General features: G+C 72.1%; 80 protein-coding genes and 3 pseudogenes. 50 read left to right on the top strand and 33 right to left on the bottom strand.

What is annotated here, in order from left to right:
- Positions 1-154: 154 nt before the first annotated feature.
- Both ACZ6Q9_RS29435 and ACZ6Q9_RS29430 read left to right on the top strand, forming a co-directional pair.
- Positions 155-946 carry a neutral zinc metallopeptidase gene (locus ACZ6Q9_RS29435; protein ID WP_393262625.1) on the top strand — a complete coding sequence of 264 codons (792 nt, stop codon included), beginning with the start codon at positions 155-157 and terminating at the stop codon, positions 944-946.
- Between the two features lie 187 nt (positions 947-1133).
- Complete coding sequence (locus tag ACZ6Q9_RS29430; protein ID WP_393262186.1) at positions 1134-1787, top strand: HAD family hydrolase; 654 nt, start codon at positions 1134-1136, stop codon at positions 1785-1787.
- A gap of 51 nt (positions 1788-1838) precedes the next feature.
- Here ACZ6Q9_RS29430 and ACZ6Q9_RS29425 read toward each other — a convergent pair whose 3' ends face one another.
- The 5 genes from ACZ6Q9_RS29425 to ACZ6Q9_RS29405 all read right to left on the bottom strand — a co-directional run bounded on the left by ACZ6Q9_RS29425 (position 1839) and on the right by ACZ6Q9_RS29405 (position 8681).
- Positions 1839-4388: an ABC transporter permease gene (locus ACZ6Q9_RS29425; protein WP_396830423.1), complete on the bottom strand. Its 2550-nt coding sequence runs from the start codon at positions 4386-4388 to the stop codon at positions 1839-1841.
- Positions 4388-5155 (bottom strand): ABC transporter ATP-binding protein, encoded by a 768-nt coding sequence (locus ACZ6Q9_RS29420; RefSeq protein WP_350704290.1) that lies wholly within the window; start codon positions 5153-5155, stop codon positions 4388-4390. Before ACZ6Q9_RS29420 ends, ACZ6Q9_RS29425 begins: the two co-directional genes overlap by 1 nt.
- A 347-nt stretch (positions 5156-5502) precedes the next feature.
- Positions 5503-6192, bottom strand: a complete 690-nt coding sequence (locus tag ACZ6Q9_RS29415) for a response regulator (protein ID WP_393262180.1) — start codon at positions 6190-6192, stop codon at positions 5503-5505.
- Positions 6193-6277: 85 nt separating this feature from the next.
- Entirely contained in the window at positions 6278-7474 is a 1197-nt protein-coding gene (locus tag ACZ6Q9_RS29410; protein ID WP_393262177.1) for a sensor histidine kinase, read from the bottom strand.
- 295 nt (positions 7475-7769) lie between these two features.
- The gene (locus ACZ6Q9_RS29405) at positions 7770-8681 is read right to left on the bottom strand and encodes a RecB family exonuclease (protein WP_396830421.1); all 912 of its coding nucleotides are present in this window, start codon (positions 8679-8681) and stop codon (positions 7770-7772) included.
- An 82-nt stretch (positions 8682-8763) separates the two neighbouring features.
- Between ACZ6Q9_RS29405 and ACZ6Q9_RS29400 the strand changes: the two genes are divergently transcribed.
- The 3 genes from ACZ6Q9_RS29400 to ACZ6Q9_RS29390 all read left to right on the top strand — a co-directional run bounded on the left by ACZ6Q9_RS29400 (position 8764) and on the right by ACZ6Q9_RS29390 (position 11585).
- The gene (locus ACZ6Q9_RS29400) at positions 8764-9915 is read left to right on the top strand and encodes a M50 family metallopeptidase (protein WP_396830419.1); all 1152 of its coding nucleotides are present in this window, start codon (positions 8764-8766) and stop codon (positions 9913-9915) included.
- Positions 9912-10931 (top strand): tRNA (adenine-N1)-methyltransferase, encoded by a 1020-nt coding sequence (locus tag ACZ6Q9_RS29395; RefSeq protein WP_393262168.1) that lies wholly within the window; start codon positions 9912-9914, stop codon positions 10929-10931. Before ACZ6Q9_RS29400 ends, ACZ6Q9_RS29395 begins: the two co-directional genes overlap by 4 nt.
- A gap of 81 nt (positions 10932-11012) precedes the next feature.
- On the top strand, positions 11013-11585 hold the full coding sequence (locus ACZ6Q9_RS29390) for a hypothetical protein (protein ID WP_350704280.1): 573 nt from the start codon (positions 11013-11015) through the stop codon (positions 11583-11585).
- A 50-nt stretch (positions 11586-11635) separates the two neighbouring features.
- On the opposite strand, the gene ACZ6Q9_RS29385 is transcribed toward ACZ6Q9_RS29390, so the two are convergent.
- Positions 11636-11932 (bottom strand): ferredoxin, encoded by a 297-nt coding sequence (locus tag ACZ6Q9_RS29385; RefSeq protein WP_350685639.1) that lies wholly within the window; start codon positions 11930-11932, stop codon positions 11636-11638.
- Between the two features lie 177 nt (positions 11933-12109).
- On the opposite strand from ACZ6Q9_RS29385, the gene arc reads away from it, so the two are divergent.
- The 9 genes from arc (at position 12110) to ACZ6Q9_RS29340 (ending at position 20899) form a co-directional block, all read left to right on the top strand.
- The gene (gene arc / locus ACZ6Q9_RS29380; protein WP_350685640.1) at positions 12110-13891 is read left to right on the top strand and encodes a proteasome ATPase; all 1782 of its coding nucleotides are present in this window, start codon (positions 12110-12112) and stop codon (positions 13889-13891) included.
- 177 nt (positions 13892-14068) lie between these two features.
- Complete coding sequence (gene dop, locus ACZ6Q9_RS29375; protein WP_396830417.1) at positions 14069-15586, top strand: depupylase/deamidase Dop; 1518 nt, start codon at positions 14069-14071, stop codon at positions 15584-15586.
- Between the two features lie 104 nt (positions 15587-15690).
- Complete coding sequence (locus tag ACZ6Q9_RS29370; RefSeq protein ID WP_088993750.1) at positions 15691-15906, top strand: ubiquitin-like protein Pup; 216 nt, start codon at positions 15691-15693, stop codon at positions 15904-15906.
- Between the two features lie 57 nt (positions 15907-15963).
- Positions 15964-16581 (top strand): endonuclease VII domain-containing protein, encoded by a 618-nt coding sequence (locus tag ACZ6Q9_RS29365; protein WP_396830415.1) that lies wholly within the window; start codon positions 15964-15966, stop codon positions 16579-16581.
- The gene (gene prcB, locus ACZ6Q9_RS29360; protein ID WP_172896527.1) at positions 16500-17339 is read left to right on the top strand and encodes a proteasome subunit beta; all 840 of its coding nucleotides are present in this window, start codon (positions 16500-16502) and stop codon (positions 17337-17339) included. The genes ACZ6Q9_RS29365 and prcB overlap by 82 nt, the downstream gene beginning before the upstream one ends.
- A gap of 62 nt (positions 17340-17401) precedes the next feature.
- A complete protein-coding gene (prcA, locus tag ACZ6Q9_RS29355; RefSeq protein WP_396830414.1) occupies positions 17402-18232 on the top strand; it encodes a proteasome subunit alpha in 831 nt (276 codons plus the stop codon).
- Between the two features lie 345 nt (positions 18233-18577).
- Positions 18578-19936 (top strand): Pup--protein ligase, encoded by a 1359-nt coding sequence (pafA, locus tag ACZ6Q9_RS29350; protein ID WP_350685647.1) that lies wholly within the window; start codon positions 18578-18580, stop codon positions 19934-19936.
- Positions 19937-20005: 69 nt separating this feature from the next.
- Positions 20006-20191, top strand: a complete 186-nt coding sequence (locus ACZ6Q9_RS29345; protein ID WP_393262154.1) for a hypothetical protein — start codon at positions 20006-20008, stop codon at positions 20189-20191.
- 159 nt (positions 20192-20350) lie between these two features.
- A complete protein-coding gene (locus ACZ6Q9_RS29340) occupies positions 20351-20899 on the top strand; it encodes a carboxymuconolactone decarboxylase family protein (protein WP_393450228.1) in 549 nt (182 codons plus the stop codon).
- Between the two features lie 54 nt (positions 20900-20953).
- Here ACZ6Q9_RS29340 and ACZ6Q9_RS29335 read toward each other — a convergent pair whose 3' ends face one another.
- Both ACZ6Q9_RS29335 and ACZ6Q9_RS29330 read right to left on the bottom strand, forming a co-directional pair.
- Complete coding sequence (locus ACZ6Q9_RS29335; protein ID WP_396830411.1) at positions 20954-22039, bottom strand: DUF3866 family protein; 1086 nt, start codon at positions 22037-22039, stop codon at positions 20954-20956.
- A gap of 136 nt (positions 22040-22175) precedes the next feature.
- Positions 22176-23138, bottom strand: coding sequence for a cation diffusion facilitator family transporter (locus tag ACZ6Q9_RS29330; protein WP_396830410.1), 963 nt, complete (start codon positions 23136-23138; stop codon positions 22176-22178).
- 124 nt (positions 23139-23262) lie between these two features.
- On the opposite strand from ACZ6Q9_RS29330, the gene ACZ6Q9_RS29325 reads away from it, so the two are divergent.
- The 7 genes from ACZ6Q9_RS29325 (at position 23263) to ACZ6Q9_RS29295 (ending at position 28994) form a co-directional block, all read left to right on the top strand.
- Positions 23263-24261: a helix-turn-helix transcriptional regulator gene (locus tag ACZ6Q9_RS29325; RefSeq protein ID WP_393262146.1), complete on the top strand. Its 999-nt coding sequence runs from the start codon at positions 23263-23265 to the stop codon at positions 24259-24261.
- Entirely contained in the window at positions 24258-25310 is a 1053-nt protein-coding gene (locus ACZ6Q9_RS29320) for a helix-turn-helix transcriptional regulator (protein WP_396830408.1), read from the top strand. Before ACZ6Q9_RS29325 ends, ACZ6Q9_RS29320 begins: the two co-directional genes overlap by 4 nt.
- A 10-nt stretch (positions 25311-25320) precedes the next feature.
- Entirely contained in the window at positions 25321-25569 is a 249-nt protein-coding gene (locus tag ACZ6Q9_RS29315) for a hypothetical protein (RefSeq protein ID WP_357456897.1), read from the top strand.
- A 198-nt stretch (positions 25570-25767) separates the two neighbouring features.
- Positions 25768-26067 carry a Sec-independent protein translocase subunit TatA gene (gene tatA, locus ACZ6Q9_RS29310; RefSeq protein ID WP_393449795.1) on the top strand — a complete coding sequence of 100 codons (300 nt, stop codon included), beginning with the start codon at positions 25768-25770 and terminating at the stop codon, positions 26065-26067.
- A gap of 17 nt (positions 26068-26084) precedes the next feature.
- Positions 26085-27035 carry a twin-arginine translocase subunit TatC gene (tatC, locus tag ACZ6Q9_RS29305; RefSeq protein ID WP_393449798.1) on the top strand — a complete coding sequence of 317 codons (951 nt, stop codon included), beginning with the start codon at positions 26085-26087 and terminating at the stop codon, positions 27033-27035.
- Positions 27036-27664: 629 nt separating this feature from the next.
- Positions 27665-28270, top strand: a complete 606-nt coding sequence (locus tag ACZ6Q9_RS29300) for a LuxR C-terminal-related transcriptional regulator (protein ID WP_393449801.1) — start codon at positions 27665-27667, stop codon at positions 28268-28270.
- A gap of 148 nt (positions 28271-28418) precedes the next feature.
- Complete coding sequence (locus ACZ6Q9_RS29295) at positions 28419-28994, top strand: response regulator transcription factor (protein ID WP_393262136.1); 576 nt, start codon at positions 28419-28421, stop codon at positions 28992-28994.
- 115 nt (positions 28995-29109) lie between these two features.
- Here ACZ6Q9_RS29295 and ACZ6Q9_RS29290 read toward each other — a convergent pair whose 3' ends face one another.
- The 4 genes from ACZ6Q9_RS29290 to lanKC all read right to left on the bottom strand — a co-directional run bounded on the left by ACZ6Q9_RS29290 (position 29110) and on the right by lanKC (position 35465).
- On the bottom strand, positions 29110-30903 hold the full coding sequence (locus ACZ6Q9_RS29290; protein ID WP_396830405.1) for an ATP-binding cassette domain-containing protein: 1794 nt from the start codon (positions 30901-30903) through the stop codon (positions 29110-29112).
- Positions 30900-32627: an ATP-binding cassette domain-containing protein gene (locus ACZ6Q9_RS29285; RefSeq protein WP_396830403.1), complete on the bottom strand. Its 1728-nt coding sequence runs from the start codon at positions 32625-32627 to the stop codon at positions 30900-30902. The genes ACZ6Q9_RS29290 and ACZ6Q9_RS29285 overlap by 4 nt, the downstream gene beginning before the upstream one ends.
- Positions 32628-32699: 72 nt before the next feature.
- Positions 32700-32819 (bottom strand): SapB/AmfS family lanthipeptide, encoded by a 120-nt coding sequence (locus ACZ6Q9_RS29280; protein ID WP_396830401.1) that lies wholly within the window; start codon positions 32817-32819, stop codon positions 32700-32702.
- Between the two features lie 6 nt (positions 32820-32825).
- Positions 32826-35465, bottom strand: coding sequence for a class III lanthionine synthetase LanKC (gene lanKC / locus ACZ6Q9_RS29275; protein ID WP_396830400.1), 2640 nt, complete (start codon positions 35463-35465; stop codon positions 32826-32828).
- Positions 35466-35703: 238 nt separating this feature from the next.
- Here lanKC and ACZ6Q9_RS29270 point away from each other — a divergent pair, with 238 nt between their 5' ends.
- A complete protein-coding gene (locus ACZ6Q9_RS29270) occupies positions 35704-36636 on the top strand; it encodes a diacylglycerol kinase (protein ID WP_393450231.1) in 933 nt (310 codons plus the stop codon).
- A 42-nt stretch (positions 36637-36678) separates the two neighbouring features.
- On the opposite strand, the gene ACZ6Q9_RS29265 is transcribed toward ACZ6Q9_RS29270, so the two are convergent.
- Positions 36679-37395 (bottom strand): TetR/AcrR family transcriptional regulator, encoded by a 717-nt coding sequence (locus ACZ6Q9_RS29265; protein WP_393449814.1) that lies wholly within the window; start codon positions 37393-37395, stop codon positions 36679-36681.
- A gap of 60 nt (positions 37396-37455) precedes the next feature.
- On the bottom strand, positions 37456-38229 hold the full coding sequence (locus ACZ6Q9_RS29260) for an HAD family hydrolase (RefSeq protein ID WP_393449817.1): 774 nt from the start codon (positions 38227-38229) through the stop codon (positions 37456-37458).
- 86 nt (positions 38230-38315) lie between these two features.
- On the opposite strand from ACZ6Q9_RS29260, the gene ACZ6Q9_RS29255 reads away from it, so the two are divergent.
- Positions 38316-41165, top strand: coding sequence for a DEAD/DEAH box helicase (locus ACZ6Q9_RS29255; RefSeq protein WP_393262122.1), 2850 nt, complete (start codon positions 38316-38318; stop codon positions 41163-41165).
- Positions 41166-41524: 359 nt separating this feature from the next.
- On the opposite strand, the gene sigJ is transcribed toward ACZ6Q9_RS29255, so the two are convergent.
- Positions 41525-42442 carry an RNA polymerase sigma factor SigJ gene (gene sigJ / locus ACZ6Q9_RS29250; RefSeq protein WP_393449820.1) on the bottom strand — a complete coding sequence of 306 codons (918 nt, stop codon included), beginning with the start codon at positions 42440-42442 and terminating at the stop codon, positions 41525-41527.
- A 196-nt stretch (positions 42443-42638) separates the two neighbouring features.
- Between sigJ and ACZ6Q9_RS29245 the strand changes: the two genes are divergently transcribed.
- From ACZ6Q9_RS29245 to ACZ6Q9_RS29230, 4 genes are all read left to right on the top strand, one after another.
- Entirely contained in the window at positions 42639-43802 is a 1164-nt protein-coding gene (locus ACZ6Q9_RS29245; protein WP_396830398.1) for an amidohydrolase family protein, read from the top strand.
- An 11-nt stretch (positions 43803-43813) separates the two neighbouring features.
- Positions 43814-44287 (top strand): hypothetical protein, encoded by a 474-nt coding sequence (locus ACZ6Q9_RS29240; protein WP_396830397.1) that lies wholly within the window; start codon positions 43814-43816, stop codon positions 44285-44287.
- Positions 44284-45852: a multicopper oxidase family protein gene (locus ACZ6Q9_RS29235; protein WP_393449829.1), complete on the top strand. Its 1569-nt coding sequence runs from the start codon at positions 44284-44286 to the stop codon at positions 45850-45852. Before ACZ6Q9_RS29240 ends, ACZ6Q9_RS29235 begins: the two co-directional genes overlap by 4 nt.
- Positions 45853-46017: 165 nt before the next feature.
- Complete coding sequence (locus ACZ6Q9_RS29230) at positions 46018-48198, top strand: MMPL family transporter (RefSeq protein WP_393449832.1); 2181 nt, start codon at positions 46018-46020, stop codon at positions 48196-48198.
- A 602-nt stretch (positions 48199-48800) separates the two neighbouring features.
- On the opposite strand, the gene ACZ6Q9_RS29225 is transcribed toward ACZ6Q9_RS29230, so the two are convergent.
- The 3 genes from ACZ6Q9_RS29225 to ACZ6Q9_RS29215 all read right to left on the bottom strand — a co-directional run bounded on the left by ACZ6Q9_RS29225 (position 48801) and on the right by ACZ6Q9_RS29215 (position 51583).
- On the bottom strand, positions 48801-50141 hold the full coding sequence (locus ACZ6Q9_RS29225; protein WP_393449835.1) for a nicotinate phosphoribosyltransferase: 1341 nt from the start codon (positions 50139-50141) through the stop codon (positions 48801-48803).
- A gap of 65 nt (positions 50142-50206) precedes the next feature.
- A complete protein-coding gene (locus tag ACZ6Q9_RS29220; protein WP_393262617.1) occupies positions 50207-50683 on the bottom strand; it encodes a DUF2231 domain-containing protein in 477 nt (158 codons plus the stop codon).
- 366 nt (positions 50684-51049) lie between these two features.
- Positions 51050-51583 carry a M23 family metallopeptidase gene (locus ACZ6Q9_RS29215; protein WP_393449838.1) on the bottom strand — a complete coding sequence of 178 codons (534 nt, stop codon included), beginning with the start codon at positions 51581-51583 and terminating at the stop codon, positions 51050-51052.
- A 40-nt stretch (positions 51584-51623) separates the two neighbouring features.
- Here ACZ6Q9_RS29215 and ACZ6Q9_RS29210 point away from each other — a divergent pair, with 40 nt between their 5' ends.
- Positions 51624-51794: a hypothetical protein gene (locus ACZ6Q9_RS29210; protein WP_393262102.1), complete on the top strand. Its 171-nt coding sequence runs from the start codon at positions 51624-51626 to the stop codon at positions 51792-51794.
- 40 nt (positions 51795-51834) lie between these two features.
- Here ACZ6Q9_RS29210 and ACZ6Q9_RS29205 read toward each other — a convergent pair whose 3' ends face one another.
- The 5 genes from ACZ6Q9_RS29205 to ACZ6Q9_RS29185 all read right to left on the bottom strand — a co-directional run bounded on the left by ACZ6Q9_RS29205 (position 51835) and on the right by ACZ6Q9_RS29185 (position 62793).
- Positions 51835-52374 (bottom strand): DUF1062 domain-containing protein, encoded by a 540-nt coding sequence (locus ACZ6Q9_RS29205; protein ID WP_396830396.1) that lies wholly within the window; start codon positions 52372-52374, stop codon positions 51835-51837.
- Between the two features lie 308 nt (positions 52375-52682).
- The gene (locus ACZ6Q9_RS29200) at positions 52683-53435 is read right to left on the bottom strand and encodes a hypothetical protein (RefSeq protein WP_393262096.1); all 753 of its coding nucleotides are present in this window, start codon (positions 53433-53435) and stop codon (positions 52683-52685) included.
- A gap of 374 nt (positions 53436-53809) precedes the next feature.
- Positions 53810-56245, bottom strand: coding sequence for a WD40/YVTN/BNR-like repeat-containing protein (locus ACZ6Q9_RS29195; protein WP_396830394.1), 2436 nt, complete (start codon positions 56243-56245; stop codon positions 53810-53812).
- A gap of 44 nt (positions 56246-56289) precedes the next feature.
- The gene (locus ACZ6Q9_RS29190; protein WP_396830393.1) at positions 56290-59448 is read right to left on the bottom strand and encodes a S8 family serine peptidase; all 3159 of its coding nucleotides are present in this window, start codon (positions 59446-59448) and stop codon (positions 56290-56292) included.
- A 447-nt stretch (positions 59449-59895) separates the two neighbouring features.
- A complete protein-coding gene (locus ACZ6Q9_RS29185; RefSeq protein ID WP_396830392.1) occupies positions 59896-62793 on the bottom strand; it encodes an ATP-binding protein in 2898 nt (965 codons plus the stop codon).
- 42 nt (positions 62794-62835) lie between these two features.
- Between ACZ6Q9_RS29185 and ACZ6Q9_RS29180 the strand changes: the two genes are divergently transcribed.
- From ACZ6Q9_RS29180 to ACZ6Q9_RS29120, 13 genes are all read left to right on the top strand, one after another.
- Positions 62836-64095, top strand: coding sequence for an RNA-guided endonuclease InsQ/TnpB family protein (locus ACZ6Q9_RS29180; protein WP_396830390.1), 1260 nt, complete (start codon positions 62836-62838; stop codon positions 64093-64095).
- 877 nt (positions 64096-64972) lie between these two features.
- On the top strand, positions 64973-65062 hold the full coding sequence (kdpF, locus tag ACZ6Q9_RS29175; protein WP_350704204.1) for a K(+)-transporting ATPase subunit F: 90 nt from the start codon (positions 64973-64975) through the stop codon (positions 65060-65062).
- Complete coding sequence (gene kdpA / locus ACZ6Q9_RS29170; protein ID WP_393449855.1) at positions 65062-66717, top strand: potassium-transporting ATPase subunit KdpA; 1656 nt, start codon at positions 65062-65064, stop codon at positions 66715-66717. The genes kdpF and kdpA overlap by 1 nt, the downstream gene beginning before the upstream one ends.
- Positions 66718-66737: 20 nt before the next feature.
- Positions 66738-68945, top strand: coding sequence for a potassium-transporting ATPase subunit KdpB (gene kdpB, locus ACZ6Q9_RS29165; RefSeq protein ID WP_393449858.1), 2208 nt, complete (start codon positions 66738-66740; stop codon positions 68943-68945).
- A complete protein-coding gene (locus tag ACZ6Q9_RS29160) occupies positions 68945-69826 on the top strand; it encodes a potassium-transporting ATPase subunit C (RefSeq protein WP_393262076.1) in 882 nt (293 codons plus the stop codon). The genes kdpB and ACZ6Q9_RS29160 overlap by 1 nt, the downstream gene beginning before the upstream one ends.
- A 92-nt stretch (positions 69827-69918) precedes the next feature.
- A complete protein-coding gene (locus ACZ6Q9_RS29155) occupies positions 69919-72474 on the top strand; it encodes a DUF4118 domain-containing protein (protein WP_393262074.1) in 2556 nt (851 codons plus the stop codon).
- Complete coding sequence (locus tag ACZ6Q9_RS29150; protein ID WP_393262071.1) at positions 72471-73154, top strand: response regulator; 684 nt, start codon at positions 72471-72473, stop codon at positions 73152-73154. Before ACZ6Q9_RS29155 ends, ACZ6Q9_RS29150 begins: the two co-directional genes overlap by 4 nt.
- Positions 73155-73295: 141 nt before the next feature.
- Positions 73296-74657: a TrkH family potassium uptake protein gene (locus tag ACZ6Q9_RS29145; RefSeq protein WP_393449864.1), complete on the top strand. Its 1362-nt coding sequence runs from the start codon at positions 73296-73298 to the stop codon at positions 74655-74657.
- Entirely contained in the window at positions 74650-75333 is a 684-nt protein-coding gene (locus ACZ6Q9_RS29140) for a potassium channel family protein (RefSeq protein ID WP_393262066.1), read from the top strand. The genes ACZ6Q9_RS29145 and ACZ6Q9_RS29140 overlap by 8 nt, the downstream gene beginning before the upstream one ends.
- A 248-nt stretch (positions 75334-75581) precedes the next feature.
- Complete coding sequence (locus ACZ6Q9_RS29135; RefSeq protein ID WP_393262063.1) at positions 75582-76508, top strand: ABC transporter ATP-binding protein; 927 nt, start codon at positions 75582-75584, stop codon at positions 76506-76508.
- A complete protein-coding gene (locus tag ACZ6Q9_RS29130; RefSeq protein WP_396830387.1) occupies positions 76486-77274 on the top strand; it encodes an ABC transporter permease subunit in 789 nt (262 codons plus the stop codon). Before ACZ6Q9_RS29135 ends, ACZ6Q9_RS29130 begins: the two co-directional genes overlap by 23 nt.
- Positions 77267-78406 (top strand): PucR family transcriptional regulator, encoded by a 1140-nt coding sequence (locus ACZ6Q9_RS29125; RefSeq protein ID WP_393262059.1) that lies wholly within the window; start codon positions 77267-77269, stop codon positions 78404-78406. The genes ACZ6Q9_RS29130 and ACZ6Q9_RS29125 overlap by 8 nt, the downstream gene beginning before the upstream one ends.
- An 80-nt stretch (positions 78407-78486) precedes the next feature.
- Positions 78487-81624, top strand: coding sequence for a BTAD domain-containing putative transcriptional regulator (locus ACZ6Q9_RS29120; RefSeq protein WP_466021447.1), 3138 nt, complete (start codon positions 78487-78489; stop codon positions 81622-81624).
- Here the strand turns inward: ACZ6Q9_RS29120 and ACZ6Q9_RS29115 are convergent.
- The 3 genes from ACZ6Q9_RS29115 to ACZ6Q9_RS29105 all read right to left on the bottom strand — a co-directional run bounded on the left by ACZ6Q9_RS29115 (position 81608) and on the right by ACZ6Q9_RS29105 (position 83694).
- Positions 81608-82357: an ABC transporter permease gene (locus ACZ6Q9_RS29115; protein ID WP_393262055.1), complete on the bottom strand. Its 750-nt coding sequence runs from the start codon at positions 82355-82357 to the stop codon at positions 81608-81610. The genes ACZ6Q9_RS29120 and ACZ6Q9_RS29115 overlap by 17 nt on opposite strands.
- Positions 82354-83295, bottom strand: coding sequence for an ATP-binding cassette domain-containing protein (locus tag ACZ6Q9_RS29110; RefSeq protein WP_396830427.1), 942 nt, complete (start codon positions 83293-83295; stop codon positions 82354-82356). The genes ACZ6Q9_RS29115 and ACZ6Q9_RS29110 overlap by 4 nt, the downstream gene beginning before the upstream one ends.
- 168 nt (positions 83296-83463) lie before the next feature.
- The gene (locus ACZ6Q9_RS29105) at positions 83464-83694 is read right to left on the bottom strand and encodes a hypothetical protein (RefSeq protein ID WP_396830383.1); all 231 of its coding nucleotides are present in this window, start codon (positions 83692-83694) and stop codon (positions 83464-83466) included.
- 78 nt (positions 83695-83772) lie between these two features.
- Here ACZ6Q9_RS29105 and ACZ6Q9_RS29100 point away from each other — a divergent pair.
- Positions 83773-84412: pseudogene (locus tag ACZ6Q9_RS29100) on the top strand (phosphotransferase); the annotation flags it as partial.
- Between the two features lie 142 nt (positions 84413-84554).
- Here the strand turns inward: ACZ6Q9_RS29100 and ACZ6Q9_RS29095 are convergent.
- Both ACZ6Q9_RS29095 and ACZ6Q9_RS29090 read right to left on the bottom strand, forming a co-directional pair.
- A complete protein-coding gene (locus tag ACZ6Q9_RS29095; RefSeq protein ID WP_393449879.1) occupies positions 84555-85247 on the bottom strand; it encodes a response regulator in 693 nt (230 codons plus the stop codon).
- The gene (locus ACZ6Q9_RS29090) at positions 85244-86416 is read right to left on the bottom strand and encodes a sensor histidine kinase (RefSeq protein WP_396830425.1); all 1173 of its coding nucleotides are present in this window, start codon (positions 86414-86416) and stop codon (positions 85244-85246) included. Before ACZ6Q9_RS29090 ends, ACZ6Q9_RS29095 begins: the two co-directional genes overlap by 4 nt.
- A gap of 134 nt (positions 86417-86550) precedes the next feature.
- On the opposite strand from ACZ6Q9_RS29090, the gene ACZ6Q9_RS29085 reads away from it, so the two are divergent.
- The 3 genes and pseudogenes from ACZ6Q9_RS29085 (at position 86551) to ACZ6Q9_RS29075 (ending at position 87827) form a co-directional block, all read left to right on the top strand.
- Positions 86551-87177 carry a class I SAM-dependent methyltransferase gene (locus ACZ6Q9_RS29085; protein ID WP_393262042.1) on the top strand — a complete coding sequence of 209 codons (627 nt, stop codon included), beginning with the start codon at positions 86551-86553 and terminating at the stop codon, positions 87175-87177.
- A gap of 22 nt (positions 87178-87199) precedes the next feature.
- A pseudogene (locus ACZ6Q9_RS29080) lies at positions 87200-87448 on the top strand (IS256 family transposase); the annotation flags it as partial.
- A gap of 16 nt (positions 87449-87464) precedes the next feature.
- Positions 87465-87827: a hypothetical protein gene (locus ACZ6Q9_RS29075; RefSeq protein WP_393449885.1), complete on the top strand. Its 363-nt coding sequence runs from the start codon at positions 87465-87467 to the stop codon at positions 87825-87827.
- 65 nt (positions 87828-87892) lie between these two features.
- On the opposite strand, the gene ACZ6Q9_RS29070 is transcribed toward ACZ6Q9_RS29075, so the two are convergent.
- The gene (locus ACZ6Q9_RS29070; protein ID WP_393449888.1) at positions 87893-88282 is read right to left on the bottom strand and encodes a hypothetical protein; all 390 of its coding nucleotides are present in this window, start codon (positions 88280-88282) and stop codon (positions 87893-87895) included.
- Positions 88283-88476: 194 nt separating this feature from the next.
- Here ACZ6Q9_RS29070 and ACZ6Q9_RS29065 point away from each other — a divergent pair, with 194 nt between their 5' ends.
- The 3 genes from ACZ6Q9_RS29065 (at position 88477) to ACZ6Q9_RS29055 (ending at position 91716) form a co-directional block, all read left to right on the top strand.
- Entirely contained in the window at positions 88477-89685 is a 1209-nt protein-coding gene (locus ACZ6Q9_RS29065) for an NAD(P)/FAD-dependent oxidoreductase (RefSeq protein ID WP_393449891.1), read from the top strand.
- Positions 89686-89695: 10 nt separating this feature from the next.
- Positions 89696-90652, top strand: coding sequence for a sigma-70 family RNA polymerase sigma factor (locus tag ACZ6Q9_RS29060; protein ID WP_393262032.1), 957 nt, complete (start codon positions 89696-89698; stop codon positions 90650-90652).
- Positions 90653-90879: 227 nt separating this feature from the next.
- A complete protein-coding gene (locus ACZ6Q9_RS29055) occupies positions 90880-91716 on the top strand; it encodes a hypothetical protein (RefSeq protein ID WP_396830382.1) in 837 nt (278 codons plus the stop codon).
- Between the two features lie 742 nt (positions 91717-92458).
- On the opposite strand, the gene ACZ6Q9_RS29050 is transcribed toward ACZ6Q9_RS29055, so the two are convergent.
- Together ACZ6Q9_RS29050 and ACZ6Q9_RS29045 are read right to left on the bottom strand one after the other, a co-directional pair.
- Complete coding sequence (locus ACZ6Q9_RS29050) at positions 92459-92815, bottom strand: DoxX family protein (RefSeq protein ID WP_393449400.1); 357 nt, start codon at positions 92813-92815, stop codon at positions 92459-92461.
- A gap of 93 nt (positions 92816-92908) precedes the next feature.
- A pseudogene (locus tag ACZ6Q9_RS29045) lies at positions 92909-93205 on the bottom strand (RNA polymerase subunit sigma-24); the annotation flags it as partial.
- 21 nt (positions 93206-93226) lie between these two features.
- On the opposite strand from ACZ6Q9_RS29045, the gene ACZ6Q9_RS29040 reads away from it, so the two are divergent.
- On the top strand, positions 93227-93370 hold the full coding sequence (locus ACZ6Q9_RS29040; protein WP_393262024.1) for a hypothetical protein: 144 nt from the start codon (positions 93227-93229) through the stop codon (positions 93368-93370).
- A gap of 413 nt (positions 93371-93783) precedes the next feature.
- On the opposite strand, the gene ACZ6Q9_RS29035 is transcribed toward ACZ6Q9_RS29040, so the two are convergent.
- Both ACZ6Q9_RS29035 and ACZ6Q9_RS29030 read right to left on the bottom strand, forming a co-directional pair.
- Complete coding sequence (locus ACZ6Q9_RS29035; RefSeq protein WP_396830380.1) at positions 93784-94179, bottom strand: hypothetical protein; 396 nt, start codon at positions 94177-94179, stop codon at positions 93784-93786.
- A gap of 31 nt (positions 94180-94210) precedes the next feature.
- Positions 94211-96220, bottom strand: coding sequence for a hypothetical protein (locus tag ACZ6Q9_RS29030; RefSeq protein ID WP_393262614.1), 2010 nt, complete (start codon positions 96218-96220; stop codon positions 94211-94213).
- A gap of 424 nt (positions 96221-96644) precedes the next feature.
- On the opposite strand from ACZ6Q9_RS29030, the gene ACZ6Q9_RS29025 reads away from it, so the two are divergent.
- Entirely contained in the window at positions 96645-97508 is an 864-nt protein-coding gene (locus ACZ6Q9_RS29025; protein WP_393262019.1) for a tyrosine-type recombinase/integrase, read from the top strand.
- Positions 97509-97663 lie beyond the last annotated feature (155 nt).

The following is a 97663-nucleotide window of genomic DNA, read 5'->3' as shown; positions in this document are numbered from 1 at the left end:
CGAGGCGACCTCCCCCACCAGCGATCGTCCAACCAGCCGACCTACACCGTCAAGCCAGCCAGCACCTTGACAGCCGATCCCCGATAGGGAATCAGGCGTCGTCGAGGCGGGCGGCGCGGGCATGCCCGACCGGCGTCGCGGGCTGCGGCCGGGCATGACCCGCGGACCGCCGGGGTACTGCACACGGCATCGCCGAAGCCGGGAGGGCGCAGTGACGACGCGCGTGGGACGCCGGCCGCCGAGCGCGCTCGCCGGCCTCGCGGTGGCTCTCGTCGTGGCGGCCGGGTGCGTGGTCGGCGGGACGTCCGAGCCTGCGGGGCAGGACCCCGACGGGACGGCCCCGCCCGGCGCCGCGCAGACCCGCGCCGACGGCACCACCAGCGTCGAGGAGTTCCAGCGGGACGTCACGGACGCGCGGCGCATCGCCGAGCGGTACTGGGCCGACCGGTTCCGCGCCTCGGGGGAACGGTTCCGCCCGATCCGGCAGGTCGTCCCGTACCAGCGCGACGGCGAGGTGTCCTGCGGCGGGCAGGTCCTGCCGCGCAACAACGCGATCTACTGCTCGGCCGGCGACTTCATCGCCTATGACGTGAACTGGTCGGTCGGGGCGTTCCGCCAGGTAGGCGACGCGTTCGTGTTCTACCTGCTCGGCCACGAGTACGCCCACGGCATCCAGACCCGGCTCGGCATCCAGTACCGCTTCACCATCGAGCAGGAACTCCAGGCCGACTGCATGGCCGGGGCGTACCTGGGTGATTCGGTGCGCTCGGGGGCGCTGGAGCTCGACGACGGCGACCTGGAGGAGTTCCGCGAGGGGCTGCTCGCCGTCGGCGACGACCCCGGTCAGCCATGGTTCGCCGAGGGCTCGCACGGCACCGCCGAGCAGCGCACCGAGGCCTTCTTCCGCGGCTACGAGCAGTCCCTGGGCGCCTGCGGCCTCGGCTGAGCGGGACCCGAAGTTCGCCCGGCACCGGGGCGACGGCGACCGGCGTCGTCCGGCCTCGACGCCGCCCGCAACCCGTCGGCCAGGTCACGCCGGCGGCACCTGGGCGCGCCGCCGGCGTCCCGGCTGAAAGGATTCCCGGGTACGCCACCCGAGGGAGGATGTTCTGAGCAGCCACCACCCCGCCGCCGTGCTCTTCGACATGGACGGCACCCTGGTCGACAGCGAGAAGCTGTGGGACGTCGCGCTGCGCGAGCTGGCGGCCGAGTACGGCGCCACCCTCTCCGAGGCGGCCCGCAAGGCGATGGTCGGCACCAGCATGGCCGCGTCGATGCGTATTCTGCACGACGACCTGGGCCAGCCGCACCGTGACCCCGACGTCAGCGCGGCGTGGATCAACGCCCGGATCCTGGAGCTGTTCCGCACCGGGCTGCGCTGGCGTCCCGGCGCGCTGACGCTGCTGCGGGCGGTCCGCGCGGCGGACATCCCGACGGCGCTGGTGACCTCCAGCGTCCGGCCCCTGGTGGAGGTCGCGCTGGACACCCTCGGGCGGGACAGCTTCGACGTGGTGGTCTGCGGCGACGAGGTCGACGCGGCCAAGCCGCACCCGGAGCCGTACCTGACCGCCGCCCGGCTGCTCGACGTGCCGATCGCCCGCTGCGTGGCGATCGAGGACTCGCCGACCGGGGTGGCCAGCGCGCTCGCCGCCGGCGCGGCGGTGCTGGCCGTGCCGGCGGAGGTGCCGATCGGGCGGCTGGACGGCGTACACCAGCTGGAGAGCCTGACCGGCGCGGACCTGGAGCTGCTGGCGGCCCTGCTCGGCGCGCCGCCGGCCGGCGTCTGACGCGACGAGGGGCCCCGCCGGTCGGCGGGGCCCCTCGTCGTGCCTGGTGGGTCAGTCGTGGGCGATGGCGCCCAGGACGTTGATCCGGGCGGCCCGGACCGCCGGCAGCACCGCGGCGATGACCCCGATGATCGCGGCCAGGCCGAGGAAGACCCCCATCTGGGACCAGGGCAGCACCAGGTCGGTGATCCCCTCGTCCCGCAGCGCCTCGACCACGGCCGCGCCGAGGCCGCTGCCGACGGCGACGCCGAGCAGCGCGCCGAAGACCGAGATCACCACCGCCTCCACGGTGACCATCCGCATGGTCTGCGCCCGGCGCAGACCGATGGCCCGCAGCAGCCCCAGCTCCCGGGTGCGCTCCAGCACCGACAGCGCCAGGGTGTTGATGATGCCGAGCACGGCGATGACGATGGCCAGCGCCAGCAGGATCTGGATCATCGTGAGCAGGCCGTCGAGCTGGCCGGCCTGCTGGTCTATGAACGCCTCCCGGTCGGCCACCGACACCTCTGGGGAGTCGGCCAGCAGCGCCTCGATCTGCGGCTGTACGTCGGCGACCCGGGTGCCCGGGGCCAGCTGGATGAAGCCCTGGATCGGCTGCGGGATGGCGAAGTCGCGCGCCGCCTGCGGCGGCAGCACCACCTGGTTGGTCAGCTCGGAGCTGGCGTAGATGCCGGTCACCGTGTAGGTCCGCGCCTCGCCCCGGGCCAGCTGCACCGGCACCTGGGAGCCGACGGAGAGCCCGCGCGACTCAGCGGTGTCCGAGCTGACCAGCATCTCGTCCGGCGCGAGCCGGTCGATGTTCCCGGCGGTGGCCTCGGCGCCGAAGATCGTGCGCAGTGCGGCGACGTCGCTGCTCGCCCCCACCCAGGTGCGTTTGCCGCCGACCACCGCCATGTCGCCGTACTCGCCGTCGGCGAGGCGCACTCCGGGGATCGCCGCGGCCTTCTCCAGCACCCCGGAGTCGAAGCTCGGCGGTCGGGGGCCGCTCTGTGCCCCGGAGATCACCAGCTCCGCCTTGAGCGTGTCCTGGGTGAGCGCGCTGATGCTGCTCTTCGCCGAGTCCAGGATCACGGTCACCCCGGTGACCAGGGCGATGCCCACCATCAGCGCCGCGGCGGTGATGGCCGTGCGGCGCGGGTTGCGGCCGGAGTTGAGCCGACCCAGCTTGCCCGGCACGGACCAGGCGAAGATCGCGCCGAGCAGGCTCACCACCGGGCGGCTGATCAGCGGGGTCAGCAGCGCCACGCCGATGAAGGCGAACAGCACGCCGCCGAGGATGGTGGCCAGCGTGTTGCCCCCGGCGTTGCCCGTCAGCCCCAGGGCCAGCAGCCCGGCGCCGACGGCGGTGACGATCCCGCCGGCCACGGTGACCTTGGTCAGCGGACGGTCCGGGTTGGCCACGTCCTGCATCGCCGCGATCGGCGGGATCCGGGACGCCCGCAGCGCCGGCAGCAGCGCCGCCACCACGGTGATCACCAGGCCGACGGCGAACGCGCCGATCACCGCGGACAGCGGCACGCCGACCCCGGCCAGGGTCAGCCCGCCGGCGAAGGTGCTGAACAGGTACGCCAGCAGCGCGCCGATGCCGATGCCGGCGCCGAGGCCGAGCACCGAGGCGATCAGCCCCACCGCGATGGCCTCCAGCACCACCGACCCGATGATCTGCCGGCCGCTGGCCCCGATGGCGCGCATCAGCGCCAGCTCGCGGGTGCGCTGCGCCACGATGATCGAGAAGGTGTTGAGGATCAGGAAGGTGCCCACCAGCAGCGCCACCGCGGCGAAGCCGAGCAGGATCCGGTTGAAGAAGGACAGCGCCTCCTTCATGCTGGCCGCCGCCTCGTCGGAGAGCTGCTCGCCGGTCTTGACCTCGTAGTCGGCGCCCACCGCGGCGGCCACGGCGTCGCGCAGCGCCTCGTCCGACATCCCGCCGGCGGCGGTGACCGTGATGCTGCTGAAGGTGTCCGGCGCGCCGAGCATCAGCCGTTGCGCGACGGGCGTGGTGAACATGATCTCGTTGGCGCCGCCGATGGAGTCCCGGCCGCCGCTGTAGCCGAAGACGCCGACGATGGTGAACTCCTGCTTCGGCTGGAGGGTCAGCACGCCGACCCGGTCACCGACCTTCACCTTGCCGGCCGTGGCCAGCGCCTTGTTGACCACGATCTCGTCGTCGGCCTGCGGCGCCCGTCCCTCGCGCAGTTGCACCAGGTCGTTCTCGCCGGTCCAGTTCTCGCCCATCTGCGGCGGACCGAACGAGGTGACCACCTTGCCGTTGCTGCCGATCAGCCGTGCCCCGTCGACGCCGACCACGCCGGTCGCCTCGGCCACGCCGGGCACCGCCCGGACCTTGTCCAGGGTGGCCGCCGGCAACGGCTGGGCCGCCTGCATGCCCTCGGCCTCGGCGACGTCGATCTTCGGCTTGGCGGCGACGTTGACGTCCACCCCCTCGTACGCGTCGGCGAAGATCGAGTCAAACGAGCGGCCGAGCGTGTCGGTGAGCACGAACGCGCCGGAGACGAACATGACGCCCAGCACCACGGCCAGGCCGGAGAGGATCAGCCGGACCTTGCGGGCCAGCAGGCTCTTCAGAGTCGCCCGGAACATCAGCGGGCCACCTCGGTGGGGGTGTCCAGCTTCTTCATCGTGTCCAGCACGGTGTCGGCGGTCGGCTCGATCAGCTCGGAGACGATCTGCCCGTCGGCGAGGAAGACCACCCGGTCGGCGTACGCGGCGGCGGTCGGGTCGTGGGTGACCATGACGATCGTCTGCCCGTGCTCACGCACCGAGTTGCGCAGGAAGTTGAGCACCTCCGCGCCGGAGCGGGAGTCGAGGTTGCCCGTCGGCTCGTCGGCGAAGATCACCTCGGGGCGGGAGACCAGCGCGCGGGCGCAGGCCACGCGCTGCTGCTGCCCGCCGGAGAGCTGCGCCGGGCGGTGGCCCAGCCGGTCCTGTAGCCCCACCGTGGCGATGACCGTGTCGTACCAGGCCGGGTCCGGCTTGCGCCCGGCGATCGACAGCGGCAGCAGGATGTTCTCCTTCGCCGTCAGGGTCGGCAGCAGGTTGAACTGCTGGAAGATGAAGCCGACCTTGTCCCGGCGCAGCTTGGTCAGGCCCGCGTCGCCCAGGCCCGTGACGGTGGTGTCGCCGATCGACACCGTGCCGCGGGTGACCGAGTCGAGGCCGGCGAGGCAGTGCATCAGCGTCGACTTGCCCGAGCCCGACGGGCCCATGATCGCCGTGAACCGGCCCCGCTCGAACTCCGCGCTGACCCCCCGCAGCGCGATGACCTGCGCCTCGCCGCTGCCGTACACCTTCCACACGTCGTTCGCCCGGGCCGCGGCCTGCGCCTGCTGGCCTACCGTCGCGGTCACGTCATCTACCTCTTCCGTCTGTTTTTGATATCCGCGCCGCCCCCGCTGGTCCGGCGCGGCAGTCTCCATCATCGGTGCTTGTCGGCGCCGATCCGTCCGACTCCGGGCGGAGCCGGTGCCTATTTCGCGGGTGCGGGTGCCCCCGACCCCGGCTCAGGGTTGCCCCTGACCCGGCGTCCGGTCGATCGCATTTCCCGCCCGTCGGGGACCGATCCTGCACAGTGACGCCACGTCAGGGTCAACCGCGCCGCGCCATCTCCGGTCACGGTAGGTGACGACGGCAACGGCGCCTCCCGGCCGCGGGGAATCTTCGGGTACGCCTGCGAAAACAGCCAGGGCGGGCGCCACTACGCCCGGGGGCGGACCAGACCCGACTCGTACGCCAGTACCACGGCCTGCACCCGGTCGCGCAGCCCCAGCTTGGTCAGCACGTGCCCCACGTGGGTCTTGATGGTGGTCTCGCTGACCGACAGCGCCCGGGCGATCTCGGCGTTGGACAGCCCCCGGGCCACCTGCACCAGCACCTCCCGTTCCCGCTCCGTCAGCGCGCCGAGGCCCTTGGGCGGGGCCGCCGCCGGGTCCGGCAGCAGGTCGGCGAACCGGTCCAGCAGTCGCTTGAGGATCCGGGGCGCCACCACCGCGTCCCCGGCCGCCACCGTGCGGATCGCGGTGACCAGGTCGTCGGCCGGCACGTCCTTGGCCAGGAAGCCGCTCGCCCCGGCCCGCAGCGCCCCCACCACGTACTCGTCCAGGTCGAAGGTGGTCAGGATCAGCACCCGCACCGGCAGCCGGGCGTCAACGATCGCCCGGGTCGCCGCGACCCCGTCCATCCGCGGCATCCGGATGTCCATCAGCACCACGTCGGGCAGCAGCCGGCGCGACAGGTCCACCGCCTCGACGCCGTCCCCGGCCTCGGCCACGATGTCCAGGTCGTCCTCCGTGCCGAGCACCATCCGGAAGCCGGTACGCAGCAACGGCTGGTCGTCGGCGAGCAGGATGCGCACCGGCCGCCGCGCCGGCACCGTCGCCTCGGTCACCTGTTGCCCCCGTCCCTGGTCCCCGGCCACGCCGTCACCCCGTTCCGCGGCCCGGCCGCGATTCTCCCGTACGCCCCCGCGCCGGTCATGCCGCCACCGCGCCACGGCCTTCCACCGGGATCCGCGCGGAAACCCGGAAGCCGCCGCCGGGGCGTGCCCCGGTGCGCAGGACCCCACCGTAGAGGGCGACCCGTTCCCGCATCCCGACCAGGCCGTGCCCGATCCGGTCGCCGCCCGGCCCCGGGCCGCGCCCGGTGTCGGCCACCTCGACGCCGACCGCGCCCTCGTCGAAGGTCAGCCGCACCTCCGCCGTGGCCGTGCCGGCGTGCTTGAGCGCGTTGGTCAGCGCCTCCTGGGCGATCCGGTAGAGGGTCAGCGCCACCCCCTCCTCCAGCGCCCCCGGGGTGCCCTCGACCCGCAGCGTCACCGGCAGGCCGGCCTCGCGCACCTGGTCGACCAGGGCCTCGATGCCGGCGAGTCCCGGCTGCGGGGCCAGGTCGGCGGCCGGCTCGGCGTCGGTACGCAGCACGTCCAGCAGCCGGCGCAGCTCCCGCAGGGTGGCCCGGCTGGTCGCCTCGATGGTGGCGATCGCCCCGTCGGCCGCGTCCGGGTCCTTCGGCAGCACCCGGCGGGCGCCGGTGGCCAGCACCCCCATCACGCTGACGTGGTGCGCGACGACGTCGTGCAGCTCCCGGGCGATGCGGCGGCGCTCGTCGGCGACCGCCTGCTCGGCGAGTGAACGCTGGTTCTCCTCGGCGGCCCGGGCCCGCTCCCGCAGCGCCTCCGTGGCGGCCCGGCGCCCGTGCACGGCCCGGCCCACCGAGTACGACACCGCCCCCGTCAGCAAGCTGTTCACCACCAGGTACGCGGAGCTGACGCCCTCCATCACCCCGTCCAGGGATGCGGTTGCGTTCACCACCGCGGCCGGCAGCCAGAGCGCCAGGGCCGCCGCGACCGCCGTCCGGAGCGGCCGGGTCGCGGCCACCGTGTAGGTGAGCACCAGCAAGGTCAGGCCCTGCGCGGCCGGCGTCAGGTCGAGCAGGACGGGCAGCGCCAGCGTCGCCACCGCCGCGGCGACGGCGGGCCACGGCGCGACCCGGCGCAGCGCCACCGGCGCGGCGCAGACCGGGCTCCAGGCCAGCGTCGCCAGCAGGTGCGGCGGCCAGTAATCGCGGGGGGTGAGGAAGGTGAACACGATCTCCGCCCCGACGAGCCCGACGGCGAGGAGAGCGTCCGCGGCGAGCGGGTGCCGGCGCAGCCACGCCTTCGGGCCCGAAGTCATACCGCGACGCTAGCCGCCGCCACGCCGGATTGATCGTCGCCGACGGTGAGCCCGGCCTCATCCCTGAGGAGGAGACCGCCTCCACCGCGCCAGGGCCCGCCCGCCGCCCGCCGGCTCCCCGGTCCGGGCACCCGGGCGGCTCGCCGGCCCTCGCGCCCGCCGGCTCCCCGGGCCGTGCGCCCGGTGGTCCGCCGGCCCGCGCACCCGGTCGCTCACCGGTCCGTGCGGTCGCTGCGCCACCGGTCGACCGTGGGTATCCCCCTGACGACGTGGGGCCGCGTCGCGTGCGGCGGCGTCACTCGTCGGCGCCGGGGGCCGCCGGGCGGGACCGGGCGTCGCGCAGCGGATCCGTCGCCACCTGCGTCGGGAACGGCGGCGGGGTGCCACCGAAGCTCGGGCAGAGGGCCTGATGGCTGCACCAGTCGCAGAGCCGGCTCGGCCGGGGACGGAAGTCCTGCCGGGCGGTCGCCTGCTCGATCGCCCGCCACAGGGCCACCACCGTGCGCTCGAAGCGGAGCAGCTCCTCGGCGTCCGGGGCGTAGTCGCAGACCTCCGCGTCCTTGAGGTAGAGCAGCCGCAGCACCCGGGGGACCACGCCCCGGGTGCGCCACAGCACCAGCGCGTAGAACTTGAGCTGGAACAGCGCCCGCGCCTCGAACGCCTCCCGGGGCGCGCCGCCGGTCTTGTAGTCGACCACCCGCAGCGCGCCGTCCGGCGCCACGTCGAGCCGGTCGAGATAGCCCCGGATCAGCAGCTCCTCGTCGACCACCGCCGAGATCAGGCTCTCCCGCTCGGCCGGCTCCAGCCGCTGCGGGTCCTCCACCGCGAAGTAGCCCTCCAGCAGCGCGGCGGCCGAGCGGAGGAACTCGGCCGCGGCCGGGGTGTCGCCGTCGGCGAACAGCCCCGCCAGCTCCGGCTGCTCGGTGACCAGCCGGTCCCACTGCGGGGCCACCAGGTCGCCCGCCGCCGTCGGGGTGCGTGCGCCGGCGGGCAGGTCGAACAGCCGCTCCAGCACGGCGTGCACCAGCGTGCCCCGGGCCTGCTCGACGGTCGGCCGCTCCGGCAGCCGGTCGATGCTGCGGAACCGGTAGAGCAGCGGGCAGGTCTTGAAATCCGCCGCCCGCGACGGCGACAGCGAGGCCCGCACCGTCGCCGGCACCTCGGCCGGGGTCGCGGGCTGCTGCGTGGTCACCGGTTCCGCCGTCATGCCCGGAAGGTTAGGGCACCGGTGTGACACCTCCGCCGTCGCCGCTCCGGCGCATGATCCTCCGCCGCGTAGCATCGGTCCGATGGAGCAGACGAGGCAACCGCGGCGCCGGCCCGACCCGCGGCCCGGCCTGACCGTGGGCCGGGTCTTCGGGGTGCCGCTGCACCTCAACGGCTCGATGGTGCTGCTCACCCTGCTGGTGACCGTGCTGTACGCGGAGTTCGCCCGCCGCCAGCTCGACCTGTCCCAGCTCGCCGGCTACCTGATCGGCTTCGGCTTCGTGGTCTCCCTGCTCGGCTCGGTGCTCCTGCACGAGCTCGGCCACGCCCTGACCGCCCGCCGGTACGGCATCGGTGTGCGCGGCATCACCCTGGAGCTGCTCGGCGGCTACACCGAGATGGACCGCGACGCCCCGTCTCCCCGCGTCGACCTGCTGGTGTCGCTCGCCGGCCCCGCCGTCTCCGCCGTGCTCGGCGCGGTCGCCGTCGCCGCCACCCTCGCCCTGCCCGACCGCACCCTGGCCAACCAGCTCGCGTTCCAGCTGGCGGTGAGCAACGTCATCGTCGCGCTGTTCAACATCCTGCCGGGGCTGCCGCTCGACGGCGGCCGGGCGCTGCGGGCGGCGGTCTGGGCGGTGACCCACGACCGGCACCGGGGCACCGAGGTCGCCGGGTGGGTGGGGCGCGCCGTCGCCGTCGGCACCGCCGCGCTGGTCACCCTGTTCGCCCTCACCGGCGACCTGGCGCCGCTGGCGCTGCCGCTGATGCTGCTCGTCGCGTTCACCCTCTGGCGCGGCGCCGGGCAGTCGATCCGGATGGCGCGGATCAGCCGCCGCTTCCCGCTGATCGACCTGTCCCGGCTGTCCCGGCCGGTGCTCGCCGTGCCCACCGGCACGCCGCTGGCCGAGGCGCAGCGCCGGGCCGCCGGCGCCACGCCGGGCGCCGCGCTCCTGGTCACCGACTCCGCCGGCCGGCCGGTCGCCCTGGTCGACCCCGCCGCGGCGGAGGCCGTGCCGGCGGAACGGCGCCCCTGGCTGGCCGTCGACGCGGTCGCCCGGTCCCTGGCCGACCTGCCCGCCATGCCGGTCGGGCTCGACGGGGAGCGGGTGATGGAGGCGGTACAGACCCACCCGGGCGCGCAGTACGTGGTGACCTCAGGCGAAAATGTCGTCGGCATCCTGCACATCGCGGATCTGGCTCAGCTCCTCGAACCTCAACGGAAGATGAACACGTGACCGCAACTCCCCCCGCCGCCCCGGCCGACCCCGGCACCGCGGTGCCCGCCGACACCCGGGCGCTGCCCCCCGTGCACCGCGGGCCGTTCCGGCCCGGCGACCGGGTGCAGCTGACCGACCCCAAGGGGCGGATGCACACGGTCACCCTGGAGCCGGGCAAGGCGTTCCACACCCACCGGGGCATCCTGGAGCACGACACGCTGATCGGCCTGCCCGACGGCAGCGTGGTCACCACCTCCGGCGGCGGCACCGCGTTCCTGGCCCTGCGCCCGCTGCTCTCGGACTACGTGCTCTCCATGCCGCGCGGCGCGCAGGTGATCTACCCGAAGGACTCCGCCCAGATCGTCGCCATGGGCGACATCTTCCCGGGCGCCAAGGTCCTGGAGGCCGGGGCCGGCTCCGGGGCGCTGTCCTGCTCGCTGCTGCGCGCCGTCGGCACCGAGGGCGAGCTGCACTCGTTCGAGGTGCGCGACGACTTCGCCCAGATCGCCAAGCGCAACGTCGAGGCGTTCTTCAACGGGCCGCACCCGGCGTGGCACCTGCACGTCGGCGACGTCGCCACCTGCACCGAGACGGGCTTCGACCGGATCATCCTCGACATGCTCACCCCGTGGGAGACCCTCGACATGGTCGAGCGGGCCCTGGTGCCCGGCGGCGTGTTCATCGGTTACGTCGCCACCACCCCGCAGCTGTCCGAGCTGGTCGAGGCGCTGCGCGAGCGCGGCGGCTGGACGGAGCCGCGCGCCTGGGAGTCGCTGGTGCGCGACTGGCACGCCGAAGGACTGGCGGTGCGCCCGGACCACCGCATGATCGCGCACACCGCGTTCCTGGTGTCCGCGCGTAAGCTCGCTCCGGGCGTCACCGCGCCGCCGCGACGCCGCAAGCCCAGCAAGGGCGCCGAGGCGTACGCCGAACGCCGGCAGGCGCTGCGCGAGGCGGAGGCGGTCCGACAGGCCGCCGCCGCGCGGGCCGCCGCGGCGGAGCCGGCCGCGGCCGGGGACACGACGCAGCCGTGACCGTGGAACGGGGCGGCTGGGAGTGAGCGGACGGAACCTGCCGGCCGGTGCGGGCCGGTGGCACGGCTACGGGGAGGTGGCATGAACCGGCCGGGTTTCGGCGGCGGAGACCTGCCGGCGGTGTTCCCGGACTGGTCGCCCTACCAGGACCTCGAATCGGCGGCCCGCGCCTACCTGCGCGACCCCGACGTCGCCCTGGAGGCGCTGGGCGGGGTGCTGCGCGGTGCGTCGGTGCTCGGCTTCACCCTGGAACGCTTCGTCAACGAGGTCAACGGGGTGTGGCAGGAGGTCGTGGTCTGCGACGGCAGCCGGCTCGTCCTCTGGCACGGCGAGGACGTGCCGCCGGGGGAGGGGCCACCCGGGTCGATGACGTCCTCGCTGCGGGTGGTGCCGGTCTCCACGGTCACCGAGGTCGGCTGCCGGCGCCGGCTCACCCGCGACGACAACGGCGGCATCCGGGTCGACAGCATCGACGTCTACCTGCTGCTGACCTCGCTCGACGAGGCGCCGCCCAGCGACGAGGCGGTGGGCGCGCCCCGGCACGACGCGCTGCGCTTCGGCAAGACCCTCGACGACGGTGGCGCGGGGCAGATCGCCCGGCTGGAGGAGTTCGCCCGCCTGGTCGCCTCGGTGGTCGGCCGCCCGATGCTCTGAGGCGTACGCCCCGCCCTCCCGCCCCTCGGCGGCGCGGGAGGGCGGGGCGCTCAGTCCTCCTCGGCCTCCGGGCCGGCGACCTCGACGCCGTCGCTGCCGCGTACGACGTGGATGCACTCGCCCGGGCACTCCTTCGCCGAGTCGATCACCTCGAGGCGCAGGTGCTCGGGCACGTCGACCCGGCTGCCCGGCGCGAGCCGCAGCTCACCGTCGGGGCCCTTGACGTAGGCGAGCCCGTCGACGTCGAACTCGAAGACCTCCGGCGCGTACTGCACGCAGAGCCCGTCGCCCGTGCAGAGATCCTGGTCCACCCAGACCTGTAGCTGGTCGGTCATGACCTCCGCCACGGCGCACCCCCCATGTTCTCCCGTCCCACGCCCCGACGGTACCCGAACGCCCGGACCGGCCCCCGGGGCCACCCTTGGCGATCAAGGTTCGGTGACGAGCGCGTTGCGTGGGACCGAATCGGCCTCATAGCGGCTAGTGTTAGGGCAGAACGTTCAAGCCCCCCGGGGAGGTGGGACGTGGCACGCAGCGACGACGCGGACTCGCGCGCCGCACGGTGGGAGAAGGAGGCCCACGATCTCTCCACGCAGGTCGCGTTCCTTCAAGAGGAACTCGCTCTGGTGCGGCGCAAGTTGACCGAAAGCCCCCGACACGTCCGGCAGCTCGAAGAGCGGCTGGCGGCCACCCAGGCACAGTTGGCGCGGCTGACCGAGAACAACGACCGGCTCGTGAGCACCCTCAAGGAGGCCCGCGCGCAGATCGTGACGCTCAAGGAGGAGATCGACCGCCTCGCGCAGCCACCGAGTGGCTACGGCGTCTTCCTCGCGCGGCACGACGACGGCACGGTGGACGTGTTCACCGGCGGACGCAAGCTCCGGGTCGCCGTCTCGCCCTCGCTGGACGTCGCCGAGCTGCGGCGCGGCCAGGAGGTCCTGCTCAACGACGCGCTCAACATCGTCGACGCGTTCGGCTACGAGCGGGTCGGCGAGGTGGTCATGCTCAAGGAGATCCTCGCGGGTCCCGACGGCAGCCCGGGCGACCGGGCGCTGGTGGTCTCGCACTCCGACGAGGAGCGGATCGTGCACCTCGCCGAGACCCTGATCGGCTCGCCGATCCGGGCCGGCGACTCGCTCATGATCGAGCCCCGCTCGGCGTACGCCTACGAGCGGATCCCGAAGAGCGAGGTCGAGGAGCTGGTCCTGGAGGAGGTGCCCGACGTCGACTACACCGACATCGGCGGCCTCCACGCCCAGATCGAGCAGATCCGCGACGCGGTGGAGCTGCCCTTCCTGCACGCCGATCTGTTCCGGGAGCACCAGCTCCGCCCGCCGAAGGGCATCCTGCTCTACGGCCCGCCCGGCTGCGGCAAGACGCTGATCGCCAAGGCGGTGGCCAACTCGCTGGCGAAGAAGATCGCCGAGCGGGAGGGCAAGGAGCGGCACACCAGCTTCTTCCTCAACATCAAGGGCCCGGAGCTGCTCAACAAGTACGTCGGCGAGACCGAGCGGCACATTCGGCTGATCTTCCAGCGGGCCCGCGAGAAGGCCGGCGAGGGCACCCCGGTCATCGTGTTCTTCGACGAGATGGACTCGGTGTTCCGGACCCGGGGCTCCGGTGTCTCCTCCGACGTGGAGAACACGATCGTCCCGCAGTTGCTCAGCGAGATCGACGGCGTGGAGGGCCTGGAGAACGTCATCGTCATCGGCGCCTCCAACCGGGAAGACATGATCGACCCGGCGATCCTGCGCCCCGGCCGGCTCGACGTGAAGATCAAGATCGAGCGGCCGGACGCCGAGGCGGCCAAGGACATCTTCTCCAAGTACATCCTCTCCGGGCTGCCCCTGCACCCGGACGACCTGGCCGAGCACGGCGGCGACCCCCAGGCCACCGTCGCGGCCATGATCGACGCGGTCGTGCTGAGGATGTACTCGGAGACCGAGGAGAACCGCTTCCTCGAGGTCACCTACGCCAACGGCGACAAGGAAGTCCTCTACTTCAAGGACTTCAACTCCGGCGCGATGATCCAGAACATCGTCGACCGGGGCAAGAAGATGGCCATCAAGGAGTTCCTCACCTCCGGCCGCAAGGGCCTGCGCCTGCAGCACCTCCTCGACGCCTGCGTCGACGAGTTCCGGGAGAACGAGGACCTGCCCAACACCACCAACCCCGACGACTGGGCCCGCATCTCCGGCAAGAAGGGCGAGCGGATCGTCTACATCCGCACGCTCGTCTCCGGCGGCAAGGGCGCGGAGGCCGGCCGGTCGATAGAGACGGCCAGCAACACCGGTCAGTACCTCTGACCCACACCCGCACAGGGCCCGCGGCGCGACGCGCCGCGGGCCCTGTCCCGTCCGGACCCACCCGTCCCCGCCCGGCCCGCGCCTGCCGCCCCGGTCCGGCGCGCCCCCATCCGCCGCGCGGCCGACTACGCTCGACGTGACGGGGGACCGGGTCGGGCGAGCGAAGCAGGTAGGTCGATGAGCGTAAGACGGATCATGGGCACCGAGGTCGAGTACGGCATCTCCGTGCCCGGCCAGGCCGGCGCCAACCCCATGGTCACCTCCTCTCAGGTGGTCAACGCCTACGGGGCGCGCCCGGAACTCAACCGGGGCGGCCGGGCCCGCTGGGACTACGAGGAGGAGTCGCCGCTGCGGGACGCGCGCGGTTTCACCTACTCCGGTGCCGCGTACGACCCGGCCGAGGCGCTCGCCGACGAGGACCTCGGGCTGGCCAACGTGATACTCACCAACGGCGCGCGGCTCTACGTCGACCACGCCCACCCGGAATACTCCACACCCGAGGTGACCAACCCGCGGGACCTGGTGCGCTGGGACAAGGCGGGGGAGCGGGTGATGGCCGAGGCGGCCCGCCGCGCCGCCACCATCCCCGGCACCCAGCCCATCCACCTCTACAAGAACAACACCGACAACAAGGGCGCCAGCTACGGCTCCCACGAGAACTACCTGATGCGCCGCCAGACGGCCTTCGCCGACATCGTGGCGTACCTGACGCCGTTCTTCGTGACCCGGCAGATCGTCTGCGGCGCCGGCCGCGTCGGCATCGGGCAGGACGGCGGGCAGAGCGGTTTCCAGATCTCCCAGCGCGCCGACTTCTTCGAGGTCGAGGTCGGCCTGGAGACCACCCTCAAGCGGCCGATCATCAACACCCGTGACGAGCCGCACGCCGACGCCGACAAGTACCGGCGGCTGCACGTCATCATCGGCGACGCGAACCTGTCGGAGATCTCCACCTACCTCAAGGTCGGCACCACCGCGCTGATCCTCACCATGATCGAGGAGAAGGCGCTCGGCTCCGACCTGGGCATCGCCGACCCGGTCAGCGAGCTGCGCGCGGTCAGCCACGACCCGTCGCTCACCCACCTGATGCGGCTGCGCGACGGGCGGCGACTCACCGCCCTGGACGTGCAGTGGGCGTACTACGAGCGGGTGCGGTCCTTCGTGGACGACCGCTACGGCGCCGACGCCGACGAGCAGACCCTGGACGTGCTCGCTCGCTGGGAGGGCGTGCTGGACCGGCTGGGCCGCGACGTCATGCTCTGCGCCGACGAGCTGGACTGGGTGGCGAAGCTGCGGCTGCTGGAGGGCTACCGGGAGCGCGAGAAGCTCGGCTGGGGCGCGCACAAGCTCCAGCTGGTCGACCTGCAGTACTCGGACGTCCGCCCGGAGAAGGGCCTCTACCACCGGCTGGTCTCCCGGGGTGCGATGAAGACGCTGCTCGACGACGAGCAGACCCGCACCGCGATGACCGAGCCGCCGGAGGACACCCGCGCCTACTTCCGCGGCCGCTGCCTGGCCCAGTACGCCTCCGAGGTGGTCGCGGCCAGCTGGGACTCGGTCATCTTCGACGTGGGCCGGGAGTCGCTGGTGCGGGTGCCGATGATGGAGCCCGAGCGCGGCACCCGCAAGCACGTCGGCGCGCTCTTCGACCGCTGCCCGAGCGCGAAGGACCTGCTCGAGACCCTCACCGGCGGCTGATTGGCGTGGACGGATTCCCGCCGCGTGCCGAAGCCGGCGCGCGGCGGGCTTTTCGTCGCCTGCGCGAGGTAAGTTGATCGCAGGCGATCGTGGAGGAGGCAGCAATGGCCACTCGTGACAGCGGCGGGCAGTCGCAGTCGGGCAAGTCCCGGCAGGGCGAGGAGATCGAGGACGTCACCACCGAGGCGAACCCGGAGGTCGCCGAGCGGCACGCCGAGATCACCGAGGACGTTGACGACCTGCTCGACGAGATCGACTCCGTCCTGGAGGAGAACGCCGAGGAGTTCGTGCGCGGTTACGTCCAGAAAGGGGGGGAGTGATACCTTATGTCCGATTCGCCTAGCGCGTCGGACAAGGTGTGCCCCCAGTGTGACCGGTTGCTGCCCGTCGCCGAGTTTCATCGCAACCGGCGGCGGGCGGACGGCCTCGCCTACTACTGCAAGTCCTGTGCGGCGGCCCGCTCCCTGGCGAGCCGCCGCGAGCGCGGCATCGCGCCGCAGAAACGTTCCACCCTGCCGGTCGGAGAGGGCCTGAAGTGGTGCCCGGACTGCGAGCAGGTCAAGCCGATGGCCGACTTCCCGAGGACCACCAAGGGCAGCGGGCGGCACAGCTACTGCAAGCCCTGCCACAACGCGCGGGGCAGGGAAACCGCCCAGCGGCTCTACGGCGGCACGCGGGAATACCATCTCCGGCGGCGTTACGGGATCGGGGAGAAGGAGTTCCAGGAGCTCCTGGCCGAGCAGGGCGGCGTCTGCGCGATCTGCGGCACGCCGGACCCCCAACATCTGGACCACGATCATCGCACCGGCTGGGTGCGCGGGATATTGTGCTTCAACTGCAACGGTGGTCTCGGCCAGTTCCGTGACGATCAGTCGCGGCTGGCCGGGGCGATCACATATCTGAGAGGAACCACGTGGCAGCGGGTTTTGATCCATCCGGGCGTCTACCAGATGTGTTCACCAACGCGGGGACGTCCTCCTTCACCTCGTTTCTGAGCAAGGTGGCCCCCGAGATGCTGCCCGGCCGACGGCCGCTGCCGCCGGGCATGGCCGCCGACATGGCGCCACACGCGACGACCATCGTGGCCATCTCGGCCGCCGGCGGCGTCGTGATGGCGGGCGACCGGCGGGCCACCATGGGCAACCTGATCGCCCAGCGCGACATCGAGAAGGTGCACCCGGCCGACGCGTACTCCCTGGTGGGCATCGCGGGCACGGCGGGCATCGGCATCGAGCTGATGCGACTGTTCCAGGTGGAGCTGGAGCACTACGAGAAGATCGAGGGCGCGATGCTCTCGCTCGACGGCAAGGCCAACCGGCTCGCCTCGATGATCCGCGGCAACCTGGGCGCCGCCATGCAGGGCCTGGCGGTGATCCCGCTCTTCGCCGGCTTCGACCTGGCCGCGAAGGACCCGGCGCGGGCCGGCCGCATCTTCAGCTTCGACGTCACCGGCGGCCCGTACGAGGAGACCGGCTACGACGCGATCGGCTCCGGTTCGCTCTTCGCCCGCTCCGCGCTGAAGAAGCGCTTCCAGCCGGGTCTCTCGATCGACGAGGCGGTCCGGCTCGCGGTCGAGGCGCTCTACGACGCGGCCGACGACGACACCGCCACCGGCGGGCCGGACCTGATCCGCCGGATCTACCCGGTGGTGATGACGGCGACGGCGGAGGGCACCCACCGGCTCACCGACGAGGAGATGTCGGCGATCGCCGAGAGCGTGGTCTCCGGCCGGATGGAGAACCCGGGCGGTTGATCCGCTCCCGCCCGCACCAGTCAGCAGCCGTCAGCACAGCGCCCTGAAGGAGAACCGCCGCCGTGGCCATGCAGTTCTACGCCTCGCCCGAGCAGATCATGCGCGACCGCTCCGAGCTGGCCCGCAAGGGCATCGCCCGGGGCCGCAGCGCGGTCGTCCTGAGCTACGAGGGCGGGGTGCTCTTCGTCGCCGAGAACCTCTCCAGCGCCCTGCACAAGGTCAGTGAGATCTACGACCGGATCGGCTTCGCCGCCGTCGGTCGCTACAACGAGTTCGAGAACCTGCGCCGCGCCGGCGTGCGGATGGCCGACCTGAACGGCCTGAGCTACGACCGGCGCGACGTCACCGGCCGGGCCCTGGCGAACGCGTTCGCGCAGACCCTGGGCGCCATCTTCACCGAGCAGTCGAAGCCGTTCGAGGTGGAGATCTGCGTGGCCGAGGTCGGCGCCACCGCCGAGGACGACGAGCTCTACCGGCTCACCTACGACGGCTCCGTCAACGACGAGCCGGGCCGGATGGCGATGGGCGGGCAGGCCGAGGCGATCACCGGCGTGCTGAAGTCCCACCACCGTCCGGACATGTCGCTGGGCGAGGCGGTGAAGGTTGCGGTGCAGGCGCTGGGCAGCGTCGGGGGCGAGGGCGGCGCGTCCCGCGCCATCGCCGCGAACCAGCTGGAGGTGGCGGTCCTGGACCGGCGCCGGGTCGGACGGACGTTCCGCCGCATCACCGGAGCGGCGCTGACCGCCCTGCTGGACGGCGGAAAGGCCGAGGAGCCGGCCGTGCCGGCCCGTCCGGAGACCCCGACCGCGCCGACCGAGGAGGCGGGGAAGCCCACCACGTCGGCCGGCTCGGCGGACCTGGAGGGCCAGCAGCCGGAGGCCCCCGAGGCGTAGCGGAGTCGGTCGCGCGGGCGTCGGGGCCGTGGGCCCGGGCGCCCGCGGGGTCGTCGTACGCCCGTGGGTCGACGGTCCGGCCGCGGCGGGCCGGTCCCGTCCGGCCCGCGTGGATCGACCGGGCCGGACGACGCCCGCACCGGCGTGACGCCGTCTTCGTGCCGGTGCGGGCGTGCGGCGGCACGGTCCACCTGGGACGCCGCCGGTGGGCGTACGGCGAGGTCGTGCCCGGGTGACGGCGGGGATGGCGCGCGGCGTGGCCCCCGGCGGGCCGGCGGGCGTCCTTGGCGTGAGACGACGTGGTGAGGCTGCCCATCTGGGGCCTCGGGCGGCTAATGTCTCATCATGGAGCGGCGAATCTTCGGCCTTGAGACCGAGTACGGCGTCACCTGCACCTACCGCGGGCAGCGGCGGCTGTCCCCCGACGAGGTCGCCCGGTACCTCTTCCGCCGAGTGGTGTCCTGGGGCCGGTCGAGCAACGTGTTCCTGCGCAACGGCGCCCGGCTCTACCTCGACGTCGGCTCGCACCCGGAGTACGCCACCCCGGAGTGCGACTCGGTGGTGGACCTGGTCGCGCACGACCGGGCCGGCGAGCGGATCCTGGAGGGGCTGCTGGTCGACGCGGAGAAGCGGTTGCACGACGAGGGCATCGCGGGCGAGATCTACCTGTTCAAGAACAACACCGACTCGGCCGGAAACTCGTACGGCTGCCACGAGAACTACCTGGTCTCCCGGCACGGCGAGTTCGGCCGGCTGGCCGACGTGCTGATCCCGTTCCTGGTCACGCGGCAGTTGATCTGCGGCGCGGGCAAGGTATTGCAGACGCCGCGCGGGGCGGTCTACTGCCTGTCGCAGCGGGCCGAGCACATCTGGGAGGGCGTCTCGTCGGCGACCACCCGGAGCCGGCCGATCATCAACACGCGGGACGAGCCGCACGCGGACGCGGAGCGCTACCGCCGGCTGCACGTGATCGTCGGCGACTCCAACATGAACGAGGTCACCACGCTGCTCAAGGTCGGCACCGCCGACATCGTGCTGCGGATGATCGAGGCCGGGGTGGTGATGCGGGACCTGACGCTGGAGAACCCGATCCGGGCTATCCGCGAGGTGTCGCACGACATCACGGGCCGGCGCAAGGTGCGGCTGTCCTCCGGCAAGGAGGTCAGCGCGCTGGAGATCCAGCAGGAATACCTGGCGAAGGCGACCGAGTTCGTGGAGCGGCGCGGCGGCGACCAGACCGCCAAGCGGGTGGTGGAGTTGTGGGGTCGGGTGCTGCGCGCGGTGGAGACCGGCGACCTGGAACCGGTGGCCCGGGAGATCGACTGGGTGACCAAGCTGCGGCTGATCGAGCGCTACCAGCGCAAGCACGACCTGCCGCTGTCGCATCCGCGGGTCGCCCAGATGGATCTCGCCTACCACGACCTGCGCCGGGGCCGGGGCCTCTACGGGCTGCTGGAGCGGCGCGGCGAGGTGGACCGGGTGGCCACCGACCCGGAGATCTTCGAGGCGAAGGAGACTCCGCCGCAGACGACCCGGGCCCGGCTGCGCGGCGAGTTCATCCGGCACGCCCAGGAGAAGCGGCGTGACTTCACCGTCGACTGGGTGCACCTGAAGCTGAACGACCAGGCGCAGCGCACGGTGCTCTGCAAGGACCCGTTCCGGGCGTACGACGAGCGGGTGGAGCGGCTGATCGCCAGCATGTGACGGTGCGGGCCGGCCCGGTGTGGTGGTGACCGCCTGCCGGGTCGGCCGGCCCGGTAGGCTGACCGCGCCATGACGACTTCCGAACCTCCCGACAGCGGCCGGGCGCGGCAGAACTGGGTCGAGCGCCGCCGCGAGAAGATCCGCGCCGAGATCGAGCGTAACCGGCGCGGCGAGTACACGGTGCCCACCTGGGTGCTGGCGCTCGCGCTGGTGCTGATCGTGGGCGCCTGGCTCGCCCTGATCTTCATGGCCTGACCCCCGAGCGGCGCTGGTCGGCACGGCCTGACCGGGCCCGGACGGCACCGCAAGCTCGAAGTGGCCTCGGCCCGGCGACGCTGGGACGATCGTCCCGTTCGGCGTTGTCGGTCCGTGGACCGGGCACGCCCCGCCGCGGCGGCAAGGGATGGTGACGTCATCGCACACATCGACCTCGGTATCGACGAGCGGGAGCATCCGGGCATCCGGGGCCCGATGCGGTTCCGGCCGGAGACGGCCAAGCCCCTCAACGCGCTGGCGGAGGCGCTGCTGCGCGCCCCGCACCCGACGCTGACGCCCGGGGAGCGGGAGCTGATCGCGGCGTACGTGTCGGGGCTGAACGAGTGCCGGTTCTGCTGCGCGACGCACTCCGCCTTCGCGGCGGCGCAGCTCCCCTCCGGCATGCCGCTGGTGGACCGGGTCCTCGTCGATCCGGTGGACGCGGAGGTCAGCGAGAAGCTGCGGGCGTTGTTGCGCATCGCCGAGGCCGTGCAGCGCAGCGGCCGCGACGTGACGGTGGAGCTGGTGGAAGCCGCCCGGGGTGCCGGCGCGACGGACCTGGAGATCCACGACACGGTCCTGATCGCGGCGGCGTTCTGCATGTACAACCGCTACGTGGACGGGTTGGGCACCCTGGTCCCGGACGACCCGGCGGTGTACGAGAAGGCCGCCGAGCGCATCGTGCGGCAGGGCTACCTGGCGACCTGAGGGCGGCCGCCGGGCACGTCGGTCGTCCGGCGTCCGGGTCGGGCTCGGGCCGGGTCAGGTCAGCAGGCGGGCGGCGTGCCGGCCGGCCGCGGCGGCGGCCAGGAAGTACGCGTGGTCGGCGTCGAGGCCCCGGCCCATGGTGGACAGCGGCACCGGTGTCGCCCGCAGCGCGGCGTCGAGCCCGTCGGTGGGCACCCGGACGACGGTGTGCCGTGCCGCGAGGGGGGCCAGCGCGGCGTCCACCTCGCGGGCCAGCACCGGGTCCAGTCCGTCGGGCACCACCAGCGCGGCGGGGGCGAGGGCCACCCGGCCGTACGCGGTGAGGCTGTGGTGCGACACGCCCCGGTGCCGGGGCCGGGGGTCGGCGTCGGAGATCCGCAGCGACCCGACCGGTCGCCCGCCCAGCGTGGCGACGGCGTTGACGGCCTCGCCGACGCCCACGCCGGAGAAGCCCCACCGGGTGCCGGTGCCGAGGTTGCCGGGCCCCTGGGCGACGATCGCCACGTCGGCGCCCAGGACGTGGCGGGCGGCCAGCAGGCCGCTGTGCACGGTGCTCGCCTCCAGGTCGCCGCCGAACGCCTGCCCGACGCTGACCGTGCCGGCGAGGTGGTCGCGCAGCCCGGCGAGGGTGCGGGAGAACCAGGCGGGCAGCGCCCCGCCGTCGGTCAGCACGTACGCCACCCGGGCGTCCGGGGCGTCGGCGTGGATGCCGGCCAGGACCGCCGGCAGCGCGGAGTGCAGGTCGGCGGTGACGACCGGCAGGCCGCCCAGGTCGTCGGCGGCGGCCAGGACCTCGCGGTGTGGGGACGCCTCCTCGTCGACGCCGAGCAGGATCGGCTGCAGCGGGGTGTAGCGGGCCTTGACGAGGTGACCGGCGTCGCGGGTGTCGAGGGCCTGCGGCGGGTCCGGCGGCAGCCGGTCGGGCAGTGCCACGACCAGGGCGTACCCGCCGGTGCCGAGGCCCATCAACAGCGCGCCGGCGTTGAGCAGCACCCGATCGCCGGGCTCGGGTCGGCCGACCAGTTCGGGGTAGGCCAGGGCGCGGACCGTGGCGCCGTCGGGCAGGTCGACGTCGAGCTCCACCGCCCCGGTCCACTGCCGCCGCAGCGCCGTCACCGTTCCGGACCGCCATCGCACCATGCCCGGCACGCTAGCGTCGCCGCCCCGGCCGGCCGCGCCCGGGGGCGGCCGGGCGATGCCGCCGGGCGGGGCGGCTGGAGCAGGGCGGCCCGGCCCGGGGAGGGCAAGGGCGGGCGGCCGGGGAGGGCAGGGCGGGTCAGCCGGCGGGGTCGTCCGGCTGCCGGGCGCCGCCGCGTGGGGTGCCGGTGGGGTCGAGGAAGACGTACCGGATCTGCGGGTAGCGGGCGGTGAGGCGGCGCTCGGCCTCGTCGGCAACGGCCTCGATGGTCGCGCCGCTCGCCTCGTCGTCGAAGTCCAGCTTCGCGGCGACCAGTACGTCGTCCGGCCCGAGCTGCATGGTCAGCAGCGTGTCGAGTCGGCGCACGGTGGCCAGCCCGGCGAGTTCGCCGGCGATCTCGCGGTGCACCCGCTCCGGCACCGCCCGACCGACCAGCAGCGAGATGTTGCTGCGGGCCAGGACGGTGGCGACCACGAGCAGCAGCACCCCGATCAGGATGGAGGCCAGGCCGTCCCACAGCTCCTCGCCGGTGAGCTGGGACAGGGCCACCCCGACGGCGGCCAGCACCAAGCCGATCAGGGCCGCGGCGTCCTCGAAGAACACCGCCTTGACGGCGGGGTCGGCGGTCAGCCGCAGGAACCGGCGTGGTGTGGTGTGCAACTGCAGGGACTCGGTGCGGATCTGGCGTACGGCGCGGGCCAGCGAGACCGACTCGATGGCGAACGACACGGCCAGCACGACGTAGGCGGCCAGGTAGTCGTTCCGGTGCTCGTGCACCAGGATGGTGGTGACGCCGTGGGTGATGGCGAAGCCGGCGCCGGCGACGAACGTGAACACCGCCGCCAGGAAGGCCCAGACGTAGCTCTCCTTTCCGTACCCGAACGGGTGGCGGGCGTCTGCCGGGCGCGCCCCGCGCCGCAGCGCGAGGTAGAGCAGCACCTCGGTGGTGGTGTCGGCGACGGAGTGCACGGCCTCGGAGAGCATCGCCGCCGACCCGGAGATCAGCCCGGCGACCAGTTTGGCGACGGCGATGGCGAGGTTGGCGGCCCCGGCGACCACGACGGTGCCGACGCTCTCCGTCTTGACCTCCGGCCGCGCCACCAGGTCACTGTATGACCGCCGGACGTGCCGTGCGGGCGGACCGGACGCGGGGCCGGTGCGACGCGACCCACGTGGTGCCCGCGTGGGTGCACGTGCCCGACGCGCGGGCTGCTAGCGTCTACCCGTGTCGCGGACCCGCACCGAACGCCTGGTCAACCTGGTGATCTGCCTGCTGTCCACGCGACGGTTCCTGACCGCCGCGCAGATCGCCGCGACCGTGCCCGGCTACGAGCACGATCCGGAGGACGCGCGCGACCACGAGGCGTTCCAGCGCAAGTTCGAGCGGGACAAGGCCGAGCTGCGTGAGCTGGGCGTACCGCTGGAGACCGGGACGGCTAGCGTCTTCGACGCGGAGCCCGGCTACCGGATCGCCCACCGCGAGTACGCGCTGCCGGACATCCCCCTCGAGCCGGACGAGGCCGCCGCGGTGGGCATCGCCGCGCGGCTGTGGCAGCACGCCGGGCTGGCCGCCGCCGCCTCCTCCGGGCTGGCGAAGCTGCGCGCCGCCGGCGTCGACGTGGATCCGCAGGCCACGCTGGGCCTGGAGCCGATGGTGACGGTGGACCCGGCGTTCGCGCCGCTCACCGCCGCCGCCCGGGACCGGCGGGAGGTCACCTTCGACTACCGGGTGCCCGACCGCGACGAGCCGAACCGCCGCCGGTTGCAGCCGTGGGGTGTGGTCTGCTGGCGGGGCCGGTGGTACGTGGTCGGCCACGACCTCGACCGCGAGGCGACCCGCTGCTTCCGGCTGTCGCGGGTGGTCGGCGCGGTCCGGGTGACGGGCGCGCCGGGCGGCTACGAGCCGCCGGCCGGGGTCGACCTGATCAGCCACGTGGCCCGCTGGTCGGGGCCGGTGGAGCGCACCGGGCGGGCCACCGTGCTGGCTGCCCCGGGCCGCGCCGCCGGGCTGCGCCGCTGGGCGGTCGGCGTCACCGCCGGGCCCGACGGCGACCGGCTCGTCCTGCCGTACGCCGACGTGGACGTCCTCGCCGGCCAGCTCGTCGGCTACGGTCCGGACGTGCGGGTGCTCGACCCGCCCGAGGTGCGGGAGGCGGTCATCCAGCGGCTCAAGGAGATCGCGGCCCGGCACGACGACCTCGCCGTCGTCGGGGGTGCCCGGTGACCCGGCCGGCCGCCCGTGGCGGCTCCCGCGCGTCGGCCGACCGGCTGGCCCGGCTGCTGAACCTGGTGCCCTATCTGCTCGCCCGGCCCGGTATCGAGATCGCCGAGGCCGCCGGTGACCTGGGCGTCACCGAGCGGCAGCTGCGCGAGGATCTGGAACTGCTGTGGGTGTGCGGGCTGCCCGGCTACGGCCCGGGCGACCTGATCGACATGGCCTTCGACGGCGACCGGGTGACCATCACCTACGACGCCGGCATCGACCGGCCGCTGCGGCTCACCCCCGACGAGGCCCTCGCGCTGGTGGTGGCGCTGCGGATGCTCGCCGAGACGCCCGGGGTGGCCAACCGGGAGGCCGTCGAGCGGGCCCTCGCCAAGATCGAGAATGCGGCCGGGGACCTGGTGGCCGCGCCCGTCGAGGTCCGGCTGCCCGCCGACACCCGCCGGGTGCAGGAGCTGCGGGCCGCCGTCGAGAGCGGCCGGGCGCTGCGCATCACCTACTACACGGCGGCGCGGGACGAGACCACGGACCGCGTCGTCGATCCGCTGCGGATGCTGATGGTCGGTGGCCGCGCGTACGTGGAGGCGTGGTGCCGCCGGGCGGAGGCGGTGCGGCTGTTCCGGGTCGACCGGATCGACGCGGTCACCGAGTTGGACGAGCCGGCGATGGTGCCGCCGCAGGCCCGCCCGCACGACCTCACCGACGGCGTGTTCCGGCCCTCGCCGGACCTGCCGTTGATCACCCTGCGGGTCGGCCGGGGCGAGCGGTGGATCACCGAGTACTACCCGTGCGAGCGGGTCGAGGCCGGCGTCGGTGACCAGTGGCTGGTCTCGCTGCGGGTCACCGACCTGGGCTGGGCCCGTCGCTTCGTGCTGGGGCTGGGGCCGGACGTCGCCGTGGTCGCCCCGGCCGAGCTGGCCGAGCAGGTCCGGGCCGCGGCGACCGCCGCGCTCGACGCGTACGCGACGCCGACCCCGGCCGCGCCCCGGCGCCCGGCGGACGGGTCGGACACGCCCTCGGCCGACCCGGCGTTGACCGCGGGCACCCAGTAGGCTGGCCGCCGTGGTGAAGTGGATCGTGCTCGCGGTGGTGCTGTTCGCGCTCGTCGTGTTGGCCCTGGCCGTCCGGCCGGTGCTGGCGCGGCTGCCCCGGCTGCGCCGCGCGGCCGTCGCCCTGCAACGACGGGCGACCGAGGCGGAGGCGCTGCGGGACACCGCGGAGGCACTCCAGCAGCGGGCCGAGGCCCTCCAGCAGCAGCTCGACGTCACCCACCGGCGAGTCGAGCTGATCAAGGCCAAGCGCGGCGGTTGATCGATCGGTGTCGCGTCCCTGCGCGATCCGGTCCGGTACCGCGCAGGAACGGTCCGTCGGGGGAGTGTTGACGGGACATCCCGGGTTGGTCAAGACTTCACCGGCCGGGACGAACCCGGCGGGTGGCAACGGCCGTCGGCGCACGTACGATGGCTGCGGTACACCCCTCACGACGACACAGAGCGACTGGAGCTTCCCATGGGTGCCCTCAAGCCGTGGCACATCGCCGTACTCGTGGTCGTGCTGATCCTGCTCTTCGGCGCGAAGCGGCTCCCCGACGCGGCCCGTTCGCTGGGCCGGTCGCTGCGGATCATCAAGGCCGAGACCAAGAGCCTGCACGACGACGACCGCAACCTCGCCGAGAAGGCCGACGCGCAGGCCGGCTACCAGCCGCTCCCGCCGCACACCGGTCAGCAGGCTCCGCAGCAGGCGCCCCATCAGGCCCCGCCGCAGCAGCAGCCGGTCGTTGACCCGGTGCACCGCGTCCGCGACAACTGACCGAGGGCCCGAGACCCGTGGCCTTCGCCCTCAAGAAGCGCGGTCGGAAAAACTTCGAGCGGGCCGCCGACGGCTCGATGACGCTGGTCGAGCACATCCGCGAGCTGCGGGACCGGCTGCTCAAGGCGTCCCTGGCGATCATGGTAGGGCTGATCGGTGGTTGGCTGCTTGCCCAGCCGGCGTTCGACCTGCTCAAGCAGCCGTACTGTCGGCTCCCAGGCATGGTGGTGGACGGTGAGTGCCAGAACTTCCTCCAGCTTGCGCCCACGGACGGCTTCGTTCTCAAGCTGAAGCTGGCGCTCTGGATCGGGTTGATCATCGGTGCCCCGGTCTGGCTCTACCAGCTGTGGGCGTTCATCGCGCCCGGCCTGCACCGGCACGAGCGCAAGTGGGCGTACGTCTTCGTGTCGATCGCGGCGCCCCTGTTCGCCGCCGGCGCGGTGTTGGCGTTCTTCGTGGTGGACAAGGGCCTGGCCTTCCTGCTGGAGGCCGGTGTCACCGGTACCGACTCCCAGCTGGAGGTGACTCGGTATATCTCGTTCGTCACCAACATGATCCTGCTCTTCGGGGTGGCGTTCGAGTTCCCTCTCACGCTGCTGATGCTCAACTTCACCGGCGTGGTGACCGCTCGCCGGTTGCTCAGCTGGTGGCGGGCCGTGGTGTTCGTATGCTTCGCGTTCGCGGCGGTGGCCACCCCGGACCCGGGTCCGTTCGGCATGACGCTGCTGGCGCTCTGCCTGTCCTTGCTCTACTTCATTGCCGTCGGTGTCGCGTTCCTCAACGACAAGCGCAAGGGCCGTGGCCGGGAGGCCTACGCGGGCATCGACGACGACGAGGTGTCGCCGCTGGAGTTCGACGCGGACCCGGTCGAGGCCGGGCAGCGGGTCGACGCCAGCGAGCCGATCGCGGCCCCGGAGCCGGTCGCCGCGCCCGCCCCGATCGACCGCCGCTACGACGACATGACCTGATCGCGGCCGACCGCACCACCCGCGTACGACGCAAGCCCCCTTCGCCGGGGGCTTGCGTCGTTTCCGGCCGGGTGCCGCGCGCCTAGCGCACGCCACCCCCGTTGTGGGCGATCCAGTCGGCAATCCGTCACCAGGCGTTCACAAGCTGCGGTCGAGTGATCGCGTCTTTACGATGTGTCGACGTTCCCGACACGGGGAGGTCGCTGCCCAGTGCGTCGCCCGACTTTCCGTCCTCCGCCCGTCGCCGTGCCGGGGGCCGCCCCCTCGCCGGGGCGGCGCAGGCTGCCCGTCGCCCGCTCGACCGCCCTGATGGGGGCCGCCGGGCGGGGCGCGCCGCCGTTCGCCCGTGCTGCTCGCGGCCCGGCGTGGCCGTCTCCGCAGAGCCAGCGGTGGCATCCGGCGACCGGCTCCACGGTATGAGCGCACACCCCGGCTGAGTTCCGGCGGACCCGCCCGCGCGGTCGTCCGGCCCGTCCGGTCGCACCGTCCGGTGCGTGGTCACACGGTGCCCGTGAGCGTCGCCACGTCCGACGTCGCGGGCGCGATCCCAATCTGTCCACGCGGCCGGCCCGCACAGTCCCGTTCAGGGGACTCGGTGGCCACCACGTACCCGAGATCGGAGCTACGCGTTGATCCGCGTTGTCGTTGCCGAGGAGATGGGGCTGCTGCGCACCGCGCTGTGCGCCGCGCTGTCGAGCCAGGAGGACATCGAGGTCGCTGCCGAGGTGGCCGGGGTGGCGGAGCTGTCCGTCGTGGTGCGTCGGCACCGGCCCGACGTGGTGGTGGTGGACCTGGCGTCGGACGCGCCGCAGCCGGTCGAGGTGGTTGCCGAGATCATCGGGGCGGCGCCCGAGACGGCCGTGCTGGGCATGGGGCGCCGGTGGAGCCAGGCCGCGGTCGGGGACCTGCTGGCCGCCGGGGTACGCGGCCTGGTCGGCAAGGACGCGTCGCTCGAGGCGCTGGTCGAGGCCGTCCGGGAACTCGCCGCCGGCGGGAAGGTCATCGACGCGGCGGTCGCCGTGGCGGCGCTGCTACCCCCGTCCAGCCCGTTGACCCGTCGGGAGGTGGAGGTGCTGCGGGTGGCCGCCGAGGGCCTGCCGCTCAAGGAGATCGCCCGCCGGCTGTTCCTCGCGCACGGCACGGTGCGCAACCACCTGTCGGCGGTCATGCGCAAGACGGGGGCCCGCAACCGGATGGAGGCGGTGTGGCGCGCCCGGCGCGACGGGTGGATCTGACGTTCTCTCCGCCGCCCCCGGAGGACAGCGATGCTCTCCGCGCTGCGCGCGGAACAGCGTGCGGCGCCTGAGCCGAGCGGCGCCGCTCGGTACGTGTTTGAATGCGGACGGTCCGTGCTCGGTCTGACGACGCTCGGGAAGGTCAACGGTGATCCGTACCCTGCTGGCCCTCGACGGTGCCCTGGTCCGTGGCGCCCTTTCACTCGTCCTCGCCGCCGAGGATGACATCAGTGTGGTGGCGGAGCTGGACCGGGAGGACGCCCTCCCGTCGGCGGTCCGGGCGCAGCGCCCCGACGTGGCGGTCGTCGACCTCGATCTCGTCGGGGCGGGGGTGGCCGGGCAGTGCCCCCTGCTGGTGCTCGCCGACCACCGCCGCGCGCGCAGCCTGCACCGGGTCCTCACGCCGGGTCGGACCGTCGGCATCCTCGGCAACGACGTCGCTCCGCAGCGGGTGGTGGACGGGGTCCGGCGGCTGGCCCGGCGGGAGTCGGTGATCGACGCCGACCTGGTGATGGCGGCGCTGGTCAGGGACAGCCCGCTGACCGTGCGGGAGACCGAGATCCTCGACCTGACGGCGGCCGGGGCGCCGGTCGTGGAGATCGCCCGGACGCTCGGGCTCTCGCCGGGGACCGTGCGCAACCACCTCGGGCGGATCACCCGCAAGGCGGGCGCGCGCACCAGGGTGGAGGCGGTGCGGGTCGCCCGCGAGGCCGGCTGGATCTGACGGCGCCGTCTCCCACCACGATCGGGCCCGGCACGGACCGTTCGGCGCGGAGCCGCAGCTCACCACGATCCGGCATCGCCGGTGGCGTCCCGGGCGTGACCGGCCACGCGGGCGGTCACGCCCGGCCGAGAGGCACGCGGGTCGGCGGTGCGACGTCCTGCCAGTGGCCGACCAGTTCGCGGTAGGTGGGGGAGTGGACCAGCAGGTCGTCGTGGGTGCCGACGAGCGGCCGGTCGCCGTCGAACACCAGCACGCGGCGGGCGCGGGTCGCCGAGCTGATCCGGTGCGCGATCACCACCAGCGTGCCGGGGCGGCGGGCGAAGGCGCGCTCGACGGTCGCCTCCAGCGTCGGGTCCAGGTGGCACGTCGCCTCGTCGAGGATCACCAGCGGCGCCGGGGCCAGGTAGGCCCGGACCGCGGCGACGAGCTGCCGTTCCCCGGTGGACAGGGCGGCGGGGTCGATCTCGGCGTCGAGCCCCCCGAGGCGAGTTACCAGGGGGCGGGCCCCGAGGGCGTCCACGGCGGCCGCCACGGTCGCGTCGTCCACCTCGGGGTGCAGGTAGCGCAGGTTGTCGGCGAGGGTGCCGCTGCGCACGTACGCCTCCTGCGGCACCAGCACCCGCAGCCGGGCCAGCGCCTCGGGCGGGGTGGTGGCGACGGGCGTGCCGGCCAGGTGCACCGTGCCGGATTCCGGCGGCACCAGCCCGGCGACCAGGGCGGCCAGCGTGGACTTGCCGGCGCCGCTGGGCCCCACCACCGCCAGGTGCTCGCCGTGGGCCACGGTCAGGGTGAGGTTCGCCAGGACGGGCCGGGCGTGTGGGCCGTACCGGAAGGTCAGCCCGCGCAGCCGGACCGCGGGCGGGGCGGCCGCCGGGTCGGCGCGGCACGGCGCCGGACCGGGCACGGCGGGTGGGGGCGGCACCGGCCCGGCGACGGCGGGTGGGGGCGGCACCGGCCCGGGGGGTGGGCAGGTGCGCAGGATCCGGTCGAGGGTGACGGCGTAACGCAGGCCGCCGCCGCCCACGCCCTGCACGACCGCGTGCAGGGCGGGCTGCAGGCCGGTGGTGACGTAGACCAGCGCGCCCAGCACGGCGCCGGTGCTGAGCCCGTGCCGCACCAGCCACGGCGCGGCCAGCAGCAGCACCACCACCGGCAGCCAGCCGCCGAGCCCGAGGCTGAGGCTGCGCAGCGCCGCCATCCGCGCGAGGGTCCGCTCGGCGTCGGCCTGCGCCGACACCCGCCGGGCGACCCCGGCCACGACCCGGTCCTGCGCGCCGCAGGCGACCACGTCGCGGTGCCCGGCCAGCGCGGACGCCGCCGACCGGCCGAGTTCCTCCCCGGCGGCCACCTGGGCCCGCTGGTGCGCCACCATCGCCGGCAGCGCCGCGGCGAAGACGGCCAGCCCGACCAGCAGCGGAGCGGCCACCGCGCCCGCCAGCGGTGGCGCCAGGGCGAGCAGGCCGAGCAGCGCCGCGCCGGCGGTGAACAGAAACCCGCGGACCACCAGCAGCAGCCCGCCGAAGGTGTCCCGGACGACTTCCACCTGGTGGGTCAGCCGGGCCACGGCGGCGCTGTCCGGCCGGCCACCGGCCCGGGTGGCGTCGCACAGCGCGGCGTGCACCACCCTGGCCGCCAGCTCGTCGCGGAACGGCTCCACCACGTCGCCGAGGCTGCGGTACACCTGCCCGGTGGCGGACGCGCCGACCAGCACGGCCACGGCGAGCCCGGCCAGCCAGGCCAGGCCGGTGCCGAACTGACCGGCCAGGAAGCCCCGGTCGACGGCGCGGGCCACGAGCAGCCCGCTGAGCAGCGCCGGCAGGGACTCGGCCACCGACCAGGCGGCGAGCCGGCCCAGCGCCCGGCGGCGGGCGCGCAGCGCCCCCCAGGTCGTGCCGCGTACGCCGCTCACGGGGCGGCACCGCCGGGCGGGAAGACCGCCCGGTAGTCCGGGTCGGCCCACAGCCGCCGGTGCGGCGCCACGGCCCGCAGCCGTCCGCCGTCGAGCCAGGCGACCAGGTCGGCCGCTGCCGCCGTCGTCGCGCGGTGGGTCACCACGAGTCGCGTACGCCCCTGCGCGCCGTCGGCCACCGCCCGGGCGATCCGGTGTTCGGTGGCGGTGTCCAGGCTGGACGTCGCGTCGTCCAGGATCAGCAGCCGTTCGGCGGGGAATGCCCGGGCCAGCCCCAGCCGCTGCGCCTCGCCCCCGGACAGCGGCGCGTCCACCAGCCGGGTGCGGAACCCGTCGGGCAGCCGGGCGACGACGTCGGCGACCTGCGCCGCCCGCGCCGCGACGAGCACGGCCGGCGTGGCCGGGGCGCCGCCGGCGGGCGGGCGTGCCGACCCGTCGGGCAGGGCGAGCCCGATCGCGTCGTGCACCGTCTCGCCGACCAGGGCCGGCCGGTCGAAGGCGTGCCCGACGGCCCGCCGCAGCGCGGCGGGGCGCAACCGGCGCAGCGGCACCCCGTCGAGCAGCACCTCGCCGGAGTCCGGGTCGTGCAGCCGGCCGGCCACCGCGGCGAGGGTCGACTTGCCGGCGCCGGAGCGTCCGACGACGGCCACCGTGGCGCCGGCCGGCACGGTCAGGTCGACCCCGTCGAGGACCGCTCTGCCGTCCTCGGCGTGGACGCCGACGGCGCGCAGCCGCAGTTCGCCGCGGCCGGGCGGCAGCGGTTCGGTGCCGTCGCGGCGCACCGGATGGGCCAGCGGCTCGGCGATCCGGCCGGCCGCCGCGCGGCTGCGGACGAGCCGGTTGAGGGTGGCCAGCACCGCGCCCAGCCCGGCGCCGAGGGCGGCGTACTGCACCGCGGCGACCAGTTGACCGGGGGTGAGCCAGCCGGCGGTGAGCGCGTACCCGCCGACGGCCACCACGGCCACCTGGAGCGCCGGACCCACGGCGGCGGTGCGGGCGCTCGCCCGGGCCAGCAGCCGCCAGCCGAGCAGACCGTACCCGCGCAGTTCCGGCAGAGCCGCCAGGACGCGGTCGCGTTCCCGGTCGACGGTCGCGGCGGCGGCGATGGTGCGGGCGCCGCCCAGCGCCTCCAGCAGGCGGCCCGCGATGGCGCCCAGCACCCGCTGGTACCCGCCGACGGCGGCGGAGGCGTCGGTGACGAACGCGCGCATGAGCACCGCCAGCAGGGCCAGCCCGCCGAGGAGGGTGACGCCGAGCAGCGGCTCGATCAGGGTGAGCGCCACGACGCTGCCGACCGGGGGGAGCAGCGCGACGACGCCCAGCACCACGGCGGTGCCGGCCTGTCCGGCGTCGGCGGCCTGGCCGACGAGCCGACCGACCAGGTCGCCCACCGGGTACCGGCGGACGGTGCGCACGTCGGAGGCGAACAGGTGACGCAGCAGGCGCCGGCGTAGCAGGGCGGTGGCGCGGGCCGCGCCGTACCCGCCGGCGAGGTCGCCGAGGACGTCGGTGACGACGAGGACGGCGACCAGCCCGCAGGCGGCGGCGGGCCACCAGGAGCCGTGACCGCCGACGGCGGCGTCGACGGCGAGCCCGAGCGTCGCGGGAAGCGCGAGTTCGGCGGCCGCGCCGGCGAGCGCGACCGTCCCGAGCAGGACCGTCCAGCCGCCGCCGTCGCGGACTACCCGGCGCAGCAGTCGGTCGGAGCCGGTCAGCGTCCGCATCGGACCTCCCACGAAGACGTGCGGCCCTGGGCGGGTACGTCTACCCGCCCAGGGCCTCGCGTGGTGACCTGGTCAGTTGCAGGTCGTGATGGACAGCGAGCTGTCGCCGCAGAGCAGCAGGCTCGCCCGGCTGCCGCCGCCGGATCGGTCGGCGGGGGCCATCTCCAGGCCCTGGAGGTCCAGAAGCGCCATGTCGTGTCACCTCCTTCCGTGCTGGTCGGTGGGGTCGGTCGCCCTCGCGTCGGCGAGGGAGTCGGGGGCGCCCGCCAGGGGCGCGAGGAACGGCAGGGGCACCGGCGCGTCGTGCCGCGCGGCGGCCAGCGCCAGCAGCACGCCGGCGGTGCCGGTGCCGAGGTCCATGGACAGCCGCAGCAGCTGCTCGCCGGGGAACGCGGTGCCGTCCCCGTACGGCAGGGCGTGCCACGCCAGCCGCCGCACCTGGGCGTCCCGCTCGCGGCGCCGTTCCGGGTCGTCCGGGTACGCCGCGAGGTAGGCGACGATGCCGGCGCGACCGGCGAACAGGCCCGACTGCGCGTAGAACGGGGACCGGGCGGCGCGGCGCACGCCGGCGCTGGCCTCGGCGAACCGCTCGTCGGCGCGGTGCCGCAGGTACTGGTCGAGCACGAGCCCGATGCCGACGCTGCCCTGCCCGAGGTAGGGCATGGTGCGCCAGCCCTCGTTGACCTCCAGCGCGCCGTCGGGGCGGACCACGCAGCGGCGCAGGTCCTGGCGCAGGGCGGTGGCGGCGTGCTCCAGCAGGGCGGGGTCGCCGGTCAGCTCGTGCAGCCGCACCAGCAGCAGCGCCGGGCCCGTCCGGCCGCGCAGCAGCCCGGCGTACGGGTGCCGCCCCCCGCTGACGTCCGGCCCCGGGTCGTCGGCGAGCCGGTCGACGACCCGCTCGGCGGCCCGCCAGGCCGCGTCGCGCAGGGCCGTCTCACCGGTGCGCCCGGCCAGCTCGGCGAGGTTGAGCGCGATCCCGGACAGGCCGCTCGCCAGGCTGTGGTCCAGCCCGTCCGACGGCTGCCGCAGACAGATGTCGAGCACGTCGAGGGCGTCCTGCCGGCGGCCGAGCAGCTCCAGGGCGTACGCGACGCCGTGCAGGCCGTCGTAGAAGCCGCACCGGGTGCCGGAGGCGGGCGCCGTGGCGCGGCGCACGAGCCACTGCTCGTGGTCGGGCCAGCGCCCGGCGCCGCTGGCGTGCAGGGCGTACAGGACGCCGGCGGCGCCGTGGGCGAGGTTGAGCCCGCCGCTGCGGAACTGCTCGATGTCGCCGGGGAAGAGCCGGTCGTCCCGGTCGGGTGTCGCGCTGGCGAGGATCGCCCGGGCGAGCCGGTCGCGGTGGGCCGGTCCGACGCCGACGGTGAGGTCGGCCGCCGCTCCGTCGGCCCGTTCGTCGGTCGTCGTGCCGGTCGTGCCGGCCGTCGCGGCGGCGGGGGCGCCGGTGATCTCCTCCACGGCGGCGTCGAGGAGCTTCCTCGGCACCGGGAAGTGGGCGGCGATCACGTCGGCGAGGTGCGCGGCCTTGGCCGGCACCAGCCGGACCAGCTGGGTCAGCGGCAGGAACAGCGCCAGTCGCAGGCAGGCCAGGGCGTACCGGTCGACGGCGGGACCGGTGCGGTCCCGGGGCGCGGCGAAGCCCTGGTTGCGCAGGCCCGGCCGGCGGTGCCCGTCGATCGGGGCGGCGACCTCGAAGTCCACCAGCGCGATCCGGTCGTCGGGGCGGACCATGACGTTGAACAGGTGCAGGTCGCCGTAGACGAGGCCGCGCTCGTGGATGGCCAGCACGACCTCCTCGACCTGCCGGTGGACGTCCAACGCCCACCGGGTGTAGTCGGCGCGGTCGGCGTCCGTGGCGTCGGCGTCGATCAGCGGGTACCGGTCGACCAGGACCTTGTTCAACGCGCGGCCCTCGACGAACTCCAGCGCGAGGAAGCGGTGCTCGCCGAGGGTGAACTCGTCGTGCACCCGGGGCACCTGCGGCAGGTCGGCGAGGCGGCGCAGCGCCTCGGCCTCCCGGCCCAGCCGGGCGACGGCGTCGGTGCCGTCGGCGTCCAGCCCGGCGTGCGGTCGGGCCTCCTTCAGCACCACCTGGGTGTCGCTGCGCAGGTCCCGGCCGACGTAGAGGCCGCCGCCGTTGGAGAAGTGGATGACCTTCTCGATCCGGTACGGCACCTCGTTGGTGCTGGTGGCGTTGCGGGCGGCCAGGTGCGGGCCGAGGAAGTCGGGCAGCGTCACCCAGGACGGCACGTGGAAGACGGGGTCGCGGCGGTCCGGCACGAGGGTGCCGGTGTCGTCCTCGATCGCCGGGACGACCTGGCCGTCGGGGGAGTGGCAGTAGCGGGCCGCGAAGCCGCCGTAGCGCACGTACACCGGCCCGGCGCCGTGGCGCAGGTCGCTGAGGATGTACGGGCCGGGTTCGCCGGCGAGCAGTTCGTCCAGCTCCTTGCAGACCAGCTCCAGCTCCGCGTCGTCACGCGGATAGACGGTGACGAACTTGCCGCTGGCCCCGCGGGAGGCGTACTTGGAGTTGCGTAGCAGCAGGGTGCGTGGGCCGCGGAGGAACTTGAACGACAGCCCCCGCGGGACGCAGTAGTCCCAGACGGTGTCCAGCACCCGCTCGGCGTTGGCCAGGGTCGCCGACACGTGGATCTTCCAGCCCTGCTGGGGCAGCGTGCCGCCCTCCGGGGCGTAGATGAGCCAGTCGTCGAGTGGCTCCGAGCGCCAGCCGTCGGGCACGGGCCGCCGGGCCGCCGCGAAGGTGGGCTGTTCGACCGCGCTGCCGAGCGAGTCGTAGAAGAGCCGGTCGGCGGCGCAGTAGCTGTCGTAGCGATCGTCCACCGTGACCACTCCCTCCGCTGTTCGGCCCATCCTTCGGCCCTGCTGGCTGATCTGAGTCTGTCCGTTCGGGCCGTGGTTGATCCAGTGCGATCAGTCATGACGGTGAATGCATGCCGCACGGCCGGCCGTGACAAATGTCAGGTGCGCCCGGGATGCTCGTCGGTCGCGGCGGCGGGTGGCGGGCGGTGTCGCCGTCGCCGGGGCGGGCGGTGCGGCCGCCCCGGTGGGTGGCGGTACGGTGCTCGCCGTGACCGCAGACGATCACCCCTCCGCCGCCGGCGGACCCGTCGCCGTGCTGGCCAACCCGACCGCCGGCCGTGGGCGGCACCGGGGGCTGCTGCCAAAGGTCCTGCACCGGCTCGCGGCCGCCGGTCGGCCGGTGCGCCTGCTGCACGCGCACAGCGCCGACGAGGCCGAGGCGGCCTGCCACGCGGCGGTCGGCGACGGCGCGTCCGCCCTGGTCGCGGTGGGCGGCGACGGCACGGTGCACCGGGCGTTGCAGGCGGTCGCCGGCACGGCGGTGCCGTTCGGTCCGGTGCCGGCCGGCACCGGCAACGACTTCGCGGTCGACACCGGCTTCCCGGCCGACCCGCTCGCCGCCGCCGACGTGATCGCGGCGGCGCTGCGCGACGGCCGCACCCACCCGGTGGACCTGGCGCGGCTGACGGGAGCCGACGGCGTGCGCCGCTGGTACGGCGCGGTGCTCGCGGCCGGCTTCGACGCGATCGTCAACGAGCGCGCCAACCGGATGCGCCGGCCGCGTGGGCCGCGCCGCTACGACCTGGCGATCCTGGTGGAGCTGGCCCGGTTGCGCCCGCGCCGCTACACGCTGCGGCTCGACGGGGTGGCGCACGAGGTGGACGCCGTGCTGGTGGCGGTGGGCAACTGCGCCAGCTACGGCGGCGGCATGCGGATCTGCCCCGACGCGGACCCCGCCGACGGGCTGCTCGACGTGGTGGTGGGCGGCCGGTTCGACCGGCGCACCCTGATGCGGGTCAAGCCGCGCATCTACCAGGGCACCCACGTGGCGCACCCGCTGGTGCGCAGTTACCGCGCCCGCACGGTCGAGCTGAGCGCCGAGGGCATCACCACGTACGCCGACGGCGAGCGGGCACTGGACCTTCCGGTGACCGTGACCGCCGTCCCGGCCGCCGTCCACCTGCTCCGCTGACTGTGAGGCTGGCCTGGTCGGTCCGCTTCCGCATCCTCGCTGTCAGGGGGCGGGGGTGGTGCGGACGATGCGGTCCAGCCACTCCGCGAGCAGGGCGCGCTCGGCCGGGGAGAGGTCGGTGGTCAGGCCGTCGAGGGCGGCGCGCAGCGCCACCGCGTGCCGGACCGGGTTGCCGGCCCGGGAGGTCGCCCGGGCGGCGGGGGAGTCGGTGACCAGCGCGGCGAGCACCGCCTCCCGGGTCCGGGTCGACAGGGCGGGGTCGCGCCGCGGCGGCGGGGTGCGGATCAGGGCGAGGGTCACCCCGCAGGCGGCGGCGTGCAGCATCTCGGTGGCCTGGTCGACGCCCGCGCGCAGCCGGCCCGCCTCGGCCACCCGGTGCACGAGCTGGCGCAGGATGTCGGCCGCGACCCGGGCCGCGGTCGGGGTCTCGCCGGGGCGCGGGTCGCCGTACATCAGGGCGTGGCAGGCCGGGTTGGCCAGGCCGAAGCCGACGTGCAGGTCCCAGCCCCGGCGCAGGTCGTCGACCGGGTCGCCGGCGAGGTCCCGGGACGCCTCGGCGTGCAGGTACGCGGCGAACCCGTAGCTGGCCGCCGCGTCCAGCAGGCCGCGCATGTCGCCGAACTGCCGGTAGATGGTCGGCGCCTGCACCCCGGCCGCCCGGCTCACCGCGCGGGTCGAGACCGCCTCCCGGCCGCCTTCGGCGAGCAGGGCGGCGGCGGCCCGGACGATCCGGTCCCGGGGCGACGTCTCGGTGATCATGGCAAAGACGATAACGCCCTCGCGTTAGCGGCGGTTGCTAACGCTGCTGTCGTCTCGTCGTTAGCGGTGCTGGTCGACGCCGGCCACGTCCAGCACGGTGCCCAGCCCGTTGGCGCGCCCCGCCTCGGCGGCCGGCAGCACCAGCACCCCGCACCCGGCCGCGACGGCTCCCGCGTCGGCCGGCGTGTCGCCCACCATCAGCGCGCGCTCCGGGTCGACGCCGAGCATCCCGCAGGCGCGCAGGAAGATCCCCGGGTCCGGCTTGCAGCGCCCGACCTCGTACGACAGGGCGAAGGCGTCGACCAGGTCGGCCAGCCCCCACGCCGCGAAGATCGGCCGGATGTCGAAGCCGATGTTGCTGACCACGGCCACCGGGACGCCGGCGGCCCGCAGGGCGGCCAGGGTCGGCGCGGTGTCCGGGTACGGCACCCAGCCGTCGGGGACCAGCACCCGCTCGTAGAGCGCCTCGGCGAAGCCCTCGATGCCCGCGTCGACCGTCTCGGCGAGCCCGGTGTAGGCGCCGCGGTGGGCGTGCGGGTAGAGATCCCGGTCGGCCCACAGCTCGGCCAGCCGGGGCGGCACCCGGGCCGGCAGGGGGCCGCCCGCCCGGCCCGCCGTCAACAGCCGGTCGGCCAGCGCGGTGGCCCGCATCCGCTCCAGCGTCACGCCGCAGGAGGCCGCGGCGGCGAGCACCCACTCGCGGGGCTCCTCCACCTGGGCCAGCGTGCCGTGGAAGTCGAACAGGACCGCCTCCACGGGGCGGCGGGACGGGCCCGGGACGACGGCGTCGTCGGCCCCGGGTGAGGCGTGGGGCGGTTCGGCATGGTCCGGCACGCCGTGCACCCTACCGACCGCCCCCGACCCCGCTGTCGGTTGGCCTTGTCACGTGGCCGCCCTCGGCACGCATTAATCTTGAGGACATGTCGAGCCCCGCCGAGCGGTACGCCGCGGCGCGCCGCCGGGCCGCGCAGGCCTCCCAGTTCCCGGCGCTGGACGAGTTCGCCCTCGATCTGGGGTTCGATCTCGACGACTTCCAGCGGGAGGCGTGCCAGGCGCTGGAGCGGGGCAGCGGCGTGCTCGTCTGCGCCCCCACCGGCGCCGGCAAGACGGTGGTCGGCGAGTTCGCCGTACACCTGGCGCTGCGCGGCGCGCCGGGGCGCGAGGCCGGCGGCCCCGGCGGCGCGGGTGACGAGGTGGTGCCCGCGGCCGGCGGCGAGGCCGCTCCGGCCCCGGCCGCGCCCCGGCGGCGCAAGTGCTTCTACACCACCCCGATCAAGGCGCTGTCGAACCAGAAATACCACGACCTGGTCGACCGCTACGGCGCCGAGCAGGTCGGTCTGCTCACCGGCGACAACGCCATCAACGGCGACGCCCCGGTGGTGGTGATGACCACCGAGGTGCTGCGCAACATGCTCTACGCCGGCTCGGCCACCCTCGAGGGCCTGGCGTACGTGGTGATGGACGAGGTGCACTACCTCGCCGACCGGTTCCGCGGCGGGGTCTGGGAAGAGGTGATCATCCACCTGCCCGCCTCCGTCACCCTGGTCTCCCTCTCGGCCACCGTGTCCAACGCCGAGGAGTTCGCCGACTGGCTGGTCACCGTGCGCGGCGAGACCGCCGTGGTGGTCAGCGAGCACCGCCCGGTGCCGCTGTGGCAGCACATGCTGGTCGGCAAGCGGATGTTCGACCTGTTCCACGACGCCGACGCCGCCCGCAAGCACGACGTGCACCCCGAGTTGCTGCGCTACACCCGCGACACCATGCGCCGGCTGGAGCTGGGCGAGGGGCGCAGCGCCGGCCCGGGCGGCGGGCGGCGCGGCCCCCGCTGGCGCGGCCCGATGCGCCCCGACATCGTCGACCGGCTGGACCGGGAGGGCCTGCTGCCGGCGATCCTGTTCATCTTCAGCCGCGCCGGCTGCGCCGCCGCCGTGCAGCAGTGCCTCGCCGCCGGGCTGCGGCTCACCTCGCCCGAGGAGCGGGCGGAGATCCGCCGGGTCGTCGAGTCCCGGGTCACCGCGATCCCGGGCGAGGACCTGTCGGTGCTCGGCTACTGGGAGTGGCTCGACGGCCTCGAACGCGGCCTGGCCGCCCACCACGCCGGCATGCTGCCGGTGTTCAAGGAGGTCGTCGAGGAGCTGTTCGTCCGGGGCCTGGTGAAGGCGGTCTTCGCCACCGAGACGCTCGCCCTGGGCATCAACATGCCGGCCCGCTGCGTGGTGCTGGAGCGCCTGGTCAAGTACAACGGCGAGGCGCACGTCGACCTGACGCCGGGGGAGTACACCCAGCTCACCGGCCGCGCCGGCCGGCGCGGCATCGACGTCGAGGGGCACGCCGTCGTCGTCTGGTCCCCGGAGACCGACCCCCGGCACGTCGCCGGCCTCGCCTCCACCCGCACCTACCCGCTGCGATCCAGCTTCCGGCCGTCGTACAACATGGCGGTCAACCTGGTCGGCACGGTGGGTGCGGAGCCGGCCCGGGCGCTGCTGGAATCCTCCTTCGCGCAGTTCCAGGCGGACCGCTCGGTGGTCGGCCTGGCCCGCCAGGTGCAGCGCAACACCGAAACCATCGAGGCGTACGGCGTGGAGGCGGCCTGCCACCACGGCGACTTCGACGAGTACTTCGCGCTGCGGGTCGCCATCGCCGACCGGGAACGGGCCATCGCCCGGCAGGGGCAGAGCCAGCGTAAGGCCGCCGCGGTGGCCTCGCTGGAGCGGCTGCGCGTCGGCGACGTGATCCGGGTGCCGTCGGGCCGGCGGGCCGGCCTGGCGGTCGTGCTCGACCCGGCCACCGGCGGCTTCGGTGAGCCCCGGCCGCTGGTGCTCACCCAGGACCGCTGGGCCGGCCGCGTCAGCCCCGGCGACTTCACCACCCCCGCCGAGGTGTTGGCGCGGATCCGGGTGCCGAAGCACTTCAACCACCGGTCGCCGGCCGCCCGGCGAGACCTGGCCGCCGAGGTCAGCGGCACCGGGCTGGACCGGCACGGCGGGCGCCGGGGCGGCCGTTCCCGCCAGGCCGTCGGCGAGGACCACCGGCTCAGCCAGCTCCGCGGCGAGCTGCGTCGCCACCCCTGCCACGCCTGCCCCGACCGGGAGGAGCACGCCCGCTGGGCGGAGCGGCGCCGCCGCCTGGAGAAGGACACGGAGGAGCTGCGGCAGCGGGTGGCCGGCCGGACCGGTTCGCTGGCCCGTACGTTCGACCGGATCGTCGCGCTGCTCACCGCCCGCGGCTACCTCGCGCCCGACGGCACGGTGACCGACGCCGGCCGGATGCTCGGCCGGATCTGGACGGAGGCGGATCTGCTGGTCGCCGAGTGCCTGCGCCGGGGGGTGTGGGACGGGCTCTCCCCGGCCGAACTCGCCGCCGCCGTGTCGGTGGTGGTCTTCGAGGCCCGCCGCGACGTCGACGAGCGGGCGTCGCTGCCGCGCGGCCCCGTGGCCGAGGCGGTCGACGAGACGCTCAAGCTGTGGAGCGAGATCGAGGCGGACGAGGCGGCCCGTGGCCTGGCGGTCACCCGCGAGCCGGATCTGGGCTTCGCCTGGCCGGTCTACCGTTGGGCCCGGGGCGAGGCCCTGGCGAAGGTGCTCGCGAGCGGCCACGAGATCGACGGCGAGATGCCGGCCGGCGACTTCGTCCGGTGGGCCCGGCAGGTGGTGGACCTGCTCGGTCAGCTCGCCGACTCCGGCGGCGCCTCGTCGGAGCTGAGGTCCACCGCCAGGCAGGCGATCGCCGCGGTCAACCGGGGCGTGCTGGCCTACCACGCCCCGGCCTGACCGGTCACTCTCCGTGGTGGCGCCTCGGAATCCTGAGCGGCGGCGCGGATCGGCAGCTCGGTGACGATCCTTGGCGGCAGCGGCCGAAGCGCCGCCCCACTGAGCGCCGGTCGGGTCGTGCCGCCTCGTGGCTGGAACTGCGCCAGTTCCGGGCGCTGCACGAGGCGGCTGAGTATCTTCGAGGTCGCCAGGTAGCCGGGTCCGCACGGATCACACCAAAGCCGAAGCCGGAGCACTGCGCGCCGCGCCGAAACCTGTGGCAGGAGCGCCATTGGCAAAGGCTCCTCAACGGACGCAAGGACTCGGTCGGTACGACGACCGCTCGTCGGCACGACCGGGCCGGCTCGCGTTCCGCTGCCTCATCCGCCGACCCGGGAGAGCTTGTCGGGGTTGGTGACGGAGAAGACCCGGCGCACCGCCTCCCGCTCGGGGTCGAGGTCGAGGACGAGGACCGCGAACGGGACGCCGCGCTCGAACAGGATCGCGGCGGGATCGCCGTTGACCGGCCGGTAGCGGATGTCGAGCCCGGCCGGGACACCGGCGGCGACCGCGACGAGCAGCCGGGCCACCTCGTCGCGCCCGTGCACGGGGTGCAGGCTGGTGGCGGGTCCCTTGCCGCCGCCGTCGGTCCACAGGGTGACGTCCGGGGCGAGAACGGCGAGCAGGCCGCGCACGTCACCGCCGAGCGCGGCGGTCAAGAACCGCTCGGTCACCTGCTGCTGGAGTCGGGGATCGGGTTGGAACCGGGGGCGGCGGGCCTGCACATGCTCACGGGCCCGGTGGGCGAGTTGGCGCACCGCCGCCGGTGAGCGGCCGATGATGGTCGCGATCTCGGTGTGCGGGTAGCCGAACACCTCGTGCAGGACGAAGACGACCCGCTCCGCCGGGGTGAGGGTCTCCAGCACCACCAGCAGCGCCATCGACGAGGACTCGGCGCGCAGGACGGCGTCGCCCGCGTCGCCGTCCTTGGCGGGCAGGGTGGCGAGGGGCTCGGGCAGCCACTGGCCGACGTAGGACTCCCGGCGCCGCTCGAGGGCCGCGCGCTGGGCGAGGGCCTGGTTGACGGCGACCCGCGTCAGATAGGCGCGTGGGTTCTCGATCGACGCACCGTCGGTGTGGTTTCTCGCCGCCCAGGCCAGCCAGGTCTCCTGCAGCACGTCGTCGGTGTCGGCGACGCTGCCCAGCATCGCGTAGACCACCGAGAACAGCAGCTCCCGGTGGGCGAGGAAAGTAGTCGTCGGGTCGGCGGTCGGCGCCGGCTGTACGTCGTCGGACACGGGTGTCACCTCCGGTCGGGTTCACCTCTGAGAGGACACCGGCGCCCGGGAGTGTGACATCCCCGGTGGGGAAATGTGATCCATTCCGCAGCCGAGCACCACCGCTGTCACAGTTGGCGACGCGAGCGCCCTCCTGGTTGCCGAGTCGGGACGATCCCGTCCCGGCCGAGCCACTCCCATCGCCTTGGAGGCCGCAATGCGTACCGTGATCCGTGACGTGCGGGTGTTCGACGGGCAGCACACCGTGGAACGAGCCGACGTGTTCATCGACGGCGACCGGATTGCCGAACCGGACGGCCGACCGGCCGACGTGCAGGTCGACGGCGCCGGCCGGACCCTGCTGCCCGGCCTCATCGACGCCCACACCCACACCTTCGACGGCAGCCTCGCCCAGGCCCTGGCCGCCGGCGTCACCACCGAGCTGGACATGTTCTGTCTGCCGGACAACCTGGCCCGCCAGCGTCGGCTGGCGGCCGACTGCGATGACGTGGCCGACCTGCGCAGCGCCGGCCTGCTCGCCACGGCCCCGGGTGGCCACCCGAGCCAACTGATGACCGGTCTCGACCCGCAGGCGATGGCGGCGCTCGGCGACGCCGCCGGCCCGTTCCCCACCGTCGCAAAGGTGGCGGACGCGGCGCCGTTCGTCGCCGCCCGGGTCGCCGAGGGCGCCGACTACATCAAGATCGTCGTCGACGACGGGGCGATGCACGGCGCGGACCTGCCCGTGCTGGCCCCCGACGTCGTGTCCGCCCTGGTCGAGGCGGCACACGCCGCCGGCCTGACAGTGATCGCACACGCCATCACGACCCGGGAGGTGACCATCGCCCTCGACGGCGGTGTCGACGGGCTCGCGCACGTCTACGCCGACGCCGGGTCGGACGACCCGACCGGCTGGCGACTCGCGGAGCGGATCGCCGGTGACGGCGTCTTCGTGGTCACCACGCTCGCCTACTTCGAAGCGATCAGCCAGGGCGCCGCCCTGGACCACGTCGCTGCGGGCAGCGCCGCCAACGCGGTGCACGCCGCCGGCGTGCTGCACCGGGCCGGAGTCACGCTGCTGGCCGGCACCGACGCCACCCCGTTCGCCCCGCAGCACGGCACCGCCATGCACCGCGAGCTGGCGCTGCTCGTCAAGGCCGGACTGACCCGGACCGAAGCCCTCGCGGCGGCCACGAGCGTGCCGGCCCGGCACTTCGGGTTGACCGACCGGGGCCGCATCGCGCCCGGGCTCCGCGCCGACCTGCTGCTCGTCGACGGGGATCCGACCACCGACATCACCGCCGTCAGCGACATCGTCGACGTCTGGCGGCGCGGCGTACGCCAGACCCGGCAGTCGGCCGTCGCCGACGCCCAGATCTGAGGACGGGTGACGTGACGATTCTCGACCATCGCGCACCCGCCCCCACCCCGGGGCCAGCACGCTCCCGGTCGTGGCTGCTCTTCCGCGCCATCACCACCTGCGTGGCCGTGCTGATCCTCGGTCAGGCCGCCCTCGCCGGCGGGTTCCTCTCCGGGCACTACGACGCCCTCGCCGCCCACGGCCTCAACGGCGGGCTGCTGGCGCTGGCCCTGCTGGTGCAGTGCATCACCGCCATCGTCTGGTGGCGGTCCAGCAGGGGCCCGTCCTGGCCGGTGCGGACCAGCCTGATCCAACTCCTGATCGCCGGCGCGCTGATCCCCCTCGGCGAGCAGCGCATCCTGACCGTCCACGTTCCCCTCGCCGTCGGCCTCACCGTGGGCGTGGCGCTGCTGCTCGTCAAGTCATGGGGCGCGGCACCCACCCGTCCCCGGCGGACGGCGACCGGCACGCCGACGCCGGACCTGACCACGGGAGAGGCCGCATGAGTCCACGAATCACCCGCCGTCGACTGCTCGGCACGAGCGCGGCCGCCGTGGCGGCGGCCGCCGGCGGTGGCTGGCTCGCCCGCAGCGGGCTGCTCGGCCCCGGCGAACCGGGCCGGCTGCTGCCGAGCCAGGCGCCGCTGCCCCGGCCGTACCAGGTGCCGCTGCCCGTTCCTCCGGTGCTCGCGCCGGTACGCTCCGACGCCACGACGGATTACCACGAGATCACCCAACGGCCGGCCACGCTGAGCATCCTGCCGGGGTTGCCCACCGAGGCGTGGACGTACCACGGCAGCTTCCCCGGCCCCACGATCCGCTCCCGCGCCGGCCGGCGCACCGTCGTCCGGCACCGCAACACCCTGCCCCACCCGACCGTGGTCCACCTGCACGGCGGACACACCCCCGCCGACAGCGACGGCTACCCCGCGGACCTCATCATGCCGGCCGGAGGAAGCACCCCGGCGCACGTCGGCCACCACGCCGGCCACCACGGCGGCCACGATCCGGGGCGGATCAGCGTCGGCGAGCGGGACTACACGTACCCGATGCGGCAGCGGGCGGCGACGCTCTGGTATCACGACCATCGGCACGGGCACACCGGCGTGGCGGTCTGGCGTGGGCTGGCCGGCTTCCACCTCGTGCACGACGACGAGGAGGACGCGCTGCGGTTACCCGCCGGCGACCGCGACATCCCGATCATGATCGCCGACCGGTCGTTCGCCGCGGACGGTTCGCTCCGCTATCCGCTGATCGATCCGGACCTGCGCAGCCCCGGCGTCACCGATCCGTACATGAACGGCGTGCTCGGCGACGTCATCCTGGTCAACGGCGCGCCCTGGCCGGTGCTGCGGACCGACCGGGCCCGGTACCGGCTGCGGCTGCTCAACGCCTCCAACGCCCGGCGATACCGGCTGGCACTCGACCCGCCGGCTCCCGGCGGTGGCCTGGTGCAGATCGGCGGCGACGGTGGTCTGCTGCATCGCCCGTTGACCCACCACACCATCGACATCGCACCCGCCGAACGCTTCGACGTGGTCATCGACTTCTCTCGCTACCGTCCCGGCACACGCGTACGGCTGGTGAACCGCCTCGGCACCGGCCGCACGGCCCACGTGATGGCCTTCGACATCACCGGCGCGACCCACGACGACCCAGGCCTGCCCGAGCGACTCGGCCACATCGAGCCCCTCGACCCGGCCCGCGCCGCAGCGACGCGGACGTTCCACTTCCAGCTGCGTCCCGACCACGGATGGACCATCAACGGCCAGCCCTACCGGCCCGGCCGCCCGCTGGCCCGGCCGCGCCTCGGCACCACCGAGGTCTGGCGACTGATCAGCGACTTCCACCACCCGGTACACGTGCACCTCGACCCGTTCCAGGTGATCAGCCGCAACAACCGGGCACCCGGCCCGTACGACGCCGGCTGGAAGGACACCGTCGACGTACGCCCGTCCGAAGCGGTCGAGATCGCCATCCGGTTCACCGACTACGCCGGGACCTTCATGCTGCACTGCCACAACCTCGAACACGAAGACATGGCCATGATGGCCGACTTCACCACCACCTGATTACGCCCGCTGCCGCCCCGTACACGGCTCCGAGTCAGGACCGCACAACCCCGGGCGGGCTGTCAGGCCCGCGAGGACGCGTCCGCCGCGCACCTGCCGTACAGAACCACCCCGTGGTGAACGCACGGACCGACTCCCCTTGCTGATCCGACCCTGAAAGAGACCATGACCCTCACCGAAGAGACCGTCCAGGCAACACCGCACTCACGCGGCCGGCCGGGCGTGTTCGCGCGCGTCGCCAGCTTCTCCCACCGCCGCCGCTGGCTCGCCCTGCTGCTCTGGCTCGCCGTGATGATCGGCGTCTGGACCTCGGCCGTCATGGCCGGCAACGACTACCGCGAGGACTTCTCCCTACCCGGCACCGAGTCCCAGGCCGCCGCCGACCTGCTGGCGGCCAGCGGCGCGGCCCGCGCCGGGGACACCATGGAGATCGTCCTGCACGCCAAGGGCGGACTGCGCGACCCCGCCGTCCGGCAGCGCGTCGAGACGATGTTGGCCGAGGTCGCCGAGCAGCCCCACGTCGCGCAGGTACGCAGCCTCTACGCGGATGCGGCCGCCATCGCGCCCGACGGCACCATCGGTTACGCCACGGTGATGCTCAACGTGCCCGCCAAGGACATGGAGAAGGAGGACGCCAAGCGCGTCTACGACGTGACCCAGGAGGCGGCCGGCGACGGCCTCCAGGTCGAGCTGGGCGGCGGGCCGGCCCGGCTGCTCGGGCAGAGCTCGGGCGGCGCGGCCGAAGGCGCGGGACTGCTCGCGGCACTGGTGATCCTGGTCTTCATGTTCGGCACCGTCATCGCCGCCGGGCTGCCGATCATCACGGCCGTCTTCGCCGTGGGCTCCACTCTCGGCATCATCATCCTCGCCTCGCACCTGTTCACCATCGCCGCCTACACCCCGTACGTGATGATGCTGGTCGGCCTCGGCGTCGGCATCGACTACGCGTTGCTGATCTTCGCCCGCTACCGGGCCGAACTGGTCAAGGGCGCCTCCCCTGAGCGGGCCACGGTAGACGCCCTCGACGCCGCCGGACGGTCGGTGTTCTTCGCCGGCTGCACCGTCATTCTCGCCCTGCTGGGCCTGGTCGCCCTCGGCCTCGGCTCGCTCAAGGGCATGGCCCTCTCCGTGGCGCTGACCGTGCTGGTCACCATGGCCGCCTCGCTGACCCTGTTGCCCGCGCTGCTGGGCATCTTCGGCGCGCGCTTCGCCCGCCAGTTCACCGCCCGCGCCGCCAAGCGCGAGGCGAAGGGCAGGGCGCCCGAGGGCACCCTCTGGCGCAAGCTCGCCGCCGCGGTCCAGCGCCGTCCGCTCACCGCCATGCTGGTGGCCGTGGTCGCGCTCGGCGCCCTGTGCCTGCCGGCGTTCACCATGCGGCTGGGCTTCGCAGACGCGGGCAGCGACAACCCCGACAGCACGAGCCGCCAGGCGTACGACCTGCTCTCCGATGGCTTCGGCCCCGGCTTCAACGGGCCGCTGATCGTGGTCGTCGATGACACGACGGGCGGCAACGCGGCCGAGGCCGCCGAGGCGGCGAGCAGCGTCCTGGCCGGCACCCCCGGCGTCCAGGCCGTCTCCCCGGCCATGCCGACCAAGAACCCCGGCGTCGCCACGATAATCACGTTCCCGGAGTCGTCGCCGCAGGACCAGGACACCTCCGCGCTCGTCGCGCACCTGCGCGACGACGTACTGCCCGGCGTCTCCGAGCTCACCGGCGCCAGCTACCTGGTCGGCGGTTCGACCGCGGCCGCCGAGGACTACTCCGCCAAGGTCTCCGACCGGATGCCGCTGTTCATGGCGATCGTCGTCGGACTGTCCATCATCCTGCTGATGGCCGTGTTCCGTTCGGTCCTGATCCCACTCAAGGCGGCGCTGCTCAACCTGCTCAGCATCGGCGCGGCGCTCGGCGCGATCACCCTGGTCTTCCAGGAGGGCTGGTTCGGCATCGAGCCCGGCCCGATCGAGGCGTACCTGCCGGTGATGATCTTCGCGGTCGTCTTCGGTCTCTCCATGGACTACGAGATCTTCCTGGTCTCCCGGATCCACGAGGAGTGGGTGCACACCAAGGACCACGCACTCGCCGTCCGTCAGGGCCTCGGCCACACCGGCTCGGTCATCAGCGCCGCCGGCGCCATCATGATCGTCGTCTTCGGCGCCTTCATGCTCAGCCCGGAGCGGCTGCTCCAGCAGACCGGCTTCGGCATGGCGGTGGCCATCTTCGTGGACGCGGTCATCATCCGCTGCCTGATCGTGCCGGCCGCGATGCAGCTGATGGGCCGGCGCGCCTGGTGGATGCCCGAGCCGCTGGCGAGGCTGCTGCCGAAGGTGGAGTTGGAGAAGCACTGACGTCCCGCGTGAACGGCGTCGGCCGGGTGGGGACACCGGCCGACGCCGTTCTCCGTATTCCTGTTGCCCGTTCAGACCGCCGGCGGCGCGTCGCCGTCCTCCGCACACGCGTGCTTCGGCAGGGCTACGCATCACCGGTGTCGTCATTCTTGTCTGCGCGCTCACGCAGCCTGAACTCGACGAACTCGGGCTCTCGCCGGAAGCTCGGAAGCGAGACCACGTGCGAGTCGGCGCGGGCCCGGTCGGACAGGCTGTCAGACCCGCTCGGCGGCGGTGGCGATACGCTCGACGCGGGCCCACAACGCCCGATGCAGCAGGCTGCGCCTGCTGCATCCAGCCGGCGATCCAGGCCATCAGCGCGACGTGCACGACCCAGGCGAACGCGAACCCGTAGCCGAAGAGGGTTCCGGTGGCCGCGCCGGCACCGATCACGGTCGCCGCCCCCAGCAGCAGGACCAGCGCCGCTCGACGGTTGCGTGGTTCCACCCCGGCGAGCCTGGTCCAGCACGCCCGTGCGATCGCTCAGGCGGGGGAGAGACCTGGTCCGGCAGATGGTTGGCTCTTCACCGCGGAGGAAACAGCGCTACTCAGGTTGAGACAGCTCAGTAGGTCGCGCCCCGCGCCACCTGCGCCGCCACCCGGTGGTGCAGCGCGGTGAGGGCCGGGCTGACGGTGGCGGTGAGCGGCGTCGGGTCCGCCAGCCGACGCGCCGTCTCCGGTAGCCAGGTGAGGTCCGCGTCGAATCGGCGACGCGCGGCGCGTACCTCACCGGCCGGGTCGGCGGCGTCGAGGCGACGACCGCCGCGCATGACCGGCACGAGCAGCGGCTCGCGGTTGCCCGGCGGCGATTCGTCGCGCAGCCCCACCACGTCGCCGCTGGCACCGGTGGGATCACGGAAGACCTGCTTGGGACCGGGCAGGGTGGCCTTGCCGGGCGACAGCTTGAGCACCGGCCGGTCGCCGACGGCCACCAGCTTGTAGGCGCTGTCCAGGGACGGCGCGTCGAAGGAGACGCCCATGCGGGTGCCGACGCCGTAGGCGTCGATGGGTGCGCCCTTGGCGACGAGCGCCGCGATGACGTCCTCGTCGAGGCTGCCGCTGGCCACGATCTGGGCCCGGGTCAGCCCCGCGTCGTCGAGGATCGCGCGGGCCTGCACGGCCAGTGCGGCGAGATCCCCGGAGTCGAGTCGCACGGCCACCGGGCCGGTCAGGCCCAACTCGGCGACGACCTCGACGGCGGCCCGCACTCCGGCGGGCGTGTCGTAGGTGTCGACGAGGAACACCGGGTTGGTGGGAAAGTCGGTGGCGAACGCGCGGAACGCGGCACGCTCGTCGGGGAACGCCTCGACGTACGAGTGGGCCATCGTCCCGGACGGCGGCAGCCCGTAGCGTCGCGCGGCCTCGACGTCGCTGGTCGCGGCGAAGCCGGCGATCGCCGACGCCCGCGCCACGGCCGCCCCGGCCTCGATCCCGTGCGTCCGGCGGAACGCGAAGTCGACCAACTGCGCACCGCCGGCCGCGAGGCGGCATCGGGCCGCCTTGCTGGCCACCGTGGTGTGGAAGGTGATCAGGTTCAGCACGCCGGTCTCCACCAGCTGCGCCTCCGCGATCGGCGCGGTGACCTCCAACAGCGGCTCGTCGGCGAACACCAGGCGACCCTCCGGTACGGCCCAGACGTCACCGGTGAACCGCAGCCCGGCCAGCGCCGCCATGGTCGGTTGGTCGAGCCCGACGGTGTCGCGCAGATAGCCGATGTCGTCCTCGTCGAACGCGAAGCCTTCCAGGAAGGCCAGCGCCTCGGCCAGTCCGGCGGCCACCAGGAAGCCGCGCTGCGGCGGCAGGCGGCGGACGAACAGGCTGAACGTGGCGCGCTCCACCATGTCCCGGCGCAGGTAGCTGGCCGCCATCCGCAGCTCGTACAGGTCGGTACGCAACCCGGTCATGGGTTCCTCCGTCGGCACGTGGGTCGACGGGCCGGTGGCGCCGTGGTGATGCCGCCCCGGTCCGGTCAGGCGCGGGAGCGGCGCGCGGGGCGGCGGGACAGGGAACTCGGCGCGTTGACGCCGGCGCCGTCGCTGACACTGATGCCGAGCCGTTCGACCAGTTCGCCGCCGAGCCAGGCCGTCATCCCGGACAGGACGATGCCCGCGAAGCTGCAGATCAGGGCCAGGGCATTCGGCTCCCAGTTCGTCGCGGTGGCCCGCGCCAGCCAGCTCACCGCGAACAACAGCACGACGACGACGTTGCCGATGCCGTGGATCGCGCCGATCCGCTTGGCGCGGGTGCCGGACGGGATGGCCCGCCAGTCGGTGTATCCGAAGACCGCGGCGACGAGGCCGCCGATGATGCCGGCGCCGATGATGTACCCGGCGGAGATCTGGAATCCGGCCCGATCCGTGATCAGATACAGGATGTCGAAGATCACCGCCGTGGCGAGCAGCCCCAGCGGGAAAACGATCAGCATGGGGTGGATCCCGTGGCCCATCGCCTTGGCTCGACTTTCCAACACAGCCTCCCTCTCTGGCGGGATGTTGGGCGCGGGTACCCCTTCGGCTCGCTGGTACACCTACCGGGCTTGACTTCCTCCTCCGTCTGAAGGCGGAGGGTTCCCATCCTCGCGGGTTGGATCCTGGTTCACCGCAGACCGCACGGAAGGTTGCCCTTCGTGTCTGACGTCCGCACCGCAGGCGTTTTGCGTCTCGGCCAGCGGGCCCTCCGGTTCCCGCGGCCACCCGTTCGCTGGCCGGTCACGTGCCGGGCCGACAACTCCCCTGCCGGGGTAGCGGCGACGGCCGGATCCAACCGGAGGGCCGTCGCCCGTGCCCGAGAACCGGGGCAGTCGATCGGGGGATCAGCAGCCGGCGGTACGCGTGTAGTTCCGCGTCCCGAAGTAGAGAGCCAGGTTGCCGCTGAAGCGCACCTTGATGTCGTTGCCGTTCAGGCGCTGTTCGTAGTGCAGGTGCGATCCGGAGGAGCCGCCGCTGTTGCCCACGTACCCGATGGTGGTGCTGTAGCCGACGGACTGGCCGACCGAGACGTTGAACCCGCTGAGGTGGGCGTAGTAGGTGGTATACCCGTTGCCGTGGTTGATCCGCACGTACCGGCCGTAGCTGGTGTCACCGAGGTTGGCGACCACGTCCACCGTGCCCGGGGCGCTGGCCTTGACCGGATCGCCGTGGTCGTTGGTCCGGTTGAAGTCGATTGCGTACTGCGGGCTGTGCGTGGTGCGGGTCTGACCGGACCACGTCTGGTTGCACGGGAAAGGCGTTCGGAACGAGGGCGCGGCGGCGGCGGGTGACGCCGGAACCAGGAACGCGGCGGTCGCCAGCAGGGCGACGCTGAGGGAACTCGTCAGGCGGGAGCGCATCCGAACCTCCACGGTCATAATCTTCGATCCCTCTGCCGGATGATGTCAGAAAGTTCCGATGGCTGAAAGACCTGCGGAGCGTCGGGTCGATCCACGCACGGACGCGATCCGGATGCTGTCGCGCGACGGCCGGATCACCCAGGGCATCGAGGACCAGATCGCCGCGCTCGGCCTGGTCCTCACCGCGATCGTGCTTGTGCGACCGGTATTGGCATGGGTTCGGGGGTGAAGCCGGGCGGGCCGGGTGGCCCGCCGCGGCTACATCCCCGCTAAGCCCCAGCCATCACGGTAAAGGTGAATCCGGCGCTCGTCGGACGGCGCAGGGGAATGTCGCACTTGATCCGGCGCAGTACCTCGTTCCTGCTGAGGCCGAGCCCTTGCGCGATGAGCCGTTCCGGGCGCACCGGTACCGAATCCTCGAAGACGACCTCCACCTGGACCGGCCACGCCTCGTCGAGCCATGTCGACGGGGTGTCCAGCCGCCAGGCCCCCGTCCAGTCCAGGGTGAAGCGGTTGCGCCGGGCGAGCAGCGGATCCAACAGCCTGGACGCCACCAGGTCCGGATCGTTGACACGGTAGCCGTGGAGTTCGGCCGGGTCGAAGGATCTGACTGGCACTCGCTCGTGCACGGTGAGTTTGCTCGTCCGATCGCAGGATGCGCAGCGGACCAGCAGCCACACGTCCAGCAGTTTGCCGTTGGCGTTGACGCGGAACCTGCCCGCGCCGGTGGTGGCCGACTCCGACCGGCAGTCCACGCACCGCAACGACAGCAGAGGCAGCCTGGTCCGACGAACGACCCAGGACAGCACGGTATGAGGTTGTGAAGACATGATCTCTCTAGACCTGATCTCTCTAGACCTGACACGAGGCCGATTACGCGCGGCCTCAACGCTGCAATTTCCGGGCGCACAAGGGCAGCCCGGCAGAACCGACGGGAGCGTCGGCTACAGGTGAGCGGAAGAAGGTGTCAGGTCTAAAGAGCAGGCGGGGTCACGCGTTTTGTCCTCTGTCCTCACAGCGACGGGCCGCAGGCAACCTAAGGGAACGCGGAAGGAAGCCTCAAACGGTTTTCTGACGTCGAGCAGCATCGGCTGCCAACCCCTCGGCCGCGGTGGTGCTACTCGTACTCCTGCCCGCACCGGGCCAGTTCTGCGAGATCGGCCCAGCCGAGGAAGCCGATGGTGTGCTCGCCCGGCTCCGGTTCGTTCACCAACGGCACGACGGGGCCAGGAACTTGTTTCCGTAGGCCGTCGTCTTCGCTCCAGCCGCCCAGTGCCCCGGCCATCCCGCATTCCAGGTACGCCTGCGGATCGAAGTTGTACCAGCGGATGCCCGTGGCTCGCACACATCCCGTCGTGCGGGGGGCGTCAATGCCGAACCGGGCGTACTCGTCCAGGGGTCCCTGATCGGCGAAGTCGGCCAGGTCCGCGATCTGAGACAGCACGATGGCTTCCCAGTCGGCATACGATGTCGGCTCGTCCGTGTAGCGAAACGAGGCGGAACGCCAGGAGGCCTGCGGTGGCGCCGGCTCGACCATGCCCGCCGCCACGACCATCGCGGCAACCGTGTCCAGGTCCAGCGAGACCCGACCCGACAGCGGCCGGGCTACCCGCCACCACGAACGCAGGAACACGTCCAAACCAAGCGCGGCCGCGTTCATGCGTTCGCCTTCCCGGACAAGGCGCCGGTACAGGTCGCGGTCTGTGCGGCAGACCGGCCCGGGTGGCCCGTCGACCCAGTAGGTCTGCTTGTGCGCCACACCCGACTCCAGCGCCAGGACCTTGGCCAGCGCCTCGATTCGGTCAGCGAAGGTGCCCATCCGGACCCGGTTGCCGTTGTCGTCCTGCCGCCAGAGCTCCCACACCGCCACAGCATCACCGTAGTCGTGGCCTCTCTCCGGCGGACAGCCGCATTCGCCCGTGCCGCCGGCCGGGCGCGCTGTGTCTCAGCGCACCGGTCACCGAGTAGACGTCAACCTCGGTGCTTCTCCTCGGAGACGTGCCGCAGCGAAGTGCCCGAGGCGCCGGGCGACGCCGCTGTCGCGCCGTGGATCGGGGAGCACGTGGGGAGCAGTCGGGTGCGCTGAACGGCGTCGAACCGCAACCAACAGCACGTGACGGCGCTCAACTGCGCCCGCCCTCCTGCGGCTTCTCATCTATGCAGGTCACAGTTGGGTCATGGCCGCCCCGCGTGGTGATGGCCCGCACTGGCCATCACCACGCGGTTGTTCGCGACCCGGACGGCTCAGACCGGTGGCCCGCCGTACGTCACCGTCGTCCTGGCTGAGCAGGTCGAACTGTCCGCCCGGCACACCTGGTACGTAGCGGTGCCGCGGCCTTGGACGTCGAGGGGATCGGTGTGGGCGCCATCGTTCGGCACCGTGCCGACCAGCGTGTCGTCGCGGTAGATGTCGACGTCGACGGAGGTTGCCCCCTGCCAGGTCAGATCCACCGCGAGTTGGCCCCTGTCCCGGCGTACCGAGGTGCCGACGGTGATGATGTCGCGGTCGAGGTTGGTCGCGTAGCTTCCCTTCGCGGTCGCCAGCAGCAGGCGGGACGGACCGGCGAAGGTCAGCGTCCGAGGTTGCCGTACCGATTCGATGCCACTGTCGAACGGGGAGAACGTGGTGCCGGCGTCCGCGGAGCGGACGACCCGGGGGTCGGTGTTCAGCGACATGTACAGCGTCCGCCCGTCGGCCGGGTCACAGGCCAGGTCGGCAACGGTGGCGTTGCTCGTCCAGCCGGTGGATTCCCATGTGACGCCGCCGTCCAGGCTGCGGTACACGCCGGTGGAACTGGAGGTCAACCAGGCCGCCAGGTAGACGACGCGCGGGTCGTGGGACGACGCGCACAGGTATGGATTCATGTACCTTCCGGACAGGCCGATCATCGACGTGAACCACGACGTGCCGCCGTCTTCCGAGCGCAGGACGCTGCTGGCGTAGGCGCCGCTCCGGTCGTTGATCGAGGCGATCATTTCCTGGTCGGTGCCGTTCTCCACGATCTCGACGTCGAGCGCCGCCTGGCCGGACGTTCCCTCGTGGACCTTGGTCCAGGTCTGGCCGCGGTCCAGCGTGCGCCAGATCGTGGCCTCGGTGCCGGCGTACCCGAAGTCGGCGCCGGTGAGGAGGATCAGGTCCGGGTTGGTGCGGCTGAACCGGATCGTCGTGAGGTCGGACTCGTAGTAGGCCCCCTGGTCGGGGCCGAGTACGGTCCAGTTCCCGTCGCCTCCGCGCCGGTAGAGCCCCTCCTGGGCCACTGTCGTGGGGCCGTTGGAGAGGGCGTGGAGCGTGCCGTCCGGGGCGAATCGGACGGTGCCGTACCGGGTCGGCGGCAGCGGCTCCCGCTTCCAGTTGGCACCACCGTCGACGGTGGAGTAGACACCGCCGGTGTTCTGTCCCTGGAAGGCGATCGCGATCTCGTTCGGGTCACGCGGGTTGACGTGGATGGAGCGGAGGTCGATCTCGGCGATGCCGTTCGACGACTGGGCGAACGACGTGCCGCCGTCGGTGGAGCGGAAGACAGCCACCGCGTCGGTTCCGAGGATGACCTGCCGCGAGTTGCCGGGCGCGAAGCGGATCGACCGCCCGGTCAGGGTGTTGGTGCCGCCGACACTGATCTCCCAGGTCGCGCCGCCGTCGGTGGTGCGGTGGACTCCGGTACCGGCCGTGGTCACCAGGATCGTGTCCCGGTCGTGCGGATCCACGGCGATGCCGTGGACCACCGGAGTCGGCCAGCTGCTGTTGTGCAGTGGGGTCCAGGTCACACCGAGGTCGGTCGACTGGTAGAGACCGAGGTACTGGTTCGAGAAGAGCTGGCCGCCACCGACAAGCAGCCGCGTTCCGTCGTACCCGATGTCGAACAACGGGCTGGTGGGAAGGCCGGCGGAGCGTTTCGTCCAGGTGACCCCGCTGTCCCGGGTGACCCACACTTGGCCGGCGTCGAACGCGACGATCACCGTGTTCGGGTCGTTCGGGTCGATCGCGATCGCCCTGCCGGACAGCGCGGCACCCATCGACGGGGTCCGGTTGGTCCAGGTCACGCCGCCGTCGGCCGACCGCATGAGGTTGACCTTCTGGGAGCCCAGGGCATTGGCGATCCCGGCCCACAGCACCGACGGGTTGACCGGGTCGACCGCGACGCTCAGGACCTGGTCGTTGAGGCCGATGTTGAGGTTGCCGGCGACCCAGGTCAGGCCACCGTCGTTGCTGCGCCACACGCCGTCCTGGGTGCCGGCGAAGGCCGTTCCGCCAGCGGTGAACTCGATGGCGAAGACGCTCCTGCCGCGCAGCGCCGGCACCTCGGACCAGGTGGCGCCGCCATCGCCGGAGCGGTACAGACCTCCGTTGTATCCACCGCCCGGTGCGTAGCCGGCCAGCACCGTTTTCGGATCCGCAGGGGACACAGCGGTGTCGTAGATGTCGCCACCGGGCGGCCCGAGCAGCGACCAGGCCGCCGCCGTGGACGTCACCGCGGACGCGGTCTCGCCCGCCGTGGGCGTCACGGTAGCGCCGTCCGGGTGGTGTCCGTACGCGTCCGCGGTCAGACCCGAGCTGTCCGTCCACTGGCTGTCGCTGGCTGCCGTATCGGCGGCGGCCGTGCTGGCTGCCAGCACCGTGCCGCCGGTGAGGCCGAGCGCCAGCAGGGCACCCAGAGCACGTCGCAGTCGACTCGTACTCATGACTCGTTGTCTCCTTCGTTGGGGGTGGGCGCCGACGTGACCGGTCATCCCTGCTGGCCTGCGAACCGCACGGTGGTCCTGTTCGAGCACTTCAGCGTGCCGGCGTGGCACACCCGGTAGGTGTACGTGACGGCGCCTGAGCCGTCGACGGCGTCGGCGTACGTGCCGTTGTTGGGCACCGTGGCGACGAGCGTGCCGTCGCGGAAGACGTCGACGTCGGTCGAGGTAGCTCCGTCCCAGGCCAGATTCACGACGGCGTTCCCTCGCACCCGGTGTGCCGCGGCGCTGAGCTGGATCGCCGTGTCGACCTTCACCTTCACCACCCGACCCGGCGAGCTCACCGTGCCGAGATAGACGAAGCCACCCTGCGGGTCGATCACCGCGGACAGCAGCGAGTTCTCGCCCTCGGCCAGCGTGGCCGCGCCGACCCGCTGGAAGCCGGCGAGCTCGATCTTCACGACGCCGCCGGGTGCGGTGCCGGTGCCGAAGTAGGCGTACCGACCGGCCGGGTCGATCGCCGCCGTCAGCAGCGAGTTCTCGCCGGTCGCGAGTTCGATCGCCTCGACCCGCTGGAAGCCGGCCAGGTCGATCTTCACGATGCGTCCCGGTGACGTGCCGGTGCCGAAGTAGGCGTACCTGCCCATCGGGTCGATCACCGCCGAGTAGAAGAGGCTCTCGCTCACCATCGCGATCACCCCGACCTCCGCCATCGTCGTCAGGTCGAGCTTCACCACGAGCCCGGGCGCGGTGCCGGTGCCGAAGTAGGCGTATGCCCCCGCCGGGTCGATCACGGCGGAGCGCAGGTTGTCCACGCCGCTGCTCAGCGTGGCCGCGTCCACCCGCTGGAAGGTGTTCAGGTCGATCTTGACCACCCGTCCCGGCGCGGTGCCGGTGCCGAAGTAGGCGTATGCCCCCGCCGGGTCGATCACCGCCGACCGCAGGTAGTTCTCGCCGCTGTCGAGCGTGATCGTGCCGACCCGCTGGAAGGTGGCCAGGTCGATCTTCACGATGCGCCCGGGTGCGGTGCCCGTGCCGAGGTAGGCGTACCTGCCGGCCGGGTCGATCACCGCCGAGTTGAGGTAGTTCTCACCCTCGGCCAGCGTGATCGCACCCACCCGCTGGAAGGTGCCCAGGTCGACCTTCACCACCCGACCCGGCGACGTCTGCGTACCGAAGTACGCGTACCGGCCGGCGGGATCGACCAACCCGGAGAAGAGCACGTTCTCGCCGGCCGCCAACGTCGCGGCGTCGACCCGCAGCGGGACCCGGATGGCGGTGCCCTCCAGAGTGAACGCGTGCGGACCGTCGACCGCGTCGCTGGTCACAGTCACCGTCGCCGTCGCCGGCTCTTCAACGGTGGGCGTGAACGTGTACGCCACAGTGCAGCTCTGCAGGTGCGAGAGCGTGACCGGTAGCGCGCCACACGTGCCGCCGGACTGCGCGAACCCGCCGCCCGGCTCGGTGATCGCGCTGACCGTCACCGGTTCGGCGCCGGTGCCGGTCAGCGTCGCCGTCAACGGCCCGGCCGTGTCGCCGATCTTCGTCACGCCGAAGTCCAGCGAGCGGGGTGCCACGCTCAGTTGTCGTCCGTCCGGTGGCACCAGGGCGAAGTCCCGGGCGGCGGTGCCGCCCTCGACGACGGTCGCCGGGCCGCTCGCCGCCTGGTATCCGAACGCCGACGCGGTCACGGTGTAGCTGCCGGCGGGCAGGGTGATCGCGTACCGGCCGTCCGGCCCCGTGGTACGGGTCCGGTTCACCGACCCGGCGATGGTGATGGTGGCACCGGCGATCGGCGTGTTGGTGGGGGCGGCGAGCACCGTGCCGGTCAGCTGTCCCTTCGCCGGACGCGGCGCCTGGGTGACGGCGGCGAGGGCGTCCAGCTTGCCCTGGCCCCACACGTTGTTGTTGCCGCTGGTACCGCCACAGGTGAGATCCGCGGTGTCCACGGCGGAGCCGTCCAGGATGGACCGGGTGGCGGCGATGTCGCGCTCCAGCGCGGGCGCGGCGGACCAGAGCAGCGCGACCACGCCCGCCACGTGCGGGGAAGCCATCGACGTGCCGGTGAGCGCGCCGTATCCGCCATTGGCGAAGGCCGAGCGTACCGCGACACCCGGGGCGGAAATGTTCGGTTTCACCTGGTCAGCGCCCCAAGCCGAGGGGCCGCGGCCGGAGTTGACGTACAGGGCGCCGTTGACGTCGAACGCACCGGCCGAGTACGCCTCGGGCAGGTTGCCGGGGTTGCCCGCCTGCCCACACGCTGACCCCGGATTGCCGCTGGAGAACTGGGGGAAGATCCCGGCCGCCACCCAGGCCTGGACAGTGGGCTGGTACCAGGGGGAGGTGGTGGCGCCGCCACCCCAGGAGTTGTTGATGATGTGCGGGCGGAGCGCCGGGTTCGGGTTCTTTCCACGCAGGTCGGTGGGGGCGAGCATGAACTGGCCGCTGGACAGCAGCGCGGAGGACGTGCAGGAGTTGGACTCGCAGCCCTTCGCGGCCATCCACTTCGCCCCGGGCGCCACCCCGATCTGGTTGGCCCCGCCATCGTTGCCGACCATGGTGCCCACGGTGTGGGTGCCGTGGTTGTTGTTGTCGCACGGCACCAACGACGGCGCGCCGCACACGCTCGACGGGTCCCACCAGTTGTAGTTGTGGTCGAACGCGCCGTTGCCCAGGTTGCCCCGGTACTGCTTCACCAGCGCCGGGTGGTTGTACCGCACCCCCGTGTCGATGCTGCCGATCACGATGTCCTCACCGGTCACCGCGTACTGCTGCCACACCTGCGGGGCGTTGACCCGGCTGATGTTCCACTCGACGGCCGTGATCTGCGATTCCTCGCCGGCTGCTTCCGGCGTGGGGAGCTGGTAGACCTGGTCGGCGGTGATCTGGGTGACCTCTGGGCGGGCGGCGATCCGCTTCAGCAGCGCCGCGTCGCCGGTCACCCGAACCGTGTTGGCGATCCAGTACGGCTGGTGGCTCGCTCCCGCGGCCTTCAGCATCGCCACCAGACCAGCCTGGCTGGCCCTGGCGGTGCCGGTCAGCCTCTCGTACACGAACCGGCCCTGCGCGGCGCGGTCAGTGATCCTGGCTGCGCCGGAAAGGTCGGCCCGGTCCCGCAGGTACACCCAGAAGGTGGCGGTACCGTCCGCGGCAAGTGTGGTGTGCAGCGCCGGCTCGACCGATGCCGTCCGGGTGGGTGCGGCCACCGCCGTTCCTGGCATCCCCAGGACGAGCAGCACGGCCGTGACCAGGACGGCACCCAGTCGGAGCCTTCGCCGCCGAGGGGCGCTCACGAGCGTCGGGGAACCCGTCGCCAATCCATTCAAGGAACTCTCCTCTGTCCTCGCGGTGCGGTCTCGCCCGCTGTCCCTTGTCGGGCCTGAGTCCGTAGCGGCGGAAGGGCTCATACCGACCGCCATCCGCCCTCGTGCCGGGTCCCCTCCGCCGTCTCGCCCGCCGGTGCGTTCTCGTCTTCGGCCGGGCTCGACGGTGCGCCCGCAGCCGGCCGTACCGCACCGGCAGGTGACGCTGGTTCGCTGGGAGACCCGGACGGTCCAGGGGTCTCGTCGGGCTCAGGATGATGCATGGCAGCAGCCTGGCCGCGAGGCAGCACGGGAACAATCCCGGAAACCCGGCAACTAACGGCTTGCCACTCAGCTCAACCGGCTCGCGATGGCCGCTCGGGAACGGATGTGCAGCTTCCGCAGTACGGACGTGATGTGCTGCTCGACCGTGTACACGGAGAGGAACAGCTCCGCGGCGATCTCCTTGTTCGTGCGACCCGCGGCGGCCAGCTCGGCCACCTCCCGCTCCCGCGGTGACAGCTCGTTGCCGTAGCTGGGCCGCCCGGTCCGGCGGCGACCGGGCAGCGACAGGCCGCGTTGCCGAGCCGCGCCGATCGCGCGGGCGTAGTCCCAGGTGGCGCCCAGGCGCTGATACGTGGCCAGGGCCGCCGACAGCTCGGCGGCACCGGCCTCGTGGTCACCCGCACCGAGCAGCGCCAACGCCGCCAGCTCCCGTGCCTGGGCCGCCTGGTAGGGATAGGGCAGCCGGTCGTAGCGGTGAGCCGCCTCGACGAGGTGGCGGGCCGCTCGCGGCGGGTGGCCGGCAGCCGTCTCCAGCAGGCCCCTGGCGTGTTGGAGAACGGCCGGGGCGATGGAGACGTCCAGGTCACCCAGCCGGTGTTCGTAGTCGGTCAGCAGGACGTCGGCGTCGGTCAGCTGGCCCGCGGCGACCAGTGCCTCGGTGGCGGCCGGCAGCACCGGTGCCGCAGCCGCCCACGCCTCCTTGCCGGTCAACATGGTGAGACATCGTTGCGTCGCGGTCAACGCGGCGTCGACGTCCCCCCGGGCGAGCGCGATGCGGGCCAGACCGCTCGCCGGGAACGCCAGCGACTCCACCAGACCCAGATCCTCGGCCAGTTGCCGGGCACTGGCGAGTCGGTGTTGGGCGTCGTCGAGCTGGCCGCGACCGAGAGCCAGGCCACCGAGCGCCAGCTCGGCTTCGATCCGGCCGAGCGGGTAGTCGGACAGGGCGTCGAGCAGGGCGTCGGTGCCGTCGCTCAGCGCTTCCCAGGTGCCCCGGAGATAGTGCAGCAGGACCAGCGCGGAGCGGGTGAGCAGCTCCAGCCGGCGGCTGCCGCACCTGACCGCTCCCGTCAGGGCATTCGTCAGCAGCCGCTGCCCGACCTCGTGGTGCCCGAAGTAGCAACACTGGGTGCCGACCGAAAAGTACGCGTTGACCTCGGCCAGCGACCGGGGTGAGCTTCCGGTGGCAGCTTCGATGCGGTCGAGCACCTGCCGCCAGCGGGGGTCGCCGAGGGTCACCAGCCCCATCCCGACCTTGCCCAGCACGAACACGCCGACCATCGGGTCGTGGACCTCCGCGAGGAGCTCCAGCGCGCGGTAGAGCCAGTCTCGACCCCGGGTGACCGTGCCGATGGACGCGGTCAGCAACCCGACCGCGACTGTCGCTCGCACTCGCAGGTCCGGCCGGCGCGGCAGCTGCTCGATGGCGGTGGCGAACAACGTGCGCTGCACCGAAGGATCCTCGCCAGCCACGTTGAGCGCCGAGGCCAGCAGGAACCGCAGCTCCCCCTGCGTCGCTGGCGCCCCGTTCTCGTTGAGCACCGCCCAGAGCAGGTCGACGACCTCGTGCGTACGCACCATTTCAAGGGCGGCCCAGCCCAGCTTCACCGCCAGCCGCGCGCGCTCCTGTGAGGACAACGGCCCATGGCGTACGACGTCTTCGAGCAGCCGGACCGCCTCCGCGTCGTGCCGCAGCGCCGCCGCCTGGTCCGCCGCCTGCTCGGCCGCGCGTACCCACTCCTCCAGCAGGCGAGCGTGGCGAAGGTGGTGTGCCCGCTGCCCCAGCGGTATCGGATCGAGCGCGCCGAGCGCGGCCGCCGCCCGGCCGTGCAGCTGCTGCCGGCGCGGGCCGGGCAACGCCTCCTCCACCGCCTGCGCGGCCAGCACGTGCCGGAACCCCACCAACTCGCCATGCTCGACGAGCAGGCCCGACTCCAGCGCCTCCTCCAGACCCGGCAACGCCCGGGCCGCCGGTATCCGGCAGGTCGCCACCACCACCGACATCGGTGCGGAGGTGTGCAACACGGCAGCCGCCTCGACAACCGCCCTGGCCTCGTCGGACAGGTGCGCCACGCGTTCGAGCACCTGGTCACGGACTCCGGTGGGCACGTTGAGTTCACCCAGCTCCCGGCGTGCCCAGCCGCCGTTCCGGCGGACCAGTTGGCCGTTCGCCTGCAGCAACGCGAGCAGCTCCTCGATCGCGAACGGCAGCCCGGAGGCCCACTCGCACAGGTAGTCGGCGAACTCCTCGGAGACCCGGGCCAGCCCGAGGATGGCCGCAGCCAGCGCACCGGTCTGCCCCGCGTCCAGCGGGGCGAGCACGACCTGCGCGTGTCTCGTCGACGCCGGCAACCGTGCGGTCAACGCCCGTACGCCCGGGGCCGCCTCCTCGCTGCGGAACGTCAGCAGCACCGACAGCTGTGCTGGCAGATCGCCCAGCAGGTAGCTCGTGAAGTCGAGGGTCTGCTCGTCGGCCCAGTGCAGATCCTCCAGGACCAGCACCACCGGACCCACCGACCCCAGCACCTCCGCCAGCGCACGGAACACCCGATGGCGCTCGGCGGCCGGGTCGGCCAGTGGCTCGGGCGCCGGTGGCAGTGCCTCGGCGAGCTCGGGCAGCAACGGCCGGAGCGCGCCGGCCAGCGGGGACAGCCGGGTTTCCGCCAGCTCCGTGTCGAGCCCGCGGACCGCGTCGATGATGGGGCCTAACGGGAACGGCTCGCGAATCCGCCGGCTCGCCCCGAGCACGAACCTCAGTCCCGCAAGCTCAGGCCGGGCTCGTACCTCGGTGATCAGCCGGGTCTTGCCGGCTCCCGCCTCTCCCTCCAGCACCACCGCGGCGGGCGGCGTCGCCAGGGTCGACACCAGCAGATCGAGCTCCCGGATGCGCCCGATGAGCCTGGGGGAGGAGATCCGCCGCTGGCCAGGGGCCGGCCCAGGCCGCGCGACCGGGTTCCCCGTCACCGGATCACCGCCAGGATGCCCCGTCCTTCAGGGCGGGGAGGAATGGCGGACGCGTCGTCAACCATGACTGTCCCTTGTGGTAGGACTGGTCGTGTGCGGACGGCGTACAGGTGTCGGGCGTATCCGACGCCGGAGCAGGTGGCGGTGCTGAACCGCACGTTCGGGTGTGTACGTGTCGTCTGGAACCGCACTCTCGCCGCCCGTCATGCTCGTTACCACGCTGAGGGCAGAGCGACCTCGTACGCCCAGACGGATCGGGCGCTGACCGAGATGAAGAGGCAGCCCGATCTGGCGTTTCTGGGTGAGGTGTCGTCGGTGCCGTTGCAGCAGACCCTGCGGCACCAGCACACCGCCATGACTGCCTTCTTCCAGAAACGAGCCCGGTACCCGCGGTACAAGTCGCGGCACGGCCGCCAGTCGGCCTCCTACACCCGGTCGGCGTTCCGGCTGCGCGGCGGGAACCTGTCGCTGGGAAAGACTCCGGGTGTGCTGCGGTTCGTGTGGTCCTGGCCAGGCGTGGACGTGGCGGGGTTGGATCCGACGATGGTGACGGTGTCGCGTGACCCGGACGGCCGCTGGTTCGTGACGTTCGCCGTCGACGTCGAGGCACCCGTCGCACCCGAACCGGCGGGCGGGGTGGTGGGTGTGGACCTCGGCCTGACCGATTTTGCGGTGTTGTCCACCGGCGAGCGTATTCCGCGTCCGAGGCACATGGAGCGGCGCGAGCGCCGACTCAAGCGGTACCAGCGGATGATGGCCCGCCGGCAGAAGGGCTCCGCCAACCGCGCCAAAGCCAGGCAAAGGGTGGCGCGGGCGCATTCGCGGGTACGAGATGCCCGTCGGGACTTCCTCCACCAGCAGTCCACCGCCCTGGTGCGCCGGTTCGCCGCCATCGCGGTGGAGGACCTGGCGGTGGCGAACATGGTCCGCAACCGCTGCCTGGCCAAAGCGATCTCGCGTACCGGCTGGGCCGAGTTCCGTACCCTGCTGACCTACAAGGCGCACCGCGACGGCCGTACCCTCGCCGTCGTGGATCGCTGGTACCCGTCGTCGAAGACGTGTTCGGCGTGCGGGCACCTGCTCGCCCAGCTTTCCCTCGGCACACGGCATTGGTCGTGTCCGGGTTGCGGCACCCGGCATGACCGGGACGTCAACGCCGCCCAGAACATCGCTGTCGCGGCCGGGCTGGTCGAGACACAAAACGCCTGCGGAGCGGACGTCAGACACGAGGGGCAACCTTCCGTGCGGTCTGCGGTGAACCAGGAACCCCAACCCGCGAGGGTGGGAATCCCTCGCCTTTAGGCGGGGGAGGATGTCAACCGTCAGCGCCTGGCGTACCGGAGCTAGGCGCGCGGCCGTCGGGCCGCCCGACACGGGGAACCCGCGCTCCCGGCGACCTGCCGGCGGGCGGAGTGGCGATGGTGCGGCATGGTCGTCCTCCCCGAGGGATCGGGCGGCTGAGGGCGGCCGGAGCTGCCCGCCCGGCCTGCGCCGCCGGGGCCGCCTGCCTGGCATTCTGCCGCAGCGGGCCGGCGATCGGTACGGCCTGTTCAGCGGACGAGGCGGGCACGCGTCGCGTCGGGCTGCCGTGCGGTGTCCTGGTCGAGGCAGGGCGAGCGGCCCGGGCCGAGGCATGGGGAGATGCTGGGGTCCACTGAGGCCTTTCGTGATAGCCCCGCCAGGGTAGGCGCGGGGAGCCGTGTCGACACTGGACGAAGCTCCGGGTGGGGCGGCAGTCGGCCAGGATCCGATGCCCCGACCGGGAGCCTCGCTGTGCGGCTGGCGGTCTTCGGTGAGCTTGTCGACCGTCGGGGTGAGTTCGGGGTCTTCGCGCCGTCGCCCCTGCCCGGTCCGCCGCTCGGCGGCGATGCCGCGGATCTGCCACCACTGCTTCCTGGGGGGCAAGCGGTGTGATCCGCCCTGCCGACGGTGGTCGGGATCACCCGATCCAGGGGTGGTGTGAAAAGGGCGTTAAGAAACGCCGGATCGCCGTGATGGTCGCGTTATAGCCCCTGTCGGTGAGGGGCGGGTGGCGTTGTGATTGCTCGGCGCGGCCGGATGGCGGCCGTGTCGAGCTGGTCCGGAATGAGGAGTCAGACGTGTCTGACGTGGTGTTCGTGGTGTTGACGATGGGGCTGTTCGCGGCTCTCGCCCTGGTGGTGAGGGGAGTGGAGAAGCTGTGAGCGCCGTCAACGTCATCGGTCTGGTGCTGGCGATCGGCCTGGCCGTGTTCCTGGTGGTCGCCCTGTTGTTCCCGGAGCGCTTCTGATGGCCGTGACGACAGCCGGCGTGCTGTTCATCGTCTCGCTCGTGGTGGCGCTGGTCGCCGTCCACAAGCCGTTCGGCGACCACATGTTCCGCGTGGTGTCCGGCCGGCGGCACTTCCGCGTCGAGCGGGGTATCTACCGCCTGGTCGGGGTCGACGCGGGCGCCGAGCAGTCCTGGGGCGTGTACGCCCGCAGCGTGCTTGCCTTCTCCGCCATCTCGATCCTGTTCCTCTACGCGTTCATGCGGCTGCAGGACCACCTGTGGCTCTCGCTGGGCTTCGACCCGGTGCTGACCCACGGCGCGTGGAACACGGCCGTGTCGTTCGTGACCAACACCAACTGGCAGTGGTACTCGGGTGAGTCGGCCATGGGGCACCTGGTCCAGATGGCCGGGCTGGCGGTGCAGAACTTCGTCTCCGCTGCCGTCGGTATCGCGGTCGCCGTCGCGCTGGTGCGCGGGTTCGCCCGCCGCCGCACGGGTGACCTGGGCAATTTCTGGGTCGACCTGACCCGGGTCACGCTGCGGATCCTGCTGCCGATCTCGGTGCTCGGCGCCCTCGCCCTGATGATCGGCGGGGCGGTGCAGAACCTCTCCGCCGGCACCGAGGTCACCACCCTGACCGGTGGCAGCCAGACCATCACCGGCGGGCCGGTGGCCAGCCAGGAGGTCATCAAGGAGTTGGGCACCAACGGTGGCGGCTTCTACAACGTCAACAGCGCCCATCCGTTCGAGAACCCGACCACCTGGACGAACTGGTTGGAGATCTTCCTGATCCTGGTGATTCCGTTCAGCCTGCCCCGGGTCTTCGGCCGGATGGTCGGGCAGAACCGGCAGGGGTACGCGATCGCCGCCGTGATGGCGGTCCTGGCGGTCGCGAGCATCGCCTTGACCAACGTCTTCGAGTTGGCCGGCGACGGCACGGTGCCGCAGGCGGCCGGGGCGGCGCTGGAGGGCAAGGAGATCCGGTTCGACGTGTCGAACTCGGCCACCTTCGCCGCCGCGACCACGCTCACCTCGACCGGCGCGGTGAACTCCTTCCACGACTCCTACACCGCGCTCGGCGGCATGATGCCGCTGGTCAACATGATGCTCGGCGAGGTCGCCCCCGGCGGCGTCGGTGCCGGCCTCTACGGGATGCTGATCCTCGCCGTGATCACCGTGTTCGTCGCCGGCCTGATGGTCGGCCGGACACCGGAGTACGTCGGCAAGAAGATCGGCGCCCGCGAGATCAAGTTGGCGTCGCTGTACTTCCTGGTCACCCCCGCGCTGGTCCTGACCGGCACGGCGGCGGCGTTCGCCACCGGCAACAACTCCACCGCGCTCAACACCGGCCCGCACGCTCTGTCCGAGGTGCTCTACGCGTTCACCTCGGCGAGCAACAACAACGGCTCCGCGTTCGCCGGCCTGACCGTGAGCACGCCGTGGTGGAACACCGCACTGGGGCTGTGCATGCTGCTCGGCCGGTTCCTGCCGATCATCCTCGTGCTCGCCCTGGCCGGCTCGCTGGCCCGCCAGCAGCCGACGCCCGCCTCCGAGGGCACCCTGCCGACCCACCGGCCGCTGTTCGTCGGCATGGTCGTCGGCGTCACGGTGATCCTCGTGGCGTTGACCTTCCTGCCCGCGCTCGCGCTCGGTCCCCTCGTTGAGGGGCTGTGACACCGATGAGAGAGAAAGACATGACGACCTCCACGCCGGCACCGCACGGTACGGCGGACGCCCCCACCTCCGGCACACCCGCCACCCAGGGCGACCGGGGCGGGGGACTGCTCGACCCGAGGCAGCTCGTCCAATCACTGCCCGACGCGCTGCGTAAGCTCGACCCGCGCACCCTGTGGCGCAACCCCGTGATGCTGATCGTCGAGATCGGCGCGGCGTTCACCACCGTCCTCGCCGTCGCGGACCCGTCGGTGTTCGCCCTCGCGATCACCGGGTGGCTGTGGCTGACCGTGATCTTCGCCAACCTCGCCGAAGCGGTCGCCGAGGGGCGCGGCAAGGCGCAGGCCGCCGCCCTGCGCAAGGCGAAGGCGGACACCGTCGCCACCCGCGCCCTCGGCTGGACCCCGGGCGCCGCCCCCGGCACCTGTCGCACCGAGAGCGTCCCGGCACCCCAACTGAAGCAGGGCGACGTCGTCGTGGTCGAGGCCGGGGAGATCATCCCCGGAGACGGGGACGTCGTCGAGGGGATCGCCAGTGTCGACGAGTCGGCCATCACCGGCGAGTCGGCCCCGGTGATCCGGGAGTCCGGGGGCGACCGCAGCGCGGTCACCGGCGGCACCAGGGTCCTCTCCGACCGGATCGTCGTGATGATCACACAGAAGCCGGGCGAGAGCTTCCTCGACCGGATGATCAACCTGGTCGAGGGGGCGAACCGGCAGAAGACTCCGAACGAGATCGCGCTGAACATCCTGCTCGCCGCGCTCACGGTCATCTTCCTGCTGGCCGTCGTCACCCTCCAGCCTCTCGCGATCTTCTCGATGGGCCACCAGGCCGCCGCACCGGACACGCGGGCGATCACCGACGCCGGCGTCAGCGGGATCGTGCTGGTGTCGCTGCTGGTCTGCCTGATCCCCACCACCATCGGGGCGCTGCTCTCGGCGATCGGCATCGCCGGCATGGACCGCCTCGTGCAGCGCAACGTCCTCGCGATGAGCGGTCGGGCCGTCGAGGCGGCCGGTGACGTCAACACTCTGCTGCTGGACAAGACCGGCACCATCACGCTCGGCAACCGGCAGGCGGACGAGTTCGTCCCCGTCGAAGGGGTGGACGTCGCCACGGTGGCCGACGCGGCGCAGCTGTCCAGCCTCGCCGACGAGACACCCGAGGGCCGATCGATCGTGGTGCTGGCCAAGAACGGGTTCGGCCTACGGCAACGCGAACCCGGGCTCATTCCGCACGCCACCTTCGTGCCGTTCACCGCACAGACCCGGATGAGCGGCGTCGACCTGACTCCCGACGCGACCGCCGACGGCGGTGTCGCCGGGCCGGCGCGCCGGATCCGCAAGGGCGCCGCCGCCGCCGTCATGAAGTGGGTCCGCGACAACGGCGGCCACCCCACCGAGCAGGTCGGCCAGATCGTCGACGAGATCAGCGGCATCGGCGGCACCCCGCTGGTGGTCGCCGAACACCTCGACGGCCAGCCGGCCCGCGCCCTCGGCGTCATCCACCTCAAGGACGTGGTCAAGGCCGGGATGCGGGAGCGCTTCGACGAGATGCGCCGGATGGGCATCCGCACGGTCATGATCACCGGCGACAACCCGCGCACCGCGAAGGCCATCGCCGACGAGGCCGGGGTGGACGACTTCCTCGCCGAGGCGACGCCGGAGGACAAGCTCGCCTTGATCAGGAAGGAGCAGGAGGGCGGCCGGCTGGTCGCGATGACCGGTGACGGCACCAACGACGCACCCGCGCTCGCCCAGGCAGACGTCGGGGTGGCGATGAACACCGGCACGTCGGCCGCGAAGGAGGCCGGCAACATGGTCGACCTCGACTCCGACCCGACCAAGCTCATCGAGATCGTGGAGATCGGCAAGCAGTTGCTGATCACGCGCGGCGCGCTGACGACCTTCTCGATCGCCAACGACATCGCGAAGTACTTCGCGATCATCCCGGCCATGTTCGCCGGCATCTACCCGAGCCTGGACGCGCTGAACATCATGCGGCTCTCCAGCCCCGAGTCGGCGATCCTGTCCGCGGTCATCTTCAACGCGGTCGTCATCATCGCGCTGATCCCGCTGGCGCTGCGCGGCGTCCGTTACCGGCCCGCCGCCGCGTCGCAGTTGCTCAGCCGCAACCTGCTGCTCTACGGCCTCGGCGGCATCGTGGTGCCGTTCATCGGCATCAAGCTCATCGACCTGCTCGTCCAGTTCATCCCGGGGATCTTGTGATGCGCCTACCGTCTTGGCTCGCCCAGCACCTGGCCGCGCTGCGCGCGGTGCTCGTCTTCACCGTCCTGCTCGGCCTGGCCTATCCGCTGGCCCTGGTCGCGGTCGGTCGGATCCCGGTCCTCGCCCACAAGGCCGACGGATCGCTCATCGAGGTGGACGGCCGGCCTGTCGGTAGCACGCTCATCGGGCAGTCGTTCACCGACGCCGACGGCAACCCCGTCCCGCGCTACTTCCAGTCCCGCCCCTCGGCAGCCGGCGACGGCTACGACCCCACCGCCACCTCGGCCAGCAACCTCGGCCCGGAGGACATCGTCGACACCATCGCCACCAACCCCGACGACAGCACGCGGAGCCTGCTCACCCAGGTCTGCGCACGCAGCAGGGCCGTCGGGGAGCTGAACGGCGTCGACGGAAGCCGCCCGTACTGCACGACCGACGGGGTCGGGGCCGTGCTGGCGGTGTTCCGCCGCGACGGGCTGACCGGCCCGGTCACCCGGGTGGTCAGCGTCAACCAGACCGCACCCGCCACCCCGTTCCTCGCCCGCTACGAAGGTGTGCCGGTCGAGCCGGCCACGCCGGGCGAGGACCACCGGGCCGCCGGGGCGACCATCGTCCCCATCCGGGGCGACGCCCCCGCCGAGCCCGCGGTGCCCGCCGACGCGGTCACCGCCAGCGGCAGCGGCCTCGACCCGCACATCTCTCCGGCGTACGCGCAACTCCAGGTGGCGCGCGTGGCGGGGGAGCGCGGCGCGGACCCGGCGGCGGTCCGGCGCCTGGTCCAGGAGCACACCACCGGCCGGTCGCTCGGCTTCCTGGGCTCGCCCGGGGTGAACGTGCTGGAGCTGAACCTCGCGTTGGACGAACAATTCCCGGCACGCTGAACACGAGGGCGCCGGGTTGGGACGCTGGCACGGTCCCGGCCCGGCATCCCGTCACCCGACCCGCCGGTCACGCTGTGGAGAGGAATCCTGCTGTGCCACGAGGGGAACTGCGCATCTACCTCGGTGCCGCACCCGGCGTCGGCAAGACCTACGCCATGCTCGAGGAGGCGCAGCGCCGCGCCGAGCGCGGCACGGACGTGGTGATCGGGTTCGTCGAGACCCACGGCCGCAAGCACACCGCCGCCATGATCGGCGAACTGGAAATCGTCCCCCGCCGCGCGATCACCTACCGCGGCGCCGAGTTCACCGAGATGGACCTCGACGCGGTTCTGGCCCGCCGCCCCGAGGTCGCCCTGGTCGACGAACTCGCTCACACCAACGTGCCCGGCTCCCGCAACTCCAAGCGCTGGCATGACATCCAGGAACTCCTCGACGCCGGGATCACCGTCCTCACCACGGTAAACATCCAGCACCTGGAATCGCTGAACGACGTGGTCGCCCAGATCACCGGGACCACCCAACGCGAAACCGTCCCCGACCAGATCGTGCGCGCCGCCGAACAGGTCGAACTGGTCGACATGACCCCCGAGGCGCTGCGCCGGCGGATGGCCCACGGCAACATCTACCGCCCGGACAAGATCGACGCCGCGCTCGGCAACTACTTCCGCGTCGGCAACCTCACCGCCCTGCGCGAGCTGGCCCTGCTCTGGCTCGCCGACAAGGTCGACGAGCAACTCGACGCGTACCGGGCCCAGCAGGGCATCTCCGCCACCTGGGAAGCCCGCGAGCGGGTCGTCGTCGCGCTCACCGGCGGACCCGAGGGGGGGACCCTGATCCGGCGCGCGGCCCGGATCGCCGCCCGCAGCAAGGGTGCCGACCTCCTCGCGGTGCACGTCGCCCGCAGCGACGGGCTCGCCGGAGCCGACCCGGCGCAGCTCGCCCGGCAACGGGTGCTGGTGGAGAGCCTCGGCGGCACCTACCACCAGGTCCTCGGCACCGACATCCCCGCTGCGCTGCTCGACTTCGCCCGGGGCGTTAACGCCACCCAGCTCGTGCTCGGTGCCAGCCGCCGCGGCCGCTTCGCGCAACTGTTCTCCCGCGGAGTCGGCGTGACCACGACCGCACTGTCCGGGCCCATCGACGTACACCTGGTCACCCACGCCGAGGTCCGTCGCGGACGGCCCGGACCGACGGTGCCGGCCGCGCTGTCCCGGCGACGCCGGCTGTACGGCTTCGCGCTCACCGTCGCGGGCATGCCCGCCCTGACCGCACTGCTCAGGGCGCTGCCCGACCTCACCCTCACCAACGACATCCTGATCTTCCTCGCCGCCGTCGTCGGCGTCGCGCTCGTCGGCGGGCTCTGGCCGGCGCTGCTCGCCGCGCTGGGCGGATCCCTGCTGCTGAACTGGTTCTTCACCCCGCCCTTCTACACGCTGACCATCGCCGAGGCGGACAACCTGCTCGCCCTCGGCGTCTTCGTCGGCGTCGCCGTAGCGGTCAGCTGGGTGGTCGACCTCGCCGCCCGGCGCACCCGCGAGGCGGCCCGCGCGTCCGCCGACGCGCAGACCCTCGCCACCGTCGCCGGCAACGTCCTGCGCGGGCAACGCCCGCTGCCGGCGCTGCTGGAACGGCTCCGGGAAACCTTCGCGCTGCGCGCGGTCAGCGTCCTGGAACTGGTCGCCGAGGCCGCCGGGCGCCCCGGCCGGGACCGGGAGGAAGACGCCTGGCGAGTCGTGGCCAGTGTCGGCGAGGCGCCGGCCGGCAGCCCGAGCGCAGGCGAAACGACGGTACCCGTCGACGACCGGCTCACCGTCGTGCTCTCCGGCCGACGGCTGGAGGCCGCCGACCGGCGCATCATCGAGGCGTTCGCCGCGCAGGCCGCCGTCGCGCTCCGGCAGGAACGCCTCGCCGAGGAGGCCGCCGCCGCCCGGCCCCTGGCCGAGGCCGACCGAATGCGCACCGCCCTGCTCGCCGCGGTCAGCCACGACCTACGCACCCCCCTCGCATCGGCAAAGGCCGCCGTGTCCAGCCTGCGCAGCCGCGACGTCGACTTCGACGCCGAGGACCGGGACGAACTGCTGGCCACCGCCGACGAGTCACTCGACCGGCTCGGCCGGCTGGTGGCCAATCTGCTCGACATGAGCCGCCTGCAGGCCGGGGCCCTCGGCATCACCGCCGCGGCGATCGGCCTGGAAGACGTCGTGCCCCGGGCCCTGGACGAACTCGGCCCGCAGGCGGCCGATGTCACCGCCGACATCCCCGCCGACCTGCCGGCCGCCACCGCCGACCCGGGCCTGCTGGAGCGGGTCCTGGTCAATCTCGTCGCGAACGCCCTGCGCCACAGCCCGCCCGGGCGGCCACCCACCATCACCGCCAGCGCCCACTCCGGCCAGGTCGAACTACGCGTCATCGACACCGGCCCCGGCATCGCCGAGGACCAGTGGGAACAGGTTTTCCTGCCGTTCCAGCGCCTCGGCGACCGCGACAACACCACCGGCGTCGGCCTCGGCCTCGCCCTGTCCCGCGGCCTCGCCGAGGCCATGGGTGGCAGCATCACCCCGGAGACCACACCCGGCGGAGGACTCACCATGGTGCTGCGGCTGCCCGCCGCCACACCGGCCGAACCCACGGAGGGCCCGCAGGAATGAACCGGATCCTCGTCGTCGACGACGAACCGCAGATCTTGCGCGCCCTGCGCATCAACCTGCGCGCCCGCGGCTACGACGTCGACGTCGCGGCCACCGGCGCCGCCGCGCTCAGGGCCGCCGCCAGCCACCCACCCGACCTCGTCGTACTCGACCTCGGTCTTCCCGACCTCGACGGCGTCGACGTCATCCGCGGGATCCGGGGCTGGACCACCGTCCCGATCATCGTGCTCTCCGGCCGCGCCGGCAGCGACGACAAGGTCACCGCCCTCGACGCCGGTGCCGACGACTACGTCACCAAACCCTTCGGCGTCGACGAACTCCTCGCCCGCATCCGTGCCGTCACCCGCCGGCACGGACCCGGCGCGGACGCGGCCAGCCCCACCGCGCGGGTCGGCCGGCACACCGTCGACCTCGGCGCCCACACCGTAACCCGCGACGACGGCACCGAGATCAGACTGACCCCCACCCAGTGGGGGGTGCTCGAAGCACTGCTCCGCAACCCCGGGAAGCTGATCAGTCAGCGCCAACTCCTCCACGACGTGTGGGGCCCGGGATACGAGACCGAGACCAGCTACCTGCGCCAGTACATGGCGCAGCTACGCCGCAAGCTCGAACCCGACCCCACCCGGCCCCGCCACCTCATCACCGAACCCGGCATGGGCTACCGCTACCAGCCTTGAACCGGCAGGACGCGACGCCGCGACCGTCCCACGTCGCTGGCAACCGCGCCGTGAGAGCATGCGGTTCATGACCCTGACCCGTCCGAGGGCAACGCCGAGGGCACGTACCGCGGATGGCCGTCGTACCTGCGCGGCGGGCGCATGCTGAACCGACGACCGACATGGCAGCGGCGTAGCAGCGGGCTGCGGCATCCGGCGCAGGTGATCGCTGTCGGTTTCGGCGTCGCGGTGGCCGTCGGCACCGGCCTGCTGTCACTACCCGTGGCCACCCGATCCGGCGAACGGGCCGACCTGGTGGACGCGCTGTTCACCGCGACCTCCGCCGTCTGCGTCACCGGCCTGGCCACCGTCGACACCGGCAGCTACTGGTCCGGCTTCGGCCAAGCGATGATCCTCCTGCTCATCCAGGCGGGCGGGCTGGGGATCATGACCCTCGCGACGCTGTTCACCGTGCTGCTGTCCCGCCGGCTCGGCCTGCGGGCCCGGTTCCTGGCCCAAGCCGAGACGAAGAGCCTCACCCTCACCGACATCCGTGCGGTGGTCCGCCGGATCGTGCTGTTCAGCCTCGTCAGCGAAGCCGTCGTCGCGGTGGTGCTGACCCTGCGCTTCGCCACCGCCTACCACATGCCGTTCGGCGAGGCGCTGTACGACGGGGTGTTCCACGCGGTGTCGGCGTTCAACAACGCCGGGTTCTCCACCAACGCCGACAACCTCGTCGGCTACGTCACCGACCCCTGGATCTCGTTGACCATCGCCGCCGCGGTCATCCTGGGCGGGCTGGGATTCCCCGTCGTGTTCGAACTCCTCAAGTGCTGGCGCCGCCCGGCGTTGTGGTCGGTGCTGACCCGCATCACCGTCGGCCTGACCGCCGTGCTGCTCGTTCTCGGCACCGCCGTTCTCACCCTCACCGAGTTCTCCAATCCGCGCACCCTCGGCCCGCTCGCCGGCCCGGAGAAGCTGCTGGCCGGATTCTTCGCCTCGGCCATGACCCGCACCGCCGGGTTCAACAGCGTCGACATCGGCGGGATGCGACCGGAGAGCCTGCTCGCCAGCGACGTGCTGATGTTCATCGGTGGCGGCAGCGCCGGCACCGCCGGCGGCATCAAGGTGACCACCTTCGGGCTGCTGGCGTTCGTGCTTTGGTCGGAGATGCGCGGCGAGATCCACGTCAACGTCGGTCGGCGGCGCATCTCCGCCAGCAACCAGCGCCAAGCCCTCGCGATCGCCCTGCTCGGCGTCGGTGCCGTGGTCACCGCCACGTTCCTGCTGCTGGCCATCACCCCGTACCGGCTGGACATCGTGCTGTTCGAGGTGGTGTCCGCGTTCGCCACCGTCGGCCTGTCCACCGGCATCACCGCTAACCTGCCACCAGAGGCCGACGTACTGCTGATCGTGCTGATGTTCGCCGGCCGCGTCGGTCCGCTCACCCTGGCATCGGCGCTGGCGCTGCGCGACCGTAACCGCCGCTTCGAGCTACCCGAGGAGAGGACGATCGTTGGCTGAGGCACCCACCGAACCGGTCGTTGTGATCGGGCTGGGGCGGTTCGGCACCGCCCTGGCTCTGGAGCTGGTCAATCGGGGCACCGAGGTGCTCGGCATCGACCACCGCCCGAAAGTCGTGCAGGCTCTCTCCGGGCAGCTTCCGCACGTGATCACCGCCGACTCCACCGACATCGAAGCCCTGCGGCAACTCGGCGTCGCCGAGTTCCACCGCGCCGTGGTGGCCATCGGCACCGACATCCAGGCCAGCATCCTCACCACCAGCCTGTTGTCCGAACTCGGTATCCCTGACATCTGGGCCAAGGCCATCAGCGCCCAGCACAGCAACATCCTCACGCGCGTCGGCGCCCACCACGTCGTCGCACCCGAACACGACATGGGCGAACGGGTCGCCCACCTGCTCTCCGGACGGATCCTCGACTACGTCGAAGTCGACGCCGACTTCGCCGTCGTCAAGACCACCCCACCCCGCGACATCGTCGGCGTACCACTGCGCGAGTCCCGGGTCCGTAGCAAGTGGGGCGTGACTGTCGTGGCCGTCAAGCCAGAGGCGGCCGTACCAGGCGGCAGACCACGCGTCTTCACCTACGCCACGCCCGACACGGTCCTCGCCTACGGCGACCTCATCCTCGTCGTCGGCACCGTTGACAACGTCGAACGCTTCGCCACCAGTGACTAGAAGCCGGTCAGGAATGGGCGTCGGCCCACATGATCGCGCTGCCCGTGGAAGGTCGCCGTTCGTCGCCAGGTGGATGAGCAGACAGTTGGTGCTGCGTCCGGCAACGTTCACGGGGTTTCCGGTGGGTTGTGGATCCCCGCCGAGTTGCCTTTCCCCTCCTGGTTGCCGAGTGTCGGCAATTGTCCTGCCCGATGTCGGCCGAATGCGGCCCTGGATGCCGGACGGGCGTGAGCGCCACGATGTGGAGCATGACCAACGACCTTGCCCTGCTCGCCGAGGACTTGACGAAGTTCTACGGCCAACGCCGCGGCATCGAAAGTCTCACCCTTGAGGTCCGCGTCGGGGAGGTGATGGGCTTCCTCGGGCCCAACGGCGCCGGAAAGACCACCACCATCCGGCTGCTGCTGGACTTCCTGCGGCCGACCTCCGGCCGCGCGACCGTGCTCGGGCTCGACCCGCGCCGGGACAAGGCCGCCCTGCACCGGCAGATCGGCTACCTACCTGGCGAACTGGCGTTTCCCGGCAGGGAGAAGGCAGAAGACCTGCTGCGGTTCTTCGGTGACGCCCGGGGCGGCGTGGCCTGGTCGCGGGTGACCGATCTGGCCGAGCGGCTCGACCTGGACCTGTCCCGCCCGGTACGCACCATGAGCAAGGGCAACAAGCAGAAGGTCGGCCTGGTGCAGGCGTTCATGCACCAACCGGCGCTGCTGATCCTGGACGAGCCCACCAGCGGCCTGGACCCGCTCATGCAGCAGGAGTTCCTGGCCATGGTCCGCGACGCCCGCGACGCCGGCCAGACCGTCTTCATGTCCTCCCACGTCCTCGCCGAGGTGCAGCAGACCGCCGACCGGGTGGCCATCATCCGCGACGGCAGGCTGGCCGCGGTCGAACGCGTCGAGTCGCTCGGCAAGCGGGCCGTCCGATCGGTGGAGATCCACTTCGACGATCCCGTGGATCCGGCGGAGTTCAGGGTCCTCCCCGGGGTCAGTGACGTGGCGGTGTCCGGGCCGGTGCTCCGGTGCACGGTGGATGGCCGCCTCGACCCCGTGATCAAGGCGGCGGCACGACACGAGGTCGTGGACATGCTGTCGGCCGAGCCCGACCTGGAGGAGACGTTCCTGTCGTTCTACTACCACTCGGAAGGAGCCGGCGATGCTTCCCGCGCTGGTGCGTAAGACCTGGCGCGACGACCGCCGGGCGCTGATCGGTTGGGCCACCGGCGTCGCCCTCTTCACCGTCATCTACACCTCCTTCTACAGCCAGTTCCAGGGAGCCGCGGAACTGAAACAGGACGCCCTGCCCCAGGGAATGCTGGACTTCCTCGGCATCGCCGACATGCTCTCGCCGGCCGGCTACCTGCAGGCGACGATCTTCAGCCTGATCGGGCCGCTGCTGGTCCTCATGTGCGCGATCACGTTGACCGCCCGCACGATCGCCCGGCCCGAGGAGGACGGGGGCATGGAACTGCTGCTGGCCAACCCGCTGTCCCGTGCCGCCTTCGCCGGACAGCGCCTCGCGGCCACGGGCAGCGCCATCACGCTGGTCGCGGCCATCCCGGTGATCCTCCTGATGATCATCGTTCCCCGGGTGGGCATGGACATTCCCCTGTCCAACGTCGCGGCTGCCGGCGTCGGCCTGATCGCCCTGGTGTGGTGCTTCACCGGTGTCGCCTTCCTCGCCGGCGCGGCCACCGGAAAGCGGGGTACGGTTCTGGCGGTCACCGGTGTGCTCGCCGTCACCACGTACATGGCCAACGCCATCGGCGGCATGTCCGATGGCTGGCAATGGGTGCGCTGGCTGTCCCCGTTTCACTACTTCATCGGCACCGATCCGCTGCACACCGGCTGGCACCCGGTGCAACTGTTCGCCCTCGTGGCTTTCGGCGCCGTGACCACGATCGTCGGGGTATTCATGTTCGATCGCCGCGACGTCGGTGTCTGAAGCGGACCGTGGTGGCCGCCAACAGTATCGGGGCGGCCACCACAACGCCCAGAAGGAACAGCCCAGGGGCGCTCACACCTGGCTGGCCCAAGGCTTCGAGGACCTCTTGCGCGCCCCGGCCGGCGACCAGCGGGGCGAGGCTGCCGCCCGGCTGGGCGCCCGTGCCGCAGATGAGGACCTGCAACCGCACGACCTCGTCGACCGCGTATTCGCCGCTGCCGGCGTCTGCTGGAACACGTCGCCCCTCGACCCCGCCGACAGCCCCACCGCCGTGTACAGCCGCGTCGCGACACTCTTGGACACCGCACATTCGGTGCTGTCGGCCGCCCTCGACGGCTACCTCGACCAGGCCCGCGCTGAGCTGGTTCGCCACGACACCGAACGTGCCGCGTTCGTCAATGACCTGCTCACCGGCCGAGCCGAACCCGGCAGCCTGGCCGAACGCGCTCACCGCTACGGCATCCGCCTGTCGGCCACCCACACCGTTCTGGTCGCCCGTACGCCCCGCCTCACCGCCGACCTCATCCACCGCGTCGACGCGGCGCTCGCCGCCCGGTTCGGCGCAGGTAACACCCTCACCACCCTGCGCGAAGGCGACCTGGTGTGCATCAGCGCCGGGGGCCTGCGGGGCATCGACGCCGAACTGGCACACCTGCTCCTCGCCGAACTCGGCGCCGAAGGCTGGCAGGTGGCCGTCGGTCGCCCCCACCCCGGCGTGCGCGGCCTGGCCACCTCGCTGGACGAGGCCCGCAACGCCCTCGACCACGCCGCCAAACTCGGTTTCACCGCACCCGTCCTCAACGCCGCCGACCTGCTGGTCTTCCCCGTCCTGCTGCGCGACCGCGACGCGATCACCGACCTGGTCACCACCGTCCTCGGTCCCCTCACCACCGCCCGCGGCGGCGTGCAGCCCTACCTGGACACCCTGTCCGTGCTCTTCGACAACCAGGGCAACCACACCGCCACCGCCCGTCAGATGCACCTCTCCGTACGCGCGGTCACCTACCGCCTCGACCGCATCCACCACCTGACCGGTTACCACCCCAACGAACCCACCCAACGCTTCACACTCCACGCCGCCGTGCTCGGCGCCCGACTCCTCGGCTGGCCCGAGGGGGTGTCAGCAAGGTAGGTCGGCGTGCCGGCACTCCATGACTGCTGCGCCGTGTCAGCGGTGTGAGCCTGTCGAGCGCCCGTGGCAAGATCTGCCAGGTGCAGATCGGGATGCTTGGACCGTTCGAGGTCCGCGCGGACGACGGCGTCCTGGCCGACGTGCCGGGCGCGCGGTTGCGCGGGCTGTTGGTCGCCCTCGCGCTCAGGCCAGGTCACGTAGTCCCGAAGGCGACACTCGTCGACTGGATCTGGGGTGGACACCCGCCCTCTGACGCGGCGAACGCCCTGCAACGCCTGGTTTCCCGGCTGCGGAAGGTGCTTCCGGAAGGGTTGGTCGAGGGGCAGACGGACGGCTACCGGTTGACGGTGGAGCCCGACGCCGTCGACGCCGTACGGTTCGAACGTCTCGTCGGCCGGGCCCGCGACGGCGAGGACCCGCAGCGGGTACGGCGGCTGCGCGAGGCCCTCGCGTTGTGGCGCGGTGCGGCCATGCAGGACGTCGGTCTGCCCGACAGCGCGGCGCTCGACGCGGCGGCCACCCGGCTCGAGAGGCTACGCGTGACCGCCATGGAGGATCGGTTCGACGCGGAGATCAGCCTCGGTCACGGTGCGGAGCTGGTCACGGAACTGACCGACCTGGTGGCCGTGCACCCGGTGCGAGAACGACTCGTCGCTGCGCTGATGCGTGCCCTCGCCGCGACCGGTCGCGATACCGAGGCGTTGCTCGTGTACCAGCGCACGAGCGAAGCCCTGGCCGACGCGCTGGGCGTCGACCCCTCACCGGAGCTGTCGGCACTGCACGTCGCGCTGCTGCGGGGCGAGCTGGGACGGCGGGAGGAAAGCCGGAGGACCAACCTGCGTGCCGAGCTGACCAGCTTCATCGGCAAGGACGACGCGGTCGCCGCGGTTGGCGCACTCGTCGCCGAACACCGGCTCACCACCCTGATCGGGCCGGGCGGCTCGGGGAAGACCAGGCTGGCCACGGAAACCGCGCGTAGGCTGCTCGACGACCTGCCGGACGGCGTCTGGCTGGTGGAGCTCGCCGCCGTCGGCGCCGACGGCGACGTGGTGCAGGCGACGCTCACCGGGCTCGGCCTCCGGGACGCTCTGCTCGGCGAGGCGCCGAACGTGGAGCTGATCGACCGGCTCATCGCCGCGATCCGGGAGCGGGAGGCGCTGCTGATCCTGGACAACTGCGAGCACGTGATCGAGGCGGCGGCGGCGTTCGCCCATCGGCTGCTCGGGGAGTGCCGGCGGCTGCGGATCCTGGCGACGAGCAGGGAACCGCTCGGCATCACCGGCGAGGCGCTGTGGCCGGTCGCGCCGCTGGCCTTGCCGGACGGGGACGCCAGCCCCGGCGAGATCGCGTCCTCTCCCGCCGTCCGGTTGCTGCGGGACCGGGCGAGCGCGGTGCGCAGGGATCTCGGCGTCGACGCCCTCACGCTGTCGACGATGGCGCGCGTCTGCCGGGCGCTGGACGGGATGCCGCTGGCGATCGAACTGGCCGCGGCCAGGTTGCGCACCATGTCCGTCGACCAGCTCGCCAACCGGCTCGACGACCGGTTCCGCCTGCTGACCGGCGGCAGCCGTACCGCGTTGCCCCGGCACCGGACGCTGCGCGCGATGGTCGACTGGAGCTGGGAGCTGCTGACCGACGCCGAGCGAGCGGTCCTGCGCAGGCTCTCGGTGTTCTCAGGCGGGGCGAGCCTGGAGGCGGCCGAGCGGGTCTGCGCCGGCGACGCGGTCGAGCAGGAGGAGGTGCTCGATCTGCTCACCGCGCTGGCCGAGAAGTCGCTGCTGGTCGCCGAGGGCGAGGGCGCTCCGCGCTACCGCATGCTCGTCACGATCAAGGAGTACGCCGCGCACCGGCTCGCCGAGGCGGGGGAATCGGATCTGGCGCGCCACGCGCATCTCGTCCACTTCACCGAACTCACCGAGGAGGCGGAGCCGCAGCTTCGCCGCGCCGACCAGGTGACATGGCTCGCCCTCCTCGAGGCCGAGCACGACAACATCGCTTCGGCGATGCGCGGTGCGCTCGCGGCCGGCGAGGCGCATGCGGCGATGCGGCTGGCCGCAGGCGCCGGCTGGTACTGGTGGCTCGGCGGCCACCGGACCGAGGGCATGGAGCTGATCACCGCGGCCACCGAGACGCCCGGTGAGGTGCCCGACGAGATCCGGGCCACGGTGTACGCGCTCGTGGTGCTGTTCCTGAACTCCGGGCCGGGCGACGCACACCATGCGGCGGAGTGGATCCACAAGGCGTACGAGTTCAGCCGGCGCAGTCGAGGCAGCCACCCGGGGATGGCGCTCGTCGTCCCGCTGGAACGCATGTTGCGGGAGCCGGACGCGCTCCTGCCCGCCTGGGAAACACTGCTGGACCACGAGGACGCCTGGGTACGCGCACTGGCCCGGCTGCACCTCGGCAAGATGCGGATCATCCTCGGCCAGGACGGGCGGGATGTGGACGCGCATTTCGAGCGTGCGCTCACCGAGTTCCGGGCCCTCGGCGAACGGTTCGGGATCTCGTTCGCCCTGACCGAGCTGGCGGAGCTGATCGCCGTACGCGGTGAGTTCGCCGCTGCGTGCGAGCACTACGAAGAGGCGATCGCGGTCGTCACCGAAGTCGGCGCCATCGAGGACGTCATCCGGATGCGATCGCGACAGGCGCGGCTGTACTGGTTGCTGGGCGATGAGGATGCCAGCGCGGCCGCCACAGCCGAGGCGCAACGGTTCGCGGAACGGGTCACGTGGCCGGGCGCGCTGGCCGAGCTGGCGCTGTCGAAGGCGGAGTTCGCGCGCTGGAGCGGTGACGCCGAGGAGGCGTACAAGCAGCTCGGAGTCCTGACAGCTCTGCTGGGCAACGACGCGGAGCTGGCCGGCATCCGCGCGGGGACCCACGACCTGCTGGGCTACCTGACCGACGATGTCGACCAGGCCCGTACGCATCGCGTGGCGGCGTGTCAGGCGGCGATCGAGGCCGGCTACGCACCGTTGATCGCGCAGGTGCTCGTCGGCGTCGCGGACCTGGCGCTGCGTCGCGACGAGCCCGAGCAGGCCGCGCGGCTGCTCGCCGCGAGCGCTGGTGTGCGTGGACTGCCGGATCGCTCCCACCCGGATGTGGCCCGGATCGAGCAGACAGTGCGGCGCCGCCTCGGCGAAGCGCGGTTCGCCGAGGCGGCTCGGGAGGGCACCGAGACGAGCTGGAGTCAGTTGGTCGAGGTCACGCTCGCTTCGTGAACGTGGAACGCGCCCACAGGTACCCGACGAGAGCGATGCCGACGCACCAGGCGAGGGCCGGGATCACGTCACCGGAGGACGGTGCACCGTTGAGGAACCCGCGCAGGGTTTCGATGATCGGCGTGAAGGGCTGATACTCCGCGAACTCCCGGAGCCCGGGCCCCATCTTGTCCGCCGGCACGATCGCGCTGCTGAAGAACGGCAGCATGACCAGCGGCACGGAGGCCAGACCCGCCGTTTCCGGAGACTTCGCCGACAATCCCAGGGCCACCGTGAGCCAGCCGGCCGCAAAACCGAGCAGCACGACCATGCCGATCGCGCCGAGCCAGTCGAAGAAACTCGCCGACGGGCTGAACCCCAGCAGGAAGGCCACCCCGATGAGGGCCGCAATGGCGACCAGGTTGGTCAGCACAGTGGCGATGACGTGACCGGTCAACACCGCACCGCGGGAGACGTGCATGACTTTGAACCGGTTGATGATGCCCTTCGTCATGTCGGAGTTCACCGCCGTCGCGGTGGACCCGAGCCCGTAACAGACAGCCAACAGCATCAGCCCCGGCGTCGCGTAGTCGATGTAGTCGACACCGACGTTGAAGGCGTCTCCGAACATGTACACGAACATCAACATGATCACGACCGGCATCAGGACCGCGTTGAACACCGAGGTCGGATTCCGGGCGATGTGCTTGAAGTTGCGACGCAACATGACCATCGAGTGGGACTTGGTGCTCATTTCGCGGCCACCTCCGTGGTACGGCCCGTCAGGGCGAGGAAAACGTCATCGAGGTCCGGCGTCTGCACGGAGAGTCCCTCGGCACTGATCGCGTACTCGTCGAGCCGGTCCAGCAGAGCCCGCAGCGACCTCGTCCCGCCGTCGCTGGGAACCCGCAGGGCCAGTGCCTCGTCGTCCCGGGTGGAGTCGCTGAGGACCCGCGCAGCCGCGTCGAGTTCGGCGACGGTGGTGAACCGGAGCCGGACATGAGTCCCGGGGATCTGGCGCTTGAGGTCGTCGGGGGTGCCCTGAGCGACCAGCCGGCCCTGATCGAGTACCGCGATCCGGTCGGCGAGCTGATCGGCTTCCTCGAGGTACTGGGTGGTGAGGAAGATGGTCACACCGTCGGCCACCAAGTCACGGATGATCGACCACATCGTGCGTCGGCTGCGCGGATCGAGTCCGGTCGTCGGCTCGTCGAGGAAGATGATCCGCGGGTTGCCGACGAGCGTCATCGCCAGATCCAGCTTCCGGCGCATACCCCCGGAGTAGGTCGAGACCGGCTTCTGCGCCGACTCGACCAGGTCGAACCGTTCCAGAAGCTCCGTCACGAGCCGCTTCCCGCCCTTGGCGGGCACCTGGCTCAGGTCCACCATCAGCTGCAGGTTCTCCCGCCCGGTCAGCAGTTCGTCCACCGCCGCGAACTGGCCGGTCACCCCGATCGCCGCGCGCACCGCCTTGGCCTCGGTCACGACGTCGTGTCCGGCGATGCGTACCGTCCCACCGTCGGCTTTCACCAGCGTGGTCAGCACGTTCACCGTGGTCGTCTTACCCGCCCCGTTGGGACCGAGTAGGGAGAAGATCGTCCCCGCGCGGACATCCAGATCGATGCCGTCGAGCACGACCTTGTCCTTGTATGCCTTGCGCAATCCTGAGACCGCGATCGCTGAACTTGTCATGCGACCACCATGGGCACCCGGCCTGTCAGCCGCCTGACACAACCCTGACACGGCCACTGACACGGGTTTCTACCTCGTCACAGCGAATTGCCGTCAGCCTCGCTTCGCGGAACCTCAGCTCGTTGGCATGAGGGTGCGTCGCTACGCTCGCGACGGCTGCCAACCGGTTCAGATGGCGGCGTGGGGCGGCCGGGCATCACCTCGGTGAGCTCGTCCACCACCTTTCTCCGCCTTGCGGTGCTCGATCATCTCGAACAGGTTGGCGTAGCGGTACAGGTGATCGAAGTCCTCCAGCACCCCGAACTCGTACGCCTGCTTCAGGTAGGGGTCGGGCTCCATCCGCGCCACCCGCGCGGTCAGGTCCACCGCCACCTGCTCGTACGCGATCGTCGTCTCCAACGCGCGCTCGGGATCGCCGGCAGCAGCCAGTTCACCACCCGCTGTTGCTGCGCCTCGACGTAACGCAGGTACGCCAGCTTCCCTCGGCCCTGGCTCATCACCACCTGGGTTCCGGGCACACCCCGCCGACCGGACCCCCGTCACGCGAGCCTCCGACGCGGCCAGATCCATGGCCACCTTCCTGACGGCTCTCCACCAACCCGCCCCCAACGGCGCGCCCGCAGGCCGGGACCGCGGCGGGCCACTGACCGACCACGCCGGGGGATTCGCCAAGGCGCTCACCTCCGCCACCGCGCGAGGGCTGATCGACGACCCGGACGCCGTCCGCGCCGTCTGGCACGACGCGGTCACCGCGCCTCAATGGACGGGCCCGGCGCTATGGCTCCACGCCGACCTGCACCCGGCCAACGTCCTCACCACCGACGGCACCTTCTGCGGCGTGATCGACTTCGGCGACCTCTGCGCGGGCGACCCGGCATATGACCTCGCCGCCGGGTGGCTCCTGCTCCCGGACGACACGACCGAACACTTCTACGCGGCCTACCAGCCGACCCCGGACACCGCCACCACGCGCCGCGCCCGCGGCTGGGCGATCGTACGCGCCCTCAGCGGCATCCTCATCGGCGACGACGGTGTCCACGGCCGTCCCGGCGGCAAGCCCACCTGGGGCCCACCCGCGCACGCCGCCCTGCAACGCCTCACCGCCACAATCCGCTGACCCGGCGATCGCCACGGCGTCCGACAAACGGCGTGATCAGCCATCCGCGTATCGGCACGATCGAACGTCGAGCGCCCGTATGTCTGTCACGTAACGCGACTCCACGTCGAGGATGTGGCCGGCGCGGCGGGTCTACGCCTCCCTAGGGTCCCCCCGCACCCGGAACGGGGTTGAAGTCGTCATCGACCAGGCCGAGCCGGTGCGCCAGCACCGCCGCCTGCACCCGGTTGCGCAGCACCAGCTTCTCCATCGCCGCGGACACGTGCGTCTTGACGGTGGTCACCCCCAGATGCAGCCGCGCGCCGATCTCCGCGTTCGACAGCCCAGCGCCGACCAGAGCCAGGACCTCCCGCTCCCGGACGCTGAGCAGCCGCAGCGCCGCCGCCGACCGGTCGGGCTCGCGTTCCCGGTCGTGGGCGGCGAGCGCCCGGCGCAGGACCCGGGCCAGCACCGGCGGCGCCAGCAGCGCCTCCCCCCGCGCCGCCCGGCGTACCGCGTCCACCAGTTCCTCCGGGGCGCCGTCCTTCACCAGGTAGCCGATCGCGCCCGCACCGAGCACGCCGTACACGTTGACGTCGTCGGCGAACGTGGTCAGCACCACCACCCGAGCGGACGGCTGCCGGTCCAGGATCCGCCGGGTCGCCTCGATACCGTCCATCCGGGGCATCCGCAGGTCCATGAGGATCACGTCCGGCCGCAGCCGCTCGGCGAGGCGGACCGCCTCGTGGCCGTCCCCCGCCTCACCCACCACCTCGAAGCCACCGGCCGTCCGCAGCAGCAGACCGACCCCCGCCCGGACGAGCGTCTGGTCGTCCACCACGAGCACCCTGATCATGTGTTCTCCCTGATCGGTAGCCGGGCCCGCACCCGCCAGCCACCGCCGTCCGTGGCTGTCGCGGCGAGCGTGCCACCGAGCAGGCCGACGCGCTCCCGCATCCCGTTCAACCCGTACCCGGACGCGGGCAGCACGGGATGCCGCTTCACCGGCCCGCTGTCCAGCACCTCCAGCAGCAGCCCACCGTCGACCACCCGGACGTCCACCGAGGCGATCGCCCCGGGCCCGGCATGTTTGAGGGTGTTGGTCAGCGCCTCCCGCACCACCCGCGCGGCCGTCGTCCCCACCACCAGAGGCACCCGGTCCAGCGCGGCCGGGTCGCTCATCTGGACCGCGACGCCCGCCTCCCGTACCCGTCGGGCGGCGTCCCGGATCACCTGCGCCGGCTCCACCTGGGGGTCGGCGGGCTCGACCGCCTCCGGGTCCCGGAGCACCTCCAGCAGCTCCCGCAGCTCGTCCAGCACCTGCCCGGCCGTGTCGCGCAGCTCGCCGAGGGCGGAGACCGCCTCCTCGGTCCGGCCCGTGTGCTGCACGGCGTACCGCGCCGCGCCGGCGCGCAGGGCGATCGCCGCGATGTGGTGGGCCACGATGTCATGCAGGTCCCGGGCGATGGCCGCCCGCTCGGCGAGCCGGGCCGCCCGCGTCTCCGCCGCCCGGCGCTCCTCCACCTCCCGGGCACGCTCCTCGGCCGCCACTGCGGCGTGCCGCACCCCGCGCAGGTACCGACCGAACGCCACCGGCGCAGCAACGACCCCGGCCAGCATGATCAGGCGGATCATCCCCGTGCCGCCGGAGAGGACCCCGGCGTCGCCGTGCCGCAGGACGTCAACCAGCGTCACCCCGACGAAGAGGACGTAGGCCGCCGCCGTCGAGGCCCGGCCGCACCAGTACGCGACGTAGCCCAGCGCGACCGCCGCGGCGAGCTGCGCGGTGCCCGCCCCGGCCGGCGTCACCGCGTCGGCGACGAGCAGCAGCGCCGACTCCGCGAACAGCACCGGCCAGGGCCACCGCCGTACGGCCACCAGGGCGAGCCCGGCGAGAACCGCGAAGACCCCCGCCCACTCCTCGCGGGCCACCCCGGGCCGGGCGAGCCAGGTGCTGGCCAGCCCGAGGCCAGCCGTGACCAGCCCGAGCAGCAGCTCCCGCCACCAGCCGCGTCGCCAACCCATCACCTGGCCAACCATACGGAGGGACGGCGTCCCCGCCGGCCCTCCCATCGGCCGCCATGCCTCCTCCAGGTGGCCGATACGCCGACCCCCGGCACGAGCCCCGCCCCGCCGTCCCGTACCTAGCGTCAACCGGCGTGACCAGTGACGCGCCGACCTTCCTCGCCCAGTTCATCCGACACCCGCTCACCACCGGCGCGGTGTTGCCCAGCGGGACCACGCTCGCCCGGGACATCACCGCCGCGGTACCGCGGGTGGGGCATCCCCTGGTGGTCGAGCTCGGGCCGGGGACCGGGGCATTCACCCGGACCATCCAGGAACGGCTGGCCGGCCGCGGCCACCACCTGGCGGTCGAGCTCAATCCGACGTTCGCCACCGGCCTGGCCCGTCGGCACCCCACCATCGAGGTGGTACGCGCCGACGCCGCCACCCTCGGGGAGTTGCTGGCGGAACGCCGGCTGGTGTCCGCCGACGTGGTGATCAGCGGGCTGCCCTGGGCCGCCTTTCCCGCCGGGCGGCAGCGGGCGATCCTCGACGCCGTGGTCGGATCGCTCGGCGCTGGCGGAGTGTTCACCACCTTCGCGTACCGGCACGCGCTGCCGACCCGCCCGGCGCGGCGCTTCCACTCGCTGCTGACCAGGGCCTTCGACGAGGTGACCGTGGGCCGGACCGTCTGGACCAACCTGCCGCCGGCCCTGGTCTACCACTGCCGCCGCCCGCTCCACCTCGACCGCCGGCACGCGGGCCGCCCGCCAGCGAGGTAGCCGCACAGCGGCAGCTGGCCGGTTCTACGACTTCCCGGCCGAGCACTGGTACACCTACGCACCTCGAACCCGATCGAGTCCACCTTCGCCACCGTCCGGCACCGCACCCGCGTCACCAGGGGGGCCAGGCAGCCGCGCCGCCGGCCTCGCGATAGCGTTCAAGCTCATCGAGGCCGCCGAGGACCGGTGGCGGGCGGTCGACGCACCCCACCTCGTCGCTCTCGTCCGCGCTGGCGCGCGGTCTACCAACGGACTCCCTGGCCGAACGTGAGGAGCCGCGCTGCCTGATGGACGCCCCCCAGCCGATGACCGACGAGGAACTCGCCGAGATCGAGGAGCTTGCCGACGCAGCGACTCCGGGTCCATGGCACGTGCGTCAACTCGACGATGACTTCGCCATGAGCCTGGTCGCCATCAGCACAATCCCGGGCACCGGGCTCGCTGAACGCTGGCCGGACTTCGACCATCACGAGATGGTGGCCGCCACCCTCGTCCAGCACCCCCGCTACGTCGATATCGCGGACGAACGCTGGGACGAGAACGCCCAGTTCATCGCCAGCGCCCGCCGCGACATCCCACGCCTGATCGGTGAGATCCGAAGGCTCCGCCGCCTCCTCGCGGCCAACGGGGGAAAGACCACCGGGGACTGACCGGCCTTACGTCGACCACCCAGGTAGCCGATGAGAGCGCGTCGCTTGACCAGACACCCGCGCGATCAAAGCAGTTCGCCGGCGCAGCGTTCATGATCGCCGCAGCCATAGCAGGTGTATCGCATGCAGTCGGTGCAGATCCCGAGGTTTTCCAGCCGGTACCGGTCATGGCAGGTGGAACAGATCTCGCGGCTGGTGAGCATGGCGTTCCAGCCGACGGACCCGCCATTGAGTTCGTACGAGGCGGCGACGAACTCGGCCAGCTCGGCATCGTACGCCGGAGCCGTCGGGTCGCCGATCTTGCAGTTCAAGCTCCAGCAGTACACCGCGAAGAACGCCGTGCCGGTGACCAGGAAAGCGCGACCGCGTCCGTCCCGGACCCAGGCGTCACGGAGGTGCCGGACGCGTTCCTGGAAGGGCCGCGAGTCGTCCAACATCACGCGGTCGCCAGTCATCCTGGCATTATGCGGGCGGGGTCAAGTGGTGATCGGCACCAGATCACCTCGTTCAGCTCAGCCTGCATCTGCGCCGTGCATCGTTGGGGGCGGCCCCTGCCGCTCTGTGACCCAAGCCACATGCAGTTCCTGTCAGCAATCGGGGCGCCGTTCCGCTCAACTCGCGGAAGCAAGCGAACCGACGGGAGCAAAACATGAAGCACCGCATCGTCGTCCTCGGCGCCGGCTATGCCGGGGCCCACGTGGCTGGGAACCTGGCCCGCCGGTTGTCCCCGGCGGACACCGAGATCACCGTGGTCAACGCCGAGCCGGACTTCGTCCAGCGGCTGCGGCTGCACGAGCTTGCGGCCGGCCACGAGATCAAGGCTCCGAAACTCGCCGACGTCTTCGCGGGCACGGGGATACGGCTACGCCTGGCCCGTGTCACCGCCGTCGACCCCGAGCGCCAGGTCGTCGCCGTGGCCGACGCCGACGGCGGCGGCGAGCTCGGCTACGACACGCTTCTCTACGCGCTTGGCAGCCACGGCGACGACCACGGCGTCCCCGGCGTGGTCGAGCACGCCTTCGACATCGCCGCCCGGCCCTCGGCCCTGCGCCTGCGCGAGCGCCTGGACAGCCTGGGCAGGCGGGGCGAAGGCGGGCGTGTGCTGGTCGTCGGCGACGGGTTGACCGGCATCGAGACCGCCACCGAGATCGCCGAAGCCCGGCCCGGCCTGTCGGTGACGCTGGTCGCCCGCGGCGAGTTGGGCGCCCGGCTCTCCGCCGGAGCCCACAGACACCTGCGCCAGGCCTGCGCCCGGCTGGGCATCACCGTCCTGGAGCACACCAAGGTCGAAGCCGTCGAAGCGACGCGGGTGCTGTGCGCCGACGGCACCGCCCGGGCGTCCGACGCAACCGTGTGGACGGCCGGGTTCGCCGTCAACCCCATCGCCGCCGCCAGCGGGCTGGAGGTCACCGAGAACGGTCGGATCGTCGTCGATCGCACCATGCGGTCGGTCTCGCACCCGAACGTCTACGCCGCCGGCGACAGCGCCTACGCCATCGGCGACAACGGCCGGCCGCTGCCGATGTCCTGCGCTTCGGCCGGCTTCACCGGTCAGCAGGCCATCGAGGCGATCGTGGGACGCCTCACCGGCCGTAAGATCGCGAACACCAAGCTGGTCTACCCGGGCAACCACATCAGCCTCGGGCGGCGGGACGGGATCCTGCAGCTGGTCGACGACGAAGCGCAAGCAAAGCCGAAGTACGTGGGCGGCCGGAAGGCCGCGCGGATCAAGTCGGGCATCCTCAAGGTCTCGCTGTGGGCCACCTCGCACCCGACCTTCGGCCTGCCCAAGCGTAAGCACCGCCTGGCCGCCGCGCCGGATGCGTCCGCCACGAAGGCGGTCGGCGTAGCCGCCTAGGGTGATCCGCGTGGACAGCACCACCACCGATCGCTTCGATGCCAGTCGGTTCGAGGCCAGCCGGAACCGGCTGGCCTCACTGGCGTACCGGCTGCTGGGCTCCGCCGCCGACGCCGAAGACGCCGTGCAGGATGCGTTCCTGCACTGGCAGGCCGCCGACCGGCAGCGGATCAAGGTGCCGGAAGCATGGCTGACCAAGGTCGTCACCAACCTGTGCCTCGACCGGGTCCGCTCGGCACAAGCACGCCGTGAACGCACCATCGGCGCCTGGCTACCCGAACCGCTCCTCGCCGGCGACCCGATGCTCGGCCCGGCCGACACGTTCGAGCAGCGCGAATCGGTCTCCCTGGCCGTGCTGACTCTCATGGAGCGCCTGTCACCCCTCGAGCGGGCCGTCTACGTTCTGCGCGAGGCGTTCTCCTGCAGCCACGCCGAGATCGCCGAGATCCTCGACATCACCGAGTCCGCGAGCCAGCAGCACCTCCATCGGGCGCGGCGCCACATCGCCGCCGCGCGCCGACGTGGCGGCGGCGAAGTCGACCCGGCGTCCGCCCGCAGGATCGTCGAGGAATTCCTCGCCGCTGCCTCCTCGGGCCGCACCGAACGGTTGGTAGCGCTGCTCACCGACGACGCGACCGCGATCTCCGACGGCGCCGGCCTGACCGAGACGCTGCAGCGGTACGACACTCCGCAGCGCGTCGCCGCCGTCGTACGGGCCGGCTTCAAACCCACACCCGCGAAACGGCGACTTGCCGGCGGCACGCCCGCCATCCACTACGCGCTCGTCAACGGCAGCCCCGCCATCCTCTTCGTGCTCGGCGACCAGGTCCTCGGGGCCGTGGCGTTCGACATCACCAACGGCAAGATCGCAACCGTGCGCGGCATCGCCGCCCCCACCCGCCTCGCCCGCCTCGCCGAAGCCTGGCGGCAGCACGAACCGGACACGCCGCTCATCGCCCAGTGGTGACCCGATGCCGGCCGCGGCCAGGCGCAGCATCCGCGCTGCGATGAACCGCTCGCGTAGCGCGACGGCGTGACCGTGACCCCGATCAACCCGCGCCTGGTCTTCGTGCCGCGCCTGCGCCTCCACCAGCTGATGGTGCACGCCGAGCCGCCGAGGTCCGTGGCGCCCCAGCTGGTCGGCCCTGCTTGTCGCCCCGTGTCCAGAGCACGGCCCGCCGGCATAATGCCTACGTGTCGCACGCCGATCTCACGTTGTCTGCTTGGTTGGACCTGTCCGACGAGGCCGCCGGCCGCACCGCCGCTGCCATCGCGCGTAGCACCGAGGTCCGTCTCGCTGGCATGGGTCCGCATGCGTACGTTGGCCGGACCGGGCGGGTCGCATTTTTCGATCGCGACGGCATCCGCTACGCCCTGGTGCCAGGCGGCACCGTACAGCTCGGCCATGACGCCGACCGCTTCGTTCCCAGCGTCCGGCAGCTCACCGACTTCACCACGGCCACCGCACAGTACGACCTGACCAGGCCGCTCGGCCGTTTCGTAGCCGAGGCCACCTCGCCGCCGCGCCACGTGTTTCTACCGGCCCGGCTCGTCGCGGTTCGCGCCGAGGAAGCCGACGCGCTGCTGGCAGCCGACGACGAGGCCGATGATCTCGACGACAGCGACGAGGAGTACGACCACGCCTGGCTGATGGCCGGACTCGATCGCCGCGGCCTGCGACCGCCGACTCCCGACGAATGGGAGTACGCCTGCGCCGCCGGGGCCACCCACCTGTTCCGCTGGGGCGACGAGTATCCCGAGGGCGAACCCTACGGCGACGTGCCCCTCATCCAAGAACCGAACCTGTTCGGCCTGGTCATCGGAGACGACCCGTACCGGGCCGAGTTCACCACCGACCCAGCGGTCCTGTGCGGCGGAGACGGCGGCGCGGCACTGTGCGGTGGCTATGGCAGGTTTCTGACCTGGCTCACCCTCGCCACCGCCTACCGCGACCCGGACCTGGCGGAGGCCGTCTACGACGGCGGCCTCACCGGAGAGACTCCGGTGCGTCCCGTCCTGGAGATACCTTGATCAGTGGTTCAATCCCGCGTCAGGCGCTCAGCGTGCTCAGTTTCCTTCGTTGAGACGTCGCTGTGTCGACTGCGGTGCAGCCGCCACCGAGTGGTTGTGTCGTCCGGGCCCCGCAGCTCGCCGCTGGACAGCGCCAGGTCGATGCGTTGACGGACGACAGGTTCCATGTCGGGCTCGACAGCGAACAAGATCCTCAAATGCAACTCGCCATCGACCCAGTCCGCGTGACTGTGGTGCGGCGCCAGGGGGCACGGCGGCTCATGATCCCAGCGTCCGCACAACGCCGCCGTGATCGCTGCCCCCGGGGCCCGCAGATCTGCCCCCGCCTCCATGACGAGGACTGCCTCATGAGCGAACGCCTGTCGCACGCGCTCAGTGTCTCAGGAGGCTTCGCGCCGCAGGCCAAGAACCCCCGGAACGTGCCTGAGCCGCAAGCCTGCCAGTGAGCTGTTTCAACCCTGACGTGGAGCTGGCGTGACGGTTCACCACTGGCCCCACCCGCGGGGCCGATCTCGCCAAGAGTCAAGTAACGGTGCGTGAGGCCAAGACTGCTGGTGCGGCTGCGCGGCAGTGCGCGGATCTGCCGATGAGCAGATGCCATTCGCTCATCGGCATAGCGCACCGGCCGTCCACCGGCGACGTGCCGGTTCGGACGCGAGTGCGGCGGTTCACGCTGTCAGACACGTTGGTAGGCACCGACGCCGATATGACCTTCAGCGCCGACCCCCGCTCACCAGTTACATCAAGCGTCCGGATGGTAGGCGAGGTTGACGGTGAGTGCGGCCAGAGCGAGTCCGAAGAAAAGTGCCCAGGCGCCGAGTCGGAAATTACCCGCCCGAATATGTGCGCCCAGCGCGCCAAGGAAGTACAAGACCAGACCGGCTGCCGCGAGCGTACTCACGACCGGCACGACCAACCCGGCCAGCAAGCCGAGCGCGCCCGCGCCCAGGAGCATTCCCAATGGTCGTACCCACGATCGGGGTATCCGATTGCGGTCCGCCTCCGCCTTTGGGTATTCGTGGCCGATCACGTTTGCGATGGCGGCCGAACCGTTGAGGGCTGAGGCGAGCAGGGTCACCGTGAGATAGATGGCGAACATCGGCGTCTCCGTATGTGTAAAAGTGGCGGTTGACCAGTCGCTCACAGACGAGGTGACGACCCCGATGTGTGACACGGTGTTGAGTGTTCTAACTCACAGCGCTATGGCTGTCAGCTTCTGTGGGTTGCTGACGACGTGGATGGTCTGAACCAGACCCTCCACCGTGTGCAGGGTCATCGCGAGCACCGGCGTTCCGTCACAGCGGACGACGACACCGGGGCCACCGTTGAGGTGGAGCACCCCGGCCGTCGAGCCCACCGGCTGTTGCCGGGAGAGAACGACGATGGCCCGGGCCACGAGGTCCGAACCGTGGATGGGCTTGCGTGGCGCACCGGTGAGGCCGCCGCCGTCGCTGACCATCGTCACGTTCGGTGCCAGAACCTCGACGACCACGCGTCGCTGCAGCTCGACGTGGGCATCCTGGCCGCGCCGGGCGTCGAGCGCGTGGAGTGGCTCGACCGAGAGGAGTTCATGGTCGGCGCGCCGACGCTGTGCGTTGACGGGATGACGGCCGCGGTCGCCAACGTGCTGGCCGACCCCCGCGTGCGGGTGTGAGAAGCCTGCATCGGCACGAGACATCCCCACTACGCCGGCGACCGGCCGGGGAGCATCGCGGCGGCGCGCGGACATCGAGTTGTCGGCGTGGAGGAGGGCAAGCCAGTTCGCACCCCGCGCAGTTCCTCGACGGTCAGTTCGAGGAAGCCGACTGGACCGAGCCCGGTGACGTCTTAGTCGGCGAGCACTGGCGCATCCTCATCTGCCGCGATCCGCGCGCTACGCAGGGTTACGTGACCGCTCGCGGCTCGCGGTGCGGATCTGCCGATGAGAGGGCGTCGCGGTCGCTGTTGTACCGATGTGAGTTCGCCGAGAAGTGGCCGTGAGCGCCGGCCTGGCCGCACAGGTCTTGCATGGCGACCGTACTTCTCGGCGATGTGCGGGTCCGCTGGCAGACGCTGATTGTCGGCGGGCTACAGGTTGTTGATTCGGGCCAGTAGCTCTGCCTCGGTCAGGTTTTCCAGGACCGCGTCCTGCTTGCGGGCCAGGACCGCCAGCAGCTTCTCCTTCTCCAGCTTCTTGGTCGCCGCCGCCTTCGCCGCCTGGTCCTCCGTGAGGCGGACGGCGATGACGTGCTTGACGACCTCCAGCTTGGTCTCCAAGGTTGCCTTGGCTGGATTGGCCTCGGTGGCCACGAACGACTCGGTGTCGACGGCCTTGAGCTCGGCGTTGACCGCCTTGGCCACATCATCGAGGCTGAAGCCGGACTTGGCGGTCAGCGGAAGCTCCCACAGCTGTTCAGTGGTCAGCAGTCCCTTGGCCGACGGATAGCGGAACTTCTCCCGTGTGGCCTTCTCGAAAATGGTCACGGTAGCCTCTCTGGAATATCTGGGTAGGGAATCAGAACTGGATGCTGATGAGGCGGCGCCGGCCGCCGGTCATGGTCACCTTGGCGACCACAGAGCTGCGGACCGTGGAGCTGAAGCCGAGGCCGGACAGCTGATCCGGAGACGGCTCGCACTTGGTGCGGTCGCCGAGAACCTCGAACACCTTGCGGTGCGGTTGCAGGTCGCTGCGGAGGAACTCGTTGTAGATCCCCCGCGTCGGCTGGTCATTCACGCACCCCTTCAGGATGAAGAAGTAGTGCCGGTTCCCGACCTCGTTGTCGTCGAAGTAGTTCGGCGAGTACATGATGGTGGACACCGGTACGAACTGTTCGGTGGTGATGCCCCACAACTCCTTGCCCGCACTGCCCGGCTGCACGTCCTTACCCGGCCGGAAAGCGGTGATCACCCCGCCGGCAACCGTCATCCGGCCCACCTCGACGGTCTCCTTGTGGCTGACCGCGCGCTCGTGGCTGTAATGCTCGATCTTCCCGTTGCTCTCGGTCTCGATGACGAAGCCGACCTGGGTGCTGTCCCGCTTGCGGTACTGGTTCACCTCGAGCCGGTACTCACCGTCGGGGACACGGTCGGTCCAGGTGACGTTCTCCACCGGCTCGCGGGAGAGCGTCCCGCCGGCGTTCATGTCGACGTCCAGCTTGTTGCGCTTCTCCTGGTACCAGATGTGGTCGCCGTTGGGTTCGTACACGTGCAGGTCTAGGTCGTCGTGGTTGAACCAGGACAGGCTCACCCGCAGCTTGCCGGTGACGTTGCCGCCGGCCCGCTTCACCTTCTCCCTGATCGAGTCGGTGACGTTGCCGCCGTACGACCAGCCGAAATCGTTGTCCCACTTGAACAACCGCGGAGCAGCCGGGCACCGGCCGGTGGTGAGGCTGACGAGGTGCGGCTCGTAGGTGTTGGCGACCCACAGGTCGATGGTGGCGGCGCCGGGCAGGATGTCCTTCATGAAGGAGACCACGGGGATCTCCTCCGGCTTGGCGTCGCGAAGGAGCGCACCTGACGACCGGGTGGTGGCCGCCTGCATGAGCAGCCCTTCGATGCCGTCCTTCATCCGTGCCTGGGTGTCGTTGTCGACCCACAGCACGTTGGTGACCGACACGTCGGACAGCCGGGCGAACCGTCGCTGCAACGACTCCTCGATACCCAGCTCGGCAATGGTCCTCATGGCGGCCTTGACCATGCCCGGGGTGATCAACGCCCTGGGGCGCTGGTAATTCTGCGGCGCCACCTTCGCCTCGAACGACCGGACCGCCTGCTCCAGGTCGACGCCCGCGGAGAGATCCTGGACGAGGGTGCCGATCACCGTGTTGCGGAACCGGGCCGCCGGGTTCATGGCGTTGGCGAAGACGAAGGCACGTCGGTCGGTCGCCTGGGTCCACCGGTTCTGCAGCGAGCGGAACTCGGTCACCGTCCGGCGATGCTCCGCGCCGCGGTAGAGGGCGTTGTCGTCGACGAGGTCGACGACGGTGTCCAGAGCGTGCCGGGTCAGCTCGGCCAAGCCACGCTGGAAGACCTGCACCGCGGCGTCAAAGTTGCCCTGTGCCGCGCCGACGTCCTCGATGCGATGCCGCTTCTCCACCCGGCCGTGCAGGTGGTGCCACACCTCGACCCGGCCGTCGCGCAGCGTTCGGGTCGTCTTCGTCCCGTACTGCGCCTGAGTGGACCGGAAGATGGTGGACAACGGCAGCGAAAGAACGAACTCGTCCAGAGCGGCGGCGACGACGGAGAAGACCGGGTCGGATGCCGACACCCCGGACCAGACGGTACGGACCCGCCCGTCGTGGATCTCGACGACGTTGCCGAAGTGCTTGATGAAACTGCGGCAGGTCGAGCAGTCGTACTCGGATCGCTCACGGAACCGCAGATTGGTGCCGGCGGGGAAGGAATCGAGAAAGGTGAGCCAGAGTGAGTCCCGGTCGAGACCGTCGCCGACGGCGTACAACTCACCCCTGGACATCGTGGACAGACGCGAAGTCACATCCGTCACGAACTGCTGGAAATCGCCCACCGTTTCATCCCCCTTGATCGCCGGAGATCCTACGCAGCGAACGCCAATCGGAGAAACGCGTTTCCGGCTGTCCGCGCGGTCACAGACGGGCGCCGGTGGCCGGCGGTCAGTCGACCGGAGCCCATACGGCGGTGGGGTGCCGGGCCGGCGGTCAGCAGTTTCCGCCAGTTGGCCGGTGGCGCCGTTGAGTACATCCCGGCTCACGCTGTGGTTGCCTTCCCGGGCACCGACAGGCCTGGGTGGTCGAACAACTTCTCAGGCACGCCAGGCTCGCACCGAGGGACCGTGCGAGCGCGCGCTCGATCAGGTGCTCGTTCATGCCGCTTCAGGTGGGCTGGTGTTCATCGCAGGTGGTGACGCACGGTGATGTATGGCTATCTCTCCTGCTTCCGCTTCCCCTGTCGTGCTGGCCGATCAACTCGTTGTGCGCGCCGCGGTGTCGGCCTTCCTCGGCCGTTACCGTGGCCAGACTCGCGTCCACACCGAGTCCGACCTGCGGGTCTTCCTGCGCTGGTGCGCCGAGCGCGGCCTTGACCCGCTGGCTGCGGCGCGGGTGGATATCGAGCGGTACGTGCGTTGGCTGCAGGGCGTCCGCCGGTACCAGCCCTCGACGGTGTCCCGTCGACTGTCGGTCGTGGTCGGCTTCTATCGGGTCTGCGTCATCGACGCGATCCTGGAGCACTCGCCAGCCGACTACGTCCGTCGCCCCATGGTGCCGGCCGAGTCGCCGACCCTCGGACTGGGGCACCTACAGTTCGAGGCTTTGATCACGACCGCCCGACAGTCCTCGAACCCGAACGACTTCGCCCTCGTCGCACTCCTGGGCCTGCTCGGGCTGCGGATCTTCGAAGCCTGCGGGTCGAACATCGCCGACCTGGGTGAGGAGCACGGGCACCGGGTCCTACGCGTACGCGGCAAGGGAGGCAAGGTCGTGCTCGTCCCGCTGCCACCCGCGGTGGCCCGAGCCATCGACCGGGCCGTCGACGAGCGCACCAGCGGGCCGATCCTGCGCAATACCCTCGGTGTTCGGATGGACCGGCATGCCGCCACCCGCCGGCTCAAGCACCTGGCCCACACGGCGGGGATCCGGATGCCGAGGATGCACCCGCACATGCTGCGCCACACCTTCGTGACCACCATGCTCGACGCCGGCGTCAGCCTGCGTGACGTGCAGATCGCCGCCCGCCATGCCGATCCGCGAACCACCATGCGCTACGACCGCGCCCGTAAGAACCTCGACCGGCACCCCAACTACATCCTCGCTGCCTACATGGCCTCTGGAACATGATCAGCCGCTCACGGCTCTGCCGATGACCGGAAGTTGGGTGGCTGCATGCGCAGCGTCCTCCTAAGGGACGTCTCGTAACCGGGTGAAGGCGTTGCCTGGGACGGGGTCGGCGGTCAGCCGGCGAGGATGATGTTGTGGAGGTTGGCGATGCCGGA

Source organism: Micromonospora sp. NPDC049139 (assembly GCF_055586845.1).
Note: the sequence above shows the minus strand (reverse complement) of the source record. Positions and strands in the feature narration are given on the sequence as shown.

Bases quoted from the DNA above. Each gene is read 5' to 3' on its own strand.
- ACZ6Q9_RS29245 (WP_396830398.1), top strand. From the start codon at position 42,639: ATGCGTACCGTGATCCGTGACGTGCGGGTGTTCGACGGGCAGCACACC.
- ACZ6Q9_RS29210 (WP_393262102.1), top strand. From the start codon at position 51,624: ATGGCTGAAAGACCTGCGGAGCGTCGGGTCGATCCACGCACGGACGCG.
- ACZ6Q9_RS29180 (WP_396830390.1), top strand. From the start codon at position 62,836: ATGGCGGACGCGTCGTCAACCATGACTGTCCCTTGTGGTAGGACTGGT.
- ACZ6Q9_RS29160 (WP_393262076.1), top strand. From the start codon at position 68,945: ATGCGCCTACCGTCTTGGCTCGCCCAGCACCTGGCCGCGCTGCGCGCG.
- ACZ6Q9_RS29390 (WP_350704280.1), top strand. From the start codon at position 11,013: ATGAACCGGCCGGGTTTCGGCGGCGGAGACCTGCCGGCGGTGTTCCCG.
- ACZ6Q9_RS29235 (WP_393449829.1), top strand. From the start codon at position 44,284: ATGAGTCCACGAATCACCCGCCGTCGACTGCTCGGCACGAGCGCGGCC.
- ACZ6Q9_RS29255 (WP_393262122.1), top strand. From the start codon at position 38,316: ATGTCGAGCCCCGCCGAGCGGTACGCCGCGGCGCGCCGCCGGGCCGCG.
- ACZ6Q9_RS29075 (WP_393449885.1), top strand. From the start codon at position 87,465: ATGGACGCCCCCCAGCCGATGACCGACGAGGAACTCGCCGAGATCGAG.
- ACZ6Q9_RS29345 (WP_393262154.1), top strand. From the start codon at position 20,006: ATGACGACTTCCGAACCTCCCGACAGCGGCCGGGCGCGGCAGAACTGG.
- ACZ6Q9_RS29285 (WP_396830403.1), bottom strand. From the start codon at position 32,627: ATGCGGACGCTGACCGGCTCCGACCGACTGCTGCGCCGGGTAGTCCGC.
- ACZ6Q9_RS29110 (WP_396830427.1), bottom strand. From the start codon at position 83,295: ATGACAAGTTCAGCGATCGCGGTCTCAGGATTGCGCAAGGCATACAAG.
- ACZ6Q9_RS29400 (WP_396830419.1), top strand. From the start codon at position 8,764: ATGGAGCAGACGAGGCAACCGCGGCGCCGGCCCGACCCGCGGCCCGGC.
- ACZ6Q9_RS29410 (WP_393262177.1), bottom strand. From the start codon at position 7,474: ATGACTTCGGGCCCGAAGGCGTGGCTGCGCCGGCACCCGCTCGCCGCG.
- ACZ6Q9_RS29215 (WP_393449838.1), bottom strand. From the start codon at position 51,583: ATGACCGTGGAGGTTCGGATGCGCTCCCGCCTGACGAGTTCCCTCAGC.
- kdpA (WP_393449855.1), top strand. From the start codon at position 65,062: ATGGCCGTGACGACAGCCGGCGTGCTGTTCATCGTCTCGCTCGTGGTG.
- ACZ6Q9_RS29070 (WP_393449888.1), bottom strand. From the start codon at position 88,282: ATGACTGGCGACCGCGTGATGTTGGACGACTCGCGGCCCTTCCAGGAA.
- ACZ6Q9_RS29370 (WP_088993750.1), top strand. From the start codon at position 15,691: ATGGCCACTCGTGACAGCGGCGGGCAGTCGCAGTCGGGCAAGTCCCGG.
- ACZ6Q9_RS29090 (WP_396830425.1), bottom strand. From the start codon at position 86,416: ATGGGTTGGCGACGCGGCTGGTGGCGGGAGCTGCTGCTCGGGCTGGTC.
- ACZ6Q9_RS29220 (WP_393262617.1), bottom strand. From the start codon at position 50,683: ATGGGCCACGGGATCCACCCCATGCTGATCGTTTTCCCGCTGGGGCTG.
- ACZ6Q9_RS29130 (WP_396830387.1), top strand. From the start codon at position 76,486: ATGCTTCCCGCGCTGGTGCGTAAGACCTGGCGCGACGACCGCCGGGCG.
- ACZ6Q9_RS29065 (WP_393449891.1), top strand. From the start codon at position 88,477: ATGAAGCACCGCATCGTCGTCCTCGGCGCCGGCTATGCCGGGGCCCAC.
- ACZ6Q9_RS29265 (WP_393449814.1), bottom strand. From the start codon at position 37,395: ATGATCACCGAGACGTCGCCCCGGGACCGGATCGTCCGGGCCGCCGCC.
- tatA (WP_393449795.1), top strand. From the start codon at position 25,768: ATGGGTGCCCTCAAGCCGTGGCACATCGCCGTACTCGTGGTCGTGCTG.
- ACZ6Q9_RS29335 (WP_396830411.1), bottom strand. From the start codon at position 22,039: ATGGTGCGATGGCGGTCCGGAACGGTGACGGCGCTGCGGCGGCAGTGG.
- ACZ6Q9_RS29225 (WP_393449835.1), bottom strand. From the start codon at position 50,141: ATGACCGGGTTGCGTACCGACCTGTACGAGCTGCGGATGGCGGCCAGC.
- pafA (WP_350685647.1), top strand. From the start codon at position 18,578: ATGGAGCGGCGAATCTTCGGCCTTGAGACCGAGTACGGCGTCACCTGC.
- ACZ6Q9_RS29095 (WP_393449879.1), bottom strand. From the start codon at position 85,247: ATGATCAGGGTGCTCGTGGTGGACGACCAGACGCTCGTCCGGGCGGGG.
- ACZ6Q9_RS29150 (WP_393262071.1), top strand. From the start codon at position 72,471: ATGAACCGGATCCTCGTCGTCGACGACGAACCGCAGATCTTGCGCGCC.
- ACZ6Q9_RS29115 (WP_393262055.1), bottom strand. From the start codon at position 82,357: ATGAGCACCAAGTCCCACTCGATGGTCATGTTGCGTCGCAACTTCAAG.
- ACZ6Q9_RS29425 (WP_396830423.1), bottom strand. From the start codon at position 4,388: ATGTTCCGGGCGACTCTGAAGAGCCTGCTGGCCCGCAAGGTCCGGCTG.
- dop (WP_396830417.1), top strand. From the start codon at position 14,069: ATGAGCGTAAGACGGATCATGGGCACCGAGGTCGAGTACGGCATCTCC.
- ACZ6Q9_RS29135 (WP_393262063.1), top strand. From the start codon at position 75,582: ATGACCAACGACCTTGCCCTGCTCGCCGAGGACTTGACGAAGTTCTAC.
- ACZ6Q9_RS29280 (WP_396830401.1), bottom strand. From the start codon at position 32,819: ATGGCGCTTCTGGACCTCCAGGGCCTGGAGATGGCCCCCGCCGACCGA.
- ACZ6Q9_RS29230 (WP_393449832.1), top strand. From the start codon at position 46,018: ATGACCCTCACCGAAGAGACCGTCCAGGCAACACCGCACTCACGCGGC.
- ACZ6Q9_RS29145 (WP_393449864.1), top strand. From the start codon at position 73,296: ATGCTGAACCGACGACCGACATGGCAGCGGCGTAGCAGCGGGCTGCGG.
- ACZ6Q9_RS29195 (WP_396830394.1), bottom strand. From the start codon at position 56,245: ATGAGTACGAGTCGACTGCGACGTGCTCTGGGTGCCCTGCTGGCGCTC.
- ACZ6Q9_RS29405 (WP_396830421.1), bottom strand. From the start codon at position 8,681: ATGACGGCGGAACCGGTGACCACGCAGCAGCCCGCGACCCCGGCCGAG.
- ACZ6Q9_RS29050 (WP_393449400.1), bottom strand. From the start codon at position 92,815: ATGTTCGCCATCTATCTCACGGTGACCCTGCTCGCCTCAGCCCTCAAC.
- kdpB (WP_393449858.1), top strand. From the start codon at position 66,738: ATGACGACCTCCACGCCGGCACCGCACGGTACGGCGGACGCCCCCACC.
- ACZ6Q9_RS29435 (WP_393262625.1), top strand. From the start codon at position 155: ATGACCCGCGGACCGCCGGGGTACTGCACACGGCATCGCCGAAGCCGG.